General features: G+C 69.8%; 88 protein-coding genes, 2 tRNA genes and 4 pseudogenes (1 of these 94 only partly in view). 52 read left to right on the top strand and 42 right to left on the bottom strand.

Annotation, left to right across the window (positions count from 1 at the left end; genetic code table 11):
* Together ACFFHU_RS09345 and ACFFHU_RS09350 are read right to left on the bottom strand one after the other, a co-directional pair.
* On the bottom strand, positions 1-354 hold the beginning of the coding sequence (locus ACFFHU_RS09345) for a M1 family metallopeptidase (protein WP_377337343.1). 987 nt of this gene lie to the left of the window's left edge; 354 of the gene's 1,341 nt are visible here — the first part of the coding sequence; the start codon lies at positions 352-354; its stop codon lies beyond the left edge, outside the window.
* A complete protein-coding gene (locus ACFFHU_RS09350; protein WP_377337345.1) occupies positions 351-4,358 on the bottom strand; it encodes a Pls/PosA family non-ribosomal peptide synthetase in 4,008 nt (1,335 codons plus the stop codon). The genes ACFFHU_RS09345 and ACFFHU_RS09350 overlap by 4 nt, the downstream gene beginning before the upstream one ends.
* A 248-nt stretch (positions 4,359-4,606) precedes the next feature.
* Between ACFFHU_RS09350 and ACFFHU_RS09355 the strand changes: the two genes are divergently transcribed.
* On the top strand, positions 4,607-5,068 hold the full coding sequence (locus ACFFHU_RS09355) for a DUF5709 domain-containing protein (RefSeq protein WP_377337346.1): 462 nt from the start codon (positions 4,607-4,609) through the stop codon (positions 5,066-5,068).
* Between the two features lie 343 nt (positions 5,069-5,411).
* On the top strand, positions 5,412-6,905 hold the full coding sequence (gene zwf, locus ACFFHU_RS09360) for a glucose-6-phosphate dehydrogenase (protein ID WP_377337347.1): 1,494 nt from the start codon (positions 5,412-5,414) through the stop codon (positions 6,903-6,905).
* Between the two features lie 177 nt (positions 6,906-7,082).
* Here the strand turns inward: zwf and ACFFHU_RS09365 are convergent, their stop codons facing one another.
* From ACFFHU_RS09365 to ACFFHU_RS09395, 7 genes are all read right to left on the bottom strand, one after another.
* Positions 7,083-8,438: an SDR family NAD(P)-dependent oxidoreductase gene (locus ACFFHU_RS09365; RefSeq protein ID WP_377337348.1), complete on the bottom strand. Its 1,356-nt coding sequence runs from the start codon at positions 8,436-8,438 to the stop codon at positions 7,083-7,085.
* Positions 8,439-8,465: 27 nt separating this feature from the next.
* Positions 8,466-8,538: transfer RNA gene (locus ACFFHU_RS09370), tRNA-Ser, on the bottom strand.
* 12 nt (positions 8,539-8,550) lie between these two features.
* Positions 8,551-8,623: transfer RNA gene (locus ACFFHU_RS09375), tRNA-Ala, on the bottom strand.
* A gap of 104 nt (positions 8,624-8,727) precedes the next feature.
* Entirely contained in the window at positions 8,728-9,204 is a 477-nt protein-coding gene (locus ACFFHU_RS09380) for an NUDIX domain-containing protein (RefSeq protein WP_377337349.1), read from the bottom strand.
* Positions 9,205-9,214: 10 nt separating this feature from the next.
* Entirely contained in the window at positions 9,215-9,838 is a 624-nt protein-coding gene (locus tag ACFFHU_RS09385) for a maleylpyruvate isomerase N-terminal domain-containing protein (RefSeq protein WP_377337350.1), read from the bottom strand.
* A gap of 55 nt (positions 9,839-9,893) precedes the next feature.
* Positions 9,894-10,937 carry a zinc-dependent alcohol dehydrogenase family protein gene (locus tag ACFFHU_RS09390; RefSeq protein ID WP_377337351.1) on the bottom strand — a complete coding sequence of 348 codons (1,044 nt, stop codon included), beginning with the start codon at positions 10,935-10,937 and terminating at the stop codon, positions 9,894-9,896.
* Positions 10,938-11,251: 314 nt separating this feature from the next.
* On the bottom strand, positions 11,252-11,578 hold the full coding sequence (locus ACFFHU_RS09395) for an RICIN domain-containing protein (protein WP_377337352.1): 327 nt from the start codon (positions 11,576-11,578) through the stop codon (positions 11,252-11,254).
* 145 nt (positions 11,579-11,723) lie between these two features.
* Here ACFFHU_RS09395 and ACFFHU_RS09400 point away from each other — a divergent pair, with 145 nt between their 5' ends.
* The 3 genes from ACFFHU_RS09400 to ACFFHU_RS09410 all read left to right on the top strand — a co-directional run bounded on the left by ACFFHU_RS09400 (position 11,724) and on the right by ACFFHU_RS09410 (position 14,607).
* Positions 11,724-12,278, top strand: coding sequence for a hypothetical protein (locus ACFFHU_RS09400; protein WP_377337353.1), 555 nt, complete (start codon positions 11,724-11,726; stop codon positions 12,276-12,278).
* 64 nt (positions 12,279-12,342) lie between these two features.
* On the top strand, positions 12,343-12,522 hold the full coding sequence (locus ACFFHU_RS09405) for a hypothetical protein (protein ID WP_377337354.1): 180 nt from the start codon (positions 12,343-12,345) through the stop codon (positions 12,520-12,522).
* Between the two features lie 801 nt (positions 12,523-13,323).
* Positions 13,324-14,607, top strand: coding sequence for a COG4705 family protein (locus ACFFHU_RS09410; RefSeq protein WP_377337355.1), 1,284 nt, complete (start codon positions 13,324-13,326; stop codon positions 14,605-14,607).
* A 437-nt stretch (positions 14,608-15,044) separates the two neighbouring features.
* Here the strand turns inward: ACFFHU_RS09410 and ACFFHU_RS09415 are convergent, their stop codons facing one another.
* From ACFFHU_RS09415 to ACFFHU_RS09425, 3 genes are read right to left on the bottom strand one after another with little or no spacing between them, the layout of a single operon-like run.
* Positions 15,045-16,268, bottom strand: a complete 1,224-nt coding sequence (locus ACFFHU_RS09415; RefSeq protein WP_377337356.1) for a YncE family protein — start codon at positions 16,266-16,268, stop codon at positions 15,045-15,047.
* Positions 16,265-17,038, bottom strand: a complete 774-nt coding sequence (locus ACFFHU_RS09420; protein WP_377337357.1) for a polysaccharide deacetylase family protein — start codon at positions 17,036-17,038, stop codon at positions 16,265-16,267. The genes ACFFHU_RS09415 and ACFFHU_RS09420 overlap by 4 nt, the downstream gene beginning before the upstream one ends.
* Positions 17,039-17,094: 56 nt before the next feature.
* Positions 17,095-18,579 carry a sensor histidine kinase gene (locus ACFFHU_RS09425; protein WP_377337359.1) on the bottom strand — a complete coding sequence of 495 codons (1,485 nt, stop codon included), beginning with the start codon at positions 18,577-18,579 and terminating at the stop codon, positions 17,095-17,097.
* Between the two features lie 94 nt (positions 18,580-18,673).
* Here ACFFHU_RS09425 and ACFFHU_RS09430 point away from each other — a divergent pair, with 94 nt between their 5' ends.
* Positions 18,674-19,360, top strand: coding sequence for a response regulator transcription factor (locus ACFFHU_RS09430; protein WP_377337432.1), 687 nt, complete (start codon positions 18,674-18,676; stop codon positions 19,358-19,360).
* 197 nt (positions 19,361-19,557) lie between these two features.
* Here the strand turns inward: ACFFHU_RS09430 and ACFFHU_RS09435 are convergent, their stop codons facing one another.
* On the bottom strand, positions 19,558-20,931 hold the full coding sequence (locus ACFFHU_RS09435; protein WP_377337360.1) for a HAMP domain-containing sensor histidine kinase: 1,374 nt from the start codon (positions 20,929-20,931) through the stop codon (positions 19,558-19,560).
* A complete protein-coding gene (locus ACFFHU_RS09440) occupies positions 20,928-21,632 on the bottom strand; it encodes a response regulator transcription factor (RefSeq protein WP_377337361.1) in 705 nt (234 codons plus the stop codon). Before ACFFHU_RS09440 ends, ACFFHU_RS09435 begins: the two co-directional genes overlap by 4 nt.
* Positions 21,633-21,724: 92 nt before the next feature.
* On the opposite strand from ACFFHU_RS09440, the gene ACFFHU_RS09445 reads away from it, so the two are divergent.
* The 7 genes from ACFFHU_RS09445 (at position 21,725) to ACFFHU_RS09475 (ending at position 30,066) form a co-directional block, all read left to right on the top strand.
* On the top strand, positions 21,725-22,945 hold the full coding sequence (locus ACFFHU_RS09445; RefSeq protein WP_377337362.1) for a bifunctional glycosyltransferase family 2/GtrA family protein: 1,221 nt from the start codon (positions 21,725-21,727) through the stop codon (positions 22,943-22,945).
* 35 nt (positions 22,946-22,980) lie between these two features.
* Positions 22,981-25,116, top strand: a complete 2,136-nt coding sequence (locus ACFFHU_RS09450) for an ArnT family glycosyltransferase (RefSeq protein ID WP_377337363.1) — start codon at positions 22,981-22,983, stop codon at positions 25,114-25,116.
* Positions 25,116-25,532, top strand: a complete 417-nt coding sequence (locus tag ACFFHU_RS09455) for a hypothetical protein (RefSeq protein ID WP_377337364.1) — start codon at positions 25,116-25,118, stop codon at positions 25,530-25,532. The genes ACFFHU_RS09450 and ACFFHU_RS09455 overlap by 1 nt, the downstream gene beginning before the upstream one ends.
* Before the next feature lie 383 nt (positions 25,533-25,915).
* The gene (locus tag ACFFHU_RS09460) at positions 25,916-27,865 is read left to right on the top strand and encodes an APC family permease (protein WP_377337433.1); all 1,950 of its coding nucleotides are present in this window, start codon (positions 25,916-25,918) and stop codon (positions 27,863-27,865) included.
* 197 nt (positions 27,866-28,062) lie between these two features.
* Positions 28,063-28,494 (top strand): SRPBCC family protein, encoded by a 432-nt coding sequence (locus ACFFHU_RS09465; protein ID WP_377337365.1) that lies wholly within the window; start codon positions 28,063-28,065, stop codon positions 28,492-28,494.
* A gap of 212 nt (positions 28,495-28,706) precedes the next feature.
* Positions 28,707-29,267, top strand: a complete 561-nt coding sequence (locus tag ACFFHU_RS09470; protein ID WP_377337366.1) for an MFS transporter — start codon at positions 28,707-28,709, stop codon at positions 29,265-29,267.
* Positions 29,224-30,066 carry an MFS transporter gene (locus tag ACFFHU_RS09475; protein ID WP_377337367.1) on the top strand — a complete coding sequence of 281 codons (843 nt, stop codon included), beginning with the start codon at positions 29,224-29,226 and terminating at the stop codon, positions 30,064-30,066. The genes ACFFHU_RS09470 and ACFFHU_RS09475 overlap by 44 nt, the downstream gene beginning before the upstream one ends.
* Before the next feature lie 79 nt (positions 30,067-30,145).
* Here ACFFHU_RS09475 and ACFFHU_RS09480 read toward each other — a convergent pair whose 3' ends face one another.
* Entirely contained in the window at positions 30,146-30,922 is a 777-nt protein-coding gene (locus tag ACFFHU_RS09480; protein WP_377337368.1) for a class I SAM-dependent methyltransferase, read from the bottom strand.
* A 205-nt stretch (positions 30,923-31,127) separates the two neighbouring features.
* Between ACFFHU_RS09480 and ACFFHU_RS09485 the strand changes: the two genes are divergently transcribed.
* A complete protein-coding gene (locus ACFFHU_RS09485) occupies positions 31,128-32,009 on the top strand; it encodes an AraC family transcriptional regulator (RefSeq protein WP_377337370.1) in 882 nt (293 codons plus the stop codon).
* A gap of 93 nt (positions 32,010-32,102) precedes the next feature.
* Here the strand turns inward: ACFFHU_RS09485 and ACFFHU_RS09490 are convergent, their stop codons facing one another.
* On the bottom strand, positions 32,103-33,329 hold the full coding sequence (locus ACFFHU_RS09490) for an MFS transporter (protein ID WP_377337371.1): 1,227 nt from the start codon (positions 33,327-33,329) through the stop codon (positions 32,103-32,105).
* A gap of 100 nt (positions 33,330-33,429) precedes the next feature.
* Positions 33,430-33,981 (bottom strand): hypothetical protein, encoded by a 552-nt coding sequence (locus ACFFHU_RS09495; RefSeq protein ID WP_377337372.1) that lies wholly within the window; start codon positions 33,979-33,981, stop codon positions 33,430-33,432.
* Between the two features lie 86 nt (positions 33,982-34,067).
* Here ACFFHU_RS09495 and ACFFHU_RS09500 point away from each other — a divergent pair, with 86 nt between their 5' ends.
* Together ACFFHU_RS09500 and ACFFHU_RS09505 are read left to right on the top strand one after the other, a co-directional pair.
* Positions 34,068-35,525, top strand: coding sequence for an AfsR/SARP family transcriptional regulator (locus ACFFHU_RS09500; RefSeq protein WP_377337373.1), 1,458 nt, complete (start codon positions 34,068-34,070; stop codon positions 35,523-35,525).
* Positions 35,462-36,154, top strand: coding sequence for a hypothetical protein (locus ACFFHU_RS09505; RefSeq protein WP_377337374.1), 693 nt, complete (start codon positions 35,462-35,464; stop codon positions 36,152-36,154). The genes ACFFHU_RS09500 and ACFFHU_RS09505 overlap by 64 nt, the downstream gene beginning before the upstream one ends.
* Here the strand turns inward: ACFFHU_RS09505 and ACFFHU_RS09510 are convergent.
* Complete coding sequence (locus tag ACFFHU_RS09510) at positions 36,074-36,889, bottom strand: S1 family peptidase (RefSeq protein ID WP_377337375.1); 816 nt, start codon at positions 36,887-36,889, stop codon at positions 36,074-36,076. The genes ACFFHU_RS09505 and ACFFHU_RS09510 overlap by 81 nt on opposite strands.
* Before the next feature lie 149 nt (positions 36,890-37,038).
* Here ACFFHU_RS09510 and ACFFHU_RS09515 point away from each other — a divergent pair, with 149 nt between their 5' ends.
* Both ACFFHU_RS09515 and ACFFHU_RS09520 read left to right on the top strand, forming a co-directional pair.
* Positions 37,039-46,140, top strand: a complete 9,102-nt coding sequence (locus ACFFHU_RS09515; protein WP_377337376.1) for a golvesin C-terminal-like domain-containing protein — start codon at positions 37,039-37,041, stop codon at positions 46,138-46,140.
* 135 nt (positions 46,141-46,275) lie between these two features.
* Positions 46,276-46,734: a DUF4265 domain-containing protein gene (locus ACFFHU_RS09520; protein ID WP_377337377.1), complete on the top strand. Its 459-nt coding sequence runs from the start codon at positions 46,276-46,278 to the stop codon at positions 46,732-46,734.
* Between the two features lie 1,261 nt (positions 46,735-47,995).
* Here ACFFHU_RS09520 and ACFFHU_RS09525 read toward each other — a convergent pair.
* Positions 47,996-49,075, bottom strand: a complete 1,080-nt coding sequence (locus ACFFHU_RS09525) for a hypothetical protein (RefSeq protein ID WP_377337379.1) — start codon at positions 49,073-49,075, stop codon at positions 47,996-47,998.
* A gap of 941 nt (positions 49,076-50,016) precedes the next feature.
* Here ACFFHU_RS09525 and ACFFHU_RS09530 point away from each other — a divergent pair.
* The 13 genes and pseudogenes from ACFFHU_RS09530 to ACFFHU_RS09590 all read left to right on the top strand — a co-directional run.
* Positions 50,017-50,145: pseudogene (locus tag ACFFHU_RS09530) on the top strand (transposase); the annotation flags it as partial.
* Between the two features lie 47 nt (positions 50,146-50,192).
* Complete coding sequence (locus ACFFHU_RS09535; protein WP_377337380.1) at positions 50,193-50,597, top strand: hypothetical protein; 405 nt, start codon at positions 50,193-50,195, stop codon at positions 50,595-50,597.
* Positions 50,598-50,733: 136 nt separating this feature from the next.
* A complete protein-coding gene (locus tag ACFFHU_RS09540; RefSeq protein ID WP_377337381.1) occupies positions 50,734-50,997 on the top strand; it encodes a hypothetical protein in 264 nt (87 codons plus the stop codon).
* A 1,700-nt stretch (positions 50,998-52,697) separates the two neighbouring features.
* Positions 52,698-53,876, top strand: a complete 1,179-nt coding sequence (locus ACFFHU_RS09545; RefSeq protein ID WP_377337382.1) for an SRPBCC family protein — start codon at positions 52,698-52,700, stop codon at positions 53,874-53,876.
* Positions 53,873-54,292 carry a gas vesicle protein GvpJ gene (gene gvpJ, locus ACFFHU_RS31670; RefSeq protein ID WP_446686805.1) on the top strand — a complete coding sequence of 140 codons (420 nt, stop codon included), beginning with the start codon at positions 53,873-53,875 and terminating at the stop codon, positions 54,290-54,292. The genes ACFFHU_RS09545 and gvpJ (ACFFHU_RS31670) overlap by 4 nt, the downstream gene beginning before the upstream one ends.
* A 1-nt stretch (position 54,293) precedes the next feature.
* Positions 54,294-55,052, top strand: a complete 759-nt coding sequence (locus ACFFHU_RS09555; protein WP_377337383.1) for a GvpL/GvpF family gas vesicle protein — start codon at positions 54,294-54,296, stop codon at positions 55,050-55,052.
* Between the two features lies 1 nt (position 55,053).
* Positions 55,054-55,365 (top strand): gas vesicle protein GvpG, encoded by a 312-nt coding sequence (locus ACFFHU_RS09560; protein WP_377337384.1) that lies wholly within the window; start codon positions 55,054-55,056, stop codon positions 55,363-55,365.
* A 5-nt stretch (positions 55,366-55,370) separates the two neighbouring features.
* Positions 55,371-55,652, top strand: a complete 282-nt coding sequence (locus ACFFHU_RS09565) for a gas vesicle protein GvpO (RefSeq protein WP_377337385.1) — start codon at positions 55,371-55,373, stop codon at positions 55,650-55,652.
* A 1-nt stretch (position 55,653) separates the two neighbouring features.
* A complete protein-coding gene (gene gvpJ, locus ACFFHU_RS31675; protein ID WP_446686806.1) occupies positions 55,654-56,043 on the top strand; it encodes a gas vesicle protein GvpJ in 390 nt (129 codons plus the stop codon).
* Between the two features lie 50 nt (positions 56,044-56,093).
* The gene (locus ACFFHU_RS09575) at positions 56,094-56,876 is read left to right on the top strand and encodes a GvpL/GvpF family gas vesicle protein (protein WP_377337386.1); all 783 of its coding nucleotides are present in this window, start codon (positions 56,094-56,096) and stop codon (positions 56,874-56,876) included.
* Positions 56,873-57,088 (top strand): gas vesicle protein, encoded by a 216-nt coding sequence (locus tag ACFFHU_RS09580; protein WP_377337387.1) that lies wholly within the window; start codon positions 56,873-56,875, stop codon positions 57,086-57,088. The genes ACFFHU_RS09575 and ACFFHU_RS09580 overlap by 4 nt, the downstream gene beginning before the upstream one ends.
* Entirely contained in the window at positions 57,085-57,405 is a 321-nt protein-coding gene (locus tag ACFFHU_RS09585) for a gas vesicle protein K (protein ID WP_377337388.1), read from the top strand. The genes ACFFHU_RS09580 and ACFFHU_RS09585 overlap by 4 nt, the downstream gene beginning before the upstream one ends.
* Positions 57,406-57,465: 60 nt before the next feature.
* Positions 57,466-57,831: pseudogene (locus ACFFHU_RS09590) on the top strand (WapI family immunity protein); the annotation flags it as partial.
* Between the two features lie 22 nt (positions 57,832-57,853).
* Here ACFFHU_RS09590 and ACFFHU_RS09595 read toward each other — a convergent pair.
* Positions 57,854-59,119: a hypothetical protein gene (locus tag ACFFHU_RS09595; protein WP_377337390.1), complete on the bottom strand. Its 1,266-nt coding sequence runs from the start codon at positions 59,117-59,119 to the stop codon at positions 57,854-57,856.
* A gap of 354 nt (positions 59,120-59,473) precedes the next feature.
* Here ACFFHU_RS09595 and ACFFHU_RS09600 point away from each other — a divergent pair, with 354 nt between their 5' ends.
* From ACFFHU_RS09600 to ACFFHU_RS09615, 4 genes are all read left to right on the top strand, one after another.
* The gene (locus tag ACFFHU_RS09600) at positions 59,474-59,941 is read left to right on the top strand and encodes a hypothetical protein (protein ID WP_377337391.1); all 468 of its coding nucleotides are present in this window, start codon (positions 59,474-59,476) and stop codon (positions 59,939-59,941) included.
* A gap of 116 nt (positions 59,942-60,057) precedes the next feature.
* A complete protein-coding gene (locus tag ACFFHU_RS09605) occupies positions 60,058-60,666 on the top strand; it encodes a hypothetical protein (protein ID WP_377337392.1) in 609 nt (202 codons plus the stop codon).
* 346 nt (positions 60,667-61,012) lie between these two features.
* Positions 61,013-61,450 carry a MarR family winged helix-turn-helix transcriptional regulator gene (locus tag ACFFHU_RS09610; protein WP_377337393.1) on the top strand — a complete coding sequence of 146 codons (438 nt, stop codon included), beginning with the start codon at positions 61,013-61,015 and terminating at the stop codon, positions 61,448-61,450.
* An 87-nt stretch (positions 61,451-61,537) separates the two neighbouring features.
* Entirely contained in the window at positions 61,538-61,990 is a 453-nt protein-coding gene (locus ACFFHU_RS09615) for a hypothetical protein (RefSeq protein ID WP_377337394.1), read from the top strand.
* Between the two features lie 81 nt (positions 61,991-62,071).
* On the opposite strand, the pseudogene ACFFHU_RS09620 reads toward ACFFHU_RS09615, so the two are convergent.
* Together ACFFHU_RS09620 and ACFFHU_RS09625 are read right to left on the bottom strand one after the other, a co-directional pair.
* A pseudogene (locus ACFFHU_RS09620) lies at positions 62,072-62,481 on the bottom strand (dienelactone hydrolase family protein).
* A 48-nt stretch (positions 62,482-62,529) separates the two neighbouring features.
* Positions 62,530-63,702, bottom strand: a complete 1,173-nt coding sequence (locus ACFFHU_RS09625; protein WP_377337395.1) for a nuclear transport factor 2 family protein — start codon at positions 63,700-63,702, stop codon at positions 62,530-62,532.
* Between the two features lie 95 nt (positions 63,703-63,797).
* Between ACFFHU_RS09625 and ACFFHU_RS09630 the strand changes: the two genes are divergently transcribed.
* Positions 63,798-64,736, top strand: a complete 939-nt coding sequence (locus ACFFHU_RS09630) for a LysR family transcriptional regulator (RefSeq protein ID WP_377337396.1) — start codon at positions 63,798-63,800, stop codon at positions 64,734-64,736.
* Positions 64,737-65,162: 426 nt separating this feature from the next.
* Positions 65,163-65,822 (top strand): acVLRF1 family peptidyl-tRNA hydrolase, encoded by a 660-nt coding sequence (locus ACFFHU_RS09635; protein ID WP_377337397.1) that lies wholly within the window; start codon positions 65,163-65,165, stop codon positions 65,820-65,822.
* A gap of 117 nt (positions 65,823-65,939) precedes the next feature.
* Here ACFFHU_RS09635 and ACFFHU_RS09640 read toward each other — a convergent pair whose 3' ends face one another.
* Positions 65,940-66,617 carry a hypothetical protein gene (locus ACFFHU_RS09640; RefSeq protein WP_377337398.1) on the bottom strand — a complete coding sequence of 226 codons (678 nt, stop codon included), beginning with the start codon at positions 66,615-66,617 and terminating at the stop codon, positions 65,940-65,942.
* Positions 66,618-66,891: 274 nt separating this feature from the next.
* Between ACFFHU_RS09640 and ACFFHU_RS09645 the strand changes: the two genes are divergently transcribed.
* On the top strand, positions 66,892-68,028 hold the full coding sequence (locus tag ACFFHU_RS09645) for an MFS transporter (RefSeq protein ID WP_377337399.1): 1,137 nt from the start codon (positions 66,892-66,894) through the stop codon (positions 68,026-68,028).
* 1,202 nt (positions 68,029-69,230) lie between these two features.
* Complete coding sequence (locus ACFFHU_RS09650) at positions 69,231-71,930, top strand: BTAD domain-containing putative transcriptional regulator (protein ID WP_377337400.1); 2,700 nt, start codon at positions 69,231-69,233, stop codon at positions 71,928-71,930.
* Positions 71,931-72,178: 248 nt separating this feature from the next.
* On the opposite strand, the gene ACFFHU_RS09655 is transcribed toward ACFFHU_RS09650, so the two are convergent.
* Positions 72,179-72,802 carry a hypothetical protein gene (locus ACFFHU_RS09655; protein WP_377337401.1) on the bottom strand — a complete coding sequence of 208 codons (624 nt, stop codon included), beginning with the start codon at positions 72,800-72,802 and terminating at the stop codon, positions 72,179-72,181.
* Between the two features lie 298 nt (positions 72,803-73,100).
* Here ACFFHU_RS09655 and ACFFHU_RS09660 point away from each other — a divergent pair, with 298 nt between their 5' ends.
* Positions 73,101-73,547 carry an MmcQ/YjbR family DNA-binding protein gene (locus tag ACFFHU_RS09660; protein ID WP_377337402.1) on the top strand — a complete coding sequence of 149 codons (447 nt, stop codon included), beginning with the start codon at positions 73,101-73,103 and terminating at the stop codon, positions 73,545-73,547.
* On the opposite strand, the gene ACFFHU_RS09665 is transcribed toward ACFFHU_RS09660, so the two are convergent.
* Entirely contained in the window at positions 73,544-74,122 is a 579-nt protein-coding gene (locus tag ACFFHU_RS09665) for a maleylpyruvate isomerase N-terminal domain-containing protein (protein WP_377337403.1), read from the bottom strand. The genes ACFFHU_RS09660 and ACFFHU_RS09665 overlap by 4 nt on opposite strands.
* Positions 74,123-74,652: 530 nt before the next feature.
* On the opposite strand from ACFFHU_RS09665, the gene ACFFHU_RS09675 reads away from it, so the two are divergent.
* Both ACFFHU_RS09675 and ACFFHU_RS09680 read left to right on the top strand, forming a co-directional pair.
* Complete coding sequence (locus tag ACFFHU_RS09675; RefSeq protein WP_377337404.1) at positions 74,653-75,483, top strand: AraC family transcriptional regulator; 831 nt, start codon at positions 74,653-74,655, stop codon at positions 75,481-75,483.
* 65 nt (positions 75,484-75,548) lie between these two features.
* Positions 75,549-76,130 carry a dihydrofolate reductase family protein gene (locus ACFFHU_RS09680; protein WP_377337405.1) on the top strand — a complete coding sequence of 194 codons (582 nt, stop codon included), beginning with the start codon at positions 75,549-75,551 and terminating at the stop codon, positions 76,128-76,130.
* A 147-nt stretch (positions 76,131-76,277) separates the two neighbouring features.
* On the opposite strand, the gene ACFFHU_RS09685 is transcribed toward ACFFHU_RS09680, so the two are convergent.
* Positions 76,278-77,024, bottom strand: coding sequence for a hypothetical protein (locus ACFFHU_RS09685; RefSeq protein ID WP_377337406.1), 747 nt, complete (start codon positions 77,022-77,024; stop codon positions 76,278-76,280).
* A gap of 158 nt (positions 77,025-77,182) precedes the next feature.
* Complete coding sequence (locus ACFFHU_RS09690; RefSeq protein WP_377337407.1) at positions 77,183-77,719, bottom strand: nitroreductase family deazaflavin-dependent oxidoreductase; 537 nt, start codon at positions 77,717-77,719, stop codon at positions 77,183-77,185.
* Between the two features lie 252 nt (positions 77,720-77,971).
* Here ACFFHU_RS09690 and ACFFHU_RS09695 point away from each other — a divergent pair, with 252 nt between their 5' ends.
* Complete coding sequence (locus tag ACFFHU_RS09695; protein WP_377337408.1) at positions 77,972-78,343, top strand: VOC family protein; 372 nt, start codon at positions 77,972-77,974, stop codon at positions 78,341-78,343.
* A 54-nt stretch (positions 78,344-78,397) separates the two neighbouring features.
* Here ACFFHU_RS09695 and ACFFHU_RS09700 read toward each other — a convergent pair whose 3' ends face one another.
* Both ACFFHU_RS09700 and ACFFHU_RS09705 read right to left on the bottom strand, forming a co-directional pair.
* Complete coding sequence (locus ACFFHU_RS09700; protein WP_377337410.1) at positions 78,398-78,577, bottom strand: NUDIX hydrolase; 180 nt, start codon at positions 78,575-78,577, stop codon at positions 78,398-78,400.
* Positions 78,578-78,965: 388 nt separating this feature from the next.
* Positions 78,966-79,910, bottom strand: a complete 945-nt coding sequence (locus ACFFHU_RS09705) for a quinone oxidoreductase family protein (protein ID WP_377337411.1) — start codon at positions 79,908-79,910, stop codon at positions 78,966-78,968.
* Positions 79,911-79,977: 67 nt separating this feature from the next.
* On the opposite strand from ACFFHU_RS09705, the gene ACFFHU_RS09710 reads away from it, so the two are divergent.
* Complete coding sequence (locus tag ACFFHU_RS09710) at positions 79,978-80,505, top strand: MarR family winged helix-turn-helix transcriptional regulator (RefSeq protein WP_377337412.1); 528 nt, start codon at positions 79,978-79,980, stop codon at positions 80,503-80,505.
* Positions 80,506-80,523: 18 nt separating this feature from the next.
* Here ACFFHU_RS09710 and ACFFHU_RS09715 read toward each other — a convergent pair whose 3' ends face one another.
* Positions 80,524-80,838 carry a hypothetical protein gene (locus tag ACFFHU_RS09715; protein WP_377337413.1) on the bottom strand — a complete coding sequence of 105 codons (315 nt, stop codon included), beginning with the start codon at positions 80,836-80,838 and terminating at the stop codon, positions 80,524-80,526.
* Positions 80,839-81,135: 297 nt separating this feature from the next.
* Here ACFFHU_RS09715 and ACFFHU_RS09720 point away from each other — a divergent pair, with 297 nt between their 5' ends.
* The gene (locus ACFFHU_RS09720; RefSeq protein ID WP_377337414.1) at positions 81,136-81,447 is read left to right on the top strand and encodes a hypothetical protein; all 312 of its coding nucleotides are present in this window, start codon (positions 81,136-81,138) and stop codon (positions 81,445-81,447) included.
* 78 nt (positions 81,448-81,525) lie between these two features.
* On the opposite strand, the gene ACFFHU_RS09725 is transcribed toward ACFFHU_RS09720, so the two are convergent.
* The 3 genes and pseudogenes from ACFFHU_RS09725 to ACFFHU_RS09735 all read right to left on the bottom strand — a co-directional run bounded on the left by ACFFHU_RS09725 (position 81,526) and on the right by ACFFHU_RS09735 (position 82,659).
* The gene (locus tag ACFFHU_RS09725; protein WP_377337434.1) at positions 81,526-81,921 is read right to left on the bottom strand and encodes a nuclear transport factor 2 family protein; all 396 of its coding nucleotides are present in this window, start codon (positions 81,919-81,921) and stop codon (positions 81,526-81,528) included.
* A gap of 12 nt (positions 81,922-81,933) precedes the next feature.
* A pseudogene (locus ACFFHU_RS09730) lies at positions 81,934-82,032 on the bottom strand (hypothetical protein); the annotation flags it as partial.
* A gap of 60 nt (positions 82,033-82,092) precedes the next feature.
* Positions 82,093-82,659: a DinB family protein gene (locus ACFFHU_RS09735; RefSeq protein ID WP_377337415.1), complete on the bottom strand. Its 567-nt coding sequence runs from the start codon at positions 82,657-82,659 to the stop codon at positions 82,093-82,095.
* 212 nt (positions 82,660-82,871) lie between these two features.
* Between ACFFHU_RS09735 and ACFFHU_RS09740 the strand changes: the two genes are divergently transcribed.
* A complete protein-coding gene (locus tag ACFFHU_RS09740; protein ID WP_377337416.1) occupies positions 82,872-83,666 on the top strand; it encodes a MarR family winged helix-turn-helix transcriptional regulator in 795 nt (264 codons plus the stop codon).
* Positions 83,667-83,750: 84 nt separating this feature from the next.
* Here the strand turns inward: ACFFHU_RS09740 and mraY are convergent, their stop codons facing one another.
* The 5 genes from mraY to ACFFHU_RS09765 form a co-directional block, all read right to left on the bottom strand.
* Positions 83,751-84,854 carry a phospho-N-acetylmuramoyl-pentapeptide-transferase gene (gene mraY / locus ACFFHU_RS09745; RefSeq protein ID WP_377337417.1) on the bottom strand — a complete coding sequence of 368 codons (1,104 nt, stop codon included), beginning with the start codon at positions 84,852-84,854 and terminating at the stop codon, positions 83,751-83,753.
* A 454-nt stretch (positions 84,855-85,308) separates the two neighbouring features.
* Positions 85,309-86,217 (bottom strand): alpha/beta fold hydrolase, encoded by a 909-nt coding sequence (locus ACFFHU_RS09750; protein WP_377337418.1) that lies wholly within the window; start codon positions 86,215-86,217, stop codon positions 85,309-85,311.
* A complete protein-coding gene (locus ACFFHU_RS09755) occupies positions 86,210-86,677 on the bottom strand; it encodes a hypothetical protein (protein WP_377337419.1) in 468 nt (155 codons plus the stop codon). Before ACFFHU_RS09755 ends, ACFFHU_RS09750 begins: the two co-directional genes overlap by 8 nt.
* Before the next feature lie 658 nt (positions 86,678-87,335).
* Positions 87,336-87,515, bottom strand: a complete 180-nt coding sequence (locus ACFFHU_RS09760; RefSeq protein WP_377337420.1) for a DUF397 domain-containing protein — start codon at positions 87,513-87,515, stop codon at positions 87,336-87,338.
* Entirely contained in the window at positions 87,506-88,291 is a 786-nt protein-coding gene (locus tag ACFFHU_RS09765) for a helix-turn-helix domain-containing protein (protein WP_377337421.1), read from the bottom strand. The genes ACFFHU_RS09760 and ACFFHU_RS09765 overlap by 10 nt, the downstream gene beginning before the upstream one ends.
* A gap of 909 nt (positions 88,292-89,200) precedes the next feature.
* Here ACFFHU_RS09765 and ACFFHU_RS09770 point away from each other — a divergent pair.
* The 3 genes from ACFFHU_RS09770 to ACFFHU_RS09780 all read left to right on the top strand — a co-directional run bounded on the left by ACFFHU_RS09770 (position 89,201) and on the right by ACFFHU_RS09780 (position 91,405).
* Positions 89,201-89,425 (top strand): DUF397 domain-containing protein, encoded by a 225-nt coding sequence (locus ACFFHU_RS09770; protein WP_377337422.1) that lies wholly within the window; start codon positions 89,201-89,203, stop codon positions 89,423-89,425.
* Between the two features lie 634 nt (positions 89,426-90,059).
* Complete coding sequence (locus ACFFHU_RS09775; RefSeq protein WP_377337423.1) at positions 90,060-90,599, top strand: TetR/AcrR family transcriptional regulator; 540 nt, start codon at positions 90,060-90,062, stop codon at positions 90,597-90,599.
* Positions 90,596-91,405: an alpha/beta fold hydrolase gene (locus tag ACFFHU_RS09780; protein ID WP_377337424.1), complete on the top strand. Its 810-nt coding sequence runs from the start codon at positions 90,596-90,598 to the stop codon at positions 91,403-91,405. Before ACFFHU_RS09775 ends, ACFFHU_RS09780 begins: the two co-directional genes overlap by 4 nt.
* A gap of 363 nt (positions 91,406-91,768) precedes the next feature.
* Here ACFFHU_RS09780 and ACFFHU_RS09785 read toward each other — a convergent pair whose 3' ends face one another.
* The 3 genes from ACFFHU_RS09785 to ACFFHU_RS09795 all read right to left on the bottom strand — a co-directional run bounded on the left by ACFFHU_RS09785 (position 91,769) and on the right by ACFFHU_RS09795 (position 95,591).
* Positions 91,769-92,638: a YwqG family protein gene (locus ACFFHU_RS09785; protein ID WP_377337425.1), complete on the bottom strand. Its 870-nt coding sequence runs from the start codon at positions 92,636-92,638 to the stop codon at positions 91,769-91,771.
* A 357-nt stretch (positions 92,639-92,995) separates the two neighbouring features.
* Complete coding sequence (locus ACFFHU_RS09790) at positions 92,996-93,436, bottom strand: DUF4259 domain-containing protein (RefSeq protein WP_377337426.1); 441 nt, start codon at positions 93,434-93,436, stop codon at positions 92,996-92,998.
* 253 nt (positions 93,437-93,689) lie between these two features.
* A complete protein-coding gene (locus ACFFHU_RS09795) occupies positions 93,690-95,591 on the bottom strand; it encodes a hypothetical protein (protein WP_377337427.1) in 1,902 nt (633 codons plus the stop codon).
* 157 nt (positions 95,592-95,748) lie between these two features.
* Here ACFFHU_RS09795 and ACFFHU_RS09800 point away from each other — a divergent pair, with 157 nt between their 5' ends.
* Together ACFFHU_RS09800 and ACFFHU_RS09805 are read left to right on the top strand one after the other, a co-directional pair.
* On the top strand, positions 95,749-98,373 hold the full coding sequence (locus ACFFHU_RS09800; RefSeq protein WP_377337428.1) for a BTAD domain-containing putative transcriptional regulator: 2,625 nt from the start codon (positions 95,749-95,751) through the stop codon (positions 98,371-98,373).
* A 773-nt stretch (positions 98,374-99,146) separates the two neighbouring features.
* Positions 99,147-99,476 (top strand): hypothetical protein, encoded by a 330-nt coding sequence (locus tag ACFFHU_RS09805; protein WP_377337429.1) that lies wholly within the window; start codon positions 99,147-99,149, stop codon positions 99,474-99,476.
* Positions 99,477-99,906: 430 nt separating this feature from the next.
* Here ACFFHU_RS09805 and ACFFHU_RS09810 read toward each other — a convergent pair whose 3' ends face one another.
* Positions 99,907-103,305 carry a tetratricopeptide repeat protein gene (locus ACFFHU_RS09810; protein ID WP_377337430.1) on the bottom strand — a complete coding sequence of 1,133 codons (3,399 nt, stop codon included), beginning with the start codon at positions 103,303-103,305 and terminating at the stop codon, positions 99,907-99,909.
* A gap of 155 nt (positions 103,306-103,460) precedes the next feature.
* Between ACFFHU_RS09810 and ACFFHU_RS09815 the strand changes: the two genes are divergently transcribed.
* A partial coding sequence (locus tag ACFFHU_RS09815) for an NlpC/P60 family protein (RefSeq protein ID WP_512700660.1) occupies positions 103,461-104,240 on the top strand: 780 nt, incomplete at its 3' end.

The raw sequence follows: 104,240 nt of genomic DNA on the forward strand, positions 1-104,240 counted from the left end.
CGGCTTTCCCGCGTACCGGATCTCCACCCGGAAGATGTCCCCCGCGCCGATCGGCCGCTCCGGTTTGATCTGAAGCTTGTCCGGGCGGTGCAGGTACTTCGCGGCGCGACCGTTCACCCGGACGCTCTGGACGCGGAGCCGACCGAAATCGAGCGTGAACCGCGACAACGACTGCACGGCCACCCCGGTGAGGTCCGCCCGGCCACCCAGGCGGTTGGACTCGACCCGGTAGTGCAGGTCGAGGTCGTAGTGCAGCACCCGGTAGCCGCCGTTGCCATGCTCCGGCAGGTAGGAGTCGCCGGAGCGAGCGGCGCCGGGCGTTGCGCCGCTCGACACCGACGCCTTCGGATTCATGCCGACCGGTCCGCGGGCGCCGGCCAGGCGGCGATCGGATTTCCCCACCACCGGCTGTCGGACGGCACGGCATCGCCCCGGGTCACCAGCGAACCGGGCCCGACGGTGGTCCGCGCGCCGATGCTCGCCCCCGGCAGGACGATGCCGTGCGGGCCCAGCGCGGCGCCCGCGCCCAGCGTCACCTCGGCCATGCTCATCACCCGATCATGGAAGAGGTGTGTCTGCACCACACAGCCGCGGTTCACCGTCGCGCCGTCGCCCAGCCGCACCAGGTCGTACTCGGGCAACCAGTAGGTCTCCAACCAGACGCCCCGGCCGATCCTGGCGCCGAGCGAGCGCAGCCACGCGGCGAGCAACGGCGTGCCGGTCGCGAAGCGAACCACCCACGGCGCGGCAAGGACCTCCACGAACGTGTCGGCGAGCTCGTTGCGCCACACGAACGAGGTCCACAGCGCCCGCTCGGCCACCCGGAAGCGCCCGACCAGCAGCCACTTCGCGGCCGTCGCGATGGCGGCGGCGACGATCGCCGCGCCCAGCAGGACCGGGCCGGCGGCGAGCGCGGCCGCCCACCAGCCCACCGCGTGCCAGGCGAGCGCGAGCACGGCCAGGACGCCGATCCCCAGGGCGCCGGCGCACATCATCGGTACGATCCGGCACAGCTCGATCGCAGCCCGGGCGAGCTTCAGCCGGACCGGCGGGTCGAAGGTGCGGCCGGTGTCGGCCGCCTGCACGGTACGGCGCAGCGGCATCGGCGGTGCGCCGAGCCACGACGAGCCCTTCTTCGCCTTGGACGGCGCCGACGACAACACACCGACAAGGCCACGCTTCGGCACCGACCGCCCGGGCGCGGCCATCCCCGAGTTGCCGAGGAAGGCCTGCTTACCGATGCGGGCCGGGGCCACCCGCAGCCATCCGCCGCTCAGCTCATAGGTCGCGACCATCGTGTCGTCGGCCAGGAAGGCCCCGTCGGCGACCGTCGTCATCGCCGGCAGCGCGAGCACCGTGGACGCCTCCACTCCGCGCCCTACCTTGGCGCCCAGCAGCCGCAACCACACCGGCGTGAACAGGCTGGCGTAGAGCGGGAACAGCCCGACCCGGGCCATCCCCATCAGCCGCGCGGTCGTCCATGCCTGCCACGCCACCCGCCCCCGCACCGGGTGATATCCGGCGTGCAGGCCGATGCTGAGCGCCCGGACGAGCCCGAGCACGAGCAGCGCATAGCCCACGACGTAGGCGATGGTCGCCGCCGCGACGGCCGCCAGCACCGCGCCGATCGTCGGTCGGGCGATCAGCACCGCGCCGACCATCGGTCGGGCGATCAGCGCTGCGCCGACCGCCGGTCGGGCGATCAGCACTGCGCCGACCGCCGGTCGGGCGGCGAGTGTCCAGCCGAGCAGGGCCAGCGCCGGCAGGGCCGCCACGACCGGAACCAGCGCCAGAAACTGGGCGGTGATCCCGTACGCGAGCGGCCAGAGGCGTGCGCCCAGGCGCGAGCGTGGGGGACGCTGCCCGGGCCAGCCGTGCGAATCCTTACCGGCTACGGCTGCGGCCGGGGAGCCCGCCCAGTGTCGGTTCGCCGGTACGGCGCCGGCCACGGTCGAGCCCGCGGCGACGCGGGCGCCCTTGCCGACCCGAGCGCCCGGCATCAGCGTGCTGCGCGACCCGACCCGGGCGTCGGCGCCGATCCGAACCCGGCCGATGCGGACGACATCACCGTCGACCCAGTGGCCGGACAGATCGACCTCCGGCTCGATCGCCGCACCGCGGCCGAGCTTCAACAGACCGGTCACCGGCGGCGCCGAGTGCAGGTCGACGTCGGCCCCGATCTGCGCACCGAGAGCCCGGGCGTAGGTGATCATCCAGGCTGCCCCGGCGACGCTGGTGGCGCCGGTCAGCTCGGCGAGGCGTTCGGCGGCCCACAGCCGCAGGTGGACGCCGCCACCACGCGGGTAGCTGCCGGGGCGTACCCCGCGCAGCAGCAGTCGGGCTCCCGCGGCGGCCAGCGCGATCCGGCCCGGCGAGCTGAACAGCAGGAGCCAGCCCAGCGCCACCCACCACCAGGACACCGGCGGCGCCCACGGGGCCGGAACGAGCAGGGCGAGCACCTTGCCGAGGGCGGCCAGCGCGGTCAGCCAGCGGAGCCCGACCAGCGCCAGCATCGGCGCCATCATGGCGGCCTGGATCAGCCCGGCACGCCGGGGCGTCGGCCGGACCTCCCGGCGCTGCGTCGCCGTGGTGTCGAGACGGTCGAGCACGGCCGCGAGCCGCGACAGCGTCGGGTTGCGGTAGATGTCGGCCACCGAGACCTGCGGATACCGGCGCCGGACCCAGGCCACCAGCTGCGCCGCGGTCAGGCTGCCGCCGCCGTGGCTGAAGAAGTCCGCGTCCGGCCCGGTCGGGCGTACGCCCAGGATCTGCGCCCAACCGCCGGCGAGCCACTCCTGCGTCGCGGTCAGCTCGGTCGTCGTGTCCGGCCCGGTGGCCAGCGGCCAGGGCAGCGCCGCGCGATCCACCTTGCCGGACGTCCGGGTCGGCAGCGCGTCCACCACGGCCAGCAGCGGCACGAGCGCCGCCGGCAGCTGCTCGCGGATCCGCAGCGTCGCCGCCGCGACATCGAACGCGGCGCCGTCGTGCGGCACCACGTATCCCACCAGCAGTTGGTTGCCCGCGGCGGTGCGCCGCACCGCCGCGGCCGCGCCGGCGACGTCGGGCAGTGCCTGCAGCGCGGCGTCGATCTCGCCGAGCTCGATCCGGCGGCCGCCGAGCTTGACCTGTTCGTCGCCGCGGCCGACGAACAGCAGCCCCGCGGGCTCCGCCCGGACGATGTCACCGCTGCGGTACGCCCGCCGCCAGCCGAGCGCGGGCAGCGGCGCGAACTTCTCGGCGTCCTTGCCCGCATCCAGGTAGCGGGCGAGCCCCACCCCGCCGATCACCAGCTCGCCGGTCTCACCCATCGCGACCGGTTCTCCGGCGGCGTCGACCACGGCGAGTTCCCAGCCGGCCAGCGGCAGCCCGATGCGTACCGGTCCCTCGCCGGTCATCCGCGCCGCGCAGGCGACCACCGTGGCCTCGGTCGGTCCGTACGTGTTCCAGACCTCGCGACCCTCGACGGCCAGGCGTTGCGCCAGCTCCGGTGGGCAGGCCTCGCCACCGAAGATCAGCAGCCGAACCTCCTCCAGCGCCTCGACCGGCCACAGCGCCGCGAGGGTCGGCACCGTCGACACCACCGAGATGCGCTGCTCGGCCAACCAGGGGCCGAGGTCGACGCCGCTGCGCACGAGTGACCGCGCCGCCGGCACCAGACACGCGCCGTGCCGCCACGCCAGCCACATCTCCTCGCAGGACGCGTCGAACGCCACCGAAAGCCCGGCCAGCACCCGGTCCCGCGGGCCGATCGCCTCGCTGGCCTCGTCGGCGAGAAACAACCGCGCCTCGGCGTCCACGAAGGCCGCGGCCGCGCCGTGGCTGACCGCCACACCCTTCGGGGTGCCCGTGGAACCGGAGGTGAAGATGACCCATGCGTCGTCGTCCGGACCGGGCCGACCGGTGCGACCGCCCGGGGCACGGCGGAGCGAGACCGCCATCCCGGCACCGAGGATCGCGACGACTCCCGCCTCGGCGAACACGAGCTCGGCGCGTTCCTCGGGGTCGTCCGCGTCGACCGGCACGTAGGCCGCGCCCGCCGCGAGAACGCCGAGGATCGCCACGTACAGCTCGGCCGTACCGGATGGGATCCGGACGCCCACCCGGTCGCCGACCCCGATGCCGTGCCCGGCCAGCGACCTGCGTACGGCCTCGACCGCACCGGCCAGGTCGCGGTACATCAGCGCCGTGCTCCCGTCGTCGATCGCCGCCGCGTCGGGGTGTGCGCGCACGGAGTCGTCGAGGATGTCCACCAGCGTGCGACGGACCGGGGCGCGGGAGGATCGGAACACCGCCGGGGTCACCGGTTCGGCGGCCACCGGCGCCGGCGCAACCAGCTGCGCGCCACTCGTCACGGGCACGGAGTGTTCACCATCTTCACCTCGCGGATCGGCGTCGACCGGCCGTGCGGGATGCGAACCGCCCTGGCCAGCCGTCAACGGTACGTCGCACGACCCGGATGTAACGACGAAAGCCGCCCCCTCGTGTGCACCACCACTCGGAAAGCTGGTCGTGTTCGTTGATGTACCCGTTCTCCGAGAGCCGCCGCCGCGTGTTCGCTCGTAGGCTGTTGCCGATTGGTTGGGGCGTGGCTGAGAAGGAGACCGCGGTGAGTCAGACGGAGCGGACGGATGCCTTCGACGAGTGGAACGTGGCCGAGGACGATGGGGTGCTCGATGCCTCCGACACCCTCGACGACGATCGTGTCGGGGACCCTCTCGACACCGGGATCGTCGCCGCGGACCACTGGTCGGGAGCGAACCGGTTCGGCACCACGCCCGCCGAGGAGCGGGCGGGCGAGTCGTTGGAGCAGTATCTCGCGCAGGAGGAGCCGGACGTCGACCCGGCCGCCGAGGGTGGCGACGACGAGGACGAGTTGACCCGCCGGGGGTACGAGTCCGAGGCGCGTGCCGGCCGATTGGTCGCCTACGACGAGGGTCTCGGCGAGGACGACGAGGCCGAGTCGGTGGCGTGGGACGCCGGGATCGACGCGGGTGGCGCCAGTGCCGAGGAGGCGGCGGTCCATCTGGTCGAGGACCCCGACGGGCCCGGCGAGGGTCCGCTGCGCTGACACCCTCCGCCGTCGCGCTCACCACCGGACGGACACAAGTGGCGACGTGCTGGTCAACAACCCGGGCTTCCCAGGATCAACGACGGGACCGTTGGAACGGGCTGTCCCAGCCGGTGTCGACTGCGAGACGGCGGTGAGATACTGGTCCGCCCGTACGCGTCTTCCGGCACGTACGCAACGCGAGCGGCACCGAGGACGACAGGTCCGACCCGGGGGACCATTGAGCCGCGAGGGAGAGACCAGTAACGGCACCTTGCGTGGCCCTACAACAGCCGCCCATATTCCTGGCATGGCAGCGCAGCCGAGCCGACCGACACCCCCGATGTTCGGAGGAACGCAGACCATGGACCACGCGCCCCAGCTCATCCAGGAGCGAAGTGCCCCGCCTGCCACGTTGGTGATCTTCGGGGCCTCCGGGGACCTGACCCGGCGCAAGCTGCTGCCCGCGGTGGAGAGCCTGGCTCGGCACGAGCGGCTCCCGGACCAGTTCGCGCTGGTCGGTGTCGCCCGCACGCCGATGACCGACGAGCAGTTCGCCGAGAGCGCCCTCGGCGCGCACACCCTCGCCAGCAAGCGTCAGCTCCGCGGCGGGGTGCGGTACGTGGCCGGTGGCTACGACGACCCGGAGACCTACAAGCGGCTCGTGGAGACCCTCGACGAGCTGGACGCGCAGCGGGGCACGTCCGGCAACCGGCTCTTCTACCTGTCGACTCCGGCCGGTGCCTTCGAGCCGGTGATCAACCAACTGGCCGGTGTCGGGCTCACCCGGGCCCGCGAGGGCTCCTTCTCCCGCCTGGTGATCGAAAAGCCGTACGGCCGCGACCTGGCCACGGCCCGCGAGCTCGACGGTGTCGTGCACGACGCGTTCGACGAGAGCCAGGTTTTTCGCATCGATCACTACCTGGGCAAGGACACCGTCCAGAACGTGCTGGCGCTGCGCTTCGCGAACTCGATCTTCCAGCCCATCTGGGATCGCTCCTGGGTCGACCACGTGCAGATCACCGTCGCGGAGACCCTCGGCGTCGGCACCAGGGGCGGCTTCTACGAGGACGCCGGCGCCATGCGGGACATCGTGCAGAACCACGTGCTCCAGGTCCTCGCGCTGGCGCTGATGGAGCCGCCGGCCTCGTTCGAGGCCGAGGGCCTGCGCAACGAGAAGGTCAAGCTGCTGCAGGCGATCCGCCTGCCCACCGACCGGGACATCGCCGAGGCCGCGGTCCGCGGGCAGTACACCCGGGGCGGCACCCGCAAGGAACTGATGGCCGGCTACCGGGAGGAGCCCGGCGTCGACCCGCTGTCGCGGACCGAGACCTACGCCGCGATGCGGCTCAACGTGGACAACTGGCGGTGGGCCGGGGTCCCGTTCTACGTCCGCACCGGCAAGCGCCTGCCGGCCCGGCTCACCGAGGTGGCCCTGCAGTTCCAGCGGCCGCCGCACCTGCCGATCCCGACCGACCAGCTCACCGGCCTCGAGGCCGACGCGCTGATCCTGCGGATCCAGCCGAACGAAGGCATTTCGCTGCGGTTTGGCGCCAAGGTGCCGGGCCACTCCTTCCGGGTCCGCACGGCGACGATGGAATTCTCGTACGACCAGACGTTCGTCGAGGAGTCCCCGGAGGCGTACGAGCGTCTGCTCCTGGACGCGCTGATCGGTGACGCGTCGCTGTTCATCCGCAGCGACGAGGTGCAGCAGTGCTGGCGGATCGTCGACCCGATCATCGAGAACTGGGCGAAGGACAACTCGCCGATCCCCACCTACGAGGCCGCCTCCTGGGGCCCGACCGACGCCGACCGGCTCATCGGCCGGCACGGCCGCACGTGGCGCAACTCCGCGTAGCCCCTACCGTCGAGGCCCGGCATGAGCCAGCAGCGGGGATCCCCGAGGTCTTGGACCGGTCGCGACCGATCTGCCGAGAGCTGCGTCGAGGTCAGCCGGCCGGATCCGGGGTTGCCAGCATCTGGGGGCTGACGGGAGGAGCGGAGTCGGGAGGATCGACCGGGCGCCATGTCCGGCCTACCACGGTACGACGGTGTAGTTCTTGAGCAGCACCCCGTGCAGGGGCGTTCCGGCCTCGCCGCTGACGATCGGGTGGTAGATCCGGGCAGCGGCGTCGATCACGTCCAGCGGGGGCTGCCAGCCGGACGCCGCGCGCTGCGCCTTGATGGTGTCGGGGTTCTCGTCGGTGATCCAACCGGTGTCCACACCGCACATGTAGACCTGGTGGCGGGCCAGTTCGGCGGCGCCGACCCGAGTCAACATGTTGAGCGCGGCCTTGCTGACGCTGGTGTGCGGGTGCCGTTCGGGGCCCGGGCCGTCCTCACCGAACCAGCCCTCGCGGCCGGTCACGTTCACCACGTACCTGCGGCCGGGACCGGCGGCGGTCAGCGCCCGGCGGAGCCGGTCGACGAGCAGAAACGGGGCCACCACGTTGACCAGTTGCGTCTCGAGCAACTCCACCGGGTCGATCTGGCCGATCCTGGCCGTCCAGGAGTTGCCGGCGCCGGGCACGACCAGCGCCCCGGTGGCGTCCGTGATGGCCGCGAGCTCCGAACTGGCATCCTCGGGTACGGCCCGCAGAGCCGCGCTCCACTCGGGCGGCCCGGCGCCGGGCCGATGGCCGGCCACCGCCTCGATGGGGTTTCCCTCGGCGGCTGCCCGCAGTTCGGCGGCCACGAGCGGCTGGTAGGCCCAGGCCGGCCGGCGCACGGTCTGAGCCGCGTTGTTGATCAAAATGTCGAGCGGGCGTCCGCCCTCGGACAGCCGCTCGGCGAGGTCGAGCACCTGACGCGGATCCCGCAGATCGGCGCCGATGACCCGCAGCGACCCGAGCCAGTTCGCGGCGTCCGCCTCCTGCCCGTACCGCCGGGTGGCGTCGGCGGGGAAGCGGGTCACCACCGTGACCGCTGCGCCGTCGCGCAGCAACCTCAACGCCACCTGGTAGCCGATCTTGACTCGCCCCCCGGTCACCACCGCCCGGCGGCCCGTCAGGTCGGCGCCCGCGAGACGGTGCCGCCGGTGCTGGTCGGCGCAGGCGGGGCAGAGGGCATGGTAGAAGGAATCGATGGTGCGGAAGCGGTCACGGCAGGTGTAGCACCGGCGTTCCCGGCGAGTCCGGCCGCCGTCGTGTGTCTCGGCTGCGACGGCCGGTGCGCCCTCGATCCGGTCTCCCGCGCCGGTGGCCGTCGCAGCCAGAACCTCCCGATCGCCGGCCGCAGTGCGCCGGCGGCGCTCGGCGCGCCGCTGCCGCTGGGCGTCCTTGAGCAGTCCGTCGGTCGCACGCTGCAGCCGCAGCCGAACCGGATCGTCAACCGGCAGCGAGCGAACCTCCCGGAGCACGCGCAGCGCCGCCTCAACCTCGTCGCTGTTCATCGCCTTCTCCACCCTGGCCGCCCGGGTGTGGCCGGGCCGGACTTGAACCGGCGTCCTCCGCACGAGCAGTGCGGCGCGTCGACCGCTGCGCTACCGGCCACCCGGCGGGGGTGGGACCCGACCGGACTCGAACCGGCATCCTCCGCTCTGCGAAAGCGGCGCGACTACCCCTGCGCTACAGGTCCCACCCTTGCGCGAGATCGTACCGATGTCGATCAACAGGCCGCCAGCGGATAATGAAGCGGTGTCGGCGCGCGCTGCCGTGCCTCCTGCTGTCCTTGGGTAGCCGTCACTGCCGTCCTGTGTCCAGGTGCCCGGTAGCCCGCAGCACCGCCCGAGCGAACCGGTTCAGGTCAACCTCGGGGAGCTGTCGCGGGGTGAACCAGTCCAGGTCGCTGATCTCTTCGTGGTCGGGGACCGGTGTCCCGTCGGAGATAGCTGCCTGGTAGACGGCGGTGACATAGGCGACCCGGTCGCCGTTGGGGTAGGTCACCTCGTAGTCGGGGCCGCCGAGCACGTCCAGCAGCCGAGGCTGGCTGAGCTGGACGCCGAGTTCCTCCCGGATCTCCCGCACGGCGGCCTGGGCCGGGGATTCGCCGATGTCGACAGCGCCGCCGGGCACCGCCCAACCGTCCCGGTTCCCGGCGTGAGACACCAGCAGGACCCGGCCGTCCTCGTCCACCACGATGACGGACACCGACGGCAGTTGGATCAACTCGTGGCCGATCGCGCTGCGCAGCCGGGCCAGGTGTGCGGAGATGGCCATGGCCCCGCCCTCACAGCACGCAGAAGTCTGGGGGAAGGCCGCCCCGTCCGGTCAGCGCCAGCAGGACGGTGGCACCGTCGCCGACCTCGACCCCGACCCGCGCCGCCAGGCCCGAGGCCTCGGCGAGCGCCTCGTTCGGCATGCCCGCAGGCACGCCGGCGGCGCCGGCGAGGTCCAGCCCGTGCACCGCCAGCTCGAGCGTCCGGGTCTGCAGCCAGTCCGCCAGCCGCATCCCGCCCCCCGGCGTCTGCACCAACGCGCCGCCCTCGGCCGAGCCGAGGACGGCGGCCACCTCGGACAGCAGCGGCCCTACCACGGCCGACGGCTGCTCGCCCAGCGCCGCTGCCTGGCGCCGGGCGTCATCCTCGGAGGCGGCAACCGCCGCCCGGTAGAACGCCGGATCCACCGACCGGGCCAGCGCGTAGTACCGCGCCGCCGAGGGCAGATCGCAGCGCTGCGCCGGCTGGGCGAGGGAGGTGAGCACACCGCGCAGACCGGCGCTGACGGTATGGCCGGTCAGCTCCCGTACGGTCCACACACCCAGCCCCGGCCGATCCCACCGATCGTCCGGGATCCGCCCGACAAGCTCGACGAACGCCTCCGCTGCCGCCAGATATACCTGTCGGTGATCCATCCGGTCACCCTCCCACACCGAGGTGACCGGCCCAACCCGCCCGGGCGGCGCGTGGTCAGGGCTTGATCAGCACCTTGAGCGCGGTGCGTTCGTGCATCGCGCGGTATCCCTCGGGCACCTCGTCCAGGCTCACGGCGCGGTCCAGCACGGGGGACGGGTCGATCCGCCCGGCCAGCACGTCGGCCATCAACTCCGGAATGTAGGCCCGGGCCGGGGCGACCCCGCCGCCGAGGCGGATGTTGCGGTCGAACATCTGGCTGATGTCCACCCCGGCGCTGCCGCCGTGCGGCACGCCGACGTACCCGACGGCGCCGCCGTCGCGGGCCACCGAGATCGCGGTACGCATCGACTCCTCGGTGCCGACCGCCTCCAGCACGGCGTGCGCCCCGTACCCCTTGGTCAACTCCCGGACGGCGGCCACGGCCGCGTCACCGCGGTCGGCGACCACGTCGGTGGCGCCGAAGGTGCGGGCGATGTCGGTGCGAGCCCGGTGCCGGCCCAGCGCGATGATCCGCTCGGCGCCCAGCCGCTTGGCGGCGAGCACCCCGCACAGGCCGACCGCGCCGTCGCCGACCACCGCCACCGTGGCGCCCGGACGGACCCCGGCGGCGAGCGCGGCGTGGTGCCCGGTGGACATCACGTCCGACAGGGTCAGCAGGGCGGTCAGCAGCCGCTCGTCGCCGGCCGCCTCGGCGGGCAGCCCGACCAGGGTGCCGTCGGCGAACGGGACCCGGACCGCCTCGCCCTGACCGCCGTCGGAGCCGCCCGAGCCCCAGAAGCCGCCGTGCGGACAGGAGGTCTGCAGGCCCTCCCGGCAGAAGTCGCAGACGCCGTCCGACCAGACGAACGGGGCCACCACCAGGTCGCCGGGCCGCACCGTGGTGACCTCGGCGCCGACCTGATCGACCACGCCGAGGAACTCGTGGCCGATCCGCTGGCCAACTTCGCGCTTGGCGACTCCCCGGTACGCCCACAGGTCACTACCGCAGATGCAGGCCAGCACCACCCGCACCACGGCGTCGGTGGGCTGCCGGACAGTCGGGTCCGGCACCTGCTCGACGCGGATGTCGGTGGGACCGTGGATCACGGTGGCGCGCATGTGGTCGTCCTCACAGTCGGCTCGCTGACCGGTCGGGGCCGAGGCTAGCCCGCTCGGCCGTCGGTTGACCGCGCCGCGTGGTTGGACTCACGTCGCCCGGAATTGAGCACAGCGGTCGGCGCGCACCCGCTCGCCGTGCTGGCGGGGGAGGCCGAGGATCACCAATCCATCCGCTCGACGCGGAGGCCTTCCTTGCAGTAGTCAAGAAAGCAGGGCGCCGCACCGTTCGTGCTGCGTGCCAGGATCCCCACGTGCCGCATTGATCGATTCTCCAGGATCGGGTCGGACCGGTGACACCGTACGTCGATCTCGAGTCACCTGTCGGACAACCGCCACATCGCCTGCTCCAATGAGCCGCAGTCGTTGACCTCGACCGAGCCGCCGGGATACTGCTGGGTGCTGGCCAGGCACATCTGGGTGCTCTGGACCTTGAGGCCCGACTGACCGGAACCCAGCGGCAGGATCAGCCAGCTCTGGTCTGCGTTGTCCTGGCAGGTCCAACTCTGCACCCGGCCGGGGTTGCTGGTGTCCATTCCCATGCACTTGCCGGTGGCCACGTTGCGCAGGACGGTGAAGGCGGGCCCGACCTGGTGTTGGCGCCACTGCTGGACCCCATCTCCGGTGCAGGTCTGCAACCGCATCGGCACCCCTTCCACGTTGTATGGCTGGACCGGCGACAAGGTGAGTAGCTGGTTCTAGATCGGCCCGGAAATGAGGTGGGCCCGCCGCGCCGACTGTCGCGGCAGGCCCACCTCCTGGGCCGGTAGGGTCACAACGGGAGGGCGTGTGGATTCCGGATCGGGCGAAAGCGACCCGCAGGACTGGTTCGAGTACTGGGACGACTCGCTTGAGGAGGAGCCTCTCAACCCGGCCGAGCGCGTCTTCCTGACGGGGCTGCGCGCTCGCGCGGCCGGCGGTACCTGGTCGTGTGACCCGGCGGACACGTTGTCCTATCATCACGGCGCAGGCCGGCTCCTGGCCGGTGTGCACCTGGACGACCCGGTGTCGCATCACGCGCTGCTGTCCTTCGGTGTCGTGTTCGACGGGACGCAGATCGTGGGAAATTGCATCGACTTCGCTGAGCCGTTTGACTTCCGACCAACCGAACAGGCCGCGATGCAGTACGGCGGATCACCGGCATCGCTCGTCGACGAGGCTGCGGAGTGGTTCGAGTGGTTGATGAGCTGGCCCATCGAACGACGCGAGTGGTTCGACGGCGGTGGCAAGGTGGTCTACTGCGAATGGGTCCTGGCAAACGCGAAGGAGAAACTCGGCGCCTACGGCCGCTGGCGCCCCATGCGGCGACCCAACCGGGTCACTGTGGTGCGCGGTCACCGGTGAGCGCACCCCTGGTGCAACCGTCGACGCCAGCGTCGCGCGCGGTCAGGACAAGGTAGGGGAGACCATGACGGAGCGACACCGCTCGCCCGACGGCGGCGACCTCGCCGCGGTGTTGACCCTGGCGGATCGGGCCGTTCAGGCGTCGCAGGACGATGCGGTCGCCGACCGGCTGGCTCGGTCCTGCCGCGGCCGAGCGTGGCTTGGTGAGATTCCCTCCGCGCAGGAAGCCGTCGTGGGTGTTTGACATCGGTGTCAGTTGGGTGAGTTGAAGGTGCGGCGTTGCTGGCGTCGTGCTGGTGCGCCGCGGGTGAGCCGGCGCAGCATCTCTGCGGCGGGACGAGTCGGGACGGCTGCCGACGTTGATTCGTGAGTTTGCCACCGAGCTCGCCAGGCGCGCCGTCACCCCGGCCGCACCCGGCTGCCCACCCGGCGAGGAGACCCGCTGGCTGCCTGACGTGAGGTGTGGGGCAGCTCGTGGCGGCACACTGAGCATGTGAGTCCTCGTGCCTGCCATGTCGAGGCAATTTGGGAAGAGGGTCCAGCCTCCTTCGCCTTCCTGGTCGATGAATGGGGCTTCCTGGGGCCCGAGCGGACCGATAGCGGCCTGGCCTACCACCGCCCGGGCCTACATATTCACGTTGCGCTCTGGGCGTGGAAGAACGAAGCGGGCTTCACCACCACCGTGAGCGGTGAGGACGATCGTCTTGGGCGGACGACGCGGGCGTCGCTGGGGTGCCTCTATGTGGCGTGCGACCTGGGCGCTCTGCAGGCAGTTCCCGAGGGCGCGGGCTCCCGCCGGACGATCGGCAAGCGGATTGGACAGCACTCCCGCGCCCTACGGCAGGTCATACCGTACCTGGACGGCTCCGCAGCGTTGGATCTTCTCCGGCGCTGTCACGGTCGGGACCTACCCACCGAATGCGCATGACCGCTGTGCCTGCCCAACGGCCGGCGTGATCTTCAGCAAGGCTTCAGGCGGGATGCACCATCTTGTGACCGTACCGGTCGCTTGTCCGCGGCCACCCGAGTATCGAGTGGAGAATCCATGGCTTACCCCGCCGCTCCAGCAACGCTTACCCGCGGCTGGCTGACCAAGGTCCCGGCGATCACCGCCACGTTCTGGGTCATCAAGGTGCTGTCGACCACCATCGGCGAAACCTTCGCCGACTACCTCTCCGTGAACGTGGGACTCGGGCCGGCCGTCACCGACGTGATGATGTTCGCGGTGCTCGCCGTCGCCCTGGTCATCCAGTTTCGGACGCGCCGGTACACCCCGTGGATCTACTGGCTGTGCGTGGTGCTCATCAGCATCGTCGGTACGCAGATCACCGACTTCTTCACCGACACCCTCGGGATCAGCCTCTACCTGAGCACCGCGGTCTTCTCGGTCGTGCTGGCCGTGGTCTTCGTGGTCTGGTACCGCCAGGAGCGGACGCTGGCGATCACCTCGATCGACACCCCGCGCCGCGAAGGCTTCTACTGGGCCGCGATCCTCGTCACCTTCGCGCTCGGCACCGCCGCCGGCGACCTGGCCACCGAGGCGCTCAACCTGGGGTTCCGCAACGGCACCCTGATCTTCGGCGGCCTCATCCTGCTCACCTGGCTCGCCAACCGGGCCGGCGCCGGCCAGGTGCTGACCTTCTGGATCGCGTACGTGCTCACCCGGCCGCTCGGCGCGTCCCTGGGGGACCTGCTCACTCAGTCGAAGGACTTCGGCGGTCTCGACCTGGGCGCAAGCAAAACGAGCCTGCTGTTCTTCGCGGTCATCCTCGTTCTGGTGGGGCGCGAGCAGGTGCTGGCCAACCGGCATGGGGTGGCCGCCAAGGGCGAGGGTCCGCTCGGCGGCCGCCGACCGGACTACGCCTGGGCGGCGGCCGGTGTCGCGGCGATCGCCATCATCGGCCTGGGCCTGAGCAGCCTCGGCTCGAACCAGAGCGACGGGTCCACCGATACCGTCGCCGACCAGGGCGCCAACGCGGCCGGCCGGCCGGGCGCCGGCAATGGGGCAGCCGCGCCGGCGGGGAAGCAGCCGCATCCCACCACCCGTCTGGGTAACCTCGGTCGGTTCGCCACCATCGTCCGCGACGTGCAGGCATCGGTCGCCAGGAACGATCTGGCCGGTGGCAAAGCGCGCGTCAAGGACCTCGAGGTCAGCTGGGACGACGCCGAGGCCGGGCTCAAGCCCCGCGACCCCGGCAAATGGCACCAGCTCGACGGTGAGATCGACGATGTGCTGACCGCGCTGCGGGCCGGCAACCCGAGCCGGGCTGACTGCGCCCAGAGGCTGACGACGCTGACCCAGACGCTCAACCGGTTCGACGGCGTCTGACCTGTCACCGTTGATACCGGCCCATCCCGGGCATTCGTTCGGGATGGCCGGTTCCATTCGGCCGCAGGCCAGCACGCGGGTGGCTGGACCCGCGCGGCGTACCTGGTCGGGTCGGCGGGTGAGGCGGTTCATCCGGGCTGGTGTTGGCCGTGTACCGGCTGCGAGAGCAGCCGTGGTAGCCCGACGAGACAGGTCTTCGGCATAGCCGGTGAGCCAGAAGAAGATCAGCAGGGCCAGCGCGGTGGCGACGTGGAGACCGACGATGAAGGCCAGGTACGGCGACTCGGGCGTGGAGACGTTGAGGTCGCGGGCCCACCGGCACCGAGCAGGGCCGGCAGCAGCACGCGGTGGCCGAGGCTGGAGACGGGAGACAGCTCGGTGATGCTCTGCAGGACGCCGACGACGAGAGCTTCGGGGGTAGCCAAGTGCGTAGCGGGTCAGCGCATGATGCCGGTGTGGCCGAGGGAGTAGCGGCCCGGTTGTGGCCAGATCAGCAGGCCGTGCGGCTCCGCGCCGACCTTGATCTTGCGGATCAGGTGTCCGTTCCGGGTGTCGATGGCGTAGACGACGCCGTCGTAGCGGCCGGACATCCACATCACCGTGCCGTCGGCGGACAGGCCTCCCATGTCCGGGCTCCCGCCGCCGGGCAGTTGCCACTTGGCCACCAGCTTCCCGGTGGCGAACTCCAGCAGGGAGATCGAACCCTCGCCGCGGTTGGTGATGTAGAGGAAGCGCGAGTCGCGGCTCACATAGAGGCCGTGTGCGCCGGCTCCGGTGGGCAGGAACCGGGGCTTGGTGAAGGCGTCACCATTGAGGATCCAGACTCCGGAGCTCGACATGTCGGCGACGTACCAGGTCTTACCGTCGGGGGAGATCTTCACATCCTGCGGCATCGGGTGCTCGCCGCTCAGGTGCAGTTGCCCGATCACCTTCTCCCGCTCGGTGTCGACCTTGAGCAGATCACCGGAGTACTCGCAGCTGGCGATGAAGTAGCGACCGTCGGGGGAGAAATCGACATGGTTGACCCCCTGGCAGCTGACCGGGACGGTCCGGTGCACCGCGAAGGTGTGCGGGTCGCGGAAGACGATCTGGTGTTTCGCCTCGGCCATCACGATTGCCCATTTGCCGTCGGGGGTGAAGTAGAGGTTGTAGGGGTCCTCGACCGGTACGGGCTTGCCGAACCGGCCGGTGGCGGCGTCGATCGGCGTCAGGGCGTTGCCCCGGTCACTGTTCACCCAGAAGGTGCGCAGGTCCCAGGACGGCACGACGTGCTCCGGGCTGACCGGCACGGGCACGATCTGGATCACCCGGTAGGACCCAGGATCGATCACCGACACGCTCGCACCCTGATTGTTGGGCACGTAGACCCGCTGCGGGTCGTGGGAGACGGCCGACGCCAGCAGGTTCGGGCGGTCCGCCGCGTACAGGTCGCGGGGGTCCAGCGGCGGCGGCATACCGGGCAGCGGACCCTCCGGGCCGGTGCTCGCGGACGGCCAGGCGCTCGGCGTACCCGTCATTGGCGCCATGGTCCGCATGAGGCTGTCGTCACCCGGCTGCTCGGCCGGGGCGGGGTGGGTGCTGGTGCAGGCGGCGCCGACGGAGACCGAAACCGCGGCCAGGCCGGCGGCCAGCCCGCGGCGCCATGCGGTGCCGAGGATCACGCCGTCAGCTCTTTCATGGTCACCGGCCGCAGGCGCCGCTGTCGCAACCCGTCCAGGATCGGACCGATCGCCGCCAGCGTGCCCGGATGGCCGAAGTGCAGGCTGACGATCGAACCGGCCCGGGTGTCGCGCAGCACGGAGCGGGTGACCGCCGCGTGCCCGGGGTCGGTGTAGTCCAACGAGTCGACATCGTAGGAGACACAGGTGGGGTAGCCGACGCGGGCGGCCTGGGCGTGGATCATCGCGGTGGCGTGCCGGGTCTGGGACGGCCGGAACCACTGGCCGACCGACCCGGTCAGCCGGCGCAACCGTTGGGCGCAATCGTTGATCTCCCGGAACGCCGCGGAGGGGTCCATCCCGGCGATGTTGCGGTGGTTCTCGGTGTGGTTTCCCAACTCGTGCCCGCCGTCGAGGATACGGCGCGCCATCGCCGCTTGGTCCGCCAGCCAACTTCCGACGGCGAACACGGTCACCGTGGCGCCCCCGCGTTCGAGTTCGGCGAGCAGTTGGCGAGCCAGCGCCGGATCGCCCTGACCGTGGAAGGTGAGAGCCACGTTCGGTCGGTCGCGGGGGCCGTTGGCGATCTCGACCGGCCAGTCACGCTGGCTGGCGATGGCGCTGGGAACGCCGGCCGGTGGGCTGGGCGCCGCGGCTTGGCCGGTGGGGGCTACCGCCGTGCCGGGAGAGGTACGGGGTGAGTCACAGCTGGCGGTCAGCCCGAGGGCCACCGCCGCGGCGGCGCGCAGGGCGTTCCGGCGATCCAGGTGCATGCGGCCAGCCTAGGAGCTTGGGCAGCGGTCCGCCCGGGGGCCGATTCAGCCTTTCTTCAGGGTGAGCTGGCCGGCCGCGGCACCCGGTCGCTTGACGTGGACGCCGCCGACGGTGGTGGTGGATTTGCCCGGCACGGCCGATTCTGCGCACCGGCGGGGTGCGCGGGCGGTGGGGCAGTGGTGGGCAGGGGCAGCCGTATTCGCAGGGTGGCGCCGTCGGTGAGGTCGTCGACGGTGAGGGTGCCGCCGTGTGCGGCGATGATGTCCCGGGCGATAGGTAGTCCGAGGCCCGTGCCGCCGTCGCGGCGGGAGCGGCTGTCGTCCAGACGGACGAAGCGGTCGAAGATCCGTTCCCGGTCGGCTGCCGCGATGGGTGGTCCGTCATTGCCGACGGCCAACTCCGCGGTGTCGCCGCTGCTGCGCACGGCCAGCGACATCGTCGTGGTGGCGTGCCGGGCGGCGTTGTCGACGAGGTTACGAAGGACCCGCTGGAGAGCCTCGGTGTCGCCGGTCACCCGTACCGGATCAATGCTGGCGTGGATGGTCAGGTGGGGGTGTTCGACGGTGATCCGTTCGCGCTCGGCGTAGGCGAGGTCATCCAGATCGACGTCGTCATGCCGGATCCGTAGCCGGTGGTCGTCGATGCGGGCCAGTAGGAGCAGATCCTCGACGAGCCGGGCTATTCGGTCACCTTCCCGGCGGATCCGGGCCACCGAGCGGGCCTGGACCTCCGGCAGTTCGGCGGCGTCGAGCAGGTCGGCACTGGCTTGCACGGTGGCCAGCGGGCTGCGCAGTTCGTGGCTGGCGTCGGCGACGAAGCGTCGTTGGGCGGTCGCCGCGGACTCGATGCGGTCGAGCATCGTGTTCATGGTCGAGGCGAGCGCCGCGATCTCGTCGTCGGCGGCGGGTACGGGCAGGCGGGTGTCGAGGTTCTTCGAGGTGATGGAGGCGGCTCTGCGCCGCATTGCCTCGACTGGTCGCAGGGTGCGACCGACCAGCCGAAACGTGGCGGTGCCCACCAGCAGAGCCATCATGGGCAGGCCGAGCAGCAGGGCGATGAGAATTGCTTCAGTGCTGTCGTCGACGCTTTCCAGGGATTCGGCGACCAGCACGGTCCGGGTGCCGGTGGGGGTGTTCACGGCGGTGGCGACAATCCGGAACGGTTCGTCGTGGGCGAACGGCAGCCGCCGTACCTCTTGGCTGTGCTGGCCCCGGCGTGGCCGCAGCGCCGAAATCGGTTCCCGGCCGGCATCGGGCTCGGATGTGACGGCGACGGAGTCCGATGCGTCGATGACCTGCACGATCGCCCGTTCGCGTACCGAGGGTCGCAGGAATGTGGTCAGGTCGGAGCCGTTCTCGACTGCCGCGGCGACCTGGCCGAGCTTGTCGGTGGCGGCGTTGTTGATGTTGTCTGCCAGGATCGCACGCGCGGTGGTCAGCAGCACCGCGCCGGCGAGCAGGGTCGCGGCGGCTACGACGACGACAGCGGCCAGCGCGGACCGTAGGCGGACCCCCATCCGGCGGCGCAGCGTAGCGAACATGGGCGCCACGGTATCCGGCGGCCGACCAGGTCCGTTGCGGTCTTCAGCGAACGTTCAGGCTGGCCGGGCAAGCTGGCGCAGAAGGGGGACCGCCATGCGCCTGCTCGTCGTCGAGGACGAGGTGAACCTCGCCGAAACGATCCGCGACGGCCTGGTCGCCGCGGGGTTCGCCGTGGACGTGGTACATGACGGGGCGAACGGGCTGTGGTGCGCGACGGAACGGCCGCACGGCGCGTACGACGCGATCATCCTGGACATCATGCTTCCCCGGTTGAGTGGATACGAGGTGTGCCGGCGGTTGCGCAGTGGCGGGGTGTGGACGCCGATCCTGATGTTGACCGCCAAGGACGGCGAGTACGACCAGGCCGACGCGCTCGACCTCGGAGCCGACGACTACCTGATCAAACCGTTCTCGTTCGTGGTGCTCATCGCGAGGCTGCGTGCCCTGGTGCGTCGGGGTGCTCCCGAGCGTCCAGCCGTGCTCACGGCAGGGGATCTGGCCCTCGACCCGGCGGAACGGCGGGTCAGCCGCGGCACGACGACCGTGCCGGTCACCCCCCGCGAGTTCGCCATGCTGGAGTTCCTGATGCGCCACCGCGGCCAGGCCATGAGCAAGACCTCCATCATCGAGAACGTATGGGACGCCCATTTCGACGGCGATCCCAACATCGTCGAGGTGTACGTCGGATATCTGCGGAAAAAGATCGATCATCCGTTCGGGCGGACGGCCATCGAGACCATCCGGGGTGCCGGCTACCGCATCGCTGCGGATGGCGGCTGATAGTCACGGGTCCGGCTGTCCACCCGGCTGGCTGTCACCGCCACCCCGGCGAGGAAAACGGCGGCCGCGGACACCTCGTCGCCGACAGCACGGTGGCTAACCCGCGATCCAGGGCCGCGTCGCCGGATCCCTCTGCGCGGTCGATCAGTTCGGCCGGCGTGCCTTCGAACGCGACCCGGCCGGCGTGCATCAGCGCGTTAGTCCGCGCCCGGGCTGGTGGTGGGCAGCCGGAGCGTGAAGATGTTGCCGCCGCCGTGGCGCGCCCGCACCGTCGCCGTCCCGCCGTGGCCGGCCGCGGTCTGGGCAACGATGGCCAGTCCGAGGCCCGACCCGGGTACGCTGCGCGAGGTTTCGAGTCGGTGGAACCGGCCGAAGATCCGTTCGCGTTCCTCCGGTGGCACGGTCGGCGCCCGGTCCGCCACGGATATCTCGGCGGCGCCGTCGGCACCGAGCCGCACCGCCACCTCGACCACCTGGTCCGGCGGCCCGAATTTGACCGCGTTGTCGAGCAGGTTGACCACCGCCCGCTCCAGCGCGGCGGCCTGTCCGACCAGGGGCAGCGGCCGGGCCGAGAGGGAGAATTCCGCGTACGGGGTGCGGGCCCGGGCCCGGTCGATGGCGCCGGTGGTCACCTCGGCCAGGTCGAGGGGCGCCGCCGGCTCGTCCACTCCCGCCGAGCGGGCGAGCGCCACCAGGTCACCCACCAGCTCGGACAGCTCGACGGTCTGCCGGTCCAGGTCCCGCAGCAGCGCCGCGCGGTCCCGGCCGGCGAGTCGCTCACCGGCGTGGATCAACAGTTCCACGTTCGTCCGGACACTGGCCATCGGCGTACGCAGCTCGTGTGCCGCATTCTCGATCAGCTCCTGCTGGGACTGCCGGGACCGCCCCAGCGCGGTGAGCATCCGGTTGAACGCCTGGCCCAGCCGAGCGACCTCGTCGTCGCCGTCGACCGGGATCGGATGGGCCAGGTCCTGGGTGTCGGCGATCCGGGTGGCCGCGCCGGTGAGCCGGTGCACCGGGGCGAGGCCGGTGGTGGCCGTCAGCCGTCCGGCCAGTCCGGCCAGCATTGCCGCGCCCAGCACCAGGGCCACCATCAACGCCCCGACCTGTCGCAGCGTGGCATCCGCACCTGCCAGCGAGCGGGCGAGTTGGATCGTTGCGCCGTCCGCGCCCCGGACCACGAGCACGCGGAACCGGCCCTGCGGACTGCTCAGCGTGTAGCGGGCGGACGACACGCTCCCTTCGGCCACCGCCTGCTCGCGCGCACCGAACGGTAGCGGCGTGCTGTCCGGCGGTCCGGCGAACGTTCGGCCGTCGGGCAGCCGCCCCTGGATGCGCACGATGTCCGGGCCGTCCAGCGGATTGGCGGGAATGCCGGGAATGGTGGCCGGGTCGATGCTGCCCGCCGGGCCCCGGGACAGGGCGGTCAGTTCCTGGTCGGCCTGGCGTAGCAGGGTGTTCGACAGGGCCGCGAAGGCCAGCGCGCAGACCAGGAGCGCGGTCGCGGTCACCGCTGCGGCGGTGAGCAGGGTCAGCCGGGTCCGCAGCGACCGGCGTCGTCGCCGGGTCACCGCTGTTCGCGCAGCACGAAGCCGACACCCCAGACGGTGTGCACGAGCCGGGGCGCCCCGGCGGCCTCCAGCTTGCGTCGCAGGTAGCCGATGTACACGTCGAGGCTGTTGGAGCTGCGGTCCAGGTCGTAACCCCAGACGTGCTCGAACAACTGTTGCCGGGTGAGCACCTGTCCGGCGTGGTCGATCAGGGTCTGCAGCAGGCTGAACTCGGTGCGCGTCAGCTCGACGAGGGTGGTGTCCCAGACCACCTGCCGGGAGCGGCGGTCCACCCGCAGGGCACCGAGGGTGGCCACGTCCGGCTGCCCCCGGGAAGCGGCGGTGCGGCGTAGCAGTGCCCGTACCCGGGCGAGCAGTTCCTGCAGCGCGAACGGCTTGGCCAGGTAGTCGTCGGCGCCGGCGTCCAGGCCGGCGACCCGGTCGCCGACGGCGTCGCGGGCGGTGAGCATCAGCATCGGGGTCCGGTTGCCCGCCGCGCGCAGCCGTCGGCTGGCCTCCAGCCCGTTCATCCGAGGCATCATCACGTCCAGCACCAGCAGGTCCGGGGCGTCGCTGGTCACCCGGGACAGCGCCTCGACGCCGTCGCGGGCCAACTCGACGGCGTACCCCTCGAACCGCAGCGCCCGCTCCAGCGAGTCGCGTACGGCCTGGTCGTCGTCGGCCACGAGGACCCGGTAACGGGACGTCACGGGCTCCACCATAGGAACAGCCCCGGGGGTGACGGCCAGCATTCTTAGACAATTCTTACTCCGGCCTGGGAGGTCTCTCAGAACCCGGCCCGAGGCTTGGCCGCATGCCCGAGACGACCTCGGCCGGCCGGCAAGCTCGGCAGATCGACCTCCTGGTGACGGCGATGGACGTGGTGATCCCCGTCCACAACGAGGAGATCGACCTCGAGCCGTGCGTACGCCGGCTGCACCGGTACCTGACCGACAGCTTCCCGTACTCCTTCCGGATCACCATCGCCGACAACGCCAGCGTCGACGACACCCCGGCGGTGGCCGCCCGGCTCGCCGCCGAACTGCCCCGCGTTCGAGCGGTGCGGCTGGAGCAGAAGGGCCGCGGCCGGGCCCTGCGGACCGTCTGGTCGGAGTCCGACGCGGCCGTGCTGGCGTACATGGACGTGGACCTCTCCACCGATCTGGCCGGGCTGTTCCCGCTGGTCGCGCCGCTGCTGTCCGGCCACTCGGAGGTGGCGATCGGCACCCGGCTGGCGCGCGGCTCGCGGGTGGTCCGAGGTCCGAAACGGGAGTTCATCTCGCGCAGCTACAACCTCATCCTGCGCGGCGCCCTCGGCGCCCGGTTCTCCGACGCACAGTGCGGGTTCAAGGCGATCCGGGCGGACGTCGCGCGGCGGCTGCTGCCGCTGGTCCAGGACACCGGCTGGTTCTTCGACACCGAACTGCTGGTCATCGCCCAGCGGGCGGGACTGCGCATCCACGAGGTGCCGGTGGACTGGGTCGACGACCCGGACAGCCGGGTGGACGTGGTCCGCACCGCCCTGGACGACCTGAGCGGCATCGGACGGTTGGCCCGAGCGCTCGCCACCGGCCGCCTGCCGATCTCCGACCTGCGGCACGACCTGGGTCGGGAACCGCTCGCGCCCGGCGTGCCGGTCGGGCTGGGCCGACAACTGGTCCGGTTCGCCGCGATCGGTGTCGCCTCGACACTGGCGTACCTGCTGCTCTACGCCCTCCTGCGGAACGCCGTACCGGCGCAGCCGGCGAACCTGATCGCGCTGCTGGTCACCGCGGTCGGCAACACCGCGCTGAACCGCCGGGTCACCTTCGGGGTACGCGGCCGTCGGGGCGCCGCCGGTCACCACGCGCAGGGCCTGCTCATCTTCGCCCTCGGCCTGGCCCTGACCAGTGGCTCGCTGGCGCTGCTCGGCGCGTTGAGCAGCGGGGCGGTGCCCCGGCTGATCGAGCTGGCGGCGCTGACCGCCGCCAACCTGGCGGCCACCCTGCTGCGCTTCCTGCTGTTCCGGTCCTGGGTCTTCCGGGCCGCCCGATGACAGTCCCCGATCCTGCGCCCACGGGAGTCTCCGACATGTCCACCCCGACCGCCGTCCGCGCCGAACACTCCGGACGCCCCGCGCCCGCCCGGCTGCGGCGACTGCTGCCCACTCGAGCGGGCCGACTGCTGCGCGGCCGGCCCACGGACCCGGCCTGGGCCCGACCCGCGCTGATGGTCCTGCTGGCGGCCACCGCCGTGCTGTACCTGTGGAACCTGACCGGCCGCGGCTGGGCCAACACCTACTACGCCGGCGCGGTGCTGTCCGCCACGCAGGACTGGAAGGCGTTCTTCTTCGGCTCGGTGGACGCGGCGAACTTCATCACCGTCGACAAGCCACCCGCGTCGCTGTGGCTGATGGCGCTGTCCGGGCGGGTGCTCGGATTCAGCGAGTTCAGCATGCTGCTGCCGCAGGCGCTGGCCGGGGTGGCCTCGGTCGCCCTGCTGTACGCGACGGTGCGCCGCTGGCACGGCCCGGCCGCCGGACTGCTGGCCGGGGCGGCGCTGGCCGTGACCCCGGTGGCGGTGCTGATGTTCCACTACAACAACCCGGACGCGCTGCTGGTGCTGCTGCTGGTGCTCGCCGCGTACGCGACCGTCCGTGCGGTGGAGGAGGGGGACGTCCGCTGGCTGATGCTCGCCGGCGGCGCCCTCGGGTTCGGCTTTCTGACCAAGATGCTCCAGGCGTTCCTGGTGCTGCCGGCGCTGGCGCTGGTCTACCTGGTGGCCGCGCCGACCGACTGGCGGCGGCGGGTCGGACACCTGCTCGCCGGCGCAGCCGCGTTGCTGGTCACGGCCGGCTGGTGGGTGGCCGCGGTCGAGCTGTGGCCGGCGTCCCGACGGCCGTACGTCGGCGGCTCGACCGACAACAGCGTCCTGGGACTGACCTTCGGCTACAACGGCCTCGGCCGGATCCTCGGCGGCGACGGCAACCCCGGCGGCAACGGTTCCCCCGGGGGAGTGCAACCCCCGGCCGGGTTGGACCTGCCCCCGGGGATGGAGCTACCGGCCGGGGGCATGGGTGGCTTCGGCGGTGGCACCGGCGTCACCCGGCTGTTCAACGACGCCCTCGGCGGTCAGGTGTCCTGGCTGCTGCCGGCCGCGTTGATCGCGCTGGTGGCCGGCCTCGCGCTGACCCTGCGGGCGCCGCGCACCGACCGCCTCCGCGCCTCGCTGCTGCTGTGGGGCGGCTGGCTGCTGGTCACCGCAGCGGTGTTCAGCTTCATGTCCGGCATCTTCCACGAGTACTACACCGTCGCGCTGGCACCGGCGATCGCCGCCCTGGTGGGCATCGGCGCGCACGAGCTGTGGGCCAGGCGGTCCGGGGTGCCGGGTCGGTTGGGGCTCCTCGCCATGGTGGTGGCCACCGGGGCGTGGGGATTCGTCCTGCTGAACCGGACGCCGCAATGGTATCCGGCGCTGCGCGCGGTCCTGGTCGTGGTCTCGGTCGTTGCTGCCGTCGCGCTGCTCATCCCCGGTCGCCGGCGGCCCCGGGTGGCCGTGGTCGGGGCGGTGGCGGCGCTGGTCACCGGCCTGCTGGGCAGCGTCGCGTACGCGTTGCCGACCGCGTCCTCGGGTGTCGGTGGGCCGATCCCGACCGCCGGACCGGCGACCGGCCGAGCCGGTGGCCGGCCCGGCGGGTTGCGGCTGCCGCCCGGGACGGAGCTCCCGGCGGGCATGCCCGCGCTGCCCGGCGGCGGCCCGGCGGGCATGCCGGGCCTGGGCGGCGCCGTCGATGAGCAGATCGCCGGGCTGCTCCGGGACACCGACACGACCTGGGCCGCGGCCACCGTGACCACCAGCGAGGCCGCCGGCCTGCAACTGGCCGCCGGGCGGCCGGTGATGGGCATCGGCGGGTTCAGCGGCAGCGACCCGACGCCCACCCTCGCCGACTTCCAGCGGTACGTGGCCGAGCGCAAGGTGCGCTGGTTCGTCGCCTCCCGCGGCATCGGGGGCGGACCCGGCGGCCGGCCTCCGTTCGCCGGCGCCGATTCCCCTGGCGGAGCCGCACCCGGCGGGGGCGTGCCTGGCGCCGGTCCGTACCCGGGCGCCGCCGGACCGATGGGCGGCGCCGGCGCCGCCGCCGAGATCACCCGGTGGGTGCAGGACACCTTCCCGGCGACCACCGTCGGCGGGCAGACCGTCTATGACCTGACCAAGGAGAAGAACTGATGCGCGGCAGCGGGCGACTGACGATCGCGGCCGTTCTCGTTCTCGGCCTCGCCGGAATCGCCGGCTGCGGCGGCAGTTCCGGCGACACCGGGGACGGCAACGGCAGTTCCGGCACCGGTTCACCGGTCGGGGCGTACCTGTCCTGCTTGTCGGAGCACGGGGTAGGCATGCCGGGGGCGCCGTCCGGCGCGTCGCCGGGCCTTCCCTCGGGGGCGCCAAGCCTGGTTCCGTCCGGGCTGCCGTCCCTGCCGCCCGGGGCCGCGATGCCGTCGGGTGTGCCCGGCGGGATGCCACCCGGCCTGGCCGGCGGGGAGCTGCCGAAGCCGCCCGGGATCGACGAGGCCACCTGGCGGCAGGCCCAACAGCAGTGCGCGGCGCTGCGGCCCACCGCCTTCCCGGCACGGTCCGCGAACTGAACAGGCTGGTCCGGTCGCCCCGGATGCGGCGAGCGGCTACGCCCCAACACCTCGGGGCACCGTCGCAACCTGCAGCGGCGGCGCACGGGTCGGTGCGTCGAGACGGCGCGGGGGACGTCCACCCACCAGGGCGGGGGCGCTGTGTGGGCTGGTGAAAGTCGTGCTCGCCGACGGGCGTGCAGGTGATGTCCCCGTGGGTACTCTGTCCGCTGCCCGAGGGGCACCACGTCGGTGCCTCCGGCCCGAGCACGGACAGGGGCGACATCGACATGGGTGACGGTCGGTCGAAGCGCACGGCGAGACGCGCCGCGGTGAACGTCGGCGTACGGCAGCGCGGGTTCCTGCCAGGCGCGGCCCGACCAGTGGTGCCGCAGTGCGTCGACATGCCGCCGGTGGCGGCCCCCGGATCGAGCCCGCTGGGGCGGTGGTTGCTGCACGAGCGGGTGCAGCCGGCCGGCCCGGAGGCAGGCGAGTCCCACGCCACGCCTCACCCCTGGTGGAAGGTGATGTGCCTGACCGGCGTGGACTACTTTTCCACCCTGTCCTACCTGCCGGGCATCGCGGCGCTGGCCGCCGGTGCGTTGTCGCCGCTGGCGACGCTGCTGATCGTGGCGTTGACCCTGTTCGGGGTGTTGCCGATGTACCGGCGGGTGGCGCGGGAGAGCCCGCACGGTCAGGGGTCGGTGGCGATGCTGGAACGGCTGTTGCCGTTCTGGAAGGGCAAGCTGTTCGTCCTGGTGCTGCTGGGGTTCGTGGCCACCTCGTGGATCATCACGATCACCCTGTCGTCGGCGGACGCGACCGTGCACCTGCTGGAGAACCCGGTCCTGCCCGACGGGTTCCCGCACGGGACCACCGCCGCGGTGGTGGTCACCGTCGTGCTGCTGCTGATCCTGGGCGGGGTGTTCCTGCTCGGCTTCAGCGAGGCCGTCGGCGTCGCGATCCCGCTGGTCGGGGTGTTCCTGCTGCTGAACGCGGTCATCGTGGCCGTCGGCCTGGTCCGGGTGGTCCGGGACCCGGGCCCGCTGGCGGACTGGGCGCACGCGTTGACCGCCGGCACGAACGGGGTCGGCGATGTCGTCGGCCCGGCGGTCCTGGCCTTCCCGCTGCTGGTGCTGGGCCTGTCCGGTTTCGAGACCGGCGTGAGCATGATGCCGCTGGTGCGCGGCGACGGCCCGGACGCGCAGGCGCGGCAAGCCGCCCGGATCGCCAACACCAAGCGGCTGCTCACCACCGCGGCGCTGATCATGTCCGGCTACCTGATCCTGACCACGTTCGTCACCACCGTGCTGATTCCGGCGCGGGAGTTCCAGCCGGGTGGGCGGGCCAACGGCCGGGCTCTGGCCTACGTCGCCCACCAGTACGTCGGGGAGGCGTTCGGCACGGTCTACGACCTGAGCAGCGTGCTGATCCTGTGGTTCGCGGGCGCGTCGGCGATGGCCGGTCTGATCAACATCGTGCCGCGCTACCTGCCCTCGTACGGCATGGCCCCGGAGTGGGGGCGGGCGGTGCGGCCGGTGGTGATCGTCTACACGCTGATCAGCATCGTGATCACCGTCGCGTTCCGGGCGGACGTCAACGCTCAGGCCGGCGCGTACGCCACCGGCATCCTGGCGATGATGGTCTCCGGGGCGGTCGCGGTGACCATCTCCGCGCTGCGCGGCCGGCAACGGCTGGTCACCGCCGGGTTCGCGGTGCTCACCCTGGTGCTGCTGTACGCGCTGGCCGAGAACATCCGCGAGAAGCCGGACGGGATCGCGATCTCCGGCCTGTTCATCGCCGGCATCATCGTCGTGTCCCTGATCTCGCGGGTGTCGCGCACCACCGAGCTGCGCGCGGAGCGGATCGAGTTCGACGAGACCGCGCGGCGCTTCATCGCCGACTCCATCGAGTACGACGGCCGGCTGGACATCATCGCCCACCGCCCGGACGCGGCCTCCGATGCCGAGTACCGGGCCAAGGAGCGCTCTCAACGGGACATCAATCCGGTGCCCGGGGAGGCGGACGTGCTGTTCCTGGAAATCGAGGTCATCGACCCGTCGGACTTCAGCGACGTCCTGCGGGTACGCGGCCTGGCGATCGGCGGGCATCGCGTGCTGCGCGTGCAGAGCCCGGCCGCCCCGAACGCGATCGCGGCGATCCTGCTGGCCCTGCGCGACGCCACCGGCGTCCGCCCGCACGCGCACTTCGAGTGGTCCGAGGGCAACCCCATCGCGCACCTGATGCGGTACCTGATCCTCGGTCGGGGAGACACCCCGCCGGTGGTGCGGGAGATCCTGCGCAAGGCCGAACGGGATCCCGCACGCCGTCCCGGCATCCACGTCGGCGGCTGAGCCGGGTGGAAGTGCCCCCTGTGACGTTCCGCTGGGAACGGAAGTTCTGAACCGTGGGCCGATCTCGGACGACCTGCAACTAGAGGTTGCGCTTGGTTTCACGGCGGGACTAAGGTGATCCGCAACCAAAGGTTGCGTAAGCCGGCCTGAGCGGAATCCATCGACACGTCAGAGAGGGCAGGGCATTGGTAGACATCGTGCATCGCATCGGGGTAGCGGGGTCGACGACCGGCGAGGTCTACGCGGCGATCACCACCCTGGAGGGACTGTCCGGGTGGTGGGCCGAGAAGACAACGGGGGACACCGAGGTCGACGGCGTCATCCAGTTCCGGTTCGTCCCGGGTGGGTTCGACATGAAGGTCGTGGCGCTCGATCCGGGCCGTTCGGTGCGGTGGGAGGTCGTCGAGGGCCCGGACGAGTGGATCGGCACCCACATCCAGTGGGACCTGTACCAGGACGGCGACTACGCCATCGTCCTGTTCACGCACGAGGGCTGGCGCGAGCCGGTCGAATTCATGAACCACTGCAGCACCAAGTGGGCGACCTATCTCCTGAGCCTCAAGCAGTTGGTGGAGACCGGCGCCGGAAGGCCCGATCCACGCGATGTGCAGATCAGCAACTGGCACTGAGTCGCGGGCTCGTCAGTCGGGACGGCGCCAGTGCTGCGACGGGCGAGAAGCCGGCCGGGCGGCGTGCGCCGCAGCGTCGGCGGCGGCCCGACCTACCAGACCCGAGCGGCGCAGCTCTGCGCCGCTCGGGTCTGGCTGAACGCCAACCGGGCGCTCCGGTGCACCGACGTGCCGATGTCGCCGCTACGGGAACCTGTGAAGGGAACTTGCTCTTGACCAGCGACACCATCGCGCCGCCCCGATTCACCAGGCGCCAGCGAATCATCCTGCTGATCCTGCTCGGTGCCGGGTTCATGCTGTCCGTGGACTTCTCCATCCTGAACGTCGCGCTGCCGAAGGTGGGCGAGGGGGTGGGCCTGAGTCTGCCGGCACTGCCGTGGATCGCATCCGCCTACGCCCTGCCCGCCGCCGGCTTCACCCTTCTATTTGGACGTATGGCCGACCTGCTCGGTCGCCGCCGGATCTTCCTCGGTGGAGTGATCCTGCTGGCCGCAGCCTCGCTACTCGGCGGTTTCGCCACCAGTCCGGAGACCCTGCTTGGCGCCCGTGCACTCCAGGGCCTGTCCACCGCCATGTCCATCCCGGCGGGACTGTCCCTGCTGACCACCACATTCAGGGAGGGCGCGGCCCGCGACCGTGTCCTGGGCCTCAACGGTGCATCGGCGCCCTTGTCGGAGGCGCCATGGTCGGCCTGTCGGGCTGGCGCGCGGCCTTCTTCATCAAGTGCCGGTGGCCCTGATCATCCTTGTCGTCGCGCCATTCGTCATCGCTGAGAGCAGGGTGCCCGACCGTCCCACGCTGGACGTACCGGGCGCGATCACCGTGACAGGTGGCCTGCTGGCTGCCGTCTACGCGATCGTGGAGCAGAGCCTTCTCGTGGGCTGCGTCGGGATCGTGCTCCTGGCCGCGTTCTGGCTGATCGAACTGCGCACGCCGGTGCCGCTCGTCCCGGTCCGCATCCTCAAGCGCCCGACCGTCAAGTGGGGCAACTACGCCGGACTCGTGGTGTTCAGTATGGAGACGGCGATGATCTTCCTGATGACGCTGTACCTCCAGAGGATCCTCGGTCTCAGCCCCTTCGTCACCGGCCTGGTCTTCGGTGTGCCGGGCCTGGCTGCAGTGCTCGCGGGCCCGATCGCCGGCCGCCTGATCGGCCGCTACGGCTACCGCACGGTGCTGGTCACCGGCATGGCCACGCATAGCCTGGCCACCGTTCCGCTGATCTTCATCGGCCCCAGCCGCCCGAGTCTGATCGTCCTGATACCCGCGTTGCTGATCGGCTTCTACGGGCACGTGACCTCGATCGTCGCCTACACCGTCACCGGCACCTCCGGCCTGCCGGACGGCGAGCAGGGCCTGGCCACCGGCTTCACCTCGATGACCCAACAGGTCGCCATCACGATCGGCATTCCCGTCCTGGGCGCGATCGCCGCTGCGGGATCCTCGGAGTTGACCGGTATCCGGGTGGCACTGACGGTGGGTGTGATCGTCACCTGGGCCAGCATCGTGCTCGTCTGGATTGGTCTCCAGTCACCCGCCGCCGTGCGCGCTGACGAGCCCGGACCGGTGTGAGGCCACAGCGTGCGGGACTACCCGGCCTCATCGGTGCTGTCGCGCCGCGTTACCCGGGCGAACTGGAATGCGTCGGCGGTCATCGCGCCCGCTGGGCGAGATAGCAGCGGAAGACAAGGCCCATGCGTACGGTTCCGTCGGCGCGTGATCGCGGTGCGAAAAAGGATCGCAGCGCGGCCTCGACGGTCGCGCGGCCGGAGTGTCGGACCGCCGCGGCGACCGGGCCGGCCGGCAGTTGGGCGGCGACCGCGTCGTCCTCGCTGTCGAAGTCGACGTCGAAGGCGATGTCGGCCATCGTCACGGATGCGAACCCGGCATCGAGCAGTGCGCCGCGAGCCGCGTCCGAATCGGCCAGGTCGAGTGCGCTGCGGTCGGGCACCTCGTCGTGGGAGGCGAGCGGATTGATCAGCGCTGCGCTCTCGGCCTGCTCGGGACCTGCGCCGACCGTCACAACGGCCCGTCCTGAGGGGGCGGTCACGCGCGCGATCTCGGCGAGCGCGCGGCGCGGGTCGGCGGCGTAGAGCACGGAGTTGAACGCGGTGACGACGTCGAAGGCGCCGCCGCGGAACGGCATGCGCTCGATGTCCTCGACGACATAGCTGGCCGCCGGGTGACGGTGGCGGGCGTACTCGATGAGTCCCGGGGCCGCGTCCAGCCCGATGACGTCCGCGCCGCCCTGAGCTGCCAGAGCGACGAACAGGCCCGAGCCGCAGCCGGCGTCGAGGAGCCGCGTGCCGGGAAGAGGGTGAAGGCGCTCGATCACATCCTCGTACAGCGGCCGGATGCGGCCCTCCGCGGTCTCTGCCCAACCCTGCGGGTCGCTGCTCCACAGCTTTCCCTGGATGGTCGCGTTCACTTTGCGCTCCCGCGGGGTGGACCCAGCCGTCGATGTCGCGGCCGAGTGAGACGCGATCGGCGGTCGAGCGCCGGCAGCCCCGTAGGGTAGGAAATCATGATCCTGAACATGGCCAAACCGTACGGCCGGACCGCCGCGCGCTCTTGAACAAACCGGGCGTCCTTCTCACGGGGCTGACCACCCGGTGGCGCGACATACTGGGCCCGTGACCGGCGACCCGTTTCCCACGCCCGCCGGGGACGGGCAGACCTACGTGGAGCGCTCGCCGGCCCCCGCGCTGCGCAAGATCGTCTCGTCGGTCTGGGTCCAGCAAGTCGGCCGCGCCGCCGCGGCGTACATCCACCGGCGCATCCCCAACGGTGCCGTCGAACTCGTCTGCCGGGCCGGCTCGACTCCGCAAGTGATCGGCCCGCTCACCTCGCCGCTGGTCGAGGTGCTCCAGCCGGGCGCCACCGTGATCGGTTTGCGCTTCGTGCCGGGCGCCTTCGCGGCGGTCGCGGGGCAGCCCGCGTCCGAGGTGGTCGGGCTCGCGCTCAACGCCGAGGAGCTGTGGGGCCACTCGGCCGCCGCCCTTGGCGAGGCGGTCGCCACGGCGGCCTCGCCGCAGGAAGCGCTCGCCGCCGTGCAGATCCACGTGCACGAGCACGCCGTCGGCGGTGAGCCCCCGGACCTGCTCGTGTCCAAAATGGTTCACGGTCTCATGCCATGGCGTACGGCCGACGTGACGTCGCTGAGTGCGTCTCTTCACATATCCGAGACGCAGTTGCGTCGCCGCTGCCACAGAGCGGTCGGGCTCGCACCGAAGGCGCTGCACCGGATGCTGCGCTTCCAGGGCTTCCTCGCGCTCGTCCAGCAGGCGATCAGCCAGGGCCGCGCGGCGACGGACGACGGGCTGGGGTTGCTCGCCCTCCGCGCCGGCTACGCGGACCAGTCCCACCTCACGCGCGAATGCGTCCGGCTCACCGGCGTCCCACCGCGGATATTCATCGCCGAGACGCACCGGACCTGCGCCTGCGGTCACGATCACTCGGCGTCATTCGCGCCCGTGCTGCGCTCCGAGACCGGAACGTGCCGCACACGGGCATGACGCCACCGATCGGGAGGAGCCGACCGAGCCGTGGCATGAAGTCGGAGCACTACGAGCACTACGAGCACGTGTCCCGCGGTTGAGGGAGGTTCACTACGGTCCGCTACGGCCGTCCGTCAGGGCGAAGCGGCTTATGAGTGGGCCGCGACGTCCCAGCGCCCACACGGTGAGCGCGAAGCAGCAGAGCGTCGTTCCCGTGATCGTGATCGCTGTCCAGCCGCCCGCGGACCAGAGCGTGGTCGCGGCGGCGGAGCCGATAGCAGCGCCGATGAAGTTGCCGGTGGCCAGCGCCGTGTTGAGCCGGCTGCGGGCCTCGTGGGAGAGGGTGAACAGCCGCGCCCGGTTGAGGAGGGCCTGCGTCTGGAGGGATACATCGATCACGACGATCACGATGATGATGAGTACGACGGACCGCCCGGCGAACGTCGCGACGACGAAGGCGCCGAGGGTCAGTGCCCAGGACGCGCCGGTGGCCGGCAGCGACCAACCGCGGTCGTGTAGACGGCCGCCGTGCAGGCCGGAAAGGACGCCAGCGAGGCCAGCCAACCCGAACAACCCGATCACCGCTACCGGGTACCGGAACGGTGGGCTACTGAGCAGGAACGTCAGCGCCGTCCAGAACAGCGAGAACGTGGCGAACCCGGTGGCGGCCAGGACCAGCGTCCATCGGGCCGCCCGCTCGCGCATGACCACAGCGCCGACCGAGGCGATGAGCTGCGGGTATGACATGCGCGTCCGCGGCGCCAGCGGTGGAATCGCGCGGTAGAGCAGGACCGCGAGCAGGACGGCGACGACCGCGGCGAGGGCGAAGATCGTACGCCACCCGGCGGTGCCGGCGACGAACCCGCTAATCGTGCGGGAGGCCAGAATACCGGTGAGGGTTCCGGACCCGACGGCGCCGACAACCTGGCCACGGTGGGCGTCGCCAGCCAGGTCCCCGGCGAGCGGTGTGAGGACCTGTCCGGAGATCGACGTCGCGCCGAGCAGGCCGAGTGCGAGGAGGAGCACGCCGATCGACGGCGCTAGCGCGCACTGCAGCAGTGCGGCGGCCGAGGTCAGCAGCATGACCGGGACGAACCGGCGGCGGTCCAGGATGTCGCCGAGCGGCACGAGCAGCAGCACGCCGACGGCGTACCCGACCTGCGTCGCGGTGACGAGCCAGCCGGCAGTCTCGGTCGCGGCGCGTAGGTCGCCTGCAATGAAGCCGAGTAGCGGCTGCGCCCAGTACAGGTTGCCGATGGCGACTCCCGCCGCCAAGGCGAACAGGAACGTCAGTCGGCGGCTTATCTCCGACGGCGGTGCCATGGGGGGCGCTGCCATCCTGCCACGCTAAGGCCCGGAATCATGGCGCGGGGCCCGGCGAGGGCCTGAACGTGGCAGGGCCGCATCCGCCGGGCTGTCCACACCTTTTCCGCACCCCTCAGGCGTGCCCGGACAGGTCGGTACGGCGTGCCACGACAGCCCCACCGGTGGGGGCGCAGTGGGGACGCGGGTGCGGGTATGTCAGGTAGCCGGGCCTCGCAACACACCGACGGTCGCCGCTGCTCGATCGTTGTGGGACAGGCCCCGGATGGCGTCGGAGAACTTGGTGGAGGTCTCCCGCATCTTGGGGTCGTTCGGGTCGTACTGCGGCGAAGCCGCGCATCCGGTCGTTGATCTCGTGCATGATGCTGGTCAGTTCCGGGATGTCGACCCGGCCGACATCCCGGACGATCTGGCTGACCTCGGCGTTGACCTGATCCAACGCCTGGTTGCCGAAGCTGGCCAGCGCTTCGGTATCGGCCACCATAGTCGGGTACAACTGCCGGGCGGCCTGCGCCAGCGCGTCGCCTCGCGGCGGAGCCCAAGCCCGACCGCTTCGAGTCGTTTCCTTGCCGGCGGCAAGCTTCACGCGCCGACCATCAAGATACAGCGGCGTGGGAAGGCCTCGCGTTACAGCGACGCGCCGTCTTATGGCGTTGATGATTGTCACTCGCCTGACCGTTTGGTCACCCTTGTTCGGCCGTTCGTAGCGCGCATAGCCTCGGTCTGCCCGAACGGTCAACGGGGGAGCGACGGGTGCGACTGGAAATACGGCTGCTGGGTGGCTTTCAATCCGTTGTGGACGGGCGTGTCGTCGTGCCGGGCGGCGGCAAGCGCCGCGCCATGCTCGCCGGACTCGCCCTGACGGCGAACCGGTCCGTCTCGCTCGACCGGCTCGCTGGCATGGTGTGGGCCGGTCTGCCGCCGGCCTCCGCGCTGCCGAACCTGCGTTCGTATGCCGCCGGATTGCGCCGGCTGCTTGCCGACCGGCTGGTCGCCCGCCCCAGGGCGTACGAGCTGCGGCTGGACCCGCGCGAGCTGGACGTCACGGAGTTCGCCCGGCTCGCGGCGCAGGGCCGCGACCGGCTCGCCGATGCCGATCCGTCTGGCGCCATCGCGCCGCTGACCGCCGCCCTGGGGCTGTGGCGCGGCGCGGCGGGCGAGGGCGTGCCCCGGGGGACCCGCCTGGACGACCAGTGGATCGGTCTCGAGGCGCAGCGGGTGCTGGTGTTCGAGGAGTTGGCCGAGGCGCGGTTGGCGGTCGGTCGGCACGCGGACCTGATCACCGAGCTGCGCAGCCATCTGACCGCGCATCCGCTGCGGGAGCGGGCGTGGAAACACCTGATGCTCGCGCTGTACCGCAGCGGTGACGTGCCGGCGGCGCTGACCGCCTACCGCGCCGCCCGGACCGCCCTCGATGAGCAGCTCGGGATCGAACCGGGGGAGGAGTTGGCCGGACTGCACCGCGCGATCCTGGATCGGTCTCCCGCGATCTCCTCCGACCCGCTGGCCGAGCTGATCGTCGTGACGTCACCGGCCGATCCGCTTCCCGCGACGGCACCGAACCGGCCGTCCGTCGAGCCGCCGCCGGACGGTTGGCTCGCCTCATCCACCGGGCAGCCGTACGCGTCGGGTCCGGCGGGGACGGTGCCGCGTGAGCTACCGGCGGACCCGGTCACCTTTGTCGGTCGGTCCCGAGAGGTCGCGGCGGCCGCAACGGCCCTGTCCGGTACCGCTTCGGCCGTCCTGGTGGTCACCGGGCCACCTGGCGGCGGCAAGACGGCGCTCGCCGTCCGGGCCGCGCATGCCGCGGCGGCCGCCTTTCCGGACGGGCAGCTGTTCGTCGACCTCGGTGGCGACCCGCAAACAGGTTCCGACGAGGTGCTGGCCCGGGTACTGCGCGGCCTGGGCGTGGCCCCGGCCGATGTGCCGGAGACCACCGATGAGCGGGCCGGGCGGTTCCGCTCCCTGACCGCCGACCGGCGGATCCTGCTGGTCGTCGACGGGGTCACCGGAACGGCCCAGATCCGGCACCTGATTCCCGCCGGGGCGGGCCCGGCGCTCGTCGTGGTGGGCCAGCGGTTCCTCGGCGGCCTGGACGGGGTCCGGCGGGTCGACCTGGGGCCGCTGGCCGCTCCGAGGCGCGGGCGGTGCTGGCCGCGTACGCCGGAACCGGTCCGCTCGCGGCCGATCCTGCCGGCACCGACGAGTTGATCCGGGCGTGCGCCGGCTCGGTGCTGGCGCTGCGGATAGCCGGCGCCAAGCTGGCGAGGTGGCCGGCTCTGTCGGCGACCGACCTGGCCGGCCTGCTCGCCGATCCGGACGGCCGGCTCGACGTGCTGGTCCACGACGACCTGTCGGTGCGGGCCAGCGTGGCCACCGCCGTGGCGATGGTCGGGTGCGACAAGGCGACGATGCGGCTGCTCACCGGTCTTGGCGGCGGTGACCTGCCGAACAGCGTGCCGCGGCTCGCCCGCCGGGTCGGTGTCTCGGCCGCGAGGGTCTGCCGGGCCATCGAGAACCTGCTGGACGCCCAGCTGGTGGAGGGCGGGCCGGCTGACTACCGGCTGGCCCCGCTGGTCGATGCCTACGTCGCCGAGCTCGCCGGCTCCCCGTCCGAGCCGCGGCTGGGAACGGCCGACAGCGTGCCGCCCCGGGCGGGCAGCGACGGGACGCCCCGGGCGGGCGGCGGTGGGCCGGCGTCCGCCGGTCCACCGCGCAGTTCCGCTGGGGCCGGCGACGATCCGCCGCCGGCCCCCGGATCAGCCCTGGTGGCGCAGACCCGTGCGCGCCTGGGCCCCGGTCGTCTGCTCGACCCAGCTCGCCAGCCGATCGACCCGTGACGTGGTCTCCTCCTGCGCGTGCGGGCAGGCCGGACCGTCGGACTCGACGGACACCAGGGTCTGCGTGCCGTCCGGGTTGTCGGTGAAGTACGGGGCGCCGGAGTCCCACAGGCAGGCGCTGGTGTCCTTGGCCGGCGCGTAACCCTTCACCATGACCGAGGTGTTCGACACCCGGCTGATCGTGAACTGGCCGCTCTGCAGGTGGCTGCTCGGCGTCGGGTTGACCGAGCCGGTGGCGCCCCAGCCCGTCATCCGCAGGATGGTGCCGGTTCCCGGTGTCCCGGCGCCCACCGGCAACGGGGCGATGTCGGTGATCGGGGTGGCGAGCCGGGCCAGCGCCACGTCGTACCGGGACGCCTGGCGTATCTCGGCCACGTCGACGACATACCCGGTGCTGTCCGCCAGGTCTGCCCGGCCCACCGTGGCCGTGGTGGCGTACGGCGCCGGCCCGCTGACCCGGTTGCCCGCGGTGTCGTGGAAGCAGTGCCCGGCCGTGATGATCCACTGTGCTGCGACGAGAGCGCCCGAGCAGGCGCTGTCGTACCTGCTGCCGTCGGCCCGGGGGATGTTCGTCATGGTCAGTTTGGTGGCGAACCGGTAGCTGCCCTCGGCCACCGGGGTGCCGTTGGCGACGGCTCCGGCCGGCGCCGCGGCGGCAAGCACGGTGGATATGGTCAGTGCGGCGATCGTCGCGCCGGTTCCAAGGAGTCGGGCCGTACCCGGAAGCTGAGTCACCGGGCGACGCTAGCACCGGCGGCAGCCGTCGTAGGCATATGCATCGATATAGAAGGGGCGTCCGGCAATGTGCCGGACGCATGCCGGTCCATATGCCTCGTCGCCCTAGGTTGCCACCCAACGTGTCTGCGGACGGGCGGAGGGTGACAGTGCGGCAGAGAATGCGGATCCCGCTGATCGTGGTCCTGATCCTGGCGATGATGGGCAGCCTCGGCGGGGCGACGGTGTGGCGCTCGCGGTCGGCCGGCACCACCAACACCGCGGCCGGCTCGGGCAGCCACCCCGGCGTGCTGTCCCGGCTGGGCGACGCCGCCCGCGGCCTGGTCGGCGGTGGCCACTCCCGGCCCCGGCCGCAACCGGTCGAGGCCGGCCTGGCCGTCAACCGGCCGGCACCGCGAGGCGCCAAGGCCAAACCGGCGAAACGGGTACGCGAACTCACCCAGCGCCGCACGGCCACCACCCGGGTGTTCCAGATGTCGGACGGCCGGCTGCAGGCCGAACTGTCGGTCAGCCCGCGCTTCTACCGCGACGGCCACGGCAGCTGGCAGCCGATCGACACCACCGTCACGACCTCGACGGCCGGCGGCTACGCCGCCGCGAACACCAGCAACACCTTCAGCAGCCGGTTCGGCGCCTCCACGACCACCCTCACCCGCTTCGAGCTGGGCGGCCAGCGGGTCACCCTCGGCCTGGCCGGATCGCCACGGCGGGTACGCCCGGCCATCAAGGGCGACACCGTCGGCTATCCCGGCATCGCCGACGGGGTCGACCTGTCGTACCAGGTGACCCCGACCGCCCTCAAGGAGCGGATGGTGCTGCGCAGCGCCGCCGCGACCCCTGCCCTGACCTTCACGATGGACGCCGGCACGCTGAAGCTCGCCCAGCGGCCCGACGGCGCCATCGAGTTCCGGTCCCCGCTGGACAACCGGGTGCTGCTGGTGATGCCCGCACCGTTCATGTACGACTCGCACCCGGACGCCACCTCCCCGTACGGCTACACCTACAGCAAGAAGGTCACCCAGAGCCTGCGGGCGGACGGTTCCCGCTGGGCGATCGACGTGGCGGCGGACCCGGGCTGGCTGGCCGACCCGAAGCGGGCCTGGCCGGTCACCGTCGACCCGACGATAAAGATCCAGCCGACGCCCACCGACTCCCGCGACGCCATGATCACCTCGGACTCGCCGGGGACGAACTTCGACGGCAACTGGCGGCTGTCGGTCGGCACGACGACCTCCTCCAAGGCCCGCAGCCTGGTCGCGTTCGGCCTGTCCGGCATCCCGGCGAACACCACCATCGACTCGGCCAGCCTGCAGATGTACTTCGACCAAGACCACACGACCTCCTCGTACGACGTACCCCTGGAGGCCCGGCAGGTGACCGCGGCCTGGAACGAACAGGACGTCACCTGGAACAAGATCAACGCCAGCGTCGGTACGGCCGGCAGCACCGCGATCACCGTCGACGACAGCGACACCAGCCGGACGGGCGCGCAGGGCACCTGGCCGCTGGAGAGCAACACGGCCGGCATCAACGGTGGCCACCGGTACAACCGCAACACCACCACCGGTGACACCTTCACCTGGGTTCCCCCGGTGCCGGAGACCGGCAGCTACACCGTGGACGCCCACTTCCTGACCGGCACCGACCGGGTGACCGCGGCGCCCTACACCGTGCAGTACGCCGGTGGCAGCAAGACGGTCAACGTCAACCAGAAGGTGTCCGGCACCGCCGCCTGGTCCACCCTCGGCTCCTTCCCGTTCAATGCCGGCACCACCGGCCGGGTGGTCCTCGGTGACACGGGCGTGAGCGCCACCGCGTCGGTGAGCGCGGACGCCGTCCGGCTCACCAAGGCCGGCGTGGTGAAGAAGGCCAACGAAACCAGCGCCTGGCACAGCTACCCGGTCACCAACCTCGTGCAGTCCTGGATCAACGGCACCGCCAACAACGGCTTCATGCTCAAGGCCGTCGACGAGGCGACCCTCGGCCGGGGCGGCCCCCGGTACGAGGCGGCCGAGTACGCCTACAACGGCGAGAACGAGAACACCCCGAAGCTGATCGTCAACTACGGCAAGCCGGGGGTGACCCTCCAGGCGCCCACCCGGATCTACTCCACCGGCGCCGAGCTCAAGTGGTCCGGCTACGCCGGCAGCGACATCGTGGAATACCAGGTGCACCGCTCGGTGTACCAGAACTTCACCCCGTCGGCGGCCACCCTCGTCGCGCCGGTGGCGAAGGACGCCACCACCTTCACCGACACCACCGCCACCCCGACGCCGGCGGACTCCACCGACCCGTTCGGGCAGGTCTACTACTACATGATCGCGGTGAAGACCAGCGACGGATCGCTGATCTCCGCACCCACCGAGATCGTCAAGCTGCCCCGCGCCGGGCGGGTGGTCCAGGTCATCCAGGGCGACACCCCGGACACCACCCTGTCGGCGACCGAGTCCACCACCGGACACGACGTGCTGGCCGGCAACCCGTGGCTGATGGTCGGGAACAACTCCGGCACGTACGGCCGCAGCCGCGCCGTGGTGAAATTCCCCGAGGTCTCCACCATCCCCAGCAACGCGCAGGTCCTCGAGGCCGAGTTCGACCTGTGGTCGGTGACCACCCCGACCCCGGCCGGGGCCAGCTACGAGGCGCACGTGCTCAACACACCCTTCGACGAGGCCACCGCCTCCTGGTCGAAGGCCAACGCCACCACCTCCTGGACGGCTGGCGGGGACTACGACCCCGCCGTGCTCGATACCGTCACCGGTAACAGCGACGATCCCGCCTGGCGGCTCTGGTACACCAAGGACGCCGTGCAGAAGTGGGTCAACGGGACCAAGGCCAACAACGGTTTCCTGGTCAAGCTGGCCAACGAGACCAGCCCGGCCGAGCGCACGCTGTTCCTGTCCAGCGAGGCCGCGGAGCCGCAACTGCGGCCCAAGCTGGTCGTCACCTACATCGAGCCCACGGCGGCCGGCACCTACTACGCTCCCGAGACGCCCACCGGGGTGGCGCCGGGCAGCACCACCACCGTTCCGGTCACCGTGAGCAACCCCACCACCGGCACCTGGTCGGCCGCCGACTGGCAGCTCACCTACCGCTGGGCCCGCCCCGGTGACAGCGCACCGATCGACAACAACCCGCAGGCCGTCACCGCACTGCCCAAGAGCGTGCTACCCGGTGAGGCGGTCACGGTGTCGGCCCAGGTGACCGCCCCGGCCTCGACCGACGAGGGCAACAAACGCACCGACTACGAGCTGCGTTGGGAGCTGTACAACAAGACCAGCAAGCAGTGGCTGTCCCAGGCCAGCCCGATCGCCTCGCTCAACCAGAACGTGGCCGTCGAGGAGCCGACGTCCGACCAGCTCGGCCTGGAGAAGTTCTACTCGTACGCGGGCAAGAACACCGGCGCCGGGTCCACGCTGATGAACAGCCTGTACTCCGGCAACAGCGTGTGGTCGTACAACGCGTTCAGCAACCCGTCGCGCGGCCTGTCCACGTTCGTGCGGCTGTCGTACAACTCGCTGGACACCTCCGACACGGTGGCCGGATACGGCTGGTCGGTGCAGGCGTCGTCGATGATGCGGCTCGGCGCCCCGCTGGACTTCCACCCCAACCCGCACCCGACCAAGGTCACCCTCACCGATGGGGACGGCACGAACCACTGGTTCACCTGGGACTCCGCGACCTCGACGTGGATCAGCCCGAAGGGCGTGCACCTCTACCTCGAACAGAAGCCCGGGGTCGACTGCAAGCCCAACACCGAGGAGTCGCAGGCCTGGTCGCTCACCCGGCCCGACCGCACCCGCTTCTTCTACGACTGCGACGGCTACCTCACGTCCATCCAGGACAAAGACCTCAACACGATGACGTTCACCTACGAGGAACGGAAGTCGAACAACAAGCCCACCAAGTTCCTGAAGTACCTCACCGACGCGGCCGGGCGCCGGACGTTGACCATCGACTACTTCGCCAAGGGCCAGGACTACTGGTACGTCGACGACACCAGCTGGGCCCGGGTGCACGCCACCGGCGGGCTGACCAACCCGAAGATCATCGACCACGTCGCGCAGATCACCGACATCTCCGGCCGGAAGATGCGGTTCACCTATACCGACAAGGGCCTGCTCGGCGAGTTGGTGGACGGCGACGGCTCCAGCGGCACCATGGGCGACGCGAAACGGTTCCAGTTCCGGTACGACATGACGCAGGGCAACAAGAACGTCAAGCTCATCCAGGTCACCGATCCGCGAAACCATGCCACCAAGGTCGACTACAACGCCCCCAAGACCGGCGACGACCCGAAGTGGCACTGGACCACCAAGTCCTACACCGACCGGCTGAACTCCTCGACCGGCTTCACCTACGTCGATCCGGACGCCACCAACAACATCAAGACCACGGTCACGGACGCCGAGCAGCACAGCACGCAGTACTTGATGGACGGGTACGGCCGGCCGATCGAGACCACCAACGCCAAGACCCAGACCACCAAGCTCCAGTGGGACGACGACCACAACGTCAACCGGCTGGAGGAGGCCAACGGCGCCGTCTCCACCTGGCAGTACGACCCGAACACCGGCTATCCGACCGAGATCAAGGACGCCGAGGCGGTCAAGAACGGCTGGCCGGGGACCGCGCTGACCTACCAGTACCAGTTGGGCGGGCACGTCGCCGACCTGGCCAGCAAGACCAGCCCCGAGGGCCGGAAGTGGACCTTCGGGTACACCACGGCCGGTGACCTGGCCTCGGTGGTCGACCCGATCGGCAACACCACCACCGACCCCAACGACTACAAGACCAGCTACACCTACGACGCGTACGGGCAGGTCAGCACGCAGCTCGACGCGAACGACCACACCACGAGGTACAACCGGTACGACTCCAACGGGTATCCGCAGGACATCATCGACGCCAAGAACAACACCACCACGTTCGAGTACGACGAGCGCGGCCAGGTGAAGAAGGTGACCGACGCGCTCGGCAAGGTCACCACCCAGAACTACGACACGTTCGGTCGGCCGCTGGACGGCTCGGTGCCGGTCAAGCAGTCCGCCGGCCGGTACGTCACCACGCCGGCGCCCGGCTACGACGCGAACGACAACGTGGTCCGGTCCACGGCGCCCAACGGCGCGGTGACCACGGCCGCCTACGACGAGGCCGATGAGGTCAACTCCATCCTCGCCCCGGTCGACCAGGCGGGTGACCCGCAGCGCCAGACGTCCTACACGTACGACAAGGTCGGCAACCTGCGGACCACCACCGAGCCGAAGGGCAACCTGAGCACCACGGACCCGACCGACTACGTCACCACCAACAACTACGACGAGATCTACCAGCTCACTTCGGTGGTGAACGCCAAGGGCGACAAGATCACGTACGAGTACGACAACGTCGGCAACGTGCACAAGGTTGGTGACCCGCGCAAGAACGCCACATCCGACCCGGCCGACTACACCACGATCTACGACTACGACCTGGCGCACCGCGTCTACAAGACCACCGACGCGATCGGCAAGTTCACCACCAGCACGTACGACAAGGACGGGCTGGTCAAGGCCAGCACCGACCAGCTGGGCAACACCACCACCATCGACCTGAACCCGGTGGGCAAGCCCCGCGAGGTGAAGGTGCCGCACGAGAACGTGAGCGGCACGATCACCTACCGGAGCACCCGGTACGAGTACGACGAGGTCGGCAACACCACCAAGGTGACCAGCCCGCGCGGGGTGGCCACGCCGGACACCACCGACCCGGACGACTTCGCCACGGTCGCCGTCTACGACGAGCTGAACCGGGTCAAGGAGACCCACTCGGCATACAGCAAGGCCGATTCCCGGTACAACGCCCCGGACATCACCACCTACGACTACGACGAGGTGGGCCGGCTCACCACGCTGTCCGCGCCGCCGTCGGCCGGCCAGTCCGTGCGCAACAACACCACGTACACGTACTTCGACAACGGCTGGGCGGAGACCTCCACCGACCCGTGGGACATCAGGACCGCGTACGACTACAACGACCTCGGCCAGCAGACCAGCCGGACCCTCACCTCGGCCGGCGGGTCGTCGAACCGGACGATGAGCTGGTCCTACTATCCGGACGGCAAGCTCAAGGCGCGGGCCGACGACGGCGTGCCGGTGGGCAAGCAGGTCGTGCTGGTCAACAACTCCGACTTCAACAACGCCACGGCCACCGGCACCTGGCCGGCCGGGACCACCGCCAGCGGGAAGTACGGCCAGGACTACGCCACCCACGCGGCCGGCACCGGCAGCAACGTGTTCACCTGGCAGCTCAACGTGCCGCAGGCCGGCAGCTACCAGGTGTACGCCTGGTATCCGCAGGTGACCGGGGCGGCCACCGACGCCAAGTTCACCGTCAACTACAACGGCGGCGCCGCCACGAAGACGGTCAACCAGACGGCGAACACCGGCAGCTGGGTGAGCCTCGGCTCCTACTCCTTCGCCGAGGGCAACGCGCAGAAGGTGACGCTCTCCGACCAGGCGACCGGCACGGTGGTGGCCGACGCGGTCAAGCTGGTCCGGGACAACACCGGCGAGGCCGACAACGAGAAGCATGACTACGGCTACGCGTACGACCCCAACGGCAACCTGACGACGATCACCGATTCGTCACCCGGTACGAAGGTCGACACCTACGCGGTGACGTACACCGGGCTCAACCAGGTAGACACGGTCACCGAGGCGAAGTCGGGCTCGACGGTCAACACCACGTCCTTCGACTACGACCCGAACGGCGCGCCAACCTCCACAACCCACGACCGGCAGTACGCCGGCTACACCTACGACGACCGGAACCTGCCGGAGACGGTCACCAACGGCAAGACGGCCACCGACCCGGCCGCGAAGACCACCCGGTTCACGTACACGGACCGGGGTGAGCGGTACACCGAGACCAAGGGCAACGGCAACGTCGTCACCTCCACCTACTACCTGGACGGGCTGCTGAAGAGCCAGGTGGAGAAGAAGTCGGACGGCACGACGGTGGTCTCGGACGATTCGCTCACGTACGACCTGAACGGCAACCGGTCGCACGAGGTCAACCGCAAGATGAACGCCGACAACCACGGCGCGTACCTGACGACCACGAGCGATTTCACGTACGACCCGCGGGACCGGCTGGCGTCGGTGACGAAGACCGGTGACGGGGCCGGGACCGAGACGTACGTGCACGATGCGAACAACAACGTCACCAGCCAGACGGTCAAGGGCACGTCGACGGCGTTCAACTACGACCGGAACCGGTTGTTGACCGCGGTGACCGGCGGGGCGAAGGCGTCGTACAACTACGACCCGTTCGGCCGGCTGGACACGGTGACCTCGGGGTCCGCGGTGATCGAGCGGAACGTGTACGACGGGTTCGACCACGTGGTGGAGAACCGCAAGCTCGGTTCGGGTGGTACGTCGACCACGAAGTACAGCTATGACCCGCTGGACCGGATCGCGTCGAAGACGACGGACGCGGGTGGGGCGAAGGAGAAGACCACGGTCTTCGGCTATCTGGGGCTGTCGGGTGAGGTGCTGGACGAGTCGGTGGCCGGCAAGCTGACGAAGTCGTACCAGTACTCGCCGTGGGGTGAGCGGCTGTCGCAGATCACCCAGAAGGACGACGGGACGACCGAGAACGGGTTCTACGGCTACAACCCGCATACCGACGTCGAGCAGGTGACCGACGACGGCGGGGACACGAAGGCCACGTACGGCTACACGGCCTACGGGCAGAACGACGACGCGCAGTTCACCGGGATCGACAAGCCGGACGCGCAGGACCCGACGAAGGAGCCGTACAACGCGTACCGGTTCAACGCCAAGCGGTGGGACCAGAACTCCGGCGACTATGACATGGGGTTCCGGAACTACAGCCCCGGCCTGAACCGGTTCCTCACCCGCGACAGCTACAACGGCGCCCTCGCCGACATGCACCTCAGCACGGACCCGTTCACCGGCAACCGGTACGCCTTCGGCGCCGGCAACCCCATCAGCAACGTCGAGTTGGACGGGCACATGCTCGCCGCGACCGACGGCGGAGGTGGCGGCTCGGGCAGCTCGGACGACAACGCTGTCATGAGCGTGGTGCACAACGTACAAGGGTTCTTCGGTGAGGGACCGAAGGCCGACCAGGCGCCGAGCTGGATGAAATGGGGCCTGCAGAAGCTTGATGATTTGGAGACCGCCTCGGCCACCAATGTCGGTGGGGATCAGCAGGAGAAGGACGCCGCGACAGAGCGGCTGGCCAACAGCCAGTTCGGCGAGCTGACGGGCATTACCGACGCACGCAAGTGTGACCAGGGTGATGGAACCGCCTGTGCCTGGACAGCGGTCAACGTCGCTTCCCTGTTCCTCAGCGGTGGTGCTGGAGCCGCGGCGAAGGCGGGCAGGTTGGGTGAGGTCGGAGAGGCTACCCGTGGCGCGGAGGTCGCTACTGCCGCGCGGGAGGACGCAGCAGTCGGTAAAGCCTGCCTCAACAGCTTCACACCTGACACGAAGGTGTTGATGGCCGACGGCAGCACCAAGGCGATCAAGGACGTGAAGGTCGGAGACAAGGTCAGGGCAGCCGACCCGGAAACCGGCGAAGCAGCCGGCGAACCGGTTACGAAGCTGCACAACAACCACGACACCGACTTCACCGACGTCACCGTGGCCACCGCCCAGGGCTGGAAGGTCATCCACACCACTCAGGAACACCCGTTCTGGGACGCCGCCACACACCGCTGGACCGTGGCCTCCGCACTCACCGCCGGCACCCTCCTGATCGACGACACCGGCCACGCCACCCGAGTCGTCCAGATCACGAACTGGAGCGGCCACCACGACATGCGCAACCTCACCGTCGCCCACCTCCACACGTACTATGTGATAGCGGGCGATACGCCGGTACTCGTCCACAACACCAACACTCCAATTGGATGCGGTCCCGGCGGCGCTCCAATTTACGATATTCCGGCCGGTTCCAGTGGTGGTCCTGGGGCTGGGCAGCGCATTCCGCCAAGCATGTTGGAAGATTACAATATTGGCGTCAATGCTGATCCAAGTTTGCCAACGCCCCTATGCTCCTACTGCCGAACTAATCCGGCCACGAGCGTCGATCACGTCGAACCGCGGGTCCATGGTGGGGACCTAACGGACGCGAATACCACGCCAGCATGTACCTTCTGTAATAGTTCGAAGGGTGCTCGGGGGCAGCCTGTTAATCCTCCTCCGAACTACACCGGCCCGTTCCCTCCGCCTTGGTGGTAGCCAGTGTGCGGTAGCCTAGAGATTCGGTAGTGGCTGCACGTCCCCGACGTTGAGGTGTCAGCGTCGGGGACGCAGCTTCTGGTGAAAGTGGGTCACGTCGTGTCCGTTACGAAGTACATCGTTCATGAATCTCCCGTGGGTCGTACCAGCTCAAACTATCTGGCGATGGTGAATCTTGAGCCCTATGGCTTCGCCGGCTCCCTGGAGCAGATCTGGTTAAGGCCCCTCGACGGCAATGGCTACGAGGTCTCGTGTATTCCATTTCGGGTTTACGGACTGGCGCTCAACGATGTGGTGAGGCTTGACTCCGAAGGTAAACAGATCATTGAAGTACTCAGGCCCTCAGGTCATCGCGTGTTCCGCGTCTTCCTGGCGCCTTCGCTGTCGGTTTCCGAGTCATACGAGATGCGGAATTCGATTACTCGTGCCATCATCGATGATGCCCTGAAATCTGAGTGGAGTGGCGATAGACATGTCGCCATCGACGTGCCGCTCGGCCGTGAGGTTGGTCGTGTTTGGCCTGCCATTGAACATGTCGCTGCTGAAGAAAAGGTTTACTGGGAATGGGGCGATGTAGAGCCGTTTCATCAGTAACCAGAGGCGTCGGCGAGCATCAAGCTGCTTGAGTTGGCGCTCGCGGCCCGTGTCAGGGGCACTGCGGAGTGCACCGAGGGGCGCGATTGGTTGCCCGGGTTGCGGTCAGGGTTGGTGTCAGATGGGCAGTGAGCATGTCCATATGTCGATGTTGCGCAGTGGCGTAGCTCGCAGGGTGCACGTCGGCTCGCGGATGCCGAGCACGTTGAGTGATTTGCCTCCTCAACCGATTCCAGAGTCATCGGGTCCGGTGGCGCGCCGCGTAGCGGTGTGGCGTCGATCGCCGGAAGCCACCGCTCGGCTCCGCCCGCCTCCACCGCCGCATCGCCGCCGTGGATCGCCTCATCGACCGCCGCGCACGGAAGAAGAAACCCGCCAACAGCACCAGACGACCGACCGAGTAGACGCCCCGGCCGACGGCTCACTCAGCCCGGCGTGCGCCCACGTTGCTGTCACGGCTGCGGTCAAAATCGCCATCAATCGATGAACTGCTGACGGGTGGTTGAGCGAAAGCCCAGATCCCTGCCAAGATCGACGCCATGACATCGCCGCAGCCGCCGTAACAACGCCACACGTACTATGTGCTCGCCGGCAACACGCCAGTCCTCGTCCATAACACTGCGTGTGGCGTGTCTGTCGAGCGCGAGATGGAAATGGCGGGAATGCTACGTGATGCCGCACGCCAGAAGGGGTTCTCCGGCATCGGCTCTGGGACGCGAGTGGAGGCAGATATGATGGGCTCTGCATGGGTCGGTCCAAATTACAAGGTCGCAAGCGATGGTAGAACCATGAGTAGTCAGGATGGCCTTCGGCAGTATCGCCCGCCGTCGTTCAAGCCCAATCGCCCGGAGCGATTCGGCGGACCCGGATATCAGGCCAACTTCGAATGGCGGGTGCAGCCCAAGGGGCAGTGGCAAGCCGACGCTCGTCCATCGTGGCGATGACCCAGAGTTCGCTGACCGGCATTGAGACCCTCATCTGTTGATGCGACCTCACGAGGTCCCGAAGCGTCCGGTAGCGGCTGCCAGTCACCTCGTCTCTCAGCTGGAGGTAGCCGGCCAGCAGCGGCCGTGTTCCACGCCAAGCCGGTCCCGTATGTCGTCGAGGTAGTGGCCGAAGCGTTGACTGGTTTGTACGGGTAGGTAGATCCGTCCGGTGTTCATACGGCCGACCCACGGGCCCCTGACGGTCACGGTTATATCCGCGCGGGGGCATGCTCGGCCGAGGGCCCGCAGTGCACGTCTGCCTTCGTGGGCAAGGTTCAGCCGTCGAAGTTTTCCCAGGCGAATCCGGGTTCGCGTAGGGGTTTGAGTGCGCAGCGGCGTCGTGTGCCGGCGCAGACCTCGACGGCGCCATCGGGAAGGGGGATGGTGGAGACGACGAGGCCGGGAGCGACGTAATGGCGGGTCGGGTCGGCTGTCCAGCGCATGGCTCGCAGGGGTACGGGTTCAAGGGGGGCGATGAGGTGTTGTGCCTGTTGTGGGGTGACGGTGGCGTAGCCGGTGAACGGGCTTGAGTAGGCCACCTCGGTGAGGAGGAACTGGAGCAGGAAGCCGCTGAGTGGTTCCCGTTCCTGTTCGGCGTCGAGTCCGTCGTAGTGGACGGTGGGGTCGGGCTCGGTTGGGTCGATGAGCGCGACGAAGGCGCCCTGGTTTTCGGTGGCGAAGACGATCATGCCGTCGGGTTCGTCTTCCAATTCGTGGGGGCGCAGGATTCTGTTGAACCGGCCGAGGACGTCCTGGCGTCCGGCGGCGGCGCGGTAGAAGTCGAGGAGGGGGCCGGGTAGCGGCCGGTCGGGTGGGTGGGTGGTGCAGGTGGCCGGTGGGACGTCGGCGTACCAGTCGGCGACGAACCGTTGGAGGGCGGTGACGGGGTCGTGGGGGAGGCTGTCCATCCAGTGCAGGTCCGGTAGCGGCTCCTGCGGAGTCGGTCGGATCTGGTCAAGAAGGTCGAACGGCAGCCGGTCTTCCAAGTCAAATCTTGACCACCTCAGCGCTATGTCGCGCGAGCGCGGTCCGTCGTTGGCCTCGGCGGGTCTGTGCTGACTAACCGTTCTTCCCAATCGTCCCAACGGCACGTAGCTGTTGGCGATCTGGGCGAAGCCGAGGACCGGGAGTTTCGACTCGAGTCCTAACTCGGCCGGTGCCGGGAACGGCTCGCGGAGCACGAGCGTGTCGAAGTTCCGTACGATGCTGTGGCGTGGGCCGCCGCCGTGGACGATGACGAGCGTCGCCGCCGACCCGACCACGTAGGTGACGCCTTCCGCCGGCAGCACCTGCGGTCGATCCCCGGCGCAGGACAGCGCTTCGGCTTCCGTGAGCAGCGGCCAGTCTTTAGTCATTAGTCAACCCTAGACGTCTTCGGGGCAAGGTGCGCTTAGCTGATGCCTAGGAGCGTTGGCGACAGCGTCACCTCGCGGCCAGCAAATAGCCTTCTATCCGCATCCGAACGGTCTTATCCCTTGGGGTTGTGCTCTCGACGGGTGGACGTTCCATTGGAATCCGTCAGACGTCGACCCCAACAAGTGGGGAGTGGCAATGGTTGCCCCTAATTTTCAGCCCGTCTTTCTGCGCGAACTCTCCTTCAGTTCGTTTCTTTTGAAATACAGTGGCTACCGCGACCAGCTCGGTGTATTCTTCGCATGGGCTCCCTGGAAGGGGGGCGTTACGTTTAATCCTGCCCTACCGTGAAATTGCGAAATCGAGGTGTGGCGAGCTGGCTGCTCGCTACTGGCCCATCTCGTATGCGGCTAGCTCCGACAGCCTGCTGGTCATCTCTCCTAAGACCGCCCTGTACTCTTTATGCATGTTGGCCACGGCTTTCACGGATACCCCGATTGGAATAAGTGATCGAAACTCCTGGGTGAGTCGGCAACGCGACGGTCCCAGCGGCTCAACGAAAATCGTGGACCACGAAGGACACCACGATACGAGGCTGCGTGTTACGGCGCGCCGGCCGACCTCTAGCTCAATTATTTCATGAACGTTTGCGGTCTTACCACTAGCTGATTGATCTAAAGTGACCTGTATTTCCCCAATGCCGGTAGGGCGTCCCGGGAGCGCTATGCCTGCTTCGGTTGATTTGAATATTATGGCCGATGAGTCAGGCATACGGATGAAAGACCAGACCCTTGACGCGTTCTGCGGAAGGTCGACGGACGCCGACTCCTTTACTTCGACAACTTCGGCCGTGGTTCTGAGGAGACTTAAGCGGCTACGCATGCCAAATTATCTCACGCGTCCCGCACACCTCGCAGTCCAGAGGCCAGCGGTCGCGGCGACCCGCCTCGACGGACTCCGACGTATCGGTATCGACGAGTTCTCTTGGCGCAGACAGCAGCGGTTTCTCACCGTCGTGATCGACCACGACACCGGACGTCTCGTCTGGGCCAAACCCGGACGCCGGCCGCCAGGAGGAACCGGTTGACGACCTCAGAGCGGAGCACGAGGTCGTCCATCGTGGCGATGACCCAATTTGCCATTGGCCTCATTGCGCGGCATGGTCGCAGCGCTGTGACGGTAGGTTACTTCTTCGGCCCTGCGCTGACCTCGATCCCAGTCTCGCCACCTCCCCTCAAGCCTGAGGAGGCACTATTCGTCGCACGCTTCGGTGACATCCCATTGGTAAATGATGAATGGAGGGTGATCGGTCAGTTCCCTGAATGGGATCGAGCTCAGTGGCCTTCGAGTGAGTTTCTTCGCGGCGATCTTAGTGGACGGGGCCTTGTTGTGGTGTATGACGACAACGACCCCAACCTGGTGATCGATGAACGGCCGGCGAATGATGAGCAAGCGGCGCTCCCCACCGATGACCTGTTCGGTTACATTATACTCAGGAATAGGCTTTCGGAGATGCTGATATAAAGGGGTGTCGCGGCTATATCGAAACACCTATGTGGCCGGAGGGGGCGATAGACGGACCTGGGGCTGTATGGGATCTAGCTAGTTATCGACAAGACCTACGCAGTAGGGCCTTACTACTCTGAAAGGAAGTGATGGTATGGGACCTTCGGCCAGATGGCAGGTTAATCGAGAAGCGCTTGCGACCCAGATGGCGGACCGTCTGCAAGCTGGCATAGATATCTCCCAGATTCTTTGGGAGTTGAGGCATCAAGGTATCTCCTTGATGGATGCAGTTGTCATTATGCGTAGCGTCACCGGTGCGAGCTTGGGTGAAGCGAAACGCATGGTCCATACTTCGGAAGCCTTTGGCGAAATCGCTCGGAAAAATGACTCGAACTTCGAATTGGATAATGGCGCCTAGGGCCTGTTTAGAAGTTGATCGACCGGCAGGATGGGCGGTACTGTGCGGGCGTGTCTTCCGACGCCGAACGACATGGCCGCCTCCTTGCGGTGTGCCGCCGCGTGAGGACCAGGGCGTAATCCTCAAAAATAGGCTTTCGGAGATGCTGACATAAACGTGTTGCGGTTCTGCCAAAACACCTACCTGGTCGGATGGGCGATAGACAGGACCTAAGGGGGGTATATGCAGTCCAGGACTTATTTCGGCAGTCGGACCTTGGGCGAGGTGCTTGCAGAATTAGACGAGCTTCAGGAAGACCACGCCATCTATGTGGCCGACGATGGTCCTGTTCGACCGTCCTCGGCCGCCATCCTCATCGATGAAGATCGAGAACAGCGGCCGCTCGGGACGAAATACCTCTTGGAGGTCGCCCTTGCCAAGTCGGTTCTTGAGGTCTGGAGGTCTTGGCGAGGTGGGCGAGGACCGGACCCTACAGAGGCGTGTGCAGCGATCGCATACTATGCGGAGCACGACGCATACGAGCCGGTGGAATGACATTATCCATGAGGGAAGTGTGAGCTTCCCCCGGTCTCCGGACGGTTTCCGTGTGGTGGTCAGGCCGCGGCTGCGACCGGGGTGCGATGTCGTTCGTAGTCGGTCGGGGACAGATTGCCAAGGCTTGAGTGCCACCGGCGCGGGTCGTGCCAGGCCTCGATCCATTCGAAGATGCGTTGGCTGGCGGGTGGCCCCAGGGCTGGTGGCGTAGGGGGCCGACCATCGCGGGGATCCGGTCTGACGCTGTATGGCGGGATCCACAATGAAATGGCCCATTCGTCAGGGGCCATTCCTTGATGGGGGATGCCGCTTTCTGGGAGTTTGTGGCCGCGGTGCGAGGAGTAGGCCACTTGCTGCTCGTTCGGGCTTCTGCGGGCGGGTGTCGGCCGGAAGAGGAGAGAGAGGGGAAGGAGTTTCGGCCGGGGGCGCTCGGGTAACGAATGGCGCCGCCGGACGGGCTGGGGGATTGCTCGTGGGCAACGGTGGTCCGTTTCAGTGGCTGAGGTTGCCGGAACGACAATTCGTCGGTGGTGTGTGAGTGGGGGCACTCATGAGACGTGGAGCCCGGGTGGCGTTGATCGCCGGGGCCGGCTATTTGATCGGCCGGCGGCGCAAGTTGGGGCTCGCGTTGGTCCTCGGCGCGGCGGCGGCCGGTGGCCGGCTGAGTGCCAGGCCAGGTGGTCTGCTCGGTCAGGGCGCCGAGCTGATTCGGGGCTCTGGTGGCCTGGGCAGGGTGGCGGGGCTGAGTGGTCCGCTCGCCGCCGCGGGCAAGGCCGCGGTGGCCTCTGCCGCCAGCGCCACCATCGAGTCGGTCAGCGACCGGTTGCGGGACCGCACCGAATCCATCCGGCAGGGACCCACCCCCGGAAGTAGCCGCGAATCAACAGCTCCAGGCGGGTCGGGTTCGTCCACTGCGAGCCGGGATCGGGAGCAGGCCGAGGGCGGGCGGCCGGCACGGGGTGGCGGCCGCCGGGACGGTGAGCAGCCCGCCGGCCGCCCGTCGGGTCGGGTGCAGGGTGAAGGCGGCGGGCGGTCCCGGCCGGGAGCCGGTACGCCGACCGAGGCCGAGCCGGTGGCCGGTTCGTCGCGTCCGGCACCGGTCGCCCGGCGGGGGTCGACGCGTGGCGCCGAGGGCGCGCCGGTGCGCCGGCGTGGACGGTGACCGCATGGCGAAGCAGCCCGGTCCCTCCCTCCGTGACCAGATCAAGGGCACGCTCGCCCATGAGGGGCGGCAGCTCCTCGGTGCCGTGACCGAGCGGGCCACCCGCGCGATCGGTGACCACATGGGTGACCTCACCGGCAGGCTGGTCGAGGTCGCCGAGCAGAAGGGTGGGCCCCGTGAGCTGGCGATGGCGGTCGGGGCCAGGAAACTGGCCGAGGGCGCTTCGCCGGCGCGGGCAGCGCTCAGCGCCGGCTGGGCGGCGACCAAGGAGAAGGTCAAGCGGGCGTTCGGCGGTGGGGGTGGCGGCGGCCGGAAGGACAAAATCAAGGTCACCAACATCGTCGAGACGATCGATGTGGGCGTGCCGGTGCGGCTTGCCTACGACGTGTGGACGCAGTTCACCGAGTTCCCGTCGTTCATGAAGAAGGTCGAGAACGTCGACCAGAACGGGGACGAGAGGTTGACCTGGAAGGCTCAGGTCTTCTGGTCACACCGCAGCTGGGAATCGACCATTATCGAGCAGGTCCCGGACGAGCGGATCGTCTGGCGCTCGGAGGGCCAGAAGGGTTCGGTCGACGGCACGATCACCTTCCATGAACTCACGCCGGACCTGACTCGGGTCCTGGTCGTTCTCGAATACCACCCGAAGGGCTTCTTCGAGCACACCGGCAACATGTGGCGGGCCCAGGGCCGCCGGGTGCGGCTGGAACTCAAGCACTACGTCCGGCACGTGATGCGCGAGGTCGTGGTCAATCCTGACGAGATCCAGGGCTGGCGCGGTGAGATCCGCGACGGCGAGGTGGTCCAGGACCACGAAGCCGCGCTGGCCGCTGAACGTGACCAGAACAGGGGTCGCCGCCGGGGAGAGAACGACGAGCACGACGGGGACGAATACGACGAGCACGAGTACGACGAGGACGAGGACGAATACGACGAGGACGAGTACGACGAGGACGATGACGGAGGTGACGAGGGCGAGCAGGAGGAAGGGGAGGACGAGTACGAGGACTACCACGACCAGGACGCCGACGAGGCGGTAGGTAGGAGTGACGAGCCGGGAGCGGTGTCACCTCCGTCGGGGGGCCGCGATCGGGGCGCGCGACCGGCGCCGGTGCGCCGATCCGGCCGGCGACTGGGCGAGCCGGGTCGACGTCGGTCCGGCGGCCGGGGAGGAGACCGATGACCGGGGCGGCCAGCGGGACCATCGAGCGGGGATCCGGCTCGGGACTCGCCGACGTGGTGGAGACCGTGCTCGACAAGGGCGTGGTCATCGACGCCCAGGTCACCGTGGACGTGGTGGGCATCCGGCTGTTGGAGATCAACGCCCGCATCGTGATCGCGAGCATCGAGACGTACCTGCGGTTTGCCGAGGCGGTCGACCGGTTGGACGTCCGGCCCAGCGAGAGCAAGGGGCTGCCGGACATCGTCGAGGGGGTGACCGGCAGCGCGTCGCTGGGCGGGGCGGTCGGCGGGGCGGCGGACGCGGCGACGGGTGTCCTCGGGTCGGTCGGTGAGGCTGTCGGTGGAGCCGCCGGCCGGGCGATCGCCCCGAAACGGGACCGCTCCCGGCAGCGCACCGACCGGGATGAGGGGGACTGAGATGGCCGAGCAGGACACCGGATTGCTGGTTTACGGGATCGTGCCGTCCGATGTGGAGCCCACGGCGGACGCGCGAGGGGTGGGTGACCCGCCCGCCGAGGTGACGGTCATCGAGGAGGACGGCCTGGCCGCCCTGGTGAGCCCCGTACCGCTGGACCAGCCGTTGGGTCGGCCGGCCGATCTGGCCGCGTACAAGGAACTGCTGGACGGTACGGCGCAGGTCGCGCCGGTGCTGCCGGTGCGCTTCGGCACGGTGGTGACGCGCCCGAAGGCGGTGACCGAGCTGCTGGCCGGCCACCATGACGCGTTCCTCGACGAGCTGGCGGAGCTGGAGGGATTGGCCCAGTTCGTGGTGCACGCCCGGTACGTGGAGCGGGCGGTGATCTCACAGATCCTGGAATCGAACCGGGAGGCCGGTCAGCTGCGTGACCAGATCCACGGTCAGCCGCAGGACGCGGTGCGCGGCCAGCGGATCCGGCTGGGGGAGATCCTCAGCCAGGCTGTGGAGTTGCGGCGGGAGCAGGACACCGCGCACCTGGTCGAGGCGCTTACCGAGACCACCGTGTCGCACCTGGTCCGGCCGCCCAGCCACGAGCAGGACGCCGCGTACGTCGCGTTTCTGGTCGAGCTGGACCGGGAGGGCGAGTTCGAGGAGGCGTTGCGGGGCGTCGCCGAGGAGTGGGCCGGGCTGGCGAACGTCCGGCTGCTCGGCCCGCTCGCCGCGTACGACTTCGTCGACCAGCAACGGCTGCGGAGCTGACATGGACATCCTGACCGCCCTGCTGACTCTGCCGTACGCGCCGGTGCGAGGGCTGACCTCGGTGGTGAAGACCCTGCACCGGCAGGCGGAGGAGCAGCTCTACGACCCGGCCAACGTACGCCGGGAGCTGGAGGGGCTGGACGCGGCGCTCGCCGCGGGTGACCTCTCCGCCGAGGACCACGCGCTCGCCCAGCAGCAGGTGTTGGACCGGTTGATCGCCCCCGGTGGGGCGCCGCGCGAGGGTGAGTCCGGTCAACCTGGCCTGGCTCTCGGGCCGGCCGCCGGCCGCCCCCGCCGCCGGGCCGGGCGGTGAGCGGGGTGACCGACGAGGTCGTGTCGGCGGCGCAGGCCGCGCAGCTCGGGTTGCGGCACATCACGGAGCTGACCGGCAGGGAGCCGTCCGGGGTGACGTCGCTGGAGCCGAGCGAGGACGGCTGGCTGGTGGGTGTGGAGGTGGTCGAGGACCGCCGGTTGCCGTCCTCGATCGATCTGCTCGGGCTCTATCTGGCCGAGATCGGCGCCGATGGCGAGCTGCTGGCCTACCGGCGGATCCGGCGCTATCCGCGCGGCAAGGGCGGCGACAACGGGGAGGTGGGCTGAGATGACCGGACCGCGTCAACCGTCGGTGGTGCAGAACTCCGGGCAGGTGCTGCCGGCCGGGCACGAGCCGGCCAACCTCGGCGACATCCTGGAACGGGTGCTCGACCGGGGCATCGTGATCGCCGGCGACATCCGGGTCAGCCTGCTGGACATCGAGCTGCTCACCGTCAAGCTGCGCCTGATCATCGCCTCGGTCGACACCGCCCGGGAGATGGGCATCGACTGGTGGCAACACGACCCGTTCCTGTCGTCGCGGCCCCGCCGTCCGGTGGAACGGGACCGTCGGCGGGGCGAGCTGACCGACGACGGCAACCGCTACGCCGACCAGCGGGCCGACGACCGAGACCGGTACGACAGCGAGCGCTACCACGGCGATCGCCGCGAGGCGTAGCCGCTGCGCCGCCGGTGCGGCGGGCCGGCCGGGACGATGGGAGGAGACCGATGAGGCGTGACGAACTCGTCTGGCTGCACGCCGTGACGCGGGACGTGCCGGCGGACCGGTTCGCCGGCGCCGTCGGGGTCGGCGGCGACGCCGTGCGGCTGGTGACCGTCGGTGGCCTCACCGCTGTCGTCGGCGGGGTCCCGGCAGCGGAGTTCGGGGAGGACCCCCTGCGTCGGAACCTGGAGGACCTTGCCTGGCTGGAGGTGGTGGCCCGGGCGCACCACCGGGTGGTGGACGCGGTGGCCCGGGCCGGTCCGGTGGTACCCATGCGGCTGGCCACCGTCTATCGGGACGACGATCGGGTCGGGGAGGTGCTGGCCGACCGGCGGGACGATCTCAGTGCCGTCCTGGACCGGTTGGCCGGCCGGGCCGAGTGGGGCGTCAAGGCGTACGCGGTGCCCGGCGCGGCGGTGGCCGCCGTCGACCGGGAGGTGCGCGACGACCGGCCGGGGCTGGCGTACCTGCGCCGCCGGCAGGCGCAGCTGTCCAGCGCCGAACTCGCCCAGCAGGCGGCGCTGCGGGCCGCCGAACGGGTGCACGACGTGCTGGGCCGGCACGCGGCAGCGGCCCGCCGGCATCCGCCGCAGGACCGGCGGCTGACCGGCCGGGCCGGGTGGATGGTGCTCAACGGCGCCTACCTCAACGGCGCCGACCACGCCGGCGACTTCGCGGTGCTGGTTGGCACGCTGGCTGGTCGGCATCCGGAGCTGCACCTGGAGGTGACCGGCCCGTGGCCGCCGTACTCGTTCGCCGGGCTGGACATGGCGGAGCTCGGCCGGTGACCGCCGCCCTGCCACTGGACGCCCGCGGACCCGAGCCGTTCGCGGCAATCGCGCTGGTCGACCTGCTCGACCGGGTGCTGGCCACCGGCGTGGTGGTGACCGGCGAACTGGTGCTCTCCATCGCCGAGGTGGACCTCGTCTACGTCTCGCTGCGGGCGCTGGTCAGCTCCGTCCGCCCGGGCATCGGCATACCCGACGTGACGCAGCCGTGACCGCGCCGCTGCCGGACTGGTCACCGCCCCGGGTCAGCCGGCCGGCTCACCGGGTCGAGGTGGACCGGGAGTCGGTGGAGCGGGGGCTCGCCAACCTGGTGCTCACGGTGGTGGAGCTGCTCCGGCAGCTGATGGAACGGCAGGCCCTGCGCCGGATCGACCGAGGTGACCTGACCGACGAGCAGGTCGAGCGGATCGGGGTCACGCTGATGGCCCTGGAGGAGCAGATGGCGCTGTTGCGGGACCACTTCGGGTTGTCCCCCGAGGACCTGAACCTCGACCTCGGCCCGCTCGGTCCGCTGCTGCCCCCGCCCTGACCGCGTGAGGATTTACAGTCCTGGCGTGGACCTTGCGGATGCCGACGGCATCGCGAGCGGGAGTGGTCGTTCGCTGATCCGTGTCTGGAGATGGTGGAGGCCCGGGAGATCGCCAGCTGGCTGAAAGACGCCGGTGCGGGCCGCGTGAATCCTCGTCCAGACCAGGACGGGGAACCGGCACCATCGCTGTCGTTCCTGGAACCGGCTCTCGGATTCTCCGTCACCGGCTACGCCGAGGATGAAGTGGAGCTCCGTGTCTTCTTCACCGCGGAAGCAGCGCCGCCGTGGCTGCGCGAGGCCGATCCGCACGGTGCTCGGCACATCGTCGCTATCCGAGTTCGTTGCGACCAGGTACTCGCCGCCGCCGAGACCTGGCGTCGAGAGCTTGATGATCTGCCCGCCCGCCCATGGGCCGAAGCAGGCTGATCGAATCCGTCGCCTTGGATCATCAAACTTGGGAACTGGGGGCGGGTCTGGATTTACCATCGGCGTCGCCGTGGCACCAACGGGCCATCGCCGCCTGCTCGTCAGGCAAGTTGTAGGCGCTCAGCAGCATGCTGACCATGGCGCCGTCGTCCAGGATTCCGCTGCGCAGCAGGCCGGCGATGGCGCCGCGTTGATCGGCGCTCAGCTCGGTGAAGGCGGTGCCGTCCGGCAGCGGGCCGTTCGGGAAGGCGGTGTCGAGGGTGGCACGCAGCAGCAGGTAGCGGTCGGTGTCGTCAGCTGGCGCGTTCAGCCGGTCGACGAGGATCGCGACCCGGTCCGGGGCGGCCACCGGGTCGAGGTCTCGGACAGTGAGCGCGGCGAACGTCGCCATGTCACCGTCGAGGAACGGCCAGTGGGGGACGGGACCGACGGCACCGAACAGGCATTCGTACAGCTCCTCGATCAGCGCCCGGTCGGGCCGCGGCACCAGACGGGCCAGCCCCAGCACCGCCGACCAGCGCTCGCCCCGGTTGTCGCTGGCGCGGCGGCCCGACAGGGCGCCGACGAGTCCAGGGTCGCCGACTCTGCCGCACAGTCCCGCGGAGACCGAGGCGGTCGCCGCGACCAGAGGCTCCGGTTCGGTGGCGATCAGGCCGGCCAGGGCCGGCGTTGTGGACTGGCGCTCCTCGGGGAACCAGGCCAGCAGGTGGGCGGCGTGGAGACGTAGCGGGATCTCGGTAGAGGCCAGGGCCGCCAGGTACGCGGGTATCCCGGCGCGTACCGCGTCGTATGCCGCGACCTGCCACCGCGCGGCGTCGCGGTCGGCTTCCACGTCGGAGAACTGATTGCGGCGCTCTCGAGCTCGGCGCACATGGTCAGTGCTTCCCGCTGCCGCCCAGTCGGCTTGCTCCTGTTCCAACTGCGCCCGGGTGAGGTGGGCCTGGCGCTCCACCTCACGCCGTGCGTTCGCCACGTCGTGGCGATCGATCAGCCAGGAACTCTCATCCCCCACCGCGACGGCCGCCAGCAACTGACAGGCGGCAAAACGGTCCGGCGCCTTGGGATCAGCGACGATCTCGATCAGGAACGGAGCCGCGGCGGCACTCGCCTCATATCGCGCGCCCTGGTGCACCAGCAGGCCGAACAGCCCTTGGTAGGCCCTGCGGCGGGCGTCCCGGTCCCGTGAACGCAGCCGGCGCAGCAGGTCGGGCACCTCCACCGCCGGTCCGTACGCGTGCTGCACCGATTCCCAGTCGACCGCATCCCATGATCTCTGTCGACGCCACATCGGCAGCACACTACGGCTCGGTGTCTCCCGCCGGCAGACCCATGGACTCCATGGGTGCCCGGCTGCGGTTCGCGCCGGGACCGCTTGCATCCGCGACGCCCGCCTCCGTTGGAGGCGCCACCGTACCCTGCCTGGCATCCGAAGCTGGCGGTCGGCCCGGCGCCACGGCGCGCCCTTCGGGTAGCCGGTCGGCGGCGGCGCCCGGTCGTTCGGCTCGCGAGTGCCCCCGACGCCATGACCATGGACGGTCGTCGGAGAGACTGAGGTATGGCGCAGGATGGCTGGGTCGCGGAAAGAGCTCGGGAGTTTGGCCAGCTTCGCGGTCAGCAGATTGCGGCTTGGACAGGCGTTGAGATGGCGCTGCGGGAGAATGTTGGCGCCGGTGGCCCGCAGTTCGAGGATCCCGCCGTGCCATGTCTGCAACTGTTGACCCTGGGCGCCTCGCTCGGCGACGGGACCTTCGTGACCGTCGGCACCTACCAGGACGACACCGCATGGGGCCTGGGGCTGCACCGCCCAGCTGGCGACTGCTCGGCGGACTGGGCGGGTATGGCGGGAATCTATCGCATGCGGGGCCTGTCGGAGTTGCCCACCGGCGAGGTCGACGGGGTCTCGACGTTCCTGGACGAAGGGGTCTTGGCCGAGGTGGTCTTGCACATTCAGGGCCGGCCGCTGCTGTTGATGGCAGGTGAACTGTACGACTCTGCGCAGGATCGATTAATGTTCTCTCGCTGCGACGAATCCGTTCTCGTGTTCACTGACCCCTCGGCGGCCAGATCGGTGAATTGGATTCCCGAACGGCGAGAGCTAACTCAAGGCTAAGCGTTGGTGAGGCTATGAGTTCGTGGCGCCCTTGCTTCTGTCGCGAACCGTTTGTGGTCGGCCCCGGCGTGGGAATCGGGGTGGCGTCGGGGGTGTCCGCGGCTCACCATCGTCTGGTGACCAGCTTCCCCGCGCAGGCTCGCCGGGTGCGTGACGACGGGCTCGTCCCGAACCGTCGGCTGCATGCGCTGCGGGAGTGCACGCTGCATTGTGCCCCGTACGGGTTCCGCGCCACCTGGCACCACCTGGTGGTCACCGCCCGGATCCCGCAGCGCCTGGAAGACGATCCTGACGCGCTGGTGCGTGCCGTGCAGGAGTTGGAACATACCCGTGCCGTGCTGCTGCCGGTTGCGTACGCGTATGCCGCGCGGCGGCGCCGGGAGAAGGCGGCCGGAAGTCGGACCGCGGCGACGCCGGCGCCCTGGAACTCGTGGGGCTGGTGCCGGGTCGCCTACTGTCCCGATCCTGAGCATCACCCGACGGCACCGCTCGGGCAGGTCGTGGCACGAGTGCTCGACGGCTGGGCCGCCGGGGTCGACGCCGACAGGCAATGTCTGGCGTGCGGGACCGAGCGGCACCGTCCGGGCCGCGCGTGCCCAATCTGCGGTGTCCACACGGGCGGCCCGGCCACGGTGCGGCACACCCCGTCAGCCGAGGAGCGGTGGAAGCGGATCTGGCGACGCGAAGGGATGCCCGCAGCGGCAGGAATGCCGAACCACGATTGATCCGCCGCGACCATCGCGCTTCATCGCGATAGAAGAGCATGTGCGGTGCCGGCGTGGATGGACAGCGGAACCGGTGTTCCGGGCAGTTTCACGCTCCGGGACACCGACCCTGTGCGGGTGTCGATCTCGTCGAGGGTGGAGCTGCCGTAGCTGCCGACCCAGAGTCCGGTCGGGGAGACGGACAGCCCGTCCGGGTTGGCTGCCACCGCCACCCGCCGAACAACCACGCCGGCCGGCGGTGGTTCGGTGTCGGTGGCGGAGGGTCGCGAGGATCCGACGGACGGGACCGGCGCCTTGACCACTCCAGATACGTAAGCTAGGTTACGTAACCGTGGTTGTCGGATCGGTGTCTGACGAGGAACTGCCCGGGCAGTTGCGGCTGGCCGTCGGGCGGCTTTCGCGCCGGCTACGGCAGATGGTCGCCGCGCAGCAGGACCACGACGGCATCAGCTTCATCGAAACCGCCGTCCTGACCCGGCTGGAACGGGACGGCCCCAGCTCGCCCGGCGCGCTGGCCGGCTCCGAACGGGTCACCTCGCAGGCGATCGCCGGTGTCGTCACCCAGCTGGAGGGGCGTGGGCTGGTGCGGCGCTCGCCCGATCCGACCGATGGACGGCGGGTCATCGTCGCCATCACCGACACCGGTCGCAGCGCGCTGAATGACAGGCAGGAATTGATCGTGCGGCGCCTGCAAACCGCACTGTCCACGGAGTTCACCCCGGCGGAGCGTAAACGGCTCGCCGCCGCGGTGCCTCTGCTCGAACGGCTCGCCGGCAGCCTGTAGCGGGCCGGCAGGAAGGCATTTCCCGGGTACGGACGAGCCCGTCCGCCCGGGTACGCCAACACGCAGATTCCAGGGAGCGACTGTCCAATGCGCCAGCAGCCCAGCGACGATGTGCGCGAGTTCTTCGCCGAATTCGAACGTGCGGGAAACGACAACGACATCCAGGCGGTGATCCAACAGTTCGCCGAGGTCTTCCTCAACGCCGACCCCAACGGCGCCCAACCGGTACCGAGGGCCGCACTCGCCGCGGCGCTGCCGCAGCGCAAGGCACTGTTCGACTCGATCGGGCTGCTACGTACCCACCTGACCGCCATCACCGAAACGGCCCTCGACGAGCACTACGTGCTGGTCGACACGCAATGGTCCACCGAACTGCGCGATCCCGGCGCCCTGTCCGGGCCGCTGGACCTCACCTCGACGTTCGTCCTGCGCCGCGAAGCCGGGACCCTGCGCATCGTCTTCTACCTCAACCACCAGGACATCGTCGCCCGTATCCGCGCCGCCTCGTCACCCACGCCCGAAGCCACACAGGGGAGATAGCTACTCCGACCTGAAAAACCCCGGTAGAGGGCGGCGGTTTCGCGGGGACCGTGAGCGCCGCCCACACCGCGCCGGGTGGTGTCACTGCGACGACAGGGGTTCGGCCAGGAATGTGCGGGTGGCGGCGAATGAGCGTTCGTCGGCGAGCGGGTCGTAGGCGACGCCTGGAATGCCTGACACGGCGTGGCGGTGGGTGAACCCGTGCATGGCCCGTCCATAGATGTTTATCTGCCAGTTGGCTTCGGCGTGGTTCATCTCCTCGGTGAGCGCGATGACGGTGTCCATGGGCCGTGCGGGTCGCAGGCGCCGTGGCAGACCAGCACCCGCGCCGCGACTGTTCCCGGGGTGGCGGGCGCGCTGGTCGTCAGGGTGCCGTGGAAGCTGACGACGCCGGCGAGGTCCGCGCCCGACCGGGCCAGCGCGAGGGCGGCCATGCCGCCGGCGCAGAAGCCGATGGCGGCGATCGTACGTCGGATGGCGGCGGTGGACATGTACGGCAGCGATCTGCTCAGACACTCGCGGCGTTGGCGTTGCCAGGCTCAGGCCGAGGAGGACGGGTTGGCGTGGCGGTGGTAGGCCTTGTTGGCGATGCGCCAGCCGGCACCGTCGCGGACCAACAGGAAGACGTCGGTGAAGGTGTCCACGCCGTGCCAGAGGGTCATGGTGGCGGTGGCGACGGTGCCGTGGACGTCCACGGAGTCGGTACGGCGGGAACGGGTCGCTTCGTTGGGGGCTGGCCGGCCGTCGAAGTGGGCGCAGTAGTCGTCCAGGCTCCACGATACGAACCCACCGTCCCGGATTCCCTCGATGTGGGCCGTGGGTCGGAAGGCGTCGCGGAAGTGGGAGGGGTCGCCGGTGGCGTGTCCGCGAATGTAGGCGCGCAGCGGTGCGAGCACGGCGTCGTCCACGGCCGGGACCGTGGCGGCGGCGGCGATATCGGCCTCCGGGTCGGCAGGGGTGGCGGCCAGATCGGCCGCGCTGCGCGAAGGGGCGTCGGTGGCGGCGGCCAGCAGCGCGAGGTCCTTGGCCAGCGCACCGATCGTGAACTCGGCCCTGGCATCAGTCGGCCGGCCGGTGAGAAAGGACCGCTTACGGGCGACGAGCCCGCCGAGCTGGCCCAGTTCGAGGACGTTCAGCACCTCGGCCCGCGGCAGGCCGAGCGCGTCGGCTTGCCGCAGTGAGTCGCGCAGGGCGAGGACGGCGCCGGCGAGGCTGTTGTTGGCGACCAGCTTGAGCGCGGCGGCGGTGGAGGCATCCTCGACGCGCCGCACGGTGCCCAGCGCGTCCAGCACGGGGCGGACCCGGTCGAGGGTGCCTTGGTCGGCGGCGGCGAGAATCTGCAGAGTGCCGGCGGTGGCAGCTGGCACGGAGCCGAGTACGGGTGCGTGGACGTAATGGACGAGTTGCCGGGCCAGCATCGTCGCCTCGGCCGGGGCGATGGTGCTGGTGTTGACCACGACCGCCTCCTTCGGCAGGGAGCCGCGGACCTGGTCGACGACCTGCTGGCAGGCCTGGCCGTCGAACATCGCCAGGAGCGTGATGTCGGCCGTTGCCACCGCCTCGTTCGGGCCGCTGGCCGTTCTGACGCCCGCTACCCGGCGTCCGGAGCGTGTCCAGCCGACGACGTCGAGGTCCAGGGCGGCAAGTCGGGTGGCGATCGCGGTGCCCATGCGACCCAACCCGAGAACGGCGATGGAGTGCGGTGTGCTCATGCATCCAGGGTGAGCTCGGACGACGCCTGCGACAAGCGCAGGTCTGGCAGGGCAGCGTTGCGGAACAAGCAATGCTGCCCGGCATACTCGGGGTCATGGATCTGGCCGTGTGGCGGACGTTCGTGGCGGTATGCCGGCTCGGGTCGCTGGCCGCTGCGGCCGTCGAGCTCGGTTACACGCAGTCGGCCATCTCCCGGCAGATCGCCGGGCTGGAGCGCCAGTTGGGCGTGCCGCTGGTACAACGGCACGCGCGCGGCGTGCGACCTACCCCTGCCGGCGAGACGTTCCGGCATCACGCACTGGTCGCGCTCAACGAGGCCGACCGCGCCATCCGGGCCGTACGGGAAGCGCGGGAGGGGCGGCTCGGCCGGCCCTTGGCGGTGGGGGCGACCCCGTCGCTGGCCGCCGGGGTCGTGCCGGCGGCGGTCCGCCGCATGATGGACACCGATGGACCCCTCCGGTGGACCCTGCTGCCCGAGCTGAGCGGGCAACTGCACGAGCGCGTGACCGCCGGCGATCTGGACGTCGCCGTGGTCACCGACGCGCCTCCGGGGCTGCCCGATGACTCCCGTCTGCATCGACGGTTCCTGGGCATGGACGAGATGGTGGTCGTGCTGCCTGTCCAGCACCCGCGGGCCGGGCACGGTCCGGTGCCCATTCAGGCGCTGGCCGGCGAGACCTGGGCCGAGGACAACGACGGCTCGGCAGCGCTGCTGCGGCAGCACGCCGCCCGAGCCGGAATTACCCCCCGCATCGACCTCACCGCCGCCGACCTGCTCGGCAAGGTCGCCCTGGTCGCCACCGGCCATGCCATCGCGCTGATACCGAGGGTGCTGACGAGTGCCCTGCGGACCGACGTCGTCACCGTGGCTCTCGTCGATCCGCCGACCCGCGGCATCTACATGATCACACCGGGTCGGGATCAGCACCCCGCTGCCGCGTCCCTGCTCGGGCACCTCACCGCGGCGCTGGGCTCGGTTCACCTCACTGTCGGCCAAGCGTCCGTCGCGCCAGTTCGGCGAGGGAGTCAGTGATCGCTTCCCGCGGCAGCCCTCGCTCGGTCCGGAGGTGGAGGAAGAGATCGGGCCGATGAACAATTCATCCATGTCCTCGAGGGCGACGTATCCTGGTTTTCACCTCGTCCCGGTAATGGGTCCGGATACCAAGGGGTTTGCGTACCTTCGGGGCATCTGAACTCGCGAAGGGCCTGGCTCGGCCTCGGGGTCGCCCAACTTTCCATCGGTCAATCTGACGCCGGCGCTGAAGGATCGCGGAGTTCCCGGTCAGCCGCTGACCAGCACCTCGTTGCGGAGGCAGGTGGGACGGCGCCCACCGGTGCCGCGGGCTGACTCATGGTCGGCCGCGCCGCGACAGACGGCAGGTGGTGAGTCGGCTCGCGCCGTCGTGGACCGGGTACGTGCGGGCGGGGGACCCTGACATGCTGGTCGGATGAGGCGTGGATGGTGAGGCCGCGGCCGGCGGCCGGCGGTGGGCGGTGGGTGGCGATCTCCCCGGAGCGGTTGCGCGGCTGGCTGGACGGCTTCTACGGCCGGCACGACGGCGCCGTGGAGGCCGGGCTGACGCTCACCGGGGCGAGCAACGGCGACACCGCCACGCTGTATCCGCCGCCGGGGCTTGACGAGGTGAGCGACATCGACTCGTTGCTGGCGGGGCTGGCCCGGCCACCGCGTATCGGTCTGCTGCTGGTGCGCAAGGGCGCGGTCGCCGTCGGGGTGGCCGCCGGGACGACCATCGTCGAATCCAAGGTCGATCGTTTCTACGTCCAGGGTCGCACCGCGGCCGGCGGCTGGTCCCAGCAGCGCTACGCGCGGCGCCGGGACAATCAGGCCGACGCGGCCGCCCGGGCGGCGGCCGACGTCGCGGCGCGGATCCTGCTGCCGCACCTGCCCGGCACGGCAGCCGAACCCGAGGACGCGCTTGGGGCTTTGGTGTGCGGGGGCGACCGGTCGATGGTCGATGCCGTGCTCGCCGACCGCCGGCTCGAGCCGGTGGCGGCGTTGCGGCACCCGCACTTGCTGGACACCGCCGAGCCGCGGCTGACCGTGCTGGTCGAGGCGGCCACGGTGGCCCGGCGGGTCCGCATCCACCTGGTGCCCTGAGCCGCCTCGCCGGGCCCGATCAGCCATCGATGAACGGGTGCCGTCGGCTGCGCATGGGACTCCGGGCTCGTGACTGGGCCCGCCGTCGGCCGGCAGCCGAGTGACAAGGACCCGGTCTCACCAGTAGTCGTACGCCTTGACCTCGGCGAGGTTCCTTCCTCGCGGGTTGAGATGGATGGCCATGTGGTACTTGGTGTTGCGGTGCGCATGACGGTATATCAACGTCTTCCAATGACCGTCGCACAGCATGTTTCTGCTGCGCGCCACGATCTGGCCGCTGCCGTCGGTGATCGAAGCCCACATGGTGTCGCTTCCTCGCCACCACCAGCACCTGAAGTTGACTCCCAAGGTGGAACTCCGCGAGTGGAACGAGTTCGACAGCCAGCCGCCGTTGTGGTCGGTCCATACCCCTACCGGTCCCCAAAGGCGATGCCATCCGGCAGCAGCCACTGTGAAGGTGGGTGTGGAGCCTTGTCGTTCTGTCGCGATGCCGGAGGCGGACCCAGGTTCGACGATCTCCCAGGTTGTGGCAGTGGAAACCGTTCCCGCCGGTTCCGTGGCCGCGCTGGCGGGGGCTGCGACACCAACGAGCCCCGCCGTCATGGCAACAGCGGTAGTCAGCGAGGCGGCGGCGCGTTTGGTCCGCCGCACAGCGGCGACAGCGGTTTTGTGCGTTCGCATAATGCGTTCTCCTTTGGAGATTGTTAATCGACGATGCGGCGTGTTCGGTCCGTGACGGTCGCCCGTTGGATTTTGAATCCGTCGCAACGGAGCACAGATTGCAGCATCGACCATGAAAGAATGGTGCGAGAAACCTAAAATCCGCAGGTCAGCCTCGTGACCGCCGACCGGTTGTGTTCTGGAGGGGATGGGGGTCTGACGGTGTAGCTCGACACGTTGAGGTCACGGTTGGAGCAGTCGCCGCGGTGCGGTGGCACGACATGGTGTCGTACGGTCGAATGATGATCGTGCATTGGGCTGGCCGGTGTTGATCAGAGGGCGGGGTGCGGAACCGTGGTGGGCGTCGTACCGCCGGGTGTGGTCCGTGCCCGGTGCAACGTTCAGCGCCGTGGGTGCCCTGGCCCGGTTGCCGCAGGCGATGGCCGGGTTAGGCGCACTGGTCATGGTCACCGGCCTTGGCGGTTCGTATTCGGCGGGCGGGGCGGTGGCCGGCGCGGTCTCGCTGTCGCAGGCGCTGATCGCGCCGCGGGTGAGCCGACTGACCGACCGGGTCGGCCAGACCTGGGTATTGGCGCCGCAGGCCGCCCTCAACGTCGCCACGATCGTGGCCTTGGTGGTGGCCGCCTACCAGCACGCGCCGGTGGTGGCACTGGTCGGACTCGGCGCCGCGGTGGGCGTCACCCTGCCGCAGATCGGCGCCGCCGCCCGCGCCCGCTGGACCAACCTGTTGCACGACGAGCCCCGCCTGAACACGGCGCTGGCGGTCGAGTCGCTCATCGAGGAAGCCGTGTTCGTCGTCGGCCCGCTGGTGGTCGTGGCCCTCGCGACGAGCGTGGCACCCGGGGCGGGGCTGCTCGTCGCGGCGGTTCTGGTCGCCCTCGGGTGCGCCCTGTTCCTGGCGCACCGATCTACGGAGCCACCACCGCGGCGCGTAGCGGGAGGGCAGCGCCGGGCGCGGGCGACAGCGTCTCGCGGTGTGCGGGTGCTCATCGTGATGTTCCTGGCCGTCGGCGTGTTGTTCGGCCTGACAGAGGTCGGTGTCGTCGCGCTAACCCGCGGCCTCGGCGAGCCGGGCGTGGCAGGGGAGTTGCTCGCCGCGTGGGCCGGCGCGAGTTTGGTGTCCGGCGTCGTCTACGGCAGCCGCACCTGGCCGGGTCACCCGGCCCGCCGGTTGATCCTCAGTGCCGCCGCGATGGCCGTCGGGGGCGTTCTGATCGCGCTGGCCACGCAGTCGGTAATCGCAGCCGCCGCGGCGCTGGTGATCGCCGGCACCGCGAACGCGCCCACGCTCATCACTGGGAACACCCTGGTCGCCGCCGTGGCGCCCGCGGAGGCGATCACCGAGGCGTACACCTGGGTGAGCGTGACCGTGTTCGCCGGCATCGCCGTCGGCGCAACCCTCGGCGGTGTTCTCATCGACCACCGCGATGCGTCGAGCGCGCTGTGGGCCGCCGCAGTCGCCGGAGTCCTGGCCACCACAGCCGCCGCGATCGGCCTGAGCACCCGGGCGCTCTTGACTCCATGATTGAGCTGCCACTCCACGTTCGACGTCGGTACCTCAAGCCGCTTCTCCATAACCTCGGCCCTGTTCTTGAAATAATCGGGTCGAAATTGGCTCAATGCCCGTGGAACCGGCATCGGCCATCTCTGATCACCGGCCGCGCGACCCTCGCGCCGCCGTACCGGGAGGGATGGATCCAGCGTGGCGCCCGGGCCGGTCGCGGCACGGGGCCCGAACGGGGTGCGCTAGCGGGCCCGAAGGCCCGGAGCGGGCTGGTGACCTCACGGCGCGACATCGGCAGACCCGTCGCGATGAGGGTCCTCCACCTGGCCGGGATGCGCTGCGCGGCGTGGACGCTGACGTCGAGGACGCCGCCATCCCGGCTCTCCAGCATGGTCAGCGTGACGCCGTGGCCGCACCGGACGCATAGCGCCCACAGCCAGACGTCGGGAAGCTCCTGGTCCGCGCGGACCCGGAATGGTCCTTGGGTTGGGAACCGGGTGGAAGAGCAGGTCCGGCAGCGGCGCCGGGTGGTCGGGAGGTCTGTCGGGCGTACGGGCCACTGTGCCGTGGTAGGCAGGCGGGAAACGTGTTCGTGCATCAGGAGTGACCAATCGACTGCGAGAGGTTCGTTGCAGGGCTTGGCGCGGCGCGGATGGACAGCACGGCGCCGGATCGGGCGCGGGTGCCGAAGGGGCAACCGGACGTCGATGACCTGCCGAGGGCACGCCGAACGCGGCCGGCGGCACCATCGGTTACCCGGCCACGGACCCGTCAGGGCGCGGCGCGCCTCCTCGGCGCGGTGAACGTCTCAGCTGGTGTACAACGGCCCGTCCTTCGCAGAGCGCGCATCGGCGCCGCTCGACGCCTCCTGAATGAGGCACGACGCTAGCGCCAACCGGTGCGGCCGCGCCACCGAGTTCTCCAGCGGAGGTGTCCGTGGCTGGACCGGGGTCGCGCCAGCACCTTCACGCTCAGCCCGTCGGCCGGCTTCAGCGGTGTCAGCGCGTATCCATACACTCGCGAGGACGGCATCGCGGTGGGGGCGGTGCAGGTCGCCGCGACCGGTGGCGCCGCGACGGTGACGACCACCTCGACGTGGTCGTTGATCACAGTTCGTGCGTGTGGGCGCTGGGCGCCGCCGAGAACAGCGACAGGGTGGGCGGCGACCGGAGAGCCTGTGGACGGGGGCAGTCGTGGGGGTCCGGTTCCAAGTTCTGGGTGGCGTGCAGGTTCGAGTCGACGGCGTCGTGGTCGATGTGGGGCATCCCAAGCAGCGCGCGGTGCTCGGAGTGTTGGTCGTGGAGGCAAACCGTAGAGTGACTGTTGACCAGTTGCTCGACCGGGTCTGGGGAGATCAGGTCCCGTCCCGGGGACGAGAAACCGTCTACAACTATGTGTCCCGCCTGCGCACGGGCCTGCGCGCCGCGGGTGTGGAGATCCGCCTGGAGCGCCATCGCGGTGGCTACCTTCTCGCTATCGACGACCAGACTGCGGACGTCCATCGGTTCCGTGCCCTGGCCACCCAGGCACGGGAGGCGCACGACGACCAGCAGGCCGTCGAGTTGTTCGAGCAGGCCCTGGGGCTGTGGCGGGGGCAGCCCATGCCTGAACTGGATACGCCGTGGGCGACAAGCCTGCGCGCCATGTTGGACAGCGAATGGTTGGCGGCCGTGCTCGACCACGCCGACGTCGCGTTGCGCCACGGCCGACACGCCGAATTGCTCCCCAGGTTGTCCGCGCGGGCGAGCGAACACCCGCTGGACGAGCGCGCGGCCGGTCAGGTGATGATCGCCCTTTACCGCTGCGGCCGGCAGGCCGACGCGCTACAGCACTATGAGGCGCTGCGCCACCGGCTGGCCGACGAGCTCGGTGCCGACCCCGGAGCGGATATCCAATTCCTGCACAAGCAGATCCTCGTCGCGGAAGCGGGTCTGGCTCTGCCGCGTCCGCTTGCCTCCGTCGGAGAACCCGCTCCGGCTGTGCAGCTCGACCGGGCGGCCGAGGAACTGGCCACCGCCGTGAAACAGCAGTGGACTGCCGAGGCCGAGATCCGCTCGCTACACCGGCCGGCTCCCGTACGGGTGCAGTGGTCGAGCACCGAGCGGCTCGTGACCGGCGAGCACGAACCGCTGCGTGGTGACATCCTCGACCTGGCCGCGAAGTTCCGCCGGCTGGCGACCCGGCAACTGGTGATCCTCGGCGAGCCGGGGGCCGGCAAGACGGTCCTGGCGACCGTGCTGACACTGGGACTGCTCGCCGATCGTAAGCCGGACGATCCGACGCCGGTGCTGCTGTCGCTGTCGTCCTGGAATCCGCACCGGGAGCACCTGCGCTCGTGGCTGGCCCGTCGAATGGTGGAGGACTATCCAGGGCTGGGCAACCGCAAGGCGTACGGGCGTAATGCCGCCGCCCGTCTGGTGGCCGAGGACCGGGTGATTCCGGTGCTCGACGGCCTGGACGAGACGGCGCCGAGCACGCACGCTGCCGCGATCGACGCCCTCGACCAGGCGGTCGCCGGCGGGCGACCGCTCGTCGTGACCTGCCGTGCCGCCGATTACGAGGACGCCGTCCGGCATGGCGTCATCCTCGCCGGCGCCGCCGTGGTGGAGATCCAACCGGTCGAACTCGACGACGCCGTCACGTTTCTGACCGCCGGGCGGGTGCCTGGCCACACCCGTTGGGATCCGGTCATCGCGCACCTGCGGCAGCACCGCGACGGTCCGCTCGCGCGGGCGCTGTCGACCCCGCTGATGGTCGATCTGGCCCGCGCCACGTACCGGGACCCCGCGAGTGATCCCGCCGAGCTGATCGACTCGCAACGGTTCGGGAATCGATCCGTCGTCGAGGACCATCTGCTCGGCGCCTTTCTTCCAGCCGTGTACGCCCGGCGTCCCCAGCCGCCGGGACTGCCGCCCGCACAAGCCCGCAGTTACGATGAGGACCAAGCCCATCGATGGCTGACGTTCCTTGGGCGCCACCTGCGGAACCTGCGCACCCGAGACTTCGCCTGGTGGCGTCTGGTCGACGCGATACCGCCTCCCGTCCGAGGGATTGTGTTCGGCCTGCCGCCGGCAATGCTGTTCGCGATCGCTGGACTCCTGGCCCGTGGACCCGCCGCGGCCTGGGCGTACGGTCTGTCCACGGCGGCGGCCGGTTTCGCCGCCCAGAGTTGGGGCACTCGCTCAGCCCCGTCAAGGGTGGAGTTCCGTTTCCGGGGCAGAGCCGTGGAGTTCCTTGGCCGGGCGACCATCGGGGTGGCCATCAGCGTCGTGATCGGACTGCTCTGGTCGCTCTCGATCTGGCCGGTGGTGATCCTGGCGTTGGCCTTCGGGCTCGGTACCGGGCTGCCCGCCTGGCTGGAGACGCCGACGAAGGCGGATCACGCGTCGAGCCCGGCGACGACCTACGCGCAGGACCGCGTCGCCACGCTGGTCTTCGGTTTGTCGGTGGCCGTGTCGATCGGGCTGTTCTACGCGTTCGCCATATCCGTCAGCCAACCCCACTCCAACCTCGGTGCGGTCGCCGATCCCTTTCACCTGAACCGGGCATTGTCGGCCGCAGGTGTTTCTGCCCTGTTCGGCTGGTTCGTCTTCCGGTACGTCGGCGCCGCGTGCTATGGCCCGGCTGGGTTCGTCATCGGCGGTCTGGCGATGGCTCACCACATCTCGCTGGGCCTTGGACTGGCGGCGGGAGCGCTGTTCGGGCTCGCGGTCGGTCTCACCACCGCGCTGTCCCGGTCCTGGGCCAGCTACCAGGTCAGCCGGGCCTGGCTCGCTCTTGGCGGCCGGACGCCCCTGCGATTGGATCGGTTCCTGCAGGACGCCCACCGGCGCGGCGTACTGCGCCTGGCGGGTGCTCACTACCAGGTCCGCCACACCCGGCTGCATGACCATCTGGCCGATGGTCGACCTCTCCGGCGATAGCGGGGGAGTTGTCAGGGCGCGGACTTCACGCTCGTGGACGCCGGTCCGAGGGCCGGCCAAAGCGCTGCGACCCAAGCAGGGCGACCCCGAAGCCGGCGACGGCCAGCCCGCGGCGACTACGCCGGGCAAAGCCGTGCGACGAGAGCTGATTTCACCCGCCGTGCCCGCCGTACTGCGCCGGGACACCGCGCTTCCCGGCTGTCGGGAAGCGCGGTGGTCAAAGCCGGCTAGTGCGCTAGAGACCGGTGTCAGGCGGGTGCGCCCCCGGTGGTGGCGACGCCCTTGTTCGTGATCCAGATCCGCATCCAGTAGGGGCGCGAAACATTCGCATCCCCAATTCCGAGGTGGGTCCGGAAGTTCACGCCAAACGAGATCTTCTTACTGCCGTTGTTCGTGAACCCGCACCACGTCTTCTGGATGTTGTAAACGCCCTTGTCGTCGCAGGAGTAGCCCTGGTTCCAGACCCGCTTGCCGTTGTAGATGACGACGGCCTTCAACCACACGGCGAGGAAGTTGCAGTTGAAACCACCGTGTCCCCCCAGCTTGGGCTTGTGCTCGCCCCAGCACCAGCGCACCTGATAGGACTTGCGGGTCCATTTGGCGGCCTTAGCGGCGGTGTAGCCGGTGGCCGTCGGCGCCCCAGCGGCGGTGGCAGGGGCAATCGTGGTCACGGCACTTGTCTCCACGACCAGCGTGGCCTTACAAGCGTCATTGGACGGCAGCGCGGGTTCGGCCTGCTTGATGGCGTCGCACTCGGCCTTCGGCAGGGTGATCTGCTGGATCTCAGTATCCGGCCGGGCCACAGCCGCGTCGGCTGCGCTCGGCAGGCCGATCAGGCTTACGGCTGCCACGCCGAGCGCCACAGTGAGCATCAGTGGTCTCCGCATCGAGCTGGACCTCATTGCCATAGATGTCCTCCTTGAAGGGTGGGATCTGCAGTCGTCGCTCGCCGCTGTGGAGCGCTGGGATCCATGACGGTCGTCCCTGCGCTCCGCAGCGGTCGCAACGGGAGCCACGATGCGGTTCCGACCATGGGAGATTGATGCGAAAGACCTAAACATGCAGGTCAGGTTCACTGGGCTGGCTGCTCGCGTGGGGTCGCGGCGAGCATCCCACGCGTGAGGTTCGCCGCGGCCCGTCAGTGTCGGCCGGCCCCGTTACTGTCGAACCATGTCGAGCCCTGCGGATGTGCCACCGGAGGTCCTGGACCGGTTGCGACCGATCTGCCGAGAGCTGCCCGAGACGTACGAGGAACAGGCCTGGATCGGCGTCCGCTGGCGGGTCCGCCAGCGGACCTTCGCGCATGTCTACACGCCGGATCCCGACCGTCACCCGTTGTACGCCCGTCATGCGGCCGGTGGCGAGCCGCCGACGGTGGTGACGTTCCGCGTGCCCGTCGACGACCTTCTCGGGCTGACCGCTGGCGGCTTTCCGTTCTTCCGTGCCGGATGGGGACACAACGTGGCCGGCGCCTTCCTCGGCGAGCACACCGACTGGGCCGAGCTCGACGAGCTGATCACCGACAGCTATGGCGAGATGGCCCCGAAGTTTCTCCGCGCGCGGCTGGCGTTCCCGCCGACCCCTGACCCGAAGCAGCGGGCGGGCCGCTTGCGCTAGGTAGCCTCGTATCCGACCGCCGCCTTCACCAGCCAGGAGGTGGGTCGAGGACGGCCGGGAAGGTCGGCACGTCCCGTGGACCAGAGAAGCACCTGGACCGGATCGCCGGCCGGAGCGTGCGGGAACAGCCGGGCGAGCACAGCACGGCAGAGGGCTTCCGGTGGTCGCCAGTCGATGCCCAGTCCTTCGGCGATGTCATGCGTGTGGATCAGCGTCTCGTTCACGCCCATCGCCGCGAAGCCGCTCGGGTCGGTCGGGCCCCAGTGCCAGGCCCGCGCCGCCGCGGGGGCGGTGGCCAACACGCTGCTCAGCAGCCTTCCCGCGCCGGTGGCTATCCGCAGCAGGTCGCGGGGCGACGCGTCGGCGCGTACCACCAGGTCGAACGGCAGGTAGGCGGAATCGGGCAGGGCGGCGAGCTGTCCGGCGTAGGCGAGCAGGTCGTGCGCGACATGGGCGGCCGTTTCCCAGCAGCTCCAGGTCAGCGCGCCGGCCGGGCGCCGCCAGTCCGCGGACTCGTGCGGTGTGAGCACCCGCGCCATCTCGGTCACGGCTTGGTCGACATCGCTGCTGTCCATGGGGCGCACAACCCGGAGCCTGCCAGATCCCGTGCCGTACGACTCATGCCACCGAACGCGCTTGTCTGTTCGCGTGCGTTCCACCCCGGCGGGTGTGCGCCGAGCGTGGCGTCAGTGGCGGACACCGGGCGCGACTCCCGGCGGATGGAGGGCTTCTGCGCCTACTGCCGCGCTGGAGCGGGCATGTCGTACCCCGGTGTTGCGATCCCGTCATGCATGTCGTTGTTACGGGGGCGCTCGTGGAAACGGCGAGGTCCTGCTGGTACACCGCAGCCCGACCCGCCGGGCATACCCGGATCTGTGGGATCTGCCCGGTGGGCATGTCGAGGCGGGCGACGCTCGACACGTAGTTCTTGACGGTCTTCTCGGCCAGGAACATCCAGGTCCGCCGCTTCTCATCGACACCGGCGGGCGGCTGAGGCGTCGTCGGTCCCGCATGCGGCCCTGCTGCCCGTCGGGGCGGCAGCGGGGCCGGACCGTCCCGGCGGGCGGTACCGCGGGGCGTCGGCGATGCTGTGGGGGTGGAGTACGTGTCCAGAGTGCCGCGGCCGCCGCTGGACGGGCTGATCGACGACATCTACTACCTGGCCGGTGCGTCGCCGTACGCCCGGCTGACGCTGCCGCCGATGCCGGCGGCGCTGCTCATCGTCAACCTGGGGGCGCCGTTCCGGATCCGCGCCGACGCTGACACCGAGACGGCGGAGTACGCCGACGGCTGCGTGGTCACCACGCCCACCCATGGGTTGGAGTTCGGCTACCCACCGTGGACCCGATCGGTCGGTGTGCATTTCAAGCCGTGGGGGCTGGCGCCGTTCCTGCCGATGCCCGCGGTCGAGCTGTGTGATCGGCCGGTGACGGTGGAGCAGGTTTGGGGCCGGGCCGCCAGTGCTGGGCTGCGAGACCGGCTGGCCACGGCGGACGGGCCGCCCGAGATGCTGACGCTGCTCGAGGAGGAGCTGATGGGACGGCTGGGCGAGACCGCCGGCCTGGGGCTGGTCAGCCATACGAGCAGCGTGATCGCGGCGGCCAGCGGGGCGGTGGCGATCGGTGACCTGAGCGTGGGAGCCGGTGTCAGCAGCACTCATCTGGCGCAGCGGTTCAAGGAGCTCATCGGCGTCACGCCGAAGCGGCTGGCCCGCACCTACCGCTTCGCCGCCACCGTGTTCGCGCTCAACGTTGCCGGTCCGATCGACTGGGGCGAGGTCGCCGGCGGCGCCGGCTACTTCGACCAGGCCCACTTCGGGCACGAGTTCCGCGCGTTCACCGGGCTCACGCCGACCCGGTACGTCGAGGTCCGGCGGCGGTTCCTGCGCGAGCATCCCGGTCACGTGCTGGACAGTTGGCCGTTGCCGGCCGATTGATTTCCTACAAGAGTCGCAGCTCACCACGGGCTAATTTGGGGCTACCCGAAGCAGAGGAGAGCGGAGTGGGCAAGGTCGTCATGTACAGCTCGGTGTCGGTGGACGGCTTCGTCGCGGACGAGAAGGATCAGCCCGGACCGCTTTTCGAATGGTTGACCAGCGGTGAGGTCCCGTTGGACGCCAGCGGCGCGTTGACGGTGTCGCAGACGTCCTACGACTACACCCGGCCGTACTGGGACCAGATCGGGGCTACCGTCGTCGGCCGCCACGTGTTCGACATGACCGACGGCTGGGACGGGAAGCCTCCGGGTGGGGTCGACCACGTGGTCGTCGTGACGCACCGGTCCGCGCCGGAGGGCTGGGACCCCGAGGCGCCGTTTCACTTCGTCGACGGCGTCGAGGCAGCCGTGGCCAAGGCGCAGGAACTCGCGGGGGACCGCATTGTCGAGGTCGCCGCTGGTGACGTCGGCGGCCAGGTGTTCGCCGCGGGCCTGGTCGACGAGGTACGCATGGACCTCGTGCCGGTCGTGTTCGGGTCCGGCAAACGCTACTTCGGGTCGGTCGAGGCGCAGCACCTGCTGGCGGACCCTGACGAGGTGATTGCGGGCAACCGGGTGCTTCACCTGCGCTTCCGGGTGCGTCGTTGACCCAGCTGAGCGGGCACGTCGCGCGTCTGCGGCACGAACATGTGCACACACCTCGGCAGCTCGGGCCGTCCGACCGGCGCGGCAGCCAGCACCGCGGGTTGTAGCCGGTCGGACGGCCCGATGAGCCGGTCCTTGGCGACAGCCGGCTTATTGAAGACAGTCGGTCCAGGCCGGCGAGTCGACGCCGGTGCCGACGTTGAGCGCGTCGAACTCCAGGCAGGTGCCGGCCGGTCGGGTGTAGGTCACCGCGAACCCGTGGTTCGGCCCGTAGCTGGGATACGTGTTGCCGATGTCGGCGCGGGGCAGCCCCGCCGTGTAGTAGGTGTAGGTGTGGCTCGTACCCGACATGGCGTCGATCCGCATGGTGACCGGCCCCGTTGTGTCGGGGTCGATGACCCAGCCGGTCAGCGTCGTGGTGGACCCGCTGACCGCGCTTTCCAGCTTGCCGACCGGCCCGTGCGCGACGTAGCAGCCGAGGGTCACGGCGGTACCGCCGCCATAGTTGCGCGCTATGGCGCAGACGGTGGGCGTGCCAACGGGGATCTTGACGGTCCCGCTGTAGACGTCGTTGCCGGTGGGCCAGTACCCGTTGGCGACCAGGGTGGCTGAGAGCACGCCGTCGACCTTCACATCGACGGTCACCGGCCCGCCGTCAGGGTCGTCCGCGTGGCCGGAGACCTCCACGGCGCCGATCTGGTCGGTGAAGAACGCACCCGACTGGTCGAACTGCGCGGTGCCCGTCGGCGCCCCGCCCTGGTCCCCGCCGGGGAAACAGATCGGCGGCGGATCGGGGACGTCACAGTTGGGCCGGGCCTGGGCGGCGGACGGAGTCGCTGTCAGCGCCAGCCCGACGACCAGGGCGGTGCCTGCGGCAAACAGACGCTTACCGAGCATGAAATCTCCTCTGGATTGGGCATGTGAGGAGCGACGGTAGGGCCGGCCGGGCAGGGCCGGAACCGTCGTGACAGGTTGCCGATTGTCACGCAACCGACGGCTCTCGCCGTAGCCGCCCTGTCCGTCTGCTGGCGGCGACGCGCCTGGACCCCGTCCGGTCAGTCGCCGGTGCCGGTGGCTGGTAGCGGTTCGAGGACCAGGACGGGGATCTGCCGGTCGGTCTTGCGCTGGTAGTCGGCGTAGTCGGGGTAGGCGTCGACGGCCCGGTTCCACCAGAGGGCCTTTTCGGTGTCGAACACCTCGCGGGCCCGGTACTGCCGGGTCTGCGTGCCGTCTTGGAGTGTGACGATTGGTTCGGCGATGAGGCTGGCGTACCACTGGGGGTTGTTCGGTGCGCCGCCCAGGGACGCGACGGCGGCGTAGTGCCCGTCGTGTTCGACGCGCATCACCGGGGTCTTGCGGATTTTGCCGGTCTTGACGCCGCGGTAGGTCAGCAGCACGGTGGGCCGGTCCTTGATCGTGACGCCGTCGGTGGTGCCGGTCCGCGTGATCCGCTCGACGTGCTCGCGTACCCATGCCGACCCGCTCGGTTCGTACTCGCCGGTCAACGCCGCCGCCGGATCACCGTGGCTGCCCTGGGGGAGTGGGGCTGGGTCGGCGGCGGGCTGGGGGACCGGGTCGGGTGAGGTCGACATGGGGCAACTCTATCGGCTCCGTGCCTGGTAGCCGGCGTCTACGGCACAGCGGCCTACCCGAGACGAGCTCGCGGTTAGTCCGCCGCTTAAGGCCACCCTGGTCCAGGGCCAGTGGGCAGAGGCGCCGTCCGACCAGGTCCGCGGACGGACGACGCCGCCGTGGGACGGCGCGCCGCGGCGGGTTGCCGCCGGTGATCCGACATGACTACGGTCCCGACCGGGGTGTAGGGACCACGCGAGGGAGTGCGGCCGGTGGAGTTGGTACAGGTGGCTCAACACGCTGACGATCTGGCTCGTGCCACCGACTGCTATCGAGTGATTCTCGGTGCGGAGCCGGTTGCCGTCTTTGATCCTCCCGGTCTCGTGTTCTTCTCCCTGGGGCGGCAACGGCTTCTGCTTGATCGGGCGGCGCCCTCGGCGCTGCTCTATCTGCGGGTGCCCGATGTGCGCACCCGGATCGAGGAGTTGCGCGCGGCGGGCATCACCGTGGACAGCGCGCCGCACATGATCTTTCGGCACGAGGACGACTCGCTCGGGCCCGCCGGCCACCAGGAATGGCAGGCGTTCATCCGCGACAGCGAGAACAATCTCGTCGGCCTCGTCAGCCAGCATCCCGGCGAGTGACGAGGGGCGTCTCGGGGATCGTCCGCGGGCCGGGTCCGTGCGGCGCGGTCCTGGTCAGTGCGGGGACTGGTCCGGCTCCGCCGTCCCGCCGGGGATCTCCCACACGTTTTTGTAGGTCGGCTGGACCACCAGCACCCAGCCGGCCTGATCCCGGAGGATCACGCCGGCCGCTGCGCGGACCCGCGTCATCCCGGCGATGTAGGAGAGGTCGGGTCCGGTCTGCGTCTTGGCCACCCGAGCGACCTACGTGCTTGCCCCTCGCGAGCGGCTCGTTATCAAAGGAAGGACGGCCGTGCCGGGGCGACTGGTGGTCCGTTCCGCGTATCGCCGACTGACGCCGCCTCTCGGAAGCGAGACATCCGCAGGTATGAGTCAAGACTTTCTGCCGCTGGCGGCAGGGGCGTACCGGTACGCACCGGACCGCGCGGCGGTCCCCCCGTCGAGTCGGAACGAGGATGCCCACCACCTCGGCGGCGGGATCGGGGCCCGGCGACTCTACGCGCCGACGGGTACGGAGTGTGGCTGGAAGACGGCCGGGGCCTGCGGTTCCTGGTCCATGTCGACCCGGGCCGGTCGGTGAGGTTGTCGCCGAATGCGAGCGGTCAGCGGACGTGGCGCCAGGTCAGGGTCGCAGCACCACCTTGCCCTGGTTGGTGCGGGCCTCGATGATGCGGTGCGCCGTCGCGGCGTCGGCGAGGGGAATCTGAGCGTGTACCACGGCCCGCAGCTGCCCGGACTGGTGCAACCGCCACAGTTGCCGGTGGTGTTCGTCATAACGGCTCCGTTGGGTCCGTGCGAAATTCGCCACGGCCATTCCGGTAATGGTCTTCGAACCAGTGAGTAGGTCGAAGGCGGAGACGCTTCCGCCGCCCGAGCCGAAAAAGATCAGCCGGCCGCCGGGGCTGAGCGCCGCGACCGCGCGGGGAAGCAGGTCCCCGCCCACCGCGTCGAGAACAACGTCGACCGGTCCACCTAACATCCCGCTGTCGTAGCTGACCACGTCGTCCGCGCCGAGTTCCCGCAGAAACGGGGCCTTGTCCAGCGAACCGACAGCAGCAACGACCCGACCGGCCCCTTGGATCTTCGCCAGTTGTAGAGCAAGGTGACCCACCGCGCTGGCCGCGCCGGTGATCAGGACGGATTCCCCGGCCGAGAGGAATGCGGTGTCGAGCGCGGCGAACGCGACGTGGCCGCTGCGTACCAGCGCAACCGCCTCGACGCTGCCGGCACCCTCCGGGATATGGCTGGCCATCACGGCGGGTACGGGAGCCAGGTCGGCGTACCACCCACCGGGCGCGGTGACCCGGTCTCCCACCGCAAAGCCGGTCACCAGCGGGCCGACCGCGACGACGCGACCGGCGACCTCGCCGCCGGGCAGGCCGGGCAGCGGCTGCCGCTGGCCTTCGCCGCGTACCGCGCGGACGCACGGCAGCGTCACGCCGATGGCCTCGGTGCGGACCAGTAGTTCGCCGGGACCTGGGTCGGGATCGGGCGCCACTTCCAGACCGAGCACCTCGGGCCCGCCGTACGCGTGGAAGCAAATGCGCCGCACCACGACCTCCAGCATCGTTGGGAAGGCCCAACCGTATCAAGGGTCGTTGGGATACCCCACCGAATTTCGGTACGCTGCCACCATGGCCGTTGACGCCCCGTACGCGCCCGCCAGCATCCGCGAGCTGCCCAGCTGGCTGCTCGGCCGTGCTGCGGCGCGTGGTCACCGATTGGTCGCCGAGGCACTCGCCGGCGAGGGCATGCGGATGATGCACCACGCCGTGCTGGCCACCGTCGCTGAGCGCGGTCCCGTGTCTCAGGCGGAGCTAGGGAGCGCCCTGCACGTTGACCCGAAGGACATGGCCAACATCGTCGCCGAGCTGCACCGCGACGGGCTGATCCGCCGCGAGACCGATCCGCTGGACCGCCGCAGGCACTCCATCAGCATGACGCCGCAGGGCCGCGCACGACTGCGCCGCACCCGGCGGCTGGGGGATCAGGCCAACGCCGAGCTCACCGCCACGCTCGATCCCGATGAGCGGCGACAACTGGTCAACCTGCTGACCCGCATCATCGCCCGCCCACCGGACCCCTGCCAGCCGGACGAGGCGTACAGCCGCCCGGAGCGGGACGTGTCCGGCCAGCCCTCGGACCAGGAAACCCTTCCGTAGGCGACCTTCGGCACGTGCTCATCGCGCGCGGACGGCGTCGGATCCTCGGGTGGGTGAGCTGGCCAGCCGACGTTGCAGGGCGATGAACTCCCAGGCCCAGAGCGTCTGCCGGTGACCACCGCATCGGCGAGCCTCTGCCGACCAGCCGGAGTGGACCTTGATCTGCAGTGCCGAGATGTCGGTGACGGGGGCATTGACCTTGACCTCGGGTGAAGCATCACCATGACCGGCATGGAAGCGGATCGAGCAGAGGCGATTATGGGCGTGGTGCGGTGACCGGGTGGCCGGAATGTGCGCGACCTGGGCGGTGGGCAGTTGCGCGCCGGAGGCCATACACCGTTCGGGAGGGTGTGGAGTCACTGCAAGGACTGGTCTTCGTTCCTACGTCCACGGAGGACCCGAATGATGCCGAGTTCCTTCGCGTGTGTGGGCCGTACCTGGACCATCCGTGCTCCTGGGCCGATAACGTGCGGCTTGCCCCGGACCGCATCGTCGCCGCTCGGCGGGCGGTCGCCCAAGCGGACGGGGCGGTGCTCGTGCATTGCGCGGGAGGCCGGGATCGCACACGCGACCGGCGGCTGTGACGCCGGTTGCCGGGGTCGCGCCGACGGCAGCATGCCATGCTGACCCGTGCCCGATGAACCCCTGCGTGGTCGCGCCTGGAAGGCCAGCGACCGAACCGGTGGCCCGCTGGATGACCTGCTCGACGCCCTGCGGCGACAACACCCGACCCTCGTCGTGGAGCGGCTCGGCAAGACCCATCCCACCGACGACGACAACGTCTACTTCCTCGGCCTCGGCCACGTCGCCAACATCGTGCAGGTTGATACTGGTCCGAATGGGCAACCACCCTTCCTCATCGAAGCAGAAGACCGGGTCTACGCCTCTAACCCCACCGAGGCCCTCACCGCCGTCCAGACCCGACTCAAGCCGCCCCACTAGAGCCGCAGGCAAACACTACGAGAACAAGATCGCCTAGCCGGACGTGTCACCCGTCATCCGGCACCAATCCGTCACGCATCAAGTGGAGCCCGACATTTGCCGAGCTACGATCTCGGCGACCCGGTCCGCCTCGATGCGTAGCACCTCCACGGCGTGCAGTCGGAACGGGGAATGGTCCGGTCGGCGCAGCAGGACGGCGACGGCCGGTTGTCGGTTGGCACCGACGGCGACTATCCGGTAGTCGCCGGGGTCGGCGAACCGCCGGCTCTCCTCCTGGTACGCGGCCCGCCCGTCCACCCAGAGCGGCAGCGGCGGGAACGACACCCGCAGGTCCTCCCGCAGCAGCGCGGTCAGCGCGTCGTGGTCGCCGGCCCGGTGCGCGTCGACGTAGCGGCGCAGCAGCTCCCGCTGCCGCCTGTCGGTGTCACCGCCGGCCGCCCAGTCGGTGCGGGCGCGGGGCAGCGCGGCCCGCATGGTGGCCCGGGCGCCTTGCAGGCCGCTCTTCCCCGCCGGCACCGTCGTGCCGAGCGCCTCGGCGACGTCCTGCGCCCGCCAGTCGAGCACGTCCCGCAGCACGAAGACCGCCCGCTGCCGGGCACTGCCGGCTGCCCGACCGCTGCCACCTGCGCAGCAGAGTGCGGCGGCCTACTGACCGGTGCGCCCGTCGATGCATTCGCGGAGCAGATCCGCGTGGCCGCAGTGCCGGGCGTACTCCTCGATCATGTGGATGAGGATGTCGCGGACACCGACGCGCTCGCCGTCGTCCAGGACGGTCACGGCGCTGAGGTCGACCGGCGAGTCCAGCCACGCGTCGGCGGCGGCGATCTGCGCCCGCCAGGCCTCGAACGCGTCCCGGACGACGTCCGGATCGGCCACCGCGCCGTCGAAGTCCAGGTCACGTTCCTGGGCGGACCAGTAGAGCCGCGGGGTGTCCAGGTTGTTCTGCAGCGTGCGGTGGAACCAGTGGTGCTCGACACCGGCCATGTGGCGGATCAACCCGAGCAGGCTCATCGTCGACGGCGGCACCGAGCGGGTGGCCAACTGCTCAGCCGAAAGGCCCTCGCACTTCATGCCCAGCGTCAGGCGGTAGTGGGAGAGGTACTCCCGGATGGTCGCCAGTTCGCCCTCGGGAGCAGCAGCAGTGGCGAGCCGCGGATCCTCCTCCGGTGGTGCCCACATCCCGGCGTACCCGACCTCTCGTTGACCGCTCATGGGTGCACCCTGCCCTACGACGGCGAGCTCGCCCAACCCGATTTCGTCAGGCGCGGTCGAGCCAGGCGGTCTTGTCGGGACCAGATGTCGCTTGGGAGTGTCGGGTTGGGGTCGGGCCGTTCGTAGCCAGGGTGAGAGGCAGCCCAGCAGGGCGCTGCCGCGACCGCCGGAGTTGATGACCGATGCCGCACCCACTCGCCAAGGTCCGCCGCATGTTCGAGCTCATCGAGCCGATCGCCACCGTGACCTTCTCCGACGTGCCCAACGAGGCGTTCCTGGCGGTCGGGATGCGCGACTACTGGGATGGCTACTTCGCGGGTCGGGCCGCGCCGCTGGGCCTGGCGCCGGCCGAGGTGGTGCACGCGGTCTTCTACAACTTCGCCGCGGGCGAGGTGGCCCGGCACATCCCCTGGGTGTGGGGGAAGATCACCCCGCAGGAGGCGGTCGCCGTACGCGAGCGGGGCAGCGCCGCCGCGCTGCGGCAGCTGCTCGGCCCGCTCGCCGACTCACCCACCCTGCCGCGGGTGGCCGAGCTTGCCACCAGGGCCGCGGTCAGCGCCCCGACCGAGGGCCGGGCCCTGTACGCCGGATTGCGGACGCTGCCGGTGCCGCCGGAGCCGGTGGCGCGGCTCTGGCACGCGGCGACGTTGCTGCGGGAGCACCGCGGCGACGGTCACAACGCCGTCCTGGTCGCCCACGGCATCGGTGGCACCGAGGCCCACGTGCTGCTCGCGCTGTCCCTCGGCATGCGGCCGGAGGAGTTCGGCCGCACCCACCACCTGCCCCGGGCGCGGCTGGCCGCCGTGGTCGACGGGCTACGCGCCCGCGGCCTGGTGGACGCGGACGGCGGGTTCACCGACGCCGGACGGGAGACCAAGCGGCGGATCGAGGCCCGCACCGACGAGGCGGCCGCGCCGGCGTACGAGGCGCTCACCGCGGACGAGCTGGACGAGCTGGTCACGGGGCTCGAGCCGCTCGCCACGGCGTTGCAGGCCCTCGACTACTGAACGGGCGCCGGCCCGGCTGCCGTCCGTCAGCCGGGTCCGCCGTGCCGGACAACGGGGTACGGGGCGGGTCTGTCGACGTCGCCGCTATCCCATCACCGCCAGGAAGTCCGAGTAGAACAGGCCCAGGCCGACCGCCACGCTGACGCCGGCCACGATCCAGAACCGGACCACGATGTTGACCTCGCTCCACCCGGCCAGCTCGAAGTGGTGATGTAACGGCACCATCCGGAAGACCCGCCGGCCGGTGGTGCGGTACGAGACGATCTGGATCACCCAGGTGATCGTGATGAGGACGAACAGCCCGGCGATCAGGATCGAGAGCAGCGTGGTGCGGGTGGCCACCGCGAGGCCGCCCATCAGGCCGCCGAGCCCGAGCGCGCCGACGTCGCCCATGAAGATCCGGGCGGGGGAGGTGTTCCACCACAGGAAGCCGAGGCAGGCGGCGGCGGCCGCCGCCGCGATCATGGCGATCTCCAGGGGATCGCGGACCTGGTAGCAGTAGTCGTTCGCCCGCGCGTACGTGGCGTCGGCGCACCAGTGCCGGTACTGCCAGAAGCCGATCAGCGCGTACGCGCCGAGCACCAGGACCGACGCGCCGGTGGCCAGGCCGTCGAGGCCGTCGGTGAGGTTCACGCCGTTGGACATCGCGGTGATCACGAAGACGAACGCCATGACCGAGCCGACCTTGCCGACGTCCAGCCAACTGATGTCGCGGATGAGCGAGATGTGCTCGCTGGCCACGGTCTGGCCGTTGGTGCTGGCCACGTAGAGCGCGGCGATGCCGAACCCGCCGGCGACCAGCGCCTGACCGATCAGCTTGCCCTTGGCGGACAGTCCGTCGGAGTTGCGCCGGCGCACCTTGAGGAAGTCGTCGAGGAAGCCGACCACGCCGCAGAAGATGAACAGCCCGAGCAGGACCAGGGCCGTCATGGTGGGCCCCTCCTGCGCGATCTGTCGCTCGGGCAGGGTGGTCAGGGCGATGTGTCCGGCGACGTAGGCCAGGACGGTCGCCACGATGAACGCGACGCCGCCCATCGTGGGCGTGCCCTTCTTGCCTTCGTTGCTGGCCAGTCCGATGGATCGGATCGGCTGCCCGGCCTTGAGCGCGGTGAAGACGCGGATCGCCACCGGCGTGCCGAACAGGGAGATGAGGAACGCGACCGCGGCCGCGACGATGACCGCCCTCACGAGCGAACCTCCCGGCGGCCCCGGCCTCGTAGGGCCAGGTCCGCGCCGCCCGCCCGCAGCGCCCGGCGTCCATGGGTTGCTCCGGCGCGGAGGCTGGCCACCGCCGCTGGCTGCGGGCGACGGACGTCGTCCGCAGCCGGACCGTCCAGCTTCCAGGCCGCAGCCCGGGGCGCGGACCTGGGCGGGCCGTGCAGAGGGTCGTTCACGAGATCAGTTGTCACGGGACACGAGCTTGCCATCCGAGTGCGGCCAGAGCATCCCCGGACCGCACCGCAGTGGCTGACAGGGGCCGGCACGCCGTCGCGGACGATCCCCGCGGAGCCGGCGACAACCCGCCCGGCTTCCATCCGCCACGCCGCCTGGACGGTGCGCCGCACCTCGGTCTCTCCCGTAGGCCTCATGACCGCAGGCAGGGTCCGACCTTCGCCGGGAGGCGGGCGCCTGCGGGTGGCCCTCAGTCGTGAGGGCTGAGGAAGTCGGTGATGAGGGTAGCGAGCTCCTGCGGGCGTTCGGCGACCATCGCGTGGCTGGCGCCGGCGAGATGCCACACGCGCAGAGACGGGTTGTTCACAGCGGCAAGCCGTTCGGCGGTGGCCTTGCGATACGCCTCGTACAGGCTGTGGAAAGGCTGTTGTTCGGGCAGGTCCTCGGTGGCGAGGACGAGCAGCAGCGGGCAACGGGCGTCGCGGTAGGCCGGCATGAGGTCGAGTGAGTCCATGGCGTCCCGGAGCTGCCGGGTGAGGTCCGGGGCCGGCCGGAGCCGGCTACGGTCGTCGTCGCCGGGCACCAGGTTGCGCTCGAAGGCCGCCACCCAATCGTCGGCTGCGGCTCCGTAGCGCTGGGCCATGGCCCGCTGCCCCGCGAGCATGGCGGCCACCTGTTCGGCGGTTAGCGGTTCGGCCAGCATCGCGGCCATCCCGTCGAAGACGGCCCGCAGCTTGACCAGCTCGCTCTCGGCCTGCTCCGGATCCAATCCGGCGAGTTGGTCGGCACGGTTCAGCGGCGGATTGCCGTCAAGGCTGACAGCACCGGGGCACTCGGGGTGACGCTGTGCCCAGAGGGTGGCGAGCATGCCGCCGAGGGAGACACCGACCACTGCCGGGGAGGTGAGGCCGAGGTGGTCGGTGACGGCGGCCAGGTCAGCCAGTGCGTCGTCCCAGCTCCACGGGCCGTCGCCGGACCGCCCGTGACCGCGCAGGTCGACGGTGACCACCCGGTGGGTCGGGCGCAGGTGCTCGGCGAGGGTGGTCATCTGGGCGAGGTTGCCGCCGGCACCGTGCAGGAGCAGCAGCGGGTGTCCGGGTCCGCCGAAGTCGCGGATCGCGATGGGTATGGTCCCGGAGTCGATGATGGTCTCAGGCACGTCGGGTTCCTTCTTTGAGCAGTCGGTCGCGTACGGAGGCGGAGCGCACGCCGCCTTCGGGGTGGCGGGCGAGCTTGTCGCGGGAGACCAGGTCGTGGACGCCCTGGCGGGTGATGCCGAGCATGGCGCCGGCCACCGCGTACGACACGGATTCGGCGGTCGGGTGGCCGAGCCGGCGCGCGACGGCCCGGCCGAAAGGGCTGCGCCACCAGTCAATGGGTGGGTCGAACGGTCCGTCACCCGGGTAGAGGGTGGAGATCGCGCGCATGATCACGCCAACGGCGGCCCGGTCGTCGCCGCTGACGATCGTGGTGGCCCAGGATCGAGCCCGCTCTCGGATGACAGCACGCAGCGGGTCGATGGCGTCGTGGCCGTCGACCAGGATTTCGAGGGGGTCGAGCAGGCGGATATCGATCAACCGGATGAGATGCGCGGTCAGTTCCTCGTGGGTTGGCGCCATGCTGTCTCCTCCGCTACTTGACATCTATCGTCAAGTACTTGACATCGAGTGTCAAGCACGATGGCGTAAGCACGGTCGACCGTGCCCGGGCAACAACGGTGCTACCGCTACGTGGGACCCCAGGGAATCGCCGCGGTGGCGCTGCGCGGCGGCGCGGGTCGGCTGATTCGATCGGCGGACGAGTTCCACACCTGGATCAGCTCGGTGGACGCGCGGGAACTGGCGGAACCTTCAACACGGGGCCGCCTGACTGTGGACAGTCAACAGGCGTAGGAACTTCGATGACCTTCTGAACGCGTACGCGAAGGCCGGGTACCCCGGCTGGTCACCTGGTCATGCCAGCCCTGCTCCACCAAGAAGGACGCGTCTACACCAACCACCTCAGGCCGAGGACACCGCAGGACTTTGCCGGAGCCCTGGCTGATGACCAGCGCGGGACCCTGCGGGTCCTTGCTGTCCCGGACGCCGGCCGCCCGCCTGGTCATCAGGCAGTACCGCCACGCGATTCAACAGCGACCCATCTCGACACGAGAGGGCCAGAGGCGCTCCAAGCCTGCCGAGAAGAGGGCGGGAAGCATCACCGTCGGCACCAGCCAGCGATGGGCCCCTGCGGGCGCGCTACCAGCAACTCGGTCAGCCCACGCTCGCGATCGACTACCTACCTCAGGCTGCTTACGAAGCCCTTCCACACGGCCGGCTTGAAGACCAGCGTGGGACCCTGCGGGTCCTTGCTGTCCCGGACGCCGACCACCTGGGCCAGGTTGACGGCGACTTCCACGCAGTTGCCGTTCGAGCCACTGCGGGTGCTCTTGCGCCACTGGGCGCCGGTCAGCTCCATTTCTCGGCCGCTCTCTTGATCAGGTCTAGGGACTCTGGACGCGGGAGCGCTTCGCCTGCGATGCGCGCCCATCGTTGTTCGAGCGTACCAATGTCCTCGGCCCGGTCGGTCACTTGCGCCAGGAGCTGGTTGTCGACGCACGCCAGCCGGCGGGCGTCGGGCATGTCGGCGAGCACGAAGGACCCTTGCAGTCCGGTATAGATCCCTATGCGCTCCGGCACGATCTGGATCTGGACGTTGGGTCGGGCAGCCATCTGGACGAGGTGCCACATCTGCTCTTCCATCGCCTTGTGCTGGGCGTCCGAGGCTCGTCCGACGGCGTTCTGGTCGAGCAGGACCGTGAGCATCGGCGACGGGACGCGGTCGAGCACAGCACGGCGCGCGAGGCGGGCCGCCACGAGCCGATCCAACTCCTCCGGTTGCAGCAGTTCGCTTGCGAGGGTAACGCGGGCGTAGCTTTCGACCTGGAGGACCGCTGGAACCCACGCGGGTTCGAACCAGCGCAGGGCGGCGGCCTGCTGCTCGTACTCGATCCAGTTCTGTAGCCACTGTGGAGCGCCGAGCCGCTCGTAGAACCGCAGGTACACCCCGCCGGTGTGCAGGGCGTTGTCGACGGCCTTGACGTAGTCGGCGGTGACCGGGCGCTGCTTGCACTCAACTCCGGAGACGTGCGTATCGGAATAGTTGATCAGCTTGCCGAACTCGCCCTGCGTCAGGCCACGGGCTTGGCGGGCTGCGCGGAGTTCGCTTATGAGGAATTCGCTTCCGGTTCCCATCGGATTCCCAAGCCTTTCCCAGATCTTGCTTGCGTTTCCCCATGGCTGTACAGCGTCAGAATTGCTCGCTTCTGTCTGATCCCATTCTCTTCCGAGAATAGCCACCCATCGGCCAATGTGGAAGCGGCGATGTGCGGATCACCCTGGCTGGCAATCCTTGGGCGGATATCGCAGCGCCTCCGGAGGGTCCGTCCCCGGTTATGTGTCTCCGGCGCTGGGGCCCTCCGGATCCCTCAAGCAGGCACAGGGTGAGGAGTCGGGTATGCGATGGCGTTGGTTCCAACCCAGGGACGGTGAGATCAGCACCGCGTTGGGAGTTCCTGTCCCCGCGACGGGCGTGTCCGATCGGCCCGGACCCGTGGTGGCCGTCGAGCCGGCCAGCAGCGGGGTGCTGACGGCGCTCGGCGCCGAGAGGCGGTCGGCAGATGCAGACGCCACGTCCAGACCGAGGCCTCGGCCAAAGCCGGAGGATCCCCGGCCTGCGCTGCTGATCCTGGGCGCGGAGTTCCGGGCGCCGGTTCTGCGGGCGGCTGCGGCGGCGCGGACCAGCCGGTGAGTACCGCGGTCGCGATGCCAGACCGGCCGGACCGGCCCGGGCGGCTTGCGGGAGTCGCGCCGTGGGAGATCATCGCCTCGACGTTCGTGCTGGAGTACCACACGATCAAACTCTGCAACGCGTGCCCCAGCAGCGGCGGTACATGCCCTCGGGTCCTCAAGGCCCGCCTGGTCATCAGGCAGTACCGCCACGCGATTCAACAGCGACCCACCTCGACACGAGAGGGCCCGAGTCGTGCTTGAACGTGACTGGCAGGGCTGGACCCCGCCCTCTGACCACGCGACCCGGCCGGACCCCGCGCCGAACCCTGAACGACCACTCCCGCTATTCAATCCAGAAGAGAGCGAACCGTTATGGAGCAGTACCTGTCAGAAGCCGCCCTGGAGGGCAGATGGCTCAGATCGTCGTCGGCCGACCCGGCGCTTTCAACCTCCATCCTCGTCCGGCACAACGTGAATACCGTCTCCATTCGTAGAGGCAAGGGCGGGCTGGTTCTCGTCTTCGACGATGTCGAATGGGAAGACTTCATGAGGGGCGCGAAGAACGGCGAATTCGACCGGCCGGATAAGGCTCCATGAACGGCCCCGTGCCCGGCGCCCGCACGATCCCACCAGCCCGCCGCCGGGCACGGGGCTCCTGAACCCATCGGCCCGGCCGTGGGCGGCAACCCACGGCCGGGCCCTGGCCCGGTCCTGTGCTGGAACGAGCGCCACCTCTCGATGCATGGCCCTGGGACGGCAGTAGCTCAAACGGACCGGCTGGACGTCCCCTGTAGGGGAAACGCCGGGTAGAGCGCCGGTACGGGAGGCCTGCCGGAGGTTCCCGGTTCGAGTCCCTCGGCTCCACCACGTAAAGGCCCAGATCAGTCCAGGTTGCGGGACGACCCGGACGCACAGCGTCGAAGGCCGGAGGACCTGACACCTGACGCCAGTGGGATCGCGGCCCCGAAGCTCAGCCGAGCAGATCCGCAAGTCCGCTCCTGAAGCGTGGCCGTCACCCGCGACAGCCCGGCGTCCAGGTCGTCTCCCAGCGGCTCCCGTCAGACATTCGTCCAACCTCACAGCCTGGTATCTGATCACGACAGCTCAAGAGCGATCGTGCACAACGTGCAATCTTGCATGAACTGCATTACGGCGCTACGTTGGTCGAGTGGAATTCAGGCAGACCCGCCATGAGCGGCGGCGGTTGGCGACCCGGCAGGAACTGAGTCGAGTGGCGCTCCGGTTGGCCGTCGAACGGGGTCCGGGCAGCGTCCGGATCGAGGACATCGCGGCCGCCGCCGATGTGGCGTTACGGACCTTCCACAATCATTTCGCCAGCAAGGAGGAGGCGATCATGTTGGTCGCCGTCGAGCGGGCCGAGGCCGTCGGTGCCGGGCTGTCCCGTCGCCCGCCACGCGAGTCGCTGCCTGACGCCCTGGTGGCCGCGTTCGTTGAGCAGTACGGGTTTGACGGCGCACTCGATGAGTCGTGGCTCCGCCAGGTCCGGCTGGCCATGTCGGCGCCGGCGCTGCGAGGCGAATACCTCAAGGCGTTCGAAGCCGGTGAAACGTCTCTGGCGACAGCACTGGCCGACCGGATGGGCACCGGCCCCGGGGACCTACTCCCTCGTACGGTCGCCGCCGCCGCCTTCGGCGCGGCCAGGGCGGCGATCGCGTACTGGCTCGATCACGGCCCGGTCACTGGATTGCCGGCACTGTTCAACGACGCGATCCGCTCCGTCGTACATCCCCAACCGGAGGGGAAGCCATGATCATCACCGCGGAGGCGATGCTGCCGGTACCCGGAGCCAGCCTGTACTACCAGGTCCGCGGGTCCGGTCAGGTGTTGTTGCTGATGTCCGGAGGTCACGGCGACGCGAACAGTTTCGATGCGCTCCTACCAGCGCTGGCCGAGCGGTTCACGGTCGTGACCTACGACCGGCGCGGTTACGCCCGCAGCCCGATGGCCAGCCCGACGATGGTGCCCACCGTGGCGACGCACGGCGATGATGCGGCGGCGATACTGGGCGCGATCGGCGGCGGACCGTCCCTTGTGTTCGGCACCAGCACCGGTGCCGTGATCGGGCTCGACCTGGCCGTCCGTCACCCCGCCGCGATCGACCGCCTCATCGCCCACGAGCCCCCACTGGTCCAACTGCTGCCCGAGACGGATCGGCCCGCGCTGCCCGGCGACCTGATCGGCCAGCTGCGCGAGCGCGGCCCTGATGCGGCCATGGCGTCCTTCCGGGCACTCCTCGGGGTGGACCTCGACGATCGTGAGCCGGGCACCCAGTTTCCGGTCGTTGACCCGGTTCGAGCCAGAAGCAACGCGTTGTTCTTCTTCACCCGGGAGGCGCCGATGCTCGACCAGTTCACGCCCGACCTGTCCGCGCTGCAGGTTCCGGTGTTTCCTGCCGCCGGAGTGTCCAGCAGCAACACATTCCCGCACCGGTGCGCCGTCCTGTTGGCCGAGCGGCTCGGGGAGCCTGTGACGACGTTCCCCGGCGGGCACGCCGGCTTCACCACCCATCCGACCGCGTTCACCCGTCAACTCCTTGCTCTGCTGCGCGACGGATAACCCGTACCTTGTCCAAGATGTCTGCGCAACGGTGTCTCTTGGTCGAAAGACCAGATACCGGCGGCCTCACCACGTGCGATCACCAATACGTAGGCCGCGCCAGAGCGCGCTGAGGGGATCATCTTCGACTACGGCAGCGATCTCCATCGGGTCGCCTGATCATGCGCCGCACCCACGATCCGCCCTCCTGACCTGCGCACCCGCAGCGGCTCACAGCCGCCGCCCCAGTTGCTCGAATCGCCGGTTGACCTTCCGCGGCTCCATCGCGGTGCCGATGGTGCCGGCGAAGACCGGGCCCAGATCCACCTTGTCCCGTCCCGTGAGGCTGGAAGGTCTACGACTGCCGGACGAGGAGATCCGCTCTCAGTAGCACTGCCAGGTAAACGATGCCGCCTGCCATCGCTCGGCGGTCAGATCATCGCGACGGATGAGCCAGTACAACGCTCCGCAATCACCCCACACCATGTCCGCGTTGTCGTCGCTGTCAATTTGGGCGAGCAGCGTCCACCGCTGCGCTTCCTGGTGCAGGGCCGGATCGTCGTATGCCACCCGGCCACCGAGCTGCGCCCGTGCGACGTCGACCTCGACCGAGCCCTGAATAGGGTCTGCGTAACCTCCGACCCGGTGCTGTGGGCCGAGTTCCAGGCTGAGCTCGCCCATGGCCATCCGGAACGGGTCACTGTTCATCGGGTCATCCATGAACGCTTGGTCTTCGTCGGAGACACGGTCGAGCGCGGCCCGGAGGGCTGGGTGTTCCCAGTCCGGCCCGCTCGCGATGACATCAGCGGCGAGTCGAACGAGGGGATACAGATTGGCGCCCTCCGGCGGCTCTCGTTCGGCGGTCTGCATACCTGTCGGTAGGTAGACGACGCGAGCGCCTTCCTGAGTCTCCGGTGCGGACGACTCAATCACCATTTCGTCGTCCCACCTGGGGTGACGGTAGAAGAACAAGAGAATGCCCTCCGCTGGCAGAGCGATGTCGAGCGCGTCGGAGGGAAACTGCCCGCAATCGATGCTCGCGACAAAGCTCAACGGCCCGCGCCCCTCCCATAGCGGCCACGTAAAGTCCTCGGGCAGAGCGGGAACGCCACCCAAACGAGCGATCTCGGGCTCTCCAGGCTCAGCGGGTCGCAGGTGCAGGGCAGGTCGGATGAGCGCGATCCACTCGTCGGCGACAGCAGCAGGTAGGTGGCGACGCGCCAGCGCCGCGAGGGGCACATCCGGAGCAACCATGCCCGCATCTTCTCAGCTTCTCGATCAAGTCCGTCGAGTGCGCGTACAGCCATCCGTACAGCCAAGCCAACCGACGGGCAGGAGCCAGAGGCGACAACAGCCGGCAGGTCGAGCAGGTCAGCGGCAGCGCCCGACGGCGGCCGACAGCAGCCTTGATCTTTGCAAGGCAGGGGTTAGGGGTTCGAGTCCCCTCGGCTCCACCAGCACTTTCGTTGATCGATCTCGTTCCGAGTACAGCCATCCGTACAGCCAAGCGGCTCACGCCGTCCCCTCCTCGCCCAGCACCCGATCGATGGCCGAGGCAGCGTGACGAGCGCGGGACGGCAGGACATGAGGAGCGGTACGTGCGCGCGCTCCCTAAAGCATCGCGATCTGGCCGGGCAGTTCGGGCGGACCGGACAGCACCGCGCGGAGCTTGTTGATCTGCGGGAACTCACTCGCTCCCGCCTCGCCCCACAGGCTCCGCCACTCCGAGTCGTCGCCGAGGACCCGGTCAAGTGCTTCGACCGCCAGCTGTGGCAGGTCGTCGTCCAAGTCAAGGGATTCACCAGCAAGCAGGAAGTCCGGCGCGTACGGCGAGGTTATCGGGTCTCCGCCGGGCATCTGAGACGCCACGATGGCCGCTGCGGCGATGGCCGAGGCGGCGTCGTCATGGTCGAGGTACCCGGTATTCAGTGCTGCCGTTGTCAGAGCAGCACGAACCATTGCCGGCCGGGCAGGCGGATCGGCATCGTGGAGGTCACCGCACCAGTCGGCGGCGCTGTCGTTGTCGAACGGGCCGTCATCCCAGGTGCCCATGTGCTCCTCCTTCACGTTCCCGGTGAGCGGATCATGAAGCCAAGCGGGGGCGGACGCAAGGGCGAGAGCGCTTGGCTGTATGCCATCGGTACGGCCAAGCCAGCCGACGGGCGTGGGTGACGAGCGACGGCAACCGACAAGCCGAGCAGGTCAGCTACGTTAGTCGACTCGAACCGACAGTAGTCTTGATCTTTGCAAGGCTGGGGTTAGGGGTTCGAATCCCGGCTGCCGAACACCGACCAAAGAAGGGGGGCTACCTGGTGGCGTTGCGGATGAGTCGGCGGAGGGCGTCGCCGGTGGTGGGGAATGCGAGCCGCAGGGTGTGGGCGGTGAGGCGGAGCGCCCACCAGGTGGTGACGATGAGGAAGCCGATGATCATGGTTTGGCTGGTGAGCCAGGTGACGACGATGGCGTAGCCGAGGCCGAGGACGGTGGCGGTGGCGATGCGCAGGAGGCGGCTGGTGGTGGCGATCCAGGCGGTGGCGATGCCGAGCAGCGCGGCGCCGATGGTGCTGACGAGGGCGGGGCTGTTGGTGAGGTTGGCGGGTGCGGTGTAGGTGAGGCCGGATTGGATGAGCAGCATGCCGGCGGTGGCCAGGGCGATGGGTAGGACGGGTGGGCGGGTGCGGCGCAGCCAGTCGGTGAGCCCGTCGGCGTTGATGCGGGGTGCGGTCAGCGCGATGAGGACGGCGCAGCCGGCGAGGGGGAGGCCGGGGATGAGGATCCAGCGCAGGAAGGGCCCGTAGACCCAGTAGCCGAAGTGGGCGCCGACGGCCAGGCCGTAGAGGGCGGCGGTGATGGTGCCGAGGAACGCGGCGCCGAGGTAGGCGCGGCGGATCAGGGCGCCGGTGCTGGTTTCGGTGCCGGGGTCGGGGGTGGTGAGCCAGTTGGTGGGGGCCAGGTGCGCGACGGCGTAGCCGGCGAGGAGGGCCAGGGTGCCGGCGGCGCCGAGTTGGGGCCGGGAGGTGCGCACGTCGGTGGGGTATTCGGTGGCGGTGAGGGTGGCCTGGACCAGCAGGGCAATGGAGCAGGCGGCGATGATGGCGGTGGCGGCCAGGTCGCTGATCCGTACCCGGGTACGCGGCAGCTGTGCCGCCGCCGCGGTCGGCGCGTTGTGCCCTCGGCCGCTGGTGAGGCGGAGGGCGCCGGTGGCGGCGGCGTAGGGCTGCCCGGTGATGACGGTGGGTTGGCCGCCGACGGTGGCGGCGATGGCGTCGACCAGGCCGGGCAGGTCGGTGTCCTGCCGGACGATGACGGCGGCGAGTTGGGTGAGGGCGACGTCGGCGGTGTCGAGGACGTCCACGACCGCGGCGGCGACCTGTTTCGTTAAGGGTTGCGCGGCGGCGTGCAGGTCGTCGCGGGTGACCACCGTCGGCGGGTGAGGGTGGGGGAGCAGGACCGGTGCGCGGTCCTGGTGGGCCAGCAGGTTCCGGGCATGCCGGACGGACTGCCGGTAGGCCCGGGCGGCGTGCTGATCCTCGGGGGTGGTGGGTTGGGTGAGCCGTTGCAGCAGGGTGGGGTCGGCTGTGCCGGTGAGGGTCTGCTCGGCGAGGGTCTGGTCGAGGTCGGTGGTCGCGGGTGTGGTGGTGGCCAGTTCCCGGTAGCCGGTGTCGCCGGTTTGCAGGACGGTGAGGCAGGGCGGGTGGATGTCGGTCTGGCACACCAGCACGCACGATCCGGCGGGCGGCGGGTCGCCGGTGGCGGCGAGGGCGGCCGGTGCGGTGACCATGACCGGGGCCGGCAGACCGGCGCGGCTGGCGGCGTCGGTGAGCAGGTCGCGGCGGCGTGGACCCCAGGCGGGCGGGATGACCAAGGTGAGCGCGGTGACCGGGTCGCCCGCCTGGGCTCCGGCCTGCGCGGCCACGTGCTGCAGCAGCGTCGCGGCGACGTCGGCCGGGTCAGGATGCCCGTCGAGGGTGCCGGCGCCGAGGCGTTGTAGCGGGTCGGGCAGGTAGCGGTCCGGGTGGGCGGCGGCCGCCGTTTGGGCGGCTGTTCCGACGTACGGCTGCTGGTGGTCGGGGTCGTACCAGATGCCGTGCGGCATGGTGGGCTGCCCGTCGAGCAGGACCGGGACGAGGGTGTCGCGGCGCCACAGCATGGCGGCGATGTCGCCGGAGGCGATGTCGACGCTCAGATGGGTTCCCCCGCTGGGCATGGCTCGAGTCTGGTCGCCCTGAGTCGATCGTCAACCATCCACCGGTGTCGGTGATCTTCTGCTTGCGTATGGTGAGAAACCTGGTGCGGATGGTGGAGGCGCCGGCCATGGTCAGGTAGTGCGGACAGTGACGGAGTCGGCGGCGGGGGGAGGGGCGATGGCGCGGCAGTCACCGAACGCGGCACGGAAGGCCGCCGACTACGGACAGCGGCCCACCGTGTTCGACCCGCCCGGCCCGCCGTCCCGGCCGCCGACGTTCCGCACGCTGAATGCCGCCGTGCGGGTGGTGCGGCTGCTGGTGACCTCGGTCGTGTTCCTGGTCGGCCCGCCGGCGCTGCTGTGGCAGGCGTTCGGCAACCCCCTAGATCGGCTCCCCACCTCCAAGGAGGTGACCGACTGGTTCGGCACCTTCGAGGACCGGCTCACCGACCAGACGCTGATCGGCGCGGCCGTGTGGGCGCTGTGGCTGATCTGGGCCGTCCTTGCCCTGCTCCTGCTCGCGGACCTGCTCGGCACGCTCACCCGGTGGCGGATCCCCGCGCTACGGCTGCCCGCCCCGTTGCACCGGCTGATGTTCGGCCTGGCCGGCAGCGCCGCCCTCGCCGTCACCGCCACCGCCCGCCCCACCGTGGCGCCCACCCCGCCGCCGACGGCGGTGAGCGTGCCCAGTCAGGCGGTCGCGGAGGGCCCGGCGCTGATCGTCGTCGGCGACACCCAGTACAGCTACGTGGTGCAGCGGCACGACACCCTGTCCAAGGTGGCCCGGGAGTGGCTCGGCGAAGCGGACAGGTGGCCCGACATCTGCGCTCTCAACAAGCACCGGCACTTCACCGGCGGTGGGACGCTGCGCGACTGCGACCTCATCTACCCCGGCTGGGAACTTCGACTGCCCGCCGACGCCACCCCACCGGCGACCGCCCGCCCGGTACCGCCCCGCCACCGGACCATCCCACCGCCACGGCGGCCCGCACCGGAGCCGCCGCCCGTTCCCACGCCCGACGCGGCGTTGCCCAGCGCACCAGTGCCACCACTGGCAGATGAGCCATCGTCGACCGCGCCGGCCGAGCGGCCGTCGAGCGACGACCACGCCCGGTCTGACAGCGACGGCGTCCGGCTGCCCGGCGGGAGCCTCATCCCGTGGGCCCTCGCTGCCGCCCTCGCCGCCGCCGTGGCGCGGGTGTGGCTGCACCGGCGACGCCGGCACACCGCTCACACGGGCGACCTGCCGGAGCTAACCGCCCCGGTGGTCGAGATGCACCGCCAGGTCAGGCGCAACCCCGACACCGCCGCCCAGGGCGACCTCACCGCCCAGGCCACGGACGTGCCCGACCTGCCGCTCCCACCCCCGGGTGGCCTCGGACTGACCGGACCCGGCGCGAACGCCGCCGCCCGAGGCGTCCTCACCACAGCCCTCGCCGCCGGCAGCCCCAGCCACCCACAACAGCGCGGTGACGTCATCCTCGACCGGGCCACCCTCGCTGCTCTGCTCGACGGTGCGACCGTCGATCCCTGGCCACGGCTGCACCTCACCGACACCCTCGACGAGACGATGACCCTGCTCGACACGCACATCCTGCACCGCGCCCGCACCGCCGACGAACACGCCAGCACGGACCTCGACGGCTCACCCCAGCCCGACGGATCACCGCCGCTGGTGCTCATCGCGCCCGCTCCAGCCGCCGAGCACACCGACCGGCTCCGGGTCGCGCTGCGGCTGGGCGCCGCCCACGGCGTACGGGCCATCCTCCTCGGACCCTGGCCGGACGGTCCCACCCTCACGGTCACGGCCGATGGCCACACCCAGCTGCCGGACGGCAGCGCCGCCGGCATCCTCGGAGATCCGGCCGCGCTGCTCGACGTCGACACCGCGGTGGCGATCCTCGCCACCCTCCGCGAAGCCGACACCGGGGAACCACCCGAACCCAGGCCGGCCCCACCCCCCGAGTCGGAGGCTGAACAGCCCGCACCCGACGAGGCCGCCCAACCCGCACCCGCGCCACAGCAGGTCGACGTTGTTCCCGAAACCGCGGACCCGGACGGCCACGCCACGGTCCGGCTGCAGGTCCTCGGGCCGCCGAGCATTCCCGACGTTCACCTGCCCGGTCGCCCACTGCGCGGCAAGGCCGCCGAGCTGGCCGTCTTCCTCGCCTGCCACCCCGACGGCGCCGACACCGACACCATCGCCGAATACCTCCTGCCCGACGCCCGGATCCGGCAGGCCAAACAGCAGGTCCACACCAACGCCTCCAACCTGCGGCACGTCCTTGGCCGCGCCGGCGGGCCGCTGCCCGGCGGATACCTCCTGCGCCGCGGCGCCGTCGGCCGCTACCGCCTCCACCCAGGCACGGTGCAGGTCGACCTCTGGCAGCTACGCGACCTGCTCACCCGCGCCCGGCTCGCGTCCACGCCCGCCCGCACCGAGCTGCTCCGCGAAGCCTGCGACCTCTACACCGCACCCCTGGCAGACGGCTGCGACTACGAATGGATCGAACCCTACCGCGAAAAAGTCCGCCGCTGGGCCACCGAAGCCCACCTGCTGCTGGCCGAAGACCTCCTCGCCACCGACCCGCAGGCCGCCTCCGACCTGCTCGACAAGGCCATCCGGCTGGACCGCTACAACGAAGAGCTCTACCGGGCCGCCATGCGCGCCCGCCACGCCCTGGGCGACACCGACGGCATCACCACCGTGCTCCGCGCACTGACGAGCGCCCTCGCCGACCTCGACAGCGGACCCGACCAGCCCACCAACCAGCTCGCCGCACAACTACTCGGCCAACGCTGACGAAAGCCGGCCCCCGACGGCCGGTGTAGCACCCTGCCGGCGGGGGCCTATCCGCTGCCGGCGTTCGACGGGGCCGGATGAGCCATTGCCCGACGATCTTCTGATGGCCCTGGGCCTGTCGGTCTGCATTGACCTTCGTCCTGGCCGCTCCGGGAACGGGCGGCCCGGGATCGGCGTGTCGTGAGGCTCGTTGTCGCATGGGAAACTCTCGCCGTGAGCTCAGGTGTTCCCCGGACGATCAAGGCAGTCGCCACGGCAGACTTGATCCGACTCGACACCGAGGCGATTCATCGCGGACTGAACCGCAATCACGGGGCAGGGTGGTTGGCGAAGTTCGCCGATCCAGCAGCGGTGCACTATCTGTGGCCGGTACTGGTGCACAGGTTGAGGCACCGCAAGGACCTCGCCGAGGTCCACGACTACCACGACCCAGCCACACCCATCCTCGCCGCCTCACTCCCACGTCGCATGCCCGGATACCGGGCACTCGGCTTCACCAGAACATGAGTGCATCCCATCGCGAGCACCGTGACTGGTCCGCCGGTTACAAAGAGATGACAAGGTTGCCAAGCGTGATCACCGCGACCGGCTACCATGCGGTCGGCAACTTCCCGGCCGATTTTTTTGAGAGGCAGTGGCTCACGTTGCAGACCCAGACTCCTGACCACCTGCTCAAGGCGCGTTTCGGCCGGTCGGCGTCGCCCAGTTCACCCCCGAGCAGGTCCGGAAGTTCATCGCACCGCTCGGCCCGAACGTCTTGATCGTGAGGGCTGATGGCTAGCACCATCTTCGTCTCCGACGAATACGGCTGGACGGCCAGCTGGGGTCTGTTCGAGTGGGTCATCGAGTTCCTGCTGGGCACCGTCGGGGACGAGCCGACCCGGCAGGAGCTGCGGCAGGTCATGGAGCACAACCTGGGCGCCGTCATGGTTTCGGAGTTGTCCGCGCCGGGGCGACGGGAGGTGCTCGACGCGCTGCGCACCGGTCTCGTGCCGGCGGCCACCGCCAGCCTGGCGGTTCACCAGGAGCCGGCCCACCGCAAGCTGACCATCGGGCACGTCAAAGTTCTGAAGTTGATGGCCGATGACGTCCTTCGTCAATAGCACCAGCGCGCTGGGACCGCTGGCATGGCTCCCTGCCAATCGAATCGTTTCGGCTGCGGTGGGCCTCGTGCCACCGGGTCATCCCAGCGAACTGCGTTGCCGTCGATTCAGCGGCGGCGCTCGACGGTTGGCTGGCCGGGCGTGGTCGTGGGGAACTTTCAGCCGGCGTTGGCATCTCGGTCGGCGACGATCGCGCAAATCTCCGAAGACCTCGGGTGCAATCGGAGACGTTGCGCAGTTGGGTCCGCGCTGATGATTAGCGTCGGGCGCCATGGGCGGCCTGCGGTGCCGGCGGCGGGATCGGTGGAGGACGAGAACGCGGCGCGTCCGGGAGCTGGAGGAGGAGCGGACATTCTGCGGAAGGTAGTCGGGGGCTGCCCGCTCGACGTACCGGTCGTCGTCGCGGCGTCTGAGCTCGCTGCGCATGAGGTCACCGCGTTACCGAGGGATCATCGTGCTGCAGGGCAATGTCGATTTCGCGTGTCAACAGGTCCAGCTCGCGAAGGCGGCCAGGTACTCCCGTTAATCGATAGAAGACAAGTGCGGCACCGCACTGATCGGCCGCCGCGTGCGGGTCGCCGGCGGCGAGTCCCGTCCTGGCCAACGTCGTCAGCGCATCGCCGGCCAAGATGCGGTAGTCCTTCCGGCGCGCGATCTCGAGAGCCTCGGTGGCGGTATCCCGCGCCTCGTCGATCGCACCCAGCTTGAGCAGCACGTTTGCCGCTCCGATGCCGGCTTGGGCGGCGAAGTACTGATACCCGTGATCACGGCTCAGCTCCAGCGCTTCGCGGAAACGCGCCCGCGCCTCGGTGACCGCGCGCGCCCCGAGCAGCGCGGATCCGAGCGTGTTCAACACCCCCGCGACCGCCTTCGGATTTGCCAGGTGCTCGGCGATCCGCAAGGCGTGTGCGGCGGCGTCGACGCCGGCGCTCCACTCGGCCTGCTGTTGATACAGCTGACTTAGCTCGTCAAGGGAGGACATCTGCCCGTCCTTGTTGTTTGTCTCCTGGTAGTAAGCGAGGGCCCGCGTGAGGTGCTCGTGCGCTGAGTCGAACTCCTCAAGCTGGCGTAGTGCCATGCCGAGGTTGGAGCAGTTCGCCATGGCGGAAGGTAGCCGCGCCTCTTCGCTGTTGATGTCCATGGCGGCCCGGAAGTGTTCGACGGCATCGCGCAGCCGGCCCTGTTCGGTACACATCACACCCAGGTCGTTGAGGGTGACGGCCCGGATGTGTGCGAACTCGCTTCCCCCACCTACGCCAAGGACGTGCTGGTAAAGCTGGTGGGCATCGTCCGTCATGCCGAGCTCGGCATGCACCAGCCCGAGATTGTGCAACAGATACGCCTCGCCGATCAGCCAGCCGCTGTCGCGCGCTGCGGCCACGCCCGACCGGTACGCCTCCAGCGCTTCCCGATGCCGGCCCACCGACCAATGTGCTTGGCCGATGGTCTGGTACATGGCAGCTTGCGCCATGCGATCGTCGGCGGCCTCGGCCGCCATCAAGCCGGCCGTGCCGGTTGCCAACCAGGGAATGGCGTCCCGCCGTACGAAAAAGTAGCCGCGTAGCTGATCGGCGAGTTGCCATGCCCTCGCTCGATGTAGGTCACCGGCAAGCGCTTCAATGAGCGCTACGAGATTTCCCACCTCCTCGTCCAGCCAGGCGGTCGCGGTGGTGACGTCAGGAAAGCACATGACCGTCACGTCGACCTCGGTGGGCAACCGCACCATCGCGGGATAGACAAGCCGAATTGCGGCTGCGGTGCGGGTGAGATACCAGTCGGCGACCCGGAGCAGAGCCGCCGACTCGCTGGCGTCGTCGTACACCGCTCCGACTTCGAGCGCGTAGCGGCGGAGAAGATCGTGGTAGCGGTATCTGTCGGGACCGGCCGTTTCCAGCATGTTCTCCGCAACCAGACCGTCCAGTATCCGTCCGGTTGCGTCGGCGTCCGTAGCGATGAGGGCCGCCGCGGCCCCGCACGAGAAGGCCGCGCCCGGCAACCGCGCCGCCGACCGGAATAGCCGCGACGCCCCGGGCAGCAACTCTCGGTAGCTCAGATCGAAGGCGGCGTCTGCCGCATTGCCCGCCGGTGGTCGGCCATCGGCCAGCGAACGAAGGAGTTCCACCGGTGTGCGCCTCGGGCGCCCCGCGAGCCGGCTCGCGATCACTCGGAGTGCGACCGGGAGGCGACCGCACGCCTCGGCGAGCGCTGTCGCCGCCTTCCAATCCGCAGCTGTCCATGCCGACTTGAACCGGCCGCCCAGCATGTCGACGGCCTCCGCCAACGGCAGAACCGGCAGATGGAGGTTCACGGCGCCAGGTAGGTCGGCGCAGTGCTGCCGGCTGGTGATCAGGGCCGCGCTGCCGCCGCCACCCGGCAGCAACATGCGGAGCTGATCAGCATCGCGGGCGTTGTCCAAGATTACCAGGACCTGCCGCTCGGCCAGTAGCGTGCGATACAGGGCGCATGCCTCATCAACCTCAATCGGGATGGCATGACCGGCCATGCCGAGGCCGCGCAGGAGTCGGGCCAATACGGTCAGGACGCTGGCCGGCTTGCGCTCGGCTCCACGCAGGTCGATGTAGAGCTGCCCATCTGGGAAGTCGTCGCGCAGGCTTTCGGCGGCCCGCAGTGCCAGGCTGGTCTTGCCCACCCCGGGCATGCCGGAGAGAACACAGGTGACCTGCCGGGCGGCCCCCGCGTTGCGCAGCGCGGATCGAAACAGGCTCTGGAGAGTACGCAACTGCTCAGCGCGCCCGATGAAGTCGGCGGGTGGTGCCGGGGCCTCCCATGGGGTGCGCGGGCGGTCTTCGCGGGCACGCGGATGGTGCTCCCAGCGCCCTGCCAGCACGGCCTGCCGCGCGGCCACCAGCGCGGCGCCGGGCTCAATGGCCAGCTCCTCCGCTAAGCGCCGCTTGATTTCCTCGTACACGTCAAGTGCCGCGGCCTGCTGGCCCAACGCGGCGAGCGTGACTACCAACTGCGCGTGCAGGGGCTCATGCCAGCGATGACGAGCGGCCAGGCGACGTAGCCGCGGCAGCACTTCCGGCAGACGCTGCACCGCGAGACCGAGGAGGGCCAGCTGGATCGTGCTCTCGATTAGATCGTCGGTGAATGCAGTGACCAGGTGATGTTCCTGCAGCTCCGGGATGTCTTCCGCGGCCCGTTGCCCGCGCCAGAGATCAAGGGCCGACTGAAGCAGGTCGAACGCTCGCTGTGGATTCGACGACGACCGCCGCCACGCCGCGAACTGGTTGCGATAGTCGACCACGTCGAGACTGTTCTCGTCCATCCGCAGCTGGTAACCACCCGGCGTCCAGGACAGCGTCGCGGCGCCGTTGCCCGGTCGCGGTTCGAGAATCCGGCGTATGCGGCTGACATGCGTCTGCAGAACGTTCGCGGCGGAAGGCGGTGCCCCCTCCGGCCACAGCACCTCGATCAGTTCCTCGCGGCTGACCGGATGGTAGGGCGTCATCGCGAGCCGCGCCAGGACGACCCGGTGGCGTCCCGAGCCGACATCAATCGGTCCCGATGGGGATTCGACGGCGAGCGGGCCTAAGATGGAGATCCGTACGGGTCCGGGTCGCGCGGGCGGCTCGGGGAGCCGACGGAGTGCCAGCTGGCGCAGGCGGCCGCGATCCGCATTGCTCAGCTCCAGCGCGTCGGCGAGAGCTTCGCTCGACCGCACGCGTGGACGGTTGCTGCGGTCCTGCTCCAGATCGCGGATCGCGCCAAGGCTCAGTCCCGCTCGACCGGCCAGCTCCCGCTGGCTGAGACCACGATCCTGCCGCCATTGACGGATCAATCGGCCAAGACCGCCTGCATCCTCCACTATGGACTCCCGCCCGTTTGTGATCCGTTCGGCATGCAGCCTAGTACGGGTGGGGTACGGGTTTCTGTCCTCCAGTGAACGAGGAGTCGCGGGCCGCAGACTCCGTGTATGGCGGGCGCGGCGGCGCTCGCACCGATGGGGAGGAACCACAGTAGATGTACGTTCGACTCGTACGAAGACTGGCGGTCGGGCTGGTCGTCACGCTGGCTCTATTCGCCGCGCCGCAGGCGATGTCGCCCGCGACTGCCGCAGTCCTGACGGCCACGCCGGCCGACCCGCCCCTGCCGTCGTACCCAGGTCTGCCGCCGCTGACCGGCAGCACCACCCTCGCCACAGTCACCACGACCCCGACTCCCTGCGGCGACAACGGCACGGACCGGCACCTCACCCGCAACGAGGTGCTCACCCGCGCCCGGAGTTGGTTGAGCGTGGGTATCCCGTACAGCCAGGAGCGGTGCTACCGCAACAGCTACGGCGACTACCGCACCGACTGCTCCGGATTCGTCTCGATGGCCTGGGGCCTCGGCGGCTCCGGGAGTTCGTACTGGACCGGTAACCTGGACTTGCAGTCGTATCCGATCACCCGGTCCTCGCTCCAGCCCGGTGACGCTCTTTTGCGGCACACTGGCGATCCGGCCGAGAACCACGTCGCGCTGTTCGTCGAGTGGGCCGACTCGGCGCATACCCAGCCGGTCGTCATCGAGCAGACCGGAAGCCGTGACACCGTCCAGGACAGTTGGTCCAGCAGCTACGCCAGTCTCTACACGCCGGCTCGGTACACCAACATTGTTGAAACGGGCATGGTCGATGTTTCGTTGTCCAGTGGTCGTTCGTATTTTGGTGATGGTCAGCATCATGTGTATGAGCGTGGTGTGGGTGATTCGTTGCAGCATTTTTGGTACACCGTTGGTGATTCGGGCTGGGATAAGGCGATT

The organism is Plantactinospora siamensis (genome assembly GCF_042434095.1).
Taxonomy (GTDB): domain Bacteria; phylum Actinomycetota; class Actinomycetes; order Mycobacteriales; family Micromonosporaceae; genus KBS50.

Coding starts and splice junctions, on each gene's coding strand:
- zwf (WP_377337347.1), top strand. CDS start 5,412: ATGGACCACGCGCCCCAGCTCATCCAGGAGCGAAGTGCCCCGCCTGCC.
- ACFFHU_RS09365 (WP_377337348.1), bottom strand. CDS start 8,438: ATGAACAGCGACGAGGTTGAGGCGGCGCTGCGCGTGCTCCGGGAGGTT.
- ACFFHU_RS09380 (WP_377337349.1), bottom strand. CDS start 9,204: ATGGCCATCTCCGCACACCTGGCCCGGCTGCGCAGCGCGATCGGCCAC.
- ACFFHU_RS09385 (WP_377337350.1), bottom strand. CDS start 9,838: ATGGATCACCGACAGGTATATCTGGCGGCAGCGGAGGCGTTCGTCGAG.
- ACFFHU_RS09390 (WP_377337351.1), bottom strand. CDS start 10,937: ATGCGCGCCACCGTGATCCACGGTCCCACCGACATCCGCGTCGAGCAG.
- ACFFHU_RS09395 (WP_377337352.1), bottom strand. CDS start 11,578: ATGCGGTTGCAGACCTGCACCGGAGATGGGGTCCAGCAGTGGCGCCAA.
- ACFFHU_RS09405 (WP_377337354.1), top strand. CDS start 12,343: ATGACGGAGCGACACCGCTCGCCCGACGGCGGCGACCTCGCCGCGGTG.
- ACFFHU_RS09410 (WP_377337355.1), top strand. CDS start 13,324: ATGGCTTACCCCGCCGCTCCAGCAACGCTTACCCGCGGCTGGCTGACC.
- ACFFHU_RS09420 (WP_377337357.1), bottom strand. CDS start 17,038: ATGCACCTGGATCGCCGGAACGCCCTGCGCGCCGCCGCGGCGGTGGCC.
- ACFFHU_RS09425 (WP_377337359.1), bottom strand. CDS start 18,579: ATGTTCGCTACGCTGCGCCGCCGGATGGGGGTCCGCCTACGGTCCGCG.
- ACFFHU_RS09430 (WP_377337432.1), top strand. CDS start 18,674: ATGCGCCTGCTCGTCGTCGAGGACGAGGTGAACCTCGCCGAAACGATC.
- ACFFHU_RS09440 (WP_377337361.1), bottom strand. CDS start 21,632: ATGGTGGAGCCCGTGACGTCCCGTTACCGGGTCCTCGTGGCCGACGAC.
- ACFFHU_RS09445 (WP_377337362.1), top strand. CDS start 21,725: ATGCCCGAGACGACCTCGGCCGGCCGGCAAGCTCGGCAGATCGACCTC.
- ACFFHU_RS09450 (WP_377337363.1), top strand. CDS start 22,981: ATGTCCACCCCGACCGCCGTCCGCGCCGAACACTCCGGACGCCCCGCG.
- ACFFHU_RS09455 (WP_377337364.1), top strand. CDS start 25,116: ATGCGCGGCAGCGGGCGACTGACGATCGCGGCCGTTCTCGTTCTCGGC.
- ACFFHU_RS09460 (WP_377337433.1), top strand. CDS start 25,916: ATGCCGCCGGTGGCGGCCCCCGGATCGAGCCCGCTGGGGCGGTGGTTG.
- ACFFHU_RS09490 (WP_377337371.1), bottom strand. CDS start 33,329: ATGGCAGCGCCCCCCATGGCACCGCCGTCGGAGATAAGCCGCCGACTG.
- ACFFHU_RS09525 (WP_377337379.1), bottom strand. CDS start 49,075: ATGACTAAAGACTGGCCGCTGCTCACGGAAGCCGAAGCGCTGTCCTGC.
- ACFFHU_RS09540 (WP_377337381.1), top strand. CDS start 50,734: ATGGGACCTTCGGCCAGATGGCAGGTTAATCGAGAAGCGCTTGCGACC.
- ACFFHU_RS09545 (WP_377337382.1), top strand. CDS start 52,698: ATGGCGAAGCAGCCCGGTCCCTCCCTCCGTGACCAGATCAAGGGCACG.
- gvpJ (WP_446686805.1), top strand. CDS start 53,873: ATGACCGGGGCGGCCAGCGGGACCATCGAGCGGGGATCCGGCTCGGGA.
- ACFFHU_RS09555 (WP_377337383.1), top strand. CDS start 54,294: ATGGCCGAGCAGGACACCGGATTGCTGGTTTACGGGATCGTGCCGTCC.
- ACFFHU_RS09560 (WP_377337384.1), top strand. CDS start 55,054: ATGGACATCCTGACCGCCCTGCTGACTCTGCCGTACGCGCCGGTGCGA.
- gvpJ (WP_446686806.1), top strand. CDS start 55,654: ATGACCGGACCGCGTCAACCGTCGGTGGTGCAGAACTCCGGGCAGGTG.
- ACFFHU_RS09575 (WP_377337386.1), top strand. CDS start 56,094: ATGAGGCGTGACGAACTCGTCTGGCTGCACGCCGTGACGCGGGACGTG.
- ACFFHU_RS09595 (WP_377337390.1), bottom strand. CDS start 59,119: ATGTGGCGTCGACAGAGATCATGGGATGCGGTCGACTGGGAATCGGTG.
- ACFFHU_RS09600 (WP_377337391.1), top strand. CDS start 59,474: ATGGCGCTGCGGGAGAATGTTGGCGCCGGTGGCCCGCAGTTCGAGGAT.
- ACFFHU_RS09615 (WP_377337394.1), top strand. CDS start 61,538: ATGCGCCAGCAGCCCAGCGACGATGTGCGCGAGTTCTTCGCCGAATTC.
- ACFFHU_RS09625 (WP_377337395.1), bottom strand. CDS start 63,702: ATGAGCACACCGCACTCCATCGCCGTTCTCGGGTTGGGTCGCATGGGC.
- ACFFHU_RS09630 (WP_377337396.1), top strand. CDS start 63,798: ATGGATCTGGCCGTGTGGCGGACGTTCGTGGCGGTATGCCGGCTCGGG.
- ACFFHU_RS09635 (WP_377337397.1), top strand. CDS start 65,163: ATGGTGAGGCCGCGGCCGGCGGCCGGCGGTGGGCGGTGGGTGGCGATC.
- ACFFHU_RS09640 (WP_377337398.1), bottom strand. CDS start 66,617: ATGGTCGATGCTGCAATCTGTGCTCCGTTGCGACGGATTCAAAATCCA.
- ACFFHU_RS09655 (WP_377337401.1), bottom strand. CDS start 72,802: ATGCTCACTGTGGCGCTCGGCGTGGCAGCCGTAAGCCTGATCGGCCTG.
- ACFFHU_RS09660 (WP_377337402.1), top strand. CDS start 73,101: ATGTCGAGCCCTGCGGATGTGCCACCGGAGGTCCTGGACCGGTTGCGA.
- ACFFHU_RS09665 (WP_377337403.1), bottom strand. CDS start 74,122: ATGGACAGCAGCGATGTCGACCAAGCCGTGACCGAGATGGCGCGGGTG.
- ACFFHU_RS09685 (WP_377337406.1), bottom strand. CDS start 77,024: ATGCTCGGTAAGCGTCTGTTTGCCGCAGGCACCGCCCTGGTCGTCGGG.
- ACFFHU_RS09690 (WP_377337407.1), bottom strand. CDS start 77,719: ATGTCGACCTCACCCGACCCGGTCCCCCAGCCCGCCGCCGACCCAGCC.
- ACFFHU_RS09705 (WP_377337411.1), bottom strand. CDS start 79,910: ATGCTGGAGGTCGTGGTGCGGCGCATTTGCTTCCACGCGTACGGCGGG.
- ACFFHU_RS09710 (WP_377337412.1), top strand. CDS start 79,978: ATGGCCGTTGACGCCCCGTACGCGCCCGCCAGCATCCGCGAGCTGCCC.
- ACFFHU_RS09715 (WP_377337413.1), bottom strand. CDS start 80,838: ATGGCCTCCGGCGCGCAACTGCCCACCGCCCAGGTCGCGCACATTCCG.
- ACFFHU_RS09725 (WP_377337434.1), bottom strand. CDS start 81,921: ATGCGGGCCGCGCTGCCCCGCGCCCGCACCGACTGGGCGGCCGGCGGT.
- ACFFHU_RS09735 (WP_377337415.1), bottom strand. CDS start 82,659: ATGAGCGGTCAACGAGAGGTCGGGTACGCCGGGATGTGGGCACCACCG.
- ACFFHU_RS09740 (WP_377337416.1), top strand. CDS start 82,872: ATGTTCGAGCTCATCGAGCCGATCGCCACCGTGACCTTCTCCGACGTG.
- ACFFHU_RS09755 (WP_377337419.1), bottom strand. CDS start 86,677: ATGGCGCCAACCCACGAGGAACTGACCGCGCATCTCATCCGGTTGATC.
- ACFFHU_RS09760 (WP_377337420.1), bottom strand. CDS start 87,515: ATGGAGCTGACCGGCGCCCAGTGGCGCAAGAGCACCCGCAGTGGCTCG.
- ACFFHU_RS09765 (WP_377337421.1), bottom strand. CDS start 88,291: ATGGGAACCGGAAGCGAATTCCTCATAAGCGAACTCCGCGCAGCCCGC.
- ACFFHU_RS09770 (WP_377337422.1), top strand. CDS start 89,201: ATGGAGCAGTACCTGTCAGAAGCCGCCCTGGAGGGCAGATGGCTCAGA.
- ACFFHU_RS09780 (WP_377337424.1), top strand. CDS start 90,596: ATGATCATCACCGCGGAGGCGATGCTGCCGGTACCCGGAGCCAGCCTG.
- ACFFHU_RS09785 (WP_377337425.1), bottom strand. CDS start 92,638: ATGGTTGCTCCGGATGTGCCCCTCGCGGCGCTGGCGCGTCGCCACCTA.
- ACFFHU_RS09790 (WP_377337426.1), bottom strand. CDS start 93,436: ATGGGCACCTGGGATGACGGCCCGTTCGACAACGACAGCGCCGCCGAC.
- ACFFHU_RS09795 (WP_377337427.1), bottom strand. CDS start 95,591: ATGCCCAGCGGGGGAACCCATCTGAGCGTCGACATCGCCTCCGGCGAC.
- ACFFHU_RS09800 (WP_377337428.1), top strand. CDS start 95,749: ATGGCGCGGCAGTCACCGAACGCGGCACGGAAGGCCGCCGACTACGGA.
- ACFFHU_RS09805 (WP_377337429.1), top strand. CDS start 99,147: ATGGCTAGCACCATCTTCGTCTCCGACGAATACGGCTGGACGGCCAGC.